Origin of the sequence: Halomonas profundus (assembly GCF_020865425.1) — a bacterium.
In the GTDB taxonomy this organism is placed as follows: Bacteria; Pseudomonadota; Gammaproteobacteria; order Pseudomonadales; family Halomonadaceae; genus Vreelandella; species Vreelandella titanicae.
The window spans coordinates 4244554-4359896 of record NZ_CP086344.1 but is presented as its reverse complement, the minus strand read 5'-3'; the positions used below and the strand labels follow the sequence as shown (position 1 = coordinate 4359896).

The 115343-nt window shown below is 55.1% G+C and carries 99 protein-coding genes and 1 pseudogene (1 of these 100 running past the window's edge); 39 read left to right on the top strand and 61 right to left on the bottom strand.

Going from position 1 to position 115343, the window contains the following annotated elements; translation table 11 throughout:
* Window positions 1-279 precede the first annotated feature (279 nt).
* The 4 genes from LMS44_RS19875 (at window position 280) to LMS44_RS19860 (ending at window position 2819) form a co-directional block, all read left to right on the top strand.
* Window positions 280-1332, top strand: a complete 1053-nt coding sequence (locus tag LMS44_RS19875) for a class I fructose-bisphosphate aldolase (protein WP_190374547.1) — start codon at window positions 280-282, stop codon at window positions 1330-1332.
* A gap of 125 nt (window positions 1333-1457) precedes the next feature.
* Complete coding sequence (locus tag LMS44_RS19870) at window positions 1458-1733, top strand: PAAR domain-containing protein (RefSeq protein WP_082116848.1); 276 nt, start codon at window positions 1458-1460, stop codon at window positions 1731-1733.
* Window positions 1734-1921: 188 nt separating this feature from the next.
* A complete protein-coding gene (locus tag LMS44_RS19865; RefSeq protein WP_022521744.1) occupies window positions 1922-2383 on the top strand; it encodes an Hsp20/alpha crystallin family protein in 462 nt (153 codons plus the stop codon).
* A 37-nt stretch (window positions 2384-2420) separates the two neighbouring features.
* Window positions 2421-2819, top strand: coding sequence for an Hsp20/alpha crystallin family protein (locus LMS44_RS19860; RefSeq protein WP_022521745.1), 399 nt, complete (start codon window positions 2421-2423; stop codon window positions 2817-2819).
* A gap of 80 nt (window positions 2820-2899) precedes the next feature.
* On the opposite strand, the gene LMS44_RS19855 is transcribed toward LMS44_RS19860, so the two are convergent.
* Entirely contained in the window at window positions 2900-3772 is an 873-nt protein-coding gene (locus LMS44_RS19855; protein ID WP_022521746.1) for a PhzF family phenazine biosynthesis protein, read from the bottom strand.
* A complete protein-coding gene (locus LMS44_RS19850) occupies window positions 3759-3971 on the bottom strand; it encodes a YjiS-like domain-containing protein (protein ID WP_022521747.1) in 213 nt (70 codons plus the stop codon). The genes LMS44_RS19855 and LMS44_RS19850 overlap by 14 nt, the downstream gene beginning before the upstream one ends.
* Before the next feature lie 166 nt (window positions 3972-4137).
* Between LMS44_RS19850 and LMS44_RS19845 the strand changes: the two genes are divergently transcribed.
* Both LMS44_RS19845 and LMS44_RS19840 read left to right on the top strand, forming a co-directional pair.
* On the top strand, window positions 4138-5580 hold the full coding sequence (locus LMS44_RS19845; RefSeq protein ID WP_022521748.1) for an aminotransferase-like domain-containing protein: 1443 nt from the start codon (window positions 4138-4140) through the stop codon (window positions 5578-5580).
* 68 nt (window positions 5581-5648) lie between these two features.
* Window positions 5649-6620: a zinc-dependent alcohol dehydrogenase family protein gene (locus tag LMS44_RS19840; protein ID WP_414119755.1), complete on the top strand. Its 972-nt coding sequence runs from the start codon at window positions 5649-5651 to the stop codon at window positions 6618-6620.
* Window positions 6621-6628: 8 nt separating this feature from the next.
* Here the strand turns inward: LMS44_RS19840 and LMS44_RS19835 are convergent, their stop codons facing one another.
* The 4 genes from LMS44_RS19835 to pdxR all read right to left on the bottom strand — a co-directional run bounded on the left by LMS44_RS19835 (window position 6629) and on the right by pdxR (window position 10030).
* On the bottom strand, window positions 6629-7033 hold the full coding sequence (locus tag LMS44_RS19835) for a VOC family protein (protein ID WP_022521750.1): 405 nt from the start codon (window positions 7031-7033) through the stop codon (window positions 6629-6631).
* A gap of 22 nt (window positions 7034-7055) precedes the next feature.
* Window positions 7056-7658 carry a DNA-3-methyladenine glycosylase I gene (locus LMS44_RS19830; RefSeq protein ID WP_498946203.1) on the bottom strand — a complete coding sequence of 201 codons (603 nt, stop codon included), beginning with the start codon at window positions 7656-7658 and terminating at the stop codon, window positions 7056-7058.
* Window positions 7659-7672: 14 nt separating this feature from the next.
* Entirely contained in the window at window positions 7673-8356 is a 684-nt protein-coding gene (gene pcsA, locus LMS44_RS19825) for a phosphatidylcholine synthase (RefSeq protein ID WP_342211988.1), read from the bottom strand.
* 198 nt (window positions 8357-8554) lie between these two features.
* Entirely contained in the window at window positions 8555-10030 is a 1476-nt protein-coding gene (gene pdxR / locus LMS44_RS19820; protein WP_498946201.1) for an aminotransferase-like domain-containing protein, read from the bottom strand.
* 92 nt (window positions 10031-10122) lie between these two features.
* Here pdxR and LMS44_RS19815 point away from each other — a divergent pair, with 92 nt between their 5' ends.
* Entirely contained in the window at window positions 10123-10572 is a 450-nt protein-coding gene (locus LMS44_RS19815; protein WP_190374552.1) for a GNAT family N-acetyltransferase, read from the top strand.
* 118 nt (window positions 10573-10690) lie between these two features.
* Window positions 10691-11038 carry a rhodanese-like domain-containing protein gene (locus tag LMS44_RS19810; RefSeq protein ID WP_498946199.1) on the top strand — a complete coding sequence of 116 codons (348 nt, stop codon included), beginning with the start codon at window positions 10691-10693 and terminating at the stop codon, window positions 11036-11038.
* Window position 11039: 1 nt separating this feature from the next.
* On the opposite strand, the gene LMS44_RS19805 is transcribed toward LMS44_RS19810, so the two are convergent.
* The 5 genes from LMS44_RS19805 to codB form a co-directional block, all read right to left on the bottom strand.
* Window positions 11040-11303: a Txe/YoeB family addiction module toxin gene (locus LMS44_RS19805; protein ID WP_022521756.1), complete on the bottom strand. Its 264-nt coding sequence runs from the start codon at window positions 11301-11303 to the stop codon at window positions 11040-11042.
* The gene (locus LMS44_RS19800) at window positions 11296-11550 is read right to left on the bottom strand and encodes a type II toxin-antitoxin system Phd/YefM family antitoxin (protein WP_022521757.1); all 255 of its coding nucleotides are present in this window, start codon (window positions 11548-11550) and stop codon (window positions 11296-11298) included. Before LMS44_RS19800 ends, LMS44_RS19805 begins: the two co-directional genes overlap by 8 nt.
* Before the next feature lie 94 nt (window positions 11551-11644).
* On the bottom strand, window positions 11645-12121 hold the full coding sequence (locus tag LMS44_RS19795) for a YbaK/EbsC family protein (protein WP_190374554.1): 477 nt from the start codon (window positions 12119-12121) through the stop codon (window positions 11645-11647).
* Window positions 12122-12198: 77 nt separating this feature from the next.
* Complete coding sequence (gene codA / locus LMS44_RS19790) at window positions 12199-13452, bottom strand: cytosine deaminase (protein WP_138799325.1); 1254 nt, start codon at window positions 13450-13452, stop codon at window positions 12199-12201.
* Between the two features lie 16 nt (window positions 13453-13468).
* Entirely contained in the window at window positions 13469-14734 is a 1266-nt protein-coding gene (gene codB / locus LMS44_RS19785; protein ID WP_498946195.1) for a cytosine permease, read from the bottom strand.
* 276 nt (window positions 14735-15010) lie between these two features.
* Here codB and LMS44_RS19780 point away from each other — a divergent pair, with 276 nt between their 5' ends.
* From LMS44_RS19780 to LMS44_RS19770, 3 genes are read left to right on the top strand one after another with little or no spacing between them, the layout of a single operon-like run.
* On the top strand, window positions 15011-16459 hold the full coding sequence (locus tag LMS44_RS19780; RefSeq protein WP_138799327.1) for a diguanylate cyclase domain-containing protein: 1449 nt from the start codon (window positions 15011-15013) through the stop codon (window positions 16457-16459).
* Between the two features lie 4 nt (window positions 16460-16463).
* The gene (locus LMS44_RS19775; protein ID WP_141440597.1) at window positions 16464-17357 is read left to right on the top strand and encodes an amino acid ABC transporter substrate-binding protein; all 894 of its coding nucleotides are present in this window, start codon (window positions 16464-16466) and stop codon (window positions 17355-17357) included.
* Between the two features lie 12 nt (window positions 17358-17369).
* Complete coding sequence (locus LMS44_RS19770) at window positions 17370-18272, top strand: amino acid ABC transporter substrate-binding protein (protein WP_022521764.1); 903 nt, start codon at window positions 17370-17372, stop codon at window positions 18270-18272.
* A gap of 38 nt (window positions 18273-18310) precedes the next feature.
* Here LMS44_RS19770 and LMS44_RS19765 read toward each other — a convergent pair whose 3' ends face one another.
* Window positions 18311-18934: a TetR family transcriptional regulator gene (locus LMS44_RS19765; RefSeq protein ID WP_022521765.1), complete on the bottom strand. Its 624-nt coding sequence runs from the start codon at window positions 18932-18934 to the stop codon at window positions 18311-18313.
* Between the two features lie 324 nt (window positions 18935-19258).
* Between LMS44_RS19765 and LMS44_RS19760 the strand changes: the two genes are divergently transcribed.
* From LMS44_RS19760 to LMS44_RS19750, 3 genes are all read left to right on the top strand, one after another.
* A complete protein-coding gene (locus tag LMS44_RS19760) occupies window positions 19259-20353 on the top strand; it encodes an efflux RND transporter periplasmic adaptor subunit (RefSeq protein WP_498946192.1) in 1095 nt (364 codons plus the stop codon).
* A gap of 1 nt (window position 20354) precedes the next feature.
* Window positions 20355-23402 carry an efflux RND transporter permease subunit gene (locus tag LMS44_RS19755; RefSeq protein ID WP_138799330.1) on the top strand — a complete coding sequence of 1016 codons (3048 nt, stop codon included), beginning with the start codon at window positions 20355-20357 and terminating at the stop codon, window positions 23400-23402.
* Window positions 23403-23698: 296 nt separating this feature from the next.
* Window positions 23699-25402: a methyl-accepting chemotaxis protein gene (locus LMS44_RS19750; protein WP_278370305.1), complete on the top strand. Its 1704-nt coding sequence runs from the start codon at window positions 23699-23701 to the stop codon at window positions 25400-25402.
* Between the two features lie 72 nt (window positions 25403-25474).
* Here LMS44_RS19750 and LMS44_RS19745 read toward each other — a convergent pair whose 3' ends face one another.
* From LMS44_RS19745 to LMS44_RS19725, 5 genes are all read right to left on the bottom strand, one after another.
* Window positions 25475-26338, bottom strand: a complete 864-nt coding sequence (locus LMS44_RS19745) for an ABC transporter substrate-binding protein (protein WP_138799332.1) — start codon at window positions 26336-26338, stop codon at window positions 25475-25477.
* Between the two features lie 177 nt (window positions 26339-26515).
* Complete coding sequence (gene preA, locus LMS44_RS19740; protein WP_159177409.1) at window positions 26516-27850, bottom strand: NAD-dependent dihydropyrimidine dehydrogenase subunit PreA; 1335 nt, start codon at window positions 27848-27850, stop codon at window positions 26516-26518.
* The gene (locus tag LMS44_RS19735; RefSeq protein WP_278370304.1) at window positions 27847-29226 is read right to left on the bottom strand and encodes an NAD(P)-dependent oxidoreductase; all 1380 of its coding nucleotides are present in this window, start codon (window positions 29224-29226) and stop codon (window positions 27847-27849) included. Before LMS44_RS19735 ends, preA begins: the two co-directional genes overlap by 4 nt.
* A 34-nt stretch (window positions 29227-29260) precedes the next feature.
* On the bottom strand, window positions 29261-30700 hold the full coding sequence (hydA, locus tag LMS44_RS19730; protein ID WP_009285886.1) for a dihydropyrimidinase: 1440 nt from the start codon (window positions 30698-30700) through the stop codon (window positions 29261-29263).
* Window positions 30701-30762: 62 nt separating this feature from the next.
* Window positions 30763-31629, bottom strand: a complete 867-nt coding sequence (locus LMS44_RS19725; protein ID WP_138799335.1) for a nitrilase-related carbon-nitrogen hydrolase — start codon at window positions 31627-31629, stop codon at window positions 30763-30765.
* Window positions 31630-32246: 617 nt separating this feature from the next.
* Between LMS44_RS19725 and LMS44_RS19720 the strand changes: the two genes are divergently transcribed.
* Window positions 32247-33764: an NCS1 family nucleobase:cation symporter-1 gene (locus tag LMS44_RS19720; RefSeq protein ID WP_278370300.1), complete on the top strand. Its 1518-nt coding sequence runs from the start codon at window positions 32247-32249 to the stop codon at window positions 33762-33764.
* A gap of 14 nt (window positions 33765-33778) precedes the next feature.
* Here the strand turns inward: LMS44_RS19720 and LMS44_RS19715 are convergent, their stop codons facing one another.
* Window positions 33779-34681: a LysR family transcriptional regulator gene (locus LMS44_RS19715; protein WP_009285883.1), complete on the bottom strand. Its 903-nt coding sequence runs from the start codon at window positions 34679-34681 to the stop codon at window positions 33779-33781.
* Window positions 34682-34885: 204 nt separating this feature from the next.
* Here LMS44_RS19715 and LMS44_RS19710 point away from each other — a divergent pair, with 204 nt between their 5' ends.
* Complete coding sequence (locus LMS44_RS19710; RefSeq protein ID WP_498946187.1) at window positions 34886-37594, top strand: bifunctional diguanylate cyclase/phosphodiesterase; 2709 nt, start codon at window positions 34886-34888, stop codon at window positions 37592-37594.
* On the opposite strand, the gene LMS44_RS19705 is transcribed toward LMS44_RS19710, so the two are convergent.
* Genes LMS44_RS19705 through LMS44_RS19685 form a run of 5 tightly spaced genes read right to left on the bottom strand, consistent with a single transcriptional unit; the run spans window position 37591 to window position 42426 of the window.
* The gene (locus tag LMS44_RS19705; RefSeq protein WP_498946185.1) at window positions 37591-38607 is read right to left on the bottom strand and encodes a CobW family GTP-binding protein; all 1017 of its coding nucleotides are present in this window, start codon (window positions 38605-38607) and stop codon (window positions 37591-37593) included. The two genes, LMS44_RS19710 and LMS44_RS19705, sit on opposite strands and share 4 nt — an antisense overlap.
* A gap of 3 nt (window positions 38608-38610) precedes the next feature.
* Window positions 38611-39663 carry a GTP 3',8-cyclase MoaA gene (moaA, locus tag LMS44_RS19700; protein ID WP_022521823.1) on the bottom strand — a complete coding sequence of 351 codons (1053 nt, stop codon included), beginning with the start codon at window positions 39661-39663 and terminating at the stop codon, window positions 38611-38613.
* The gene (gene moeA, locus LMS44_RS19695) at window positions 39660-40931 is read right to left on the bottom strand and encodes a molybdopterin molybdotransferase MoeA (protein ID WP_138799338.1); all 1272 of its coding nucleotides are present in this window, start codon (window positions 40929-40931) and stop codon (window positions 39660-39662) included. The genes moaA and moeA overlap by 4 nt, the downstream gene beginning before the upstream one ends.
* Entirely contained in the window at window positions 40928-41554 is a 627-nt protein-coding gene (mobA, locus tag LMS44_RS19690) for a molybdenum cofactor guanylyltransferase MobA (RefSeq protein ID WP_009285880.1), read from the bottom strand. Before mobA ends, moeA begins: the two co-directional genes overlap by 4 nt.
* Complete coding sequence (locus LMS44_RS19685) at window positions 41551-42426, bottom strand: formate dehydrogenase accessory sulfurtransferase FdhD (RefSeq protein WP_138799339.1); 876 nt, start codon at window positions 42424-42426, stop codon at window positions 41551-41553. Before LMS44_RS19685 ends, mobA begins: the two co-directional genes overlap by 4 nt.
* A 198-nt stretch (window positions 42427-42624) precedes the next feature.
* Here LMS44_RS19685 and LMS44_RS19680 point away from each other — a divergent pair, with 198 nt between their 5' ends.
* The 10 genes from LMS44_RS19680 to moaB all read left to right on the top strand — a co-directional run bounded on the left by LMS44_RS19680 (window position 42625) and on the right by moaB (window position 52139).
* Window positions 42625-43065: a DUF3305 domain-containing protein gene (locus LMS44_RS19680; RefSeq protein ID WP_022521827.1), complete on the top strand. Its 441-nt coding sequence runs from the start codon at window positions 42625-42627 to the stop codon at window positions 43063-43065.
* On the top strand, window positions 43062-43700 hold the full coding sequence (locus LMS44_RS19675) for a DUF3306 domain-containing protein (protein ID WP_138799340.1): 639 nt from the start codon (window positions 43062-43064) through the stop codon (window positions 43698-43700). The genes LMS44_RS19680 and LMS44_RS19675 overlap by 4 nt, the downstream gene beginning before the upstream one ends.
* Before the next feature lie 194 nt (window positions 43701-43894).
* Window positions 43895-45622: a 4Fe-4S dicluster domain-containing protein gene (locus LMS44_RS19670; protein ID WP_498946180.1), complete on the top strand. Its 1728-nt coding sequence runs from the start codon at window positions 43895-43897 to the stop codon at window positions 45620-45622.
* A gap of 4 nt (window positions 45623-45626) precedes the next feature.
* Entirely contained in the window at window positions 45627-46241 is a 615-nt protein-coding gene (locus LMS44_RS19665) for a TorD/DmsD family molecular chaperone (protein WP_138799342.1), read from the top strand.
* Between the two features lie 66 nt (window positions 46242-46307).
* Entirely contained in the window at window positions 46308-46508 is a 201-nt protein-coding gene (locus tag LMS44_RS19660; RefSeq protein ID WP_022521831.1) for a twin-arginine translocation signal domain-containing protein, read from the top strand.
* Window positions 46509-46532: 24 nt separating this feature from the next.
* Window positions 46533-49385 carry a molybdopterin-dependent oxidoreductase gene (locus LMS44_RS19655; protein ID WP_009285876.1) on the top strand — a complete coding sequence of 951 codons (2853 nt, stop codon included), beginning with the start codon at window positions 46533-46535 and terminating at the stop codon, window positions 49383-49385.
* 64 nt (window positions 49386-49449) lie between these two features.
* Window positions 49450-50064: a formate dehydrogenase FDH3 subunit beta gene (gene fdh3B, locus LMS44_RS19650; protein ID WP_022521832.1), complete on the top strand. Its 615-nt coding sequence runs from the start codon at window positions 49450-49452 to the stop codon at window positions 50062-50064.
* Between the two features lie 11 nt (window positions 50065-50075).
* Window positions 50076-51176, top strand: coding sequence for a formate dehydrogenase subunit gamma (locus tag LMS44_RS19645; protein WP_138799343.1), 1101 nt, complete (start codon window positions 50076-50078; stop codon window positions 51174-51176).
* Window positions 51177-51279: 103 nt separating this feature from the next.
* A complete protein-coding gene (locus LMS44_RS19640) occupies window positions 51280-51612 on the top strand; it encodes a DUF1244 domain-containing protein (RefSeq protein ID WP_088701875.1) in 333 nt (110 codons plus the stop codon).
* A gap of 5 nt (window positions 51613-51617) precedes the next feature.
* Window positions 51618-52139 (top strand): molybdenum cofactor biosynthesis protein B, encoded by a 522-nt coding sequence (moaB, locus tag LMS44_RS19635; protein ID WP_022521835.1) that lies wholly within the window; start codon window positions 51618-51620, stop codon window positions 52137-52139.
* Between the two features lie 131 nt (window positions 52140-52270).
* Here the strand turns inward: moaB and LMS44_RS19630 are convergent, their stop codons facing one another.
* Complete coding sequence (locus LMS44_RS19630; RefSeq protein ID WP_138799344.1) at window positions 52271-53653, bottom strand: aminotransferase-like domain-containing protein; 1383 nt, start codon at window positions 53651-53653, stop codon at window positions 52271-52273.
* 187 nt (window positions 53654-53840) lie between these two features.
* Here LMS44_RS19630 and dctP (LMS44_RS19625) point away from each other — a divergent pair, with 187 nt between their 5' ends.
* The 5 genes from dctP (LMS44_RS19625) (at window position 53841) to LMS44_RS19605 (ending at window position 59510) form a co-directional block, all read left to right on the top strand.
* Window positions 53841-54896 (top strand): TRAP transporter substrate-binding protein DctP, encoded by a 1056-nt coding sequence (gene dctP / locus LMS44_RS19625; protein ID WP_249362063.1) that lies wholly within the window; start codon window positions 53841-53843, stop codon window positions 54894-54896.
* A gap of 72 nt (window positions 54897-54968) precedes the next feature.
* Complete coding sequence (locus LMS44_RS19620; protein WP_027957017.1) at window positions 54969-55481, top strand: TRAP transporter small permease subunit; 513 nt, start codon at window positions 54969-54971, stop codon at window positions 55479-55481.
* A complete protein-coding gene (locus LMS44_RS19615) occupies window positions 55478-56800 on the top strand; it encodes a TRAP transporter large permease (protein ID WP_138799346.1) in 1323 nt (440 codons plus the stop codon). Before LMS44_RS19620 ends, LMS44_RS19615 begins: the two co-directional genes overlap by 4 nt.
* 8 nt (window positions 56801-56808) lie before the next feature.
* Complete coding sequence (locus tag LMS44_RS19610) at window positions 56809-58086, top strand: hydroxymethylglutaryl-CoA reductase, degradative (protein WP_258955994.1); 1278 nt, start codon at window positions 56809-56811, stop codon at window positions 58084-58086.
* A gap of 218 nt (window positions 58087-58304) precedes the next feature.
* On the top strand, window positions 58305-59510 hold the full coding sequence (locus LMS44_RS19605; RefSeq protein ID WP_138799347.1) for a molybdopterin molybdotransferase MoeA: 1206 nt from the start codon (window positions 58305-58307) through the stop codon (window positions 59508-59510).
* Between the two features lie 18 nt (window positions 59511-59528).
* Here LMS44_RS19605 and LMS44_RS19600 read toward each other — a convergent pair whose 3' ends face one another.
* The 19 genes from LMS44_RS19600 to dctP (LMS44_RS19510) form a co-directional block, all read right to left on the bottom strand.
* Window positions 59529-59936, bottom strand: a complete 408-nt coding sequence (locus LMS44_RS19600) for a hypothetical protein (RefSeq protein ID WP_022521842.1) — start codon at window positions 59934-59936, stop codon at window positions 59529-59531.
* Window position 59937: 1 nt separating this feature from the next.
* Window positions 59938-60498 carry a chemotaxis protein CheW gene (locus LMS44_RS19595; RefSeq protein ID WP_138799348.1) on the bottom strand — a complete coding sequence of 187 codons (561 nt, stop codon included), beginning with the start codon at window positions 60496-60498 and terminating at the stop codon, window positions 59938-59940.
* Entirely contained in the window at window positions 60488-62167 is a 1680-nt protein-coding gene (locus LMS44_RS19590) for a diguanylate cyclase (RefSeq protein WP_022521844.1), read from the bottom strand. Before LMS44_RS19590 ends, LMS44_RS19595 begins: the two co-directional genes overlap by 11 nt.
* A 69-nt stretch (window positions 62168-62236) precedes the next feature.
* Window positions 62237-62593: a response regulator gene (locus LMS44_RS19585; protein WP_022521845.1), complete on the bottom strand. Its 357-nt coding sequence runs from the start codon at window positions 62591-62593 to the stop codon at window positions 62237-62239.
* 69 nt (window positions 62594-62662) lie between these two features.
* Complete coding sequence (locus tag LMS44_RS19580) at window positions 62663-64792, bottom strand: hybrid sensor histidine kinase/response regulator (RefSeq protein ID WP_022521846.1); 2130 nt, start codon at window positions 64790-64792, stop codon at window positions 62663-62665.
* 2 nt (window positions 64793-64794) lie between these two features.
* On the bottom strand, window positions 64795-66237 hold the full coding sequence (locus LMS44_RS19575) for a CheR family methyltransferase (protein WP_138799349.1): 1443 nt from the start codon (window positions 66235-66237) through the stop codon (window positions 64795-64797).
* Entirely contained in the window at window positions 66234-67301 is a 1068-nt protein-coding gene (cheB, locus tag LMS44_RS19570; RefSeq protein ID WP_022521848.1) for a chemotaxis-specific protein-glutamate methyltransferase CheB, read from the bottom strand. The genes LMS44_RS19575 and cheB overlap by 4 nt, the downstream gene beginning before the upstream one ends.
* A 12-nt stretch (window positions 67302-67313) precedes the next feature.
* Window positions 67314-69356 (bottom strand): methyl-accepting chemotaxis protein, encoded by a 2043-nt coding sequence (locus tag LMS44_RS19565; RefSeq protein WP_039857278.1) that lies wholly within the window; start codon window positions 69354-69356, stop codon window positions 67314-67316.
* A 167-nt stretch (window positions 69357-69523) separates the two neighbouring features.
* A complete protein-coding gene (locus LMS44_RS19560) occupies window positions 69524-70690 on the bottom strand; it encodes a glutathionylspermidine synthase family protein (protein ID WP_022521850.1) in 1167 nt (388 codons plus the stop codon).
* Window positions 70691-70709: 19 nt separating this feature from the next.
* Window positions 70710-71333, bottom strand: a complete 624-nt coding sequence (locus LMS44_RS19555; protein WP_022521851.1) for a DUF1190 domain-containing protein — start codon at window positions 71331-71333, stop codon at window positions 70710-70712.
* 23 nt (window positions 71334-71356) lie between these two features.
* Complete coding sequence (locus LMS44_RS19550) at window positions 71357-71770, bottom strand: DUF350 domain-containing protein (RefSeq protein WP_022521852.1); 414 nt, start codon at window positions 71768-71770, stop codon at window positions 71357-71359.
* 43 nt (window positions 71771-71813) lie between these two features.
* Entirely contained in the window at window positions 71814-72536 is a 723-nt protein-coding gene (locus tag LMS44_RS19545; RefSeq protein ID WP_022521853.1) for a DUF2491 family protein, read from the bottom strand.
* 45 nt (window positions 72537-72581) lie between these two features.
* Window positions 72582-73277 carry a PspA/IM30 family protein gene (locus LMS44_RS19540; protein ID WP_009285863.1) on the bottom strand — a complete coding sequence of 232 codons (696 nt, stop codon included), beginning with the start codon at window positions 73275-73277 and terminating at the stop codon, window positions 72582-72584.
* Window positions 73278-73384: 107 nt separating this feature from the next.
* Window positions 73385-73843, bottom strand: coding sequence for a DUF2170 family protein (locus LMS44_RS19535; protein WP_249362064.1), 459 nt, complete (start codon window positions 73841-73843; stop codon window positions 73385-73387).
* Window positions 73844-74001: 158 nt separating this feature from the next.
* Complete coding sequence (locus tag LMS44_RS19530; RefSeq protein ID WP_138799352.1) at window positions 74002-75540, bottom strand: malonate--CoA ligase; 1539 nt, start codon at window positions 75538-75540, stop codon at window positions 74002-74004.
* Window positions 75537-76928, bottom strand: a complete 1392-nt coding sequence (locus tag LMS44_RS19525; RefSeq protein WP_022521856.1) for a malonyl-CoA decarboxylase — start codon at window positions 76926-76928, stop codon at window positions 75537-75539. The genes LMS44_RS19530 and LMS44_RS19525 overlap by 4 nt, the downstream gene beginning before the upstream one ends.
* A gap of 11 nt (window positions 76929-76939) precedes the next feature.
* Window positions 76940-78274: a TRAP transporter large permease gene (locus LMS44_RS19520; RefSeq protein WP_009285860.1), complete on the bottom strand. Its 1335-nt coding sequence runs from the start codon at window positions 78272-78274 to the stop codon at window positions 76940-76942.
* Window positions 78275-78276: 2 nt separating this feature from the next.
* Window positions 78277-78798, bottom strand: a complete 522-nt coding sequence (locus LMS44_RS19515; RefSeq protein WP_022521857.1) for a TRAP transporter small permease subunit — start codon at window positions 78796-78798, stop codon at window positions 78277-78279.
* A gap of 100 nt (window positions 78799-78898) precedes the next feature.
* Window positions 78899-79894, bottom strand: a complete 996-nt coding sequence (gene dctP, locus LMS44_RS19510) for a TRAP transporter substrate-binding protein DctP (RefSeq protein WP_009285859.1) — start codon at window positions 79892-79894, stop codon at window positions 78899-78901.
* A 156-nt stretch (window positions 79895-80050) separates the two neighbouring features.
* Here dctP (LMS44_RS19510) and LMS44_RS19505 point away from each other — a divergent pair, with 156 nt between their 5' ends.
* Complete coding sequence (locus tag LMS44_RS19505; protein ID WP_022521859.1) at window positions 80051-80734, top strand: GntR family transcriptional regulator; 684 nt, start codon at window positions 80051-80053, stop codon at window positions 80732-80734.
* 78 nt (window positions 80735-80812) lie between these two features.
* On the opposite strand, the gene LMS44_RS19500 is transcribed toward LMS44_RS19505, so the two are convergent.
* The 5 genes from LMS44_RS19500 to LMS44_RS19480 all read right to left on the bottom strand — a co-directional run bounded on the left by LMS44_RS19500 (window position 80813) and on the right by LMS44_RS19480 (window position 97841).
* Window positions 80813-91573, bottom strand: a complete 10761-nt coding sequence (locus tag LMS44_RS19500) for a LysM peptidoglycan-binding domain-containing protein (protein ID WP_138799353.1) — start codon at window positions 91571-91573, stop codon at window positions 80813-80815.
* A 10-nt stretch (window positions 91574-91583) separates the two neighbouring features.
* Complete coding sequence (locus LMS44_RS19495) at window positions 91584-92990, bottom strand: hypothetical protein (RefSeq protein WP_022521861.1); 1407 nt, start codon at window positions 92988-92990, stop codon at window positions 91584-91586.
* Window positions 92987-96583, bottom strand: coding sequence for a hypothetical protein (locus LMS44_RS19490; RefSeq protein ID WP_498946167.1), 3597 nt, complete (start codon window positions 96581-96583; stop codon window positions 92987-92989). Before LMS44_RS19490 ends, LMS44_RS19495 begins: the two co-directional genes overlap by 4 nt.
* Entirely contained in the window at window positions 96576-97346 is a 771-nt protein-coding gene (locus LMS44_RS19485) for a hypothetical protein (RefSeq protein WP_138799355.1), read from the bottom strand. The genes LMS44_RS19490 and LMS44_RS19485 overlap by 8 nt, the downstream gene beginning before the upstream one ends.
* Window positions 97347-97472: 126 nt before the next feature.
* On the bottom strand, window positions 97473-97841 hold the full coding sequence (locus LMS44_RS19480; RefSeq protein ID WP_022521864.1) for a hypothetical protein: 369 nt from the start codon (window positions 97839-97841) through the stop codon (window positions 97473-97475).
* Between the two features lie 614 nt (window positions 97842-98455).
* Between LMS44_RS19480 and LMS44_RS19475 the strand changes: the two genes are divergently transcribed.
* Together LMS44_RS19475 and LMS44_RS19470 are read left to right on the top strand one after the other, a co-directional pair.
* Window positions 98456-99463 (top strand): GlxA family transcriptional regulator, encoded by a 1008-nt coding sequence (locus LMS44_RS19475; RefSeq protein WP_138799356.1) that lies wholly within the window; start codon window positions 98456-98458, stop codon window positions 99461-99463.
* The gene (locus LMS44_RS19470; protein ID WP_138799357.1) at window positions 99454-100617 is read left to right on the top strand and encodes an MFS transporter; all 1164 of its coding nucleotides are present in this window, start codon (window positions 99454-99456) and stop codon (window positions 100615-100617) included. The genes LMS44_RS19475 and LMS44_RS19470 overlap by 10 nt, the downstream gene beginning before the upstream one ends.
* Here the strand turns inward: LMS44_RS19470 and LMS44_RS19465 are convergent.
* The 5 genes from LMS44_RS19465 to LMS44_RS19445 are packed head-to-tail and all read right to left on the bottom strand — an operon-like array spanning window position 100614 to window position 105952.
* Window positions 100614-101060 (bottom strand): phosphatase domain-containing protein, encoded by a 447-nt coding sequence (locus tag LMS44_RS19465; protein WP_022521867.1) that lies wholly within the window; start codon window positions 101058-101060, stop codon window positions 100614-100616. The two genes, LMS44_RS19470 and LMS44_RS19465, sit on opposite strands and share 4 nt — an antisense overlap.
* Window positions 101057-102139, bottom strand: coding sequence for an MBL fold metallo-hydrolase (locus tag LMS44_RS19460; protein ID WP_138799358.1), 1083 nt, complete (start codon window positions 102137-102139; stop codon window positions 101057-101059). The genes LMS44_RS19465 and LMS44_RS19460 overlap by 4 nt, the downstream gene beginning before the upstream one ends.
* Window positions 102136-103227 carry an ABC transporter ATP-binding protein gene (locus LMS44_RS19455; protein ID WP_138799359.1) on the bottom strand — a complete coding sequence of 364 codons (1092 nt, stop codon included), beginning with the start codon at window positions 103225-103227 and terminating at the stop codon, window positions 102136-102138. Before LMS44_RS19455 ends, LMS44_RS19460 begins: the two co-directional genes overlap by 4 nt.
* Window positions 103215-104945 carry an ABC transporter permease gene (locus LMS44_RS19450; RefSeq protein ID WP_159177394.1) on the bottom strand — a complete coding sequence of 577 codons (1731 nt, stop codon included), beginning with the start codon at window positions 104943-104945 and terminating at the stop codon, window positions 103215-103217. The genes LMS44_RS19455 and LMS44_RS19450 overlap by 13 nt, the downstream gene beginning before the upstream one ends.
* A 2-nt stretch (window positions 104946-104947) precedes the next feature.
* Window positions 104948-105952 (bottom strand): ABC transporter substrate-binding protein, encoded by a 1005-nt coding sequence (locus LMS44_RS19445; RefSeq protein WP_498946164.1) that lies wholly within the window; start codon window positions 105950-105952, stop codon window positions 104948-104950.
* A gap of 134 nt (window positions 105953-106086) precedes the next feature.
* Here LMS44_RS19445 and LMS44_RS19440 point away from each other — a divergent pair, with 134 nt between their 5' ends.
* Window positions 106087-106839, top strand: coding sequence for a DeoR/GlpR family DNA-binding transcription regulator (locus tag LMS44_RS19440; protein WP_278370267.1), 753 nt, complete (start codon window positions 106087-106089; stop codon window positions 106837-106839).
* 64 nt (window positions 106840-106903) lie between these two features.
* A complete protein-coding gene (locus tag LMS44_RS19435) occupies window positions 106904-107170 on the top strand; it encodes a DksA/TraR family C4-type zinc finger protein (protein ID WP_022521873.1) in 267 nt (88 codons plus the stop codon).
* A 12-nt stretch (window positions 107171-107182) separates the two neighbouring features.
* Here the strand turns inward: LMS44_RS19435 and LMS44_RS19430 are convergent, their stop codons facing one another.
* Entirely contained in the window at window positions 107183-107470 is a 288-nt protein-coding gene (locus LMS44_RS19430; protein ID WP_309599324.1) for a YrhK family protein, read from the bottom strand.
* Window positions 107471-107661: 191 nt separating this feature from the next.
* On the opposite strand from LMS44_RS19430, the gene LMS44_RS19425 reads away from it, so the two are divergent.
* Window positions 107662-108906 (top strand): GGDEF domain-containing protein, encoded by a 1245-nt coding sequence (locus tag LMS44_RS19425; protein ID WP_159177391.1) that lies wholly within the window; start codon window positions 107662-107664, stop codon window positions 108904-108906.
* A 64-nt stretch (window positions 108907-108970) separates the two neighbouring features.
* Window positions 108971-110233, top strand: coding sequence for an S-methyl-5-thioribose kinase (gene mtnK, locus LMS44_RS19420; RefSeq protein ID WP_159177390.1), 1263 nt, complete (start codon window positions 108971-108973; stop codon window positions 110231-110233).
* 206 nt (window positions 110234-110439) lie between these two features.
* Here mtnK and LMS44_RS19415 read toward each other — a convergent pair whose 3' ends face one another.
* The 3 genes from LMS44_RS19415 to mtnB are packed head-to-tail and all read right to left on the bottom strand — an operon-like array spanning window position 110440 to window position 112288.
* Window positions 110440-110988: a 1,2-dihydroxy-3-keto-5-methylthiopentene dioxygenase gene (locus tag LMS44_RS19415; protein ID WP_498946160.1), complete on the bottom strand. Its 549-nt coding sequence runs from the start codon at window positions 110986-110988 to the stop codon at window positions 110440-110442.
* Between the two features lie 11 nt (window positions 110989-110999).
* Window positions 111000-111686 (bottom strand): acireductone synthase, encoded by a 687-nt coding sequence (gene mtnC / locus LMS44_RS19410; protein WP_138799364.1) that lies wholly within the window; start codon window positions 111684-111686, stop codon window positions 111000-111002.
* A 14-nt stretch (window positions 111687-111700) separates the two neighbouring features.
* Window positions 111701-112288 carry a methylthioribulose 1-phosphate dehydratase gene (gene mtnB / locus LMS44_RS19405; RefSeq protein WP_138799365.1) on the bottom strand — a complete coding sequence of 196 codons (588 nt, stop codon included), beginning with the start codon at window positions 112286-112288 and terminating at the stop codon, window positions 111701-111703.
* 102 nt (window positions 112289-112390) lie between these two features.
* Between mtnB and mtnA the strand changes: the two genes are divergently transcribed.
* Window positions 112391-113416, top strand: a complete 1026-nt coding sequence (gene mtnA / locus LMS44_RS19400) for an S-methyl-5-thioribose-1-phosphate isomerase (RefSeq protein WP_476488544.1) — start codon at window positions 112391-112393, stop codon at window positions 113414-113416.
* Window positions 113417-113432: 16 nt separating this feature from the next.
* Here the strand turns inward: mtnA and LMS44_RS19395 are convergent, their stop codons facing one another.
* The 4 genes and pseudogenes from LMS44_RS19395 to recQ all read right to left on the bottom strand — a co-directional run.
* Complete coding sequence (locus LMS44_RS19395; RefSeq protein WP_498946157.1) at window positions 113433-113621, bottom strand: RES family NAD+ phosphorylase; 189 nt, start codon at window positions 113619-113621, stop codon at window positions 113433-113435.
* Between the two features lie 77 nt (window positions 113622-113698).
* A pseudogene (locus LMS44_RS19390) lies at window positions 113699-113896 on the bottom strand (RES family NAD+ phosphorylase); the annotation flags it as partial.
* Between the two features lie 221 nt (window positions 113897-114117).
* Complete coding sequence (locus LMS44_RS19385; protein ID WP_138799367.1) at window positions 114118-114519, bottom strand: MbcA/ParS/Xre antitoxin family protein; 402 nt, start codon at window positions 114517-114519, stop codon at window positions 114118-114120.
* A gap of 165 nt (window positions 114520-114684) precedes the next feature.
* Window positions 114685-115343 carry the 3' end of a DNA helicase RecQ gene (gene recQ, locus LMS44_RS19380; RefSeq protein ID WP_138799368.1) on the bottom strand. 1171 nt of this gene lie beyond the right edge of the window, so the window shows 659 of its 1830 coding nt (coding positions 1172-1830); its start codon lies beyond the right edge, outside the window; its stop codon occupies window positions 114685-114687.

Below are 115343 nucleotides of genomic sequence, written 5' to 3'. Positions count from 1 at the left end.
TAGCGCCACCTGATTGCGGTGGTGCTTCCTCTATGCTCTATTGAAGCGCTAGGATCTGTCTGAAAACTGGCTGCGCTCGACCATACGGCGTTAAAAATCGGCTCAAAGTACTCATTTACACCATGTAAACTCCGTCTTTTCGTCGATTTTTGCCTTGTCTGACCTTCGCTCGCCGACTTTTCAGACAAAGCCTAGGCTTTATTAAATCGATACGCTTTATTTAAGCAGCTTTTGGCATACACTTACTTTTTGTTACATACAAATATAAAGGAGCTCATCATGACTGATATAGCCGCTTTGCTTGGCAGTGACGCCGAGAGTTTGCTTAATCACACGTGCCAGGGTGTACCCCGTGAGAGCTTGCACCTGCCGGGCCCAGACTTTATTGACCGTGTGATGGCGGATAGCGACCGCAGCCCAGCGGTGCTGCGCAATATGCAGAGCTTGTTTAATCACGGTCGTTTGGCGGGCACTGGCTACCTTAGCCTATTGCCGGTAGATCAGGGCATTGAACATTCGGCAGGCGCCTCTTTTGCTCCTAACCCACGCTACTTCGACCCGGCCAATATCGTTGAGCTGGCACTCGAAGGTGGTTGTAACGGCGTGGCATCGACGCTGGGCGTGTTGTCATCGGTGGCGCGGCGTTATGCCCACAAAATCCCGATGATGCTCAAGCTTAACCATAACGAAACGTTGAGCCATCCGGCGATATACGATCAGACGCTATTTGCTGATGTAGACCAGGCCCACGACATGGGGTGCGTGGCGGTGGGGGCGACGATTTACTTTGGCTCCCATGAGAGCCGTCGGCAAATCATGGAGATTAGCGAGGCCTTCGAGCGCGCTCACCAATTGGGAATGGTAACGGTCTTGTGGGCTTATTTACGCAATCCAGCCTTCAAGCAGGACGGTACTGATTATCATGTCGCAGCCGACCTCACCAGCCAAGCTAACCATATGGCCGCAACCCTCAAGGCGGATATCGTTAAGCAGAAACTGCCTGAGAACAACGGCGGTTACCGTGCAGTAGGCTTTGGCCATACTCACGACAATGTCTACAGCGAGCTAACCACTGACCACCCCATTGATTTGGCCCGCTACCAGGTTGCCAACTGCTTTATGGGCCGCGCGGGTTTGATTAATTCCGGCGGGGGCTCCAAGGGGCATTCTGATCTCGGCGAAGCGGTGCGCACGGCGGTGATCAATAAACGTGCCGGTGGTATGGGCTTGATCTCAGGGCGTAAGGCCTTCCAGAAACCCATGCAGGAAGGCGTTGAGCTGCTGCATGCGATTCAGGATGTCTATCTCTCTACCGATATTACGGTTGCCTGATGGCTGGCAGTTGGCTAAGCGTAGGCCCTTAAGTGAGCACTAACAAACTTGATGAATATTAATTAATATTAAATAATCGTCCTATTGAGATGTTTAAAACGGCATACGCTTAAAGGAGCTATATCATGAGTGGAAAGCCAGCAGCACGTATTACTGACCTTACCGCGTGCCCTATCCCAGGGCACGGTACAAACCCACTAGTCAGTGGCTCGCCTGATGTTTTTTACGATAGCTTGTCTGCCGCAAGGTTAGACGATAAATCTGCTTGCGGCAGTCCTATTACTCACGAAGTCTCGTCCACCGTATTCGTCAACGGTAAGCCAGCCGCTGTCCTGAGCAGTGTGGGTGCCCACGGTAATGAAGTCATCACCGGATCGGGGACGGTCATCATCGGTAAGTAGTGGTGTCTGCCTCCATTGATCGGAGCGCTGACGGCCGTAAAAAAAGCCTCAAAAATTGCCATACAGACCCTTGAAAATCGACTGACCGCTCCTATTTTTTACATCGTAGAGGCTGCTTCTGTGGGTTGCGTAAGAGGCTGCCTCTTATGACAATTCTCACAGTCTGCTTAACGTAGGAGGTGTTCGATATGTTCGATGATCTCAAGCGTTTTGAAACCGGCTCGCCTCGGCAGTTTGACTGGTTTAGTCAACTGTTGGACGGCTTCTTCCCCGATGGCAATGCGATGGATATTCGTGCGGTGCCGCGGGGTAGTTTCCCGATGATCAATGTGGCGCGTAGCGATGATGCCGTGCGTGTGTATGTGTTTGCTGCGGGGTTGGCACACTCTGATCTGACCATTGATATTCAAGACAATGTGCTGACGCTACGTGGCAAGCGAGACTCTGTGACGAGTGGCAATGAGGATGGCAGCTCGCGCCCGGTATTTCGCCGAGAGCGCGCCAGCGGTGAGTTTGTAAGGGCGATTGCACTCCCCGATGGCTTAGATGCCGAGCGGGCAGAGGCACGCCATGCCCATGGTGTGTTCGAGATCGTGTTGCCTAAACGCGAAGAACTCAAGCCGCGGCGTATTGATGTTCAGGCGGCGTAAATCATGTTTGTTAACCTTGCATAAGGAGGGATAAATCATGAATAACGTTGTTCGTTCATCCAACCACTCCCCGCTTTTACAGCGTGGCGAGGAGCAACCTTCTCAAGAAACCCTGCTGCCAGCGGTGGATATCATTGAAGAGTCCAATGCGCTCAAACTGGTGGCAGATATGCCTGGCGTTACTAATGAAACGCTGAAAATAGAGCTCGACAACAACGTACTGAGCCTGGAAGGTGAGATAGCGCTAAATATGCCCGAAGGGCTGAGCGCGCTGCACGCCGAGGTTCGCGGCCAGCGTTTTGCGCGGCGTTTTAACCTCAGTCACGAAGTGGACAGTGATGCCATTACCGCCACTCTCGTCAACGGCGTATTGACGCTAACGCTGCCCAAGAAAGACAGCCACCGCACGCGCCGTATAGAAGTGCAGGCGGCTTGAGGCCTGGTCTCCGAGTACAAACTGAGCGAAAAGCCGAGTGTCCGCTAAATAGCGGGCACTCTTTTTTGTGAGGCGGTTGGCTATCGTTCCAGGTAAAACTCGCCTTTGCCCACCACTTTTGCGTTACCGCCCACCGTCACAAGGCCGGGCTTGACCTCGCCATTGGCAGCGGTATGGATAACGCTGGGCCGCCCCATTTCGACACCCTGATGAATTTTGCAGTGCAAGGTGCCTGGTTGCAGTGATGCCAAATAGCCGGTTAAGGCCGCTGCAGCGCTGCCGGTAGCGGGGTCTTCGCAAATGCTGGAATGCATACAAAACATGCGGCTGTGAACTACCGTTTCTGCCCCGCCTTGTTGTTCAATCACATACAGGTAAATCTGGACGGCACTGCTAGACATAACAGCACTTGCCCAAGCCGTCGTAGAAATACGCACGCTCTCTAACGCTGCCACGTCAGTGAGTTCGATCAAATGAAAGGGGAGCCCGAAGGAGGCAATCACCGGATCACCCTTCACCTGATGGATGTCCAATCCCAGCAGCTCAACGGCAGTGGTGCGGTCAATAGTGCTGTCTGTGATCATGGCGGGTTGGGCGGTCTTAAACGTTGCCCTATCTTGTTCATACTTAACCACTAGCTTTCCGATGGAAGGGTGGAGCACAACACCTTGCTCGCGGTTCACTAAATCCAGTTCCCTGAGCAGATGCGCAGTGCCGACCGTGGGGTGGCCTGCAAAAGGTAGTTCACGAGTAGGCGTAAAGATCCGCATCGGGTAGTGATTCGGTTCAGTGGCAGAACTTAAAAACACCGTTTCGGCTAGGTTAAGCTCATTTGCCAGCGCCTGCATGGTACTGGCTGCCAACCCATCAGCCTCTAGAAAGACGGCCAATGGGTTGCCGGTAAACGGCTGGTCGGTAAAGACATCGAGTAGGTAATACTCAGCGGTTGTCACAATTTCCTCCTTCACGTAGTGAATGATGCCAAAACGGTTTACGGCCCTCTTTTCTCGCCTGTTCGCGGGTGATGCCGATATCATCAAGTAGCCGATCATCCAATGTCAGCAGGTGGCGTCGGCTACGACGGTAGTGATGGTACTGCTGTAGTTGATAGCGCAACTGGTAACGAAGCTGGGTGAGGCTGAAGCGTGGCATGGCTAATCCTCCGTGTTATATGCCCAACCAGATTACTCAGTGCTATCATTTGAATACAGATATAGAGTTTACTGTTTTTAGGATACAGAAAGGCGTGTTATACCTCTGTATGGTCGCTGGTCAGGGCATCTGTATCGTTATCAGGCTGTATAGGGGGATGAGTGTCATGACACGCTATGAAGAGGTCGCTGGCATTTTGCGGGAGCGTATCGAGCACGGTATTTACCGTGTAGGCGATCGGTTGCCGTCTATTCGCGCGGTGTGCCAGGAGCTGGACGTTAGCATTTCGACGGCTCAGGAGGCCTACCGCCAACTAATGGACGTTGCATTGATCGAGTCTCGACCAAAATCGGGCTATTTCGTGCTGCCTAGCCGCGTGCCATCGGTGCTGCCGTCGGTCTCACGACCCGCACAGCGCCCGCTGGATATTTCCCAATGGGATCAGGTGCTGGAGCTTGTCGCCACTCAGCGTGATGACGTTCGGCTGCTTTTGGGGCGCGGCATACCGAATTTTGATTATGAGACGCTGCGACCACTGTCGAAGATACTCGCTGGACTTCATCGTAGTAACGACCTGCATGGGTTCAACTACGACAAGTTGAACGGTAGCCCTGAGCTTCGCCAACAGGTGGCACGGCTGGCCATCGCCTCCGGCTGCCTGCTGCACCCGGATGACATCATGGTGACCACCGGCTGTCAGGAGGCGCTGGCCATCGCGCTGCGCACCCTTACCCAGCCCGGCGATGTGGTGGCCGTGGACTCACCCAGCTTTTACGGCACCATGCAGATACTCAAGGCCAACGGCTTAAAAGCGCTGGAGATACCCACCGACCCACAAACCGGCATCAGTCTGGAAGCCCTGGAGCTAGCGTTAGAGCAGTGGCCAATCCGCGCGATACAGGTCACGCCCACTTACAACAACCCGCTGGGTTACACCATGCCTGAAGCACGCAAGCGGGCGCTGTTTCAGCTTGCTCAACGCTTCGATGTAGCCATTATCGAAGACGATATCTACGGCGACTTGTCATTTAGTCTGCCAAGACCGCGCACCGTGAAATCCTTCGATGATGACGGGCGCGTGATGCTGTGCAGCGGCTTTTCCAAAACCGTGGGGCCAGGGTTAAGAGTGGGTTGGCTGGCGCCAGGGCGCTACCGTGATCAGGCACTGCATATGAAGTATGTCTCCACCGGTGCTTCAGCCACGCTGCCGCAGCTGGCAGTGGCGGAATTCGTCGCCAAAGGGCACTACGAGCGCCACGTCCGTTACGCCACCCGCCAATATCAGCGTCAGCGCGATATCATGATCAGTTGGATTCAGCGCTACTTCCCCAAGGGCGCGGGTATTAGCTACCCCCAAGGCAGTTTTTTGCTATGGGTAGAGCTACCCGCCGCGGTGGACTGTGTGAAGCTCAATCAGCGCTTAGCGCAGCATGCTATCCATGTAGCGCCGGGATCGCTGTTTTCAGCTTCGGGCAAGTTTCGTCAATGCCTACGCTTGAACTATGCGTTCACGTTAACACCCAGCATCGAAAACGCCGTGCGTACCGTGGGTGAGCTAGCCACCGAGATGGTGGAGGAAGCTCAGACGCATGCGACAAGCGTTATCTAAGTTCACGTCTAAACCGCAACCTTGAGCATTTATCTTTATCCATATTAGGCCATGGAAATTCATCCGCTATGTTCGAGGTACCCATGCGTCGTCATGCTCTAACCTATCGCGCGTTCGGAAGGCCGCTTGAAACATTGAACGTGGAAACCGCGGAAGTTCCACGTTTGGTTGAGGGCAAGCTCAGGGTGAGAATGTTATGTGCTCCAGTGAACCCGTCTGATCTGATACCCATCAGCGGTGCTTACTCGCACCGTATAACGCTTCCCGCGGTCGCCGGCTACGAAGGAGTGGGGCGCGTTATTGAGGCACCTAGACAGTATGCCTCTCTGATCGGAAAGCGAGTGCTCCCATTACGAGGCGAGGGCACTTGGCAGACGATTCTAGATTGTGATGCTGCACTCGCAGTACCTGTCCCCGATACCATTTCTGACGCCGTTGCCGCACGGGCCTACATTAATCCCTTGGCTGCCCTGACCATGCTTGAGACTTGGCCTGTCGAGGGAAAACGTGTTCTTCTCAGTGGAGCGGGTTCCAATTGCGCTGACTATCTTGGGGCGTGGGCATATCAGCACGGCGCCAGGGAGGTTATCGGCATATACCGCTCCGAGAGTAGAGTTGCCCGGCTGGAAAAGCTCGGTATTAAACCGGTATCGATTCAGGATATGTCCCTGACCTCGCGTGTGGCCCGTAAGTCTGACGTGGTGTTCGACGCTTTAGGGGGGCCAGTTGCGGCAAATATATTGCAACTCATGGCACCGGAAACGACATTTATCGCCTACGGGTTATTGACGGGACAGGCGATTCAAGTGGATTCGAAACCCAGGGCTCTCTATAGGAAGTTTCATTTGCGCGACCCTTTGTCCAGGATGTCCGCGGAAGCTTGGCAGCAAAAATTCTTGGCTATCTGGGGGCTTTTAGACCAGTCAGCGATGCCTGATTATCAAGTGTTTCCAGGTCAGGACTGGCGGCAAGCTGTCGAGAGGGCGCTTTGCCCGAGTGGCCAGAAAGTGCTTCTGGACTTGTCCACTCTTGGGCAATGAAAGCTGCTTTATGTCAGATCCATAAACGGATTGTAGGCGACTTCCCAGTAATGACCTTCTGGGTCGCGAAAGTAACCGGAATAACCACCCCAGAATACCTCTTCCCCAGGCTTTATAAGCTCTGCGCCGGCGGCAACCGCTTGTTCAAGCACTTGGTCAACGGCCGCTTGGCTGGCGACATTATGAGCCAACGTTATACCGCTGAAACCGCTCGGTGCATCATCAGCAATGCCGATATCTCTGGACAGCGCTTCACGTGGGAAAAGTGATAGCCAGGCCCCCTCCATTTTGAAAAAGGCAACTTCCTCGCTGTCCGTTTCATGCTCCGGCAGGCCCAGACCTTCACGATAAAAACGGATGGCGCGTTGCAGGTCATGTACACCAAGGGTGATCAGACTGATTTTCGGCTTCATGAGGTGCTCCTAATAGATAGCTTTAGCCGGGTCGCTGAAACTGCTGCCGCGACTGCTCTACGCGTTCGCGTGTAATGCAGTTTAGCGAGTGGTCGTTGAGCAGCCCCATTGCCTGCATAAAGGCAAAAGCGGTGGTGGGGCCGAAGAATTTCCAACCGCGCTTTTTCAGTTCTTTCGCCATTGCTACGGATTCGGGCGAGGTGGTCTGAGTCTGTGGTGTCGCTAATTCGGTCGGCTCATAGCGCCAGAAAAAAGCGGCCAAAGAGCCTTCTTGCTCAACCATTTCCTTTGCACGTTGGGCGTTGTTGATGGTCGCTTCGATTTTTCCGCGGTGGCGAATAATGCCTGCATCTTGGAGTAAACGCTGCACATCATCTTCATTAAAGCTGGCGACTTGATGGAAGTCGAAGCGGTGAAAAGCGGCGCGAAAGTTGTCGCGTTTATTAAGAATCGTGCGCCAGCTTAAGCCCGATTGAAAGCTCTCTAAGCAGAGTTTCTCGAATAGCCGCTGATCATCGTCTACCGGGAAGCCCCACTCATTATCGTGATAGGGCAGAAACTCTGCCGCGCCGCCACACCACTTGCAGCGGGGATGCCCATCGGGGGCGATAAAATCGTTGTTCATCAACTGCTCACCTATTAATTGAACCACTCTTGGGCAGTACGCCACAGGCATATGCCGATGAAATAAATCGATGTAATCCCCCACCCCCATAATGCCCAGGCGGCGTGCTCGGGGCTGGAGAGTACTAACGATGTTATACATGCGCACCATACGAGTGTGACGGTGATATTGAGCGGCATGAACTGGCGCACCCGAAAGGGGTGGAGGAATTTCATATTAGTCACGGTGAGGATGGCCAGAAAGGTGATAGCGGCAAAGGTGATAAAAGGCGGGAAATCGAGAATATAGAAATAGGCTGCGGCGATATTCCAGGCGGCAGGAAAGCCAACGAAGTAATTATCCTGGCTTTTCATATCAACATTGCAGAAACAGAACATCGATGAAAGCAAAATAATGAATACTGAGAGCAGTGCAAAATTGGGCGGCAACTCAATAAAGTAGTAGATGAAAAGGGCAGGGATAAAGGCCCAGGTCAGGTAATCAATCACCATATCGAGTGTTGAACCATCGAAATGGGGCAGTATGGCCTTCACTTCATACTTGCGGGCCAGAGTGCCATCGATTCCATCGATCATCATCGCGGCCCCTAACCAGAGCAGGCAGGCGACTGGATTATTGTCGACCAGAGCGAGCAGCGCCATAGTGCCGAGTAGCACGCCGCTGGCGGTAAATATGTGCACGCTCCATGCCTTCCATATCGAGGTGCGGGATTCTGTGTGCGAAGAGAGAAATTGAACCACATTAACCCCATTGGGAACGTGGGTCCCCTTTAAATTGAATTTATAAATAAGCCTGTAAAGAAAGATACACTACTACAAGAATGCTTCCAGAGAATATGTCGGAAGCCTATCCTGTGATGACGTGATTGATACTGGACTTCACACGCTATGCATTCACTAATGGTGTAAGCGCCGCCATGCCTCACTTAACCACTCACCTGCGTTCATTAGTTCGCTTTCAGTCGAGCCCGCATAGCCAAGCACTAACCCAGGGCGCTTATTTTTGGAAAGGTAATAGCGGGAAAGTGGAGAAAGCGTAATGCCTGCTTCACTGGCACGCTTAACGAGCATCTCTTCTTCCTCGATAGTATCGAGTTCAGCTAATAGATGCATACCCGCATGGCCGTCAGAAAGCCGAAGCCCAGCGGCCACTGCAGGCGTTAATGCCGTGCGTAAACACGCTTGTCGCTGACGATAAGCGGTCCGCATACGGGCGATGTGGCGAGTAAAATGCCCGCTGGTAATGAATTCAGCAAGCGCCGATTGCACGGGATAGTTACCTTCACGGTGCAGTCGGGCATGGGCACGTCTGAAGTCATGGGCAAGTGTATCAGGCAGCACCAAATAGCCTAAGCGTAAGCCGGGATAGAGCACTTTACTAAAGGTACCTACATAAATAACCGATGCCTGTTCCGCAAGGCCCTGTAGAGAGGGCGTTGGTGGCGTGCCGTAACGAAATTCGCTGTCGTAATCGTCTTCAATGATCCAACTGCCGGTGCGAGAAGCATGCTCAAGTAATGCCAGTCGCCTGGGCACTGGCATGGTAACGCCGTTGGGATATTGGTGGGAGGGTGTCACGTAAATTAGCCGAGGTGCTGGCGCCTTCTCAGGGGCAAGTGACGGGTTTAACCCTTCTTTATCGACGGGGATGGGTGTTACCGTTAATCCTGACGCCAGAAAACAGGCCTGGGCGCCGCCGTAACCCGGCTCCTCCATCCAAACTGAATCCCCATGATCGGTGAGTAGTTGAGTAATCAGTTCAAACGCCTGCTGGGCGCCTTGGGTAATCACAATCTGTTCTGGTTGGCAGCGCACCGCGCGGGAGAGTCTTAGATAGTCACAAAGAGCCGCTTTGAGTACAGGTAGACCACCGCTGGTTTGATAATCCATCCATGCCATTTCCGCGTGATAATAGTGACGCCGTAAAAGGCGCTGCCACTGCTCGCGGGGAAACAGGTCGAGCGCCGGGACGCCTGGGGCAAAGGCGCGATGGTCGTGGCTCAACGTTCCGCTGAGTGTTAATAGCTTGTTACCCCGGCTTGAGTAGCGAACAGGCAAAGGTGGTGGAAGCTCTGCTCGGGTTAACAGCGCGGGGAGGTTCGCCACATAGAGCCCCGCTCCCTGGCGGGCAATCAGTAACCCTTCCGCCAGTAGCCGATCCATGGTGGCCAGCACCGTATTACGGCTAATACCCAAAGCGCGAGCCAAGTAGCGGGAAGAGGGAAGCGTATCGCCAGCCGTCAGCTCACCATGTTGAATCCACTCCTTAAGCGAGCAGTAAAGCTGCTGAACAAGCGTGGCTGCTTCATTCGCAGTTAGCCTTAGCGCTAGCGCCTCCGCAATCCAGTCGCTGGCAGCGTCACGTCTTTTCACTGGTTCTCTCAATTTAGCGATAAGTGGCTCTTTATCATAGACCACTATGACGGCAAGCTGTGTTGAATCACCACTCAAAGGGAGCAGTCGTTATGGTTAATGTTCGTTCGGCGGTACTCAATGACTTAGAGCCTCTTAGCGCATTACTTGATGGCTATCGTCAGTTTTATAAGCAACCGAGTGATATTCAGGCGGCGCGTGATTTTTTAGATCAGCGCATGGGGCTAGGGGATTCATTCATTCTGGTTAGCGAGAATAGCGAAGGCATGCTCACGGGGTTTGTGCAACTTTACCCAGGTGTTTCCACGGTGGGCTTAAATGCCCGCTGGACGCTAAATGACCTCTTTGTGCTGCCCAATTACCGTGATAAAGGCACCGGAAGGGCATTAATGGAAGCCGCCACCCAGCTTGCCCATGATCACGGTGTTGTACGTTTGATATTAATGACCCAGGTAGAGAACGAACGCGCCCAACACCTTTATGAATCATTGGGCTGGCAGCGTAATACGGCGTTTTACGGTTATTTGTTGGATATCAAATAAGGGGCAAACGATGACTAACGAGCATCAGTCTGCGGTGCTGGCGTTTCCGCCTGCTAAACCCGCCACAATGGCCGCCGCGATGTACGATTAGCTCTGCTATCACACGGATGCCTGGGATGTGGCGCAGGACTTGGCCAATGGTATTGCAGGTATTGTGGTGATCGATACCCGCAGCTTTGAACACTACTGCGCCGGGCATATTCCAGGGGCAATAAGCTTGCCGCATAAGGAGATGACGCCGGAACGCTTAGCTGGGCTGGATAATACCCTTGTTTACATCACTTACTGCGACGGTATTGGCTGTAACGGCTCAACTAAAGGCGCCTGGAAACTAGCGAGCGCAGGGCTGCAGGTAAAAGAATTGCTCGGAGGGTTGGATTTTTGGCGTCGTGATCAACACCTCATCGAAACAGGTGAACAACAGGGAAGTTTAATAAATGCAGAGCCTGTGGCATGTGGGTGTTAGCTTAGTAATGGTAGCGACAGGCAATGATAGTGAGAGTGGATTCATCGACGGCATAAATCAGACGATGCGAGTCGTCGATGCGTCGTGACCAGAAGCCAGAGAGGTTTTCCCTTAGGGGCTCAGGTTTTCCAATGCCCTCAAAGGGAGAACGCTGCGTATCTAAGATAAGTTTATTGATGCGCTTTAAGGTCTTTTTATCCTGCCCCTGCCAATAGAGGTAGTCGCTCCAAGCTTCGTTAGTCCAACATAGTAAGCGGTTACTCATCCATTAGCTCTCTTGGTTGAGCTTGCCCTGCACGGTATTGAGCAATGGACTTGTTTAAGTGCTCTGCGTTAGCAGGTGAGCGCATCAAGTAAACGGTTTCCATAAGGCTGTTATAGTAGTCAAGTGACATGACCACTGCATCTTCTGCGTCGCGGCGGGTGATAATCGTGGTATCGGCATCATTGACCACACCGTCCAGTACGCCTTTTAGACCATTACGCGCTTCGGTAAACGATATAACACGCATATTTTATATCCTGTACAGTGAGTGGTACAAGTATAGCGCTCTACTTCAATATGTACAGTATTAAAGACATCTTGAGTAGTGAGATGCTTGTGGGTTACTCCACCTTCTCCGGCAGCTTGCACACATCCACCCACTTGGCATTGACCAGCTCGGCCAATCGCTTGGGGCTTAGGCGTACGGCGCTAGTGGGCGAACCAGCGGCGGGCAGCACTTCGTCATAGGCGTGGAGCGATTCATCGCAGTAAACCGGCAGGTCGGTGGCGAGGCCAAAGGGACAAACGCCGCCAACCGGGTGGCTGGTGAGTTCCATCACCGTCTCGGCGTCAAGCATTTTGGCCTTGCCGCCGAAGGTATCGAGAATTTTGCGGTTGTCGATACGCGCATCGCCACTGGCCACAATGAGTAGCGGTTTGTCACCGACTTTGAACGCTAGGGTTTTGGCAATTTGGCCTGGTGCTACGCCATGGGCATCAGCGGCAAGTTGTACCGTGGCAGTACTGGTTTCAAGCTCTTCGATGTTTACATCCGGCGCGTGCTCGGCAAAAAACTGGCGAACGGTTTCGATGCCCATCTTGGATTTCCTCGGTCATTAACATTCGTCGGTAACATTAGACGGTTCAATGACTAATCTAACGTGCCTTTGGTAGATTAGCCAAGCCACTGGGGCGTGGTGATTTTGGCAGGCTCGCTCTGCATGATGATCTCGCCGTGACGTACGGAAAGCAGCACTTCGCCTTGAGTGCGCAGCACACTGTAGTCATCCTCGCCCTCCAACAGGTTGAAGCTGGCGGGTTTGCCGACCGCGATACCATAACGCTCTTCAATATTGAGCGTGCGGGCGCTGTTATCGGTAATTAGTGAAAGCGCCTGGCTGAAGTCCTGATAGCCCATCATTTGGCAGATATGCAGGCCAAAATCCAGCGTTCGCAACAGCTTGCCATTCCCCAAGGAGTACCAGGGATCGAAGATGGAGTCCTCGGCAAAACAGACGTTAATGCCCGCTGCGTTGAGCTCCTTCACACGTGTCACGCCACGCCGCTTGGGGTAAGTGTCAAAGCGCCCCTGCAGGTGAATACTTTCGGTGGGGCAGGAGACAAAGTTAATACCCGAGCGTTTTAGCAGCAGAAACAGCTTGGAGCAGTAAGCGTTGTCGTAGGAGTGCATTGCTGTGGTGTGGCTAGCGGTCACGCGGCTGCCCAAGTCATTAAACAGTGCCTCGCAGGCCAATACTTCGAGAAAGCGCGAGTTGGGGTCGTCAATCTCGTCACAGTGCACATCCACCAGGCGGTCGTACTTGATCGCCAATTCGATCACTCGCTTCATGGAGGCCACGCCCAGCTCACGGGTGTATTCGAAGTGGGGGATGCCGCCCACCACATCGGCGCCGATCTCTAGTGCCTCCTCCATCAGCCGATCGCCGCCTGGGTAAGAGAGCAGGCCATCTTGAGGGAAGGCGACTACCTGAATATCAATTTTATCTTTTAACTCGTCGCGCAAGGCGCACAGGGTTTTAAGCCCAATCAGGCTAGGGTCGCTGGTGTCGGCGTGGGTGCGCACAAACTGAACGCCGTTGCCGATTAGCAGGTTTAGGGTTTTAAGCGCGCGCTCGCGAATATCCGCTTCGGTGAGCATAGGCTTACGCTCGCCCCAGCGCTCAATGCCTTCAAACAGCGTGCCGCTCTGGTTCCAGCTTGGTTCACCGGCGGTGAGGGCGGCGTCCAGATGAATGTGTGGCTCAATAAAAGGCGCACAAACGAGCTTAGCGCCCGCATCGATCTGCCCTTCGCTCGCTGTTTGTGGTGCGTCTTGCACGGTAATTGACGTGAATGTGCCGTTCTCAATCTCAAGTCGGTAAAGCTCAGGGCGCTGGCGTAGGCGGGCGTTGATAATTTGCATGCTCATATAAAAAACTGCTCGCTTATTGTTTGGCAGTGGATGGAAGGCTATCACCCAGCGTAGCGTGATTTAGGCGCAGCAGCACGGCGTAGCTTCCTGCTGCCACTACAACACCTATCAGTGGTGGCAGTAACGGGGAAAAGTAAGCGGCTCCGGCGCCCAGCGCATACGCAGCTAACCCTCGGCGGTTGAAGTCGGGTAGTTGTGCTTTATCCAATGTGGGGTAGCGGCCTTTATGCTTGAGCCAAAAGTCCGCCATGATCACCCCGCCCATGGGCGGTATAAAGGTGCCGAGTAACACCAGAAATGGGATGAGTAGGTTATACATGCCGCCTACCGCCAGCACCGTGCCAATCGCCGCGCCGCCCACAGTGACCAGGCGGCGCTTTTCGGTGCGCAGCAAATTACAGCCCGCCACGGCGAAGTTGTAGATAGTGTTGTCCTGGGTTGTCCAGATATTCAGGAACAGCATCAGCACGGCGATGGTGACAAAGCCCTGAGCGATCAATACATCCACGATATCCGCCTGCTGGTAAATCATGGTGCCAAGAGCGCCGGTCAGAACCATTAAGCCGTTACCGACAAAAAAGGCCGCCAGGGTCGCGATCACGGCAATTTTCGGCGTTTTGGCGAAGCGGCTCCAGTTAGTCGCTTGAGTGCCGCCGCTAATAAAGGTACCGATAATCACAGTAATCGCCGCTGCTACGCTCATGCTTTCCGTGGGCGTCTGCTGGCTCAGTCCCGCGAAGCCGCGCACATCCACCAGCCCGGTGAAGAGGCTGATTAAGATAAACAGCATCATCGCGGGGACGGCAAAGCGCGAGAGCCAGTCCATGCCCTTGTAGCCGATCATGGCGGTGACGCAGAAACCAAACCCAAAGAGCACCATTAAGGGGATTTCCAGCCACTCAGGCATCCCGGTGGTGCGTACTAACACCAGAGCAATCGTGGCGGTGCCCCAGGCGTACCAGCCGATCTGGGTAAAACCAAGAATAAAGTCGGAAAGTTTGCTGCCTTTTTCGCCGAAGCAGAAGCGCCCCATCAGCACCGAATTGAGCCCGCTTTGACAAGCGATATAAGCAAGTGCCGCCGCATACATCCCCAGCAGCAAGTTGCCAATCACGATGACCCATAGCAGTTGGCCAATCGGAAAGGCTTGGCCTAACGTGCCGCCCGCCCACATGGTGGCGGTGAAAAACGTAAATCCAAGCAGTACTGCCGAGGTAGAAAGCAGGCCCTTGCGGGCGCTGGTAGGGACTTCACTAAGGGGATAATCTGACGTCTGCATCACGCTCTCCTAGCATAAATAAGCGAACCTGTTAGGTGTTTATAAAGCAAGAGATATGCCAAAAGGGTAGGTGGTTAAGCATGATTGATCTTGTCATTTTTTTAAGACATACCAACTCATTTTAATGATACTTTAGTAAATAAAACCTAATTGTTTGTGTACGTTTGCCGAATAAAATAGTGGTCAAAAAAGCTTGTTTGTTAAAGCGATGGTCGCTTATTGCGATTACGCCCAGATACGCCCGTTGCAGCTATAACCTTGAAGGAACCGGAGTAGATGCCAGAATCCCAGCATAGGAGTGCTTCACTGCCTGCAGCTAGACTTCCTTGGCATCATACCCTGGTGGGTAAGGTGGTGATTTTTATGCTGATGGGCGTGCTGTTTGCGTATGTAACGGGGGCGCTGTCGGGTTTTTTTATGGTTGAACGTGGGGCTCGGGAGCAGTGGTTGCGCGAAGCGCAGGTGAATGCCCAGATAGTAAGCGCGACTATTAGGCGTATTTATACGTCCGTGGCGGTTAAGACCGATGGCACGGGTCAAGTCACGCGTATCATTTCCCAGCGCCCGATTGGTGATGAAGAGTCGGTTCTAGAAACTGGGTTTAGCCCGATTGATGTATTGGCGTTGGCAAGTGCACAAACACGTAACAATGTGTGGCTGTTCGCGAAGTCATCAGAGGGGGCTCTCACCGTAGTGGCAGATGCGCTTAATACACCATCAGACTCGCCTGCCAACTTGACGGTAGATACATGGCAAACAAAAGCGGATGCCGCTGATTTTTATGTTGGATTTGCCAGCATTGGCGGTGAAGAGCACTTCATTAGTTCGCTGCCCATTGTTACCCCTGATGGTCAACTGTTAGGCGTTCTAGTAGCCACCATAGGCCAGCAAGAAGGGCTGTATCAGATGCGTAATGATCTGATCAGCAAAGCGTTTATAGCACTACTGGTGGTATTGGTCGCGACAGCCCTGCTAGTCACTATTTTGATGCGTCAGTTATTTACACCCGTGCCAGTATTAATTAAGTCGCTCACCGAAATCGCTAAAAACCAGACCGCTGACAGCACGCCTTATACCGACCGTAACGATGAAATTGGCCGGATGGCAAAGGCCATAGATGCGCTTCGTAAGAAAGTCATTGAGCGTGAACACTTACTTGAAGTTAAAGACGAAGCTCTCCGCTTTCAGCATCTTGCTCATCATGATGAGCTGACCAAATTGCCCAACCGTGTGCAATTAAATAATGCTTTAAAAACCGCTGTGCACTCACTGCTTCAAGGCGACGTATTTAATGTCATGCTATTTGATCTTGACCATTTTAAAGCAGTTAACGATAGTCTGGGGCACGCGGCGGGTGATGCTTTGCTCGTTGAAGTTAGTCAGCGGGTGCAGGGGCTGCTGACCGACGATGATTTGGTGGCGCGCCTTGGTGGCGATGAGTTTGCCATCATTCAACGCGTTGTGCGTAGTGCCACCAATGAGGCAAAAGTACTGGCAGAAGCAATTGTGTCTGTTCTACGTGAACCGTATCAGTTTCATAACCAGGAAATTAACATTGGAGTGAGTGTTGGCATTGCAACCGCACCCGCTGATGGCCGCAATAGCCACGATCTGCTACGTCACGCAGATCTGGCGCTCTATGCGGCCAAGGCGAAAGGGCGCGACCGCTATATGCTCTATGCCGCAGGGATGACAATGGATTCCGGGATCATCGAACAAAGGTAAGCCTATGAAGTGGCTAGTAGCGTTATTAATGACCAGTGCGATGTGGCAAGGTGCCGCTGCTGGTGAGGAGATCGACTCCTCGCCGACATTGTCGCGTATTGCGTCTGCTGGTGAGATTACTATCGGCCATCGTACCAGCGAAGCCCCCTTCTCCTACCTGGTTAACGACCAGCCAACAGGCTATGCGATCGACCTGTGCCTAAACGTCATCGAAGGTCTGGAGGAAACATTGGGCTTAGGTGATCTCAAGGTAAATTATGTGCCGGTAACGCCTGCAAATCGGTTCATATTAGTACGTAATGGTGAAGTGGATATCGAGTGTGGAGTGACCACCAATACCCCTGAACGTCGCCGTCAGGCCGCTTTTTCATACCCTCATTTTCTGACCGCAACGCGCTATGTATCCCTCGCCGAGCAGCATATGGACAGTTTGCAGGATTTGGCGGGCCGCAGCGTGGTATCAACAACGGGCACTATCAATATTGCCCAGCTCAACGAACTCAATCGCACCGAGGGGCTAGCAATATCGGTAATGCTAAGCCGTAATCATGAAGAAGCCTTTGATATGGTGGCTTCAGGACAGGCTTCCGCGTTTGTGATGGATGAGGTTTTGTTAGCAGGTTTGGTTTCGTCTGCCGTTGACCCTGCCGCTTTTCATATTTCTCAAGCAACACTGAGTAGTGCCGAGCCCTATGGCTTAATGATGCCGCCTGATGATCCTGTTTTTGTTGAGCTGGTCAATAAGGAACTGCGTAACATTTATCAGAGTGAAACTATTCACACTCTTTATGAAAAATGGTTTTTGCAGCCGCTCCCTCCCGATAACCGAGTATTGAACTTGCCGCTAGCGCCAGCGCTTGCCGCTATTTTCGCCAATCCTGAGCAGTACATAGAGTAGAGGAGGTGTGTTATGCGCCGAAGTTTATTGCTTGGGTGGTGTAGTTTGCTGGTAATGATGTCTGGTGGAGAGGCAGCACATGCAACGACACCTATCGATTCGCTTGAACGCATAGAAGCAACCGGCGTGTTAAGGGTTGGCTATGGTGATACAGCGCCATTCTCTTATTTAGATAATCAGGGTAACGTCGTCGGTTACTCTATCGATATTTGCCAACGTTTAGCGAAACAGCTGCAAGTGCAATTAGACCTGCCTTCTCTTGAAATAGCCTATGTGTATCGTACGCCCAGTAACCGGGTGCAACTGCTCAATAGCGGCGATATCGATATTGAGTGTAATGCCAGTACTAATACACAACAGCGGCGGCAGAGCGCGCAGTTTGCGCTTAGCCATTTCTTTGTCTCGGTGCGTTATGTGGCCCTGAAGGAAAATGGCTTTACCACCTTGGAGGACTTGGCCGGGCGTAGCGTGAGCGTGGCGCGTGGCACCGTCAATGTCAGCCAGATCAATCAGGTAAATCGAGAACGCCAGCTGAATTTATCGGTGGTGCCCGTAGGTACATTGCAGGAAGCGTTTGATTTAGTTGCTGATGGGCGCGTAGCGGCTTTTGCGATGGATGATATATTACTAAGCACAATGATTGCTGAGTCCGATCACCCTGACGCGTACGCGCTTTCCGAAGAAGCCATTACGTCGATAGAGCCTCTCGGTTTTTTAATGCAATTGGGCGACGATGCCTTTGCCGCAGAGGTAAATAAGGCCCTCGAACATATTTATACCAGTCCGGAAATGCCGTTGCTGTACGAACGGTGGTTTCAGCAACCTCTCCCTGGCAAAGACATTACGCTTAATGTACCAATGAGTGCCGTCTTGGCTGAGCACTTTGCCGCCCCTCGCGAGATAAATGCAGATTAAGTGCATTAGATAAATATAGATTAAGATTTAGCGCAGGTTCATACGGTCTGAGTGTTAAATAAACCACGCATTAACGTTTCCACGATACCGCTGCTCTCATCCGCCAGAGAATGCTGCTGGGGATCCTGCAGCCAGTCGAAACAGACGCCAATCAAAAAGCCATGAAATTGGCGCCGGGCGCTGGCTGGGGTTAAGTCAGCGCGTAAAGTGCCAGCGATTTGGGCCTGTTCAAACAATTGCTCTACTCGCGCCTCTGCGTGCTCAGAGAGTCGAGTGATCATGCAAATCCGCGGGTGCTCCTCTTCCAGTTTCTCGCAGCGGTGCAACACGATGGTGGCTGCTCTCTGCAGTGGCAGGTCGTGGGAAATGGCTGCCAGCGAGCGTAGAGCAATGTCGCGTAAGCAGTCTGCCGGTGCTGAGCCTAGGTGTTCCACCACCTCATCGACAATTTCATCCAGAGGGACACGCACGCGTTCCAAGAGTGCATCGAACAATGCAGCTTTGTCTTCAAAGTGCCAATAAATGGCCCCTCGTGTCACGCCTGCTGCCTGGGCGATGTGCGCCAAGGTGGTACGCGAAACGCCTTGGGCTAAAAAGGTGGTCTCTGCCGCGTCCAGAATGATTTCTCGGGTACGTTCGGCGTCGGCCTTACGACGGGACATAGCGGCTCCTATTAATAAAATTAAGAAACCTCTGATTAACTATTGCGCTCGACCATACGGCGTTAAAAATCGCCTCAAAATGCTCATTTACAACCCGTAAACTCCGCTTTTTCGTTGATTTTTGCCTTGTCTGGCCTTCGCTCATTACGTTAATCAGAGGCTCCTTAGCGGTATTTTGGCAGTGATGGATAGCAAAGTCGCGGGTGGGTGATTATTATACACCTCACTGACATTCATGAATGTCAGTGAGGTGACTATATTATTCAACTTGTATCCTGAATGCAGGTTTGAAAATCATCACTGACCGCCATCAAGGAGCTACTCGTGCCCGTTACTCTTCTCCGTTCACTGCCCATCATACTGGCTCTGCTTGTGCTAACGGGCTGTGAGCAACCCCAGGCGCAGTCGACTGATGCCACACGACCGGTAAAATTGATGACACTGCAGTCGGCAAATGCTACGGCCTTACGGCAGTTTCCCGCGCGGGTGGAAGCCTCTACGCGCAGCAATTTGTCATTTCGTATGGCCGGGGAATTATTGGAGCTCAATGTGAGCCCCGGCCAACAGGTGAGCGAAGGCGAGGTGATTGCGCGCATTGATGATCGCAATGTGCAAAGCGAGCTGGACAGCGCCCGCTCGCGCTTGGAGCTCGCCGAGGCAACGCTAGAACGCATGCGCTACACCCTGCAGCGTGGGGCAGTCAGCCAATCCCAGTTTGATCAGTCGGAAAGCGAGTGGCGGGCCGCCCGGGCCACCTTCGAACAGGCCCAAGAGCAGGTCGAGCATACAAAGCTACGCGCCCCTTACGATGGTGTGATTGCCCAGGTGCCAGTGGATAACCGCCAGATAGTCCAAGTTCAAGAAACGGTCGCGGTGATCCAGCAGCCAGGGCAGCTAGACGTGGTGTTTCATCTGCCCGAGCAGATCGTGCAGCGCATACCGCGAAATAATGGAACGCCCTTCGGTGATGCGTTGGCGTTTGAAGTGCGCTTTGGTAATAGCGATAAACCCTATCTTGCCCAGCTAGCCTCTTACACCACCCAAGCCAGCGCACAGAGTTTGGCTTATGAAGTCACCCTAACGCTGCCCCAGCCGGACGATATCACCCTGTTAGACGGTATGAGTGCCAATGTGCGGCTCGATTTGAGTTCGCTGCAAACCGAAAATAGCGCCCCGCTGTGGCTACTGCCCACTGATGCGGTGAGCTATGCCGGTGATGATCCCGACCAGGCTCAGGTATGGCGCTTCGTCGAGCCAGAAAACGTTGAAGCGGTGCCGGTGGAGGTCGGTCGGTTAACCTCAAACGGCCTGGAAGTTAGCGGAAAGTTGGCAGCGGGCGATCGCGTTGTGGCGGCCGGAGCCCACCGTTTAACCGCGGACACCCAGGTGACCCCGTGGGAAAAAGAGCAGGGGCTTTAACATGGTCGACTACTTTCTACGCCACCGGGCGACCAGCTATTTAATGACTGTGGTGCTGCTGGCGGGTGGCGCGCTGTCGTTTTTGGGCATGGGCCAGTTGGAGTTCCCCGAATTTACCATTCGCAATGCGCTGATCACCACGCAGTACCCTGGTGCGACGCCTGAAGAGGTAGAGCAGGAAGTCACTTCGACACTCGAAGAGTCAATTCAGGAGATGTCATCGATCAAACGGGTTAGCTCGGTGAGTTCTGATGGCCTATCGCAGATCACCGTTGAACTCGAAAGTACGGTGCAGAACGAGGAGTTGGAGCAATTATGGGATTCGCTGCGCCGTAAAGTACAGGATGCCCAGGCCGCGCTTCCGCCGGGTGTGAGTCAATCTCGCGTAAATGACGACTTTGGCGATGTATTTGGTTTCATGGTCAACCTGACGGGCGATGGCTATAGCATGCCGGATCTGGCTGACCATGCTGATTTTCTCAAGCGCGAGCTCGCTTTGGTGAAGGGCGTCGCGAAGGTGTCGCTAAGCGGTGAGCACGAAGAGCGCATCTATATCGAAGTTGATCGCGAACGCCTGCGCGCACTGAATATTCCGTTAACACGATTACAGCAACTGCTTGAGACCCAAAATGCAGTGGCAGACTCAGGGCATCTTAAACAGGATGGCCGCCGTTTTCGTATCACCCCCACGGGCAGTGCGGCAGATATTGAAGCTCTGCGCGCCCTGATTGTCAGTGAGGGCGACGGTGAACTGGTGCGGCTGAGCGATATTGCCGATGTGAGCCGCGAGCTGGCGGAGCAGCCCCAGCAGCTTTACCGCGATATGGGCAGGCCGGCGATCTCGTTGGGCGTCTCCTTTGAAAGCGGAGTGAATGTTGTCGAGGTGGGAGAACGGCTACAGCAGCGTCTGGATGAACTGCAAACCCGCACACCACTGGGTATGGAGCTGAATGTCGTTTATAACCAGCCCCAGGTGGTCGATGACGCAGTATCCGGTTTCCTGGTCAGCTTGATCCAGGCGGTGGCTATCGTGATCGTGGTGCTGATGCTGTTTATGGGTTGGCGCAGTGGTCTGTTAATGGGCTTTATCCTGCTAATCACCATTATTGGCACCTTTATGTTGATGCGCTTTCACGGTTTGCAGCTGGAAAAAATCTCGCTGGGTGCGTTAATTATCGCCCTGGGAATGCTGGTAGATAACGCCATTGTGGTCACCGAAGGCATGCTGGTGGGGTTAAAGCGCGGCAGCACGATTCGTGATTCGGCGCATCAAGTGGTTCGCCAAAACGCCTGGCCCTTGCTGGCCGCAACGCTGATCGCGATTGCAGCCTTTGCGCCCATCGGTTTATCGCCAGACACCACCGGTGAGTTTATCGGCTCGTTATTTTTCGTGCTGCTCTACTCGCTACTGCTGAGCTGGATCACGGCGCTGACGTTAACGCCGTTCTACTTCAAGCTGTTTTTCCGCAATGTTGCCCCCGGCGATGGACAGGAAGACCCCTATAAAGGCGTGGTTTATCGTTTTGTAGGCCGCGTCATTATCACCGGTATTCGTTGGCGCTGGTTAACCTTGACGCTGATGGTGGCGATATTGGCCGGCGCGGTGGTCGGCTTTGGTTCGGTTAAAAATGCCTTCTTTCCGGCCTCTAATACGCCGATCTTTTTTGTCGATTATCGCACGCCGGAAGGTACCGATATTCTCGAAACCCAACGCCGCGTTAGCGAGCTTGAAAAGAGCGTGATGGAGATGGACGGCGTTCGCCACCTGACCACCACCGTGGGCGGTGGAGCGCAGCGCTTTACCCTCACTTATTCACCGGAAGACCGCTATGCAAGCTATGCGCAGTTGATTGTCGAAACCGACGATAAAGCGACTCAACACGACCGCATGGCTGACGTAGAGCAAGTGTTGGAGCGGGATCATAGCGATATTGACTACAAAATCGCCCCGTTGGAGGTCGGTCCTGCGCCCAAAGCCAAGCTAGAGGCGCGTTTCTACGGCAGCGACCCAGCGGTACTTCGCCAGTTGGGCGATCAGGTTGAGGCCATGTTCATCGATACACCGAATATGACCAGCGTGCGCACCAGTTGGCGTAACCGCGTGCAGGCGATTGAGCCCGTTTTTCTTGAAGATACTGCACGTAGGCTGGGTGTGACCCGTGAAGACCTGGCCAGCACCCTGGTGCTAAGTACCAGTGGCAGCCAAGTGGGCATTTACCGCGACGGCAGCGACCTGATTCCGATAGTGGCGCAGGCAATCCCCGCACAGCGTCACGATGTGGATAACCTAGGCTCACTTAACGTCTGGAGCGCAGAGCAAAACCGCTATATCTCCGCCGATCAAGTAATCGGCGATACCACCACACAGGTGGCGGATCCACTGATTATGCGCCGCAATCGCGAACGCATGCTGGCGGTGTATGGTGAGCCGGATCCGCTAAGCGGGGTGACCGCAGCCAGCGTATTGGCCGACATTCGCCCAAGGGTGGAGGCCTTGGATCTACCGGCAGGTTACCGGTTGGAGTGGGGTGGTGAGTTTGAGACCGCTGGCGAAGCGCAGAGTGGGTTATTTTCCTCACTGCCGCTGGGCATAGTGATGATGTTTATTCTCACTGTGGTGCTGTTCAATAACTTCCGCCAGCCGTTGGCTATCTGGTCGCTGGTACCGCTGACGATTATTGGCGTAGTGGGCGCGTTGTTGGTTACCGGGTTACCCTTCTCGTTTATGGCGCTGCTGGGTACGCTGAGCTTGATCGGCATGGTAATCAAAAATGCCATCGTGTTGGTAGAGGAGGTCAACGTGCAACTGCCGTTGCATCAAGACCGCTACCACGCTGTGGTGCGAGCTGCGGTCAGCCGCGTGCGTCCGGTCGCCATGGCCGCGCTGACCACCATGTTGGGCATGATCCCGCTAATTAGCGATGCCTTTTTCGCCAGCATGGCGGTCGCGCTGATCGGTGGCTTGGGTGTCGCCACGCTATTAACCTTAATCGTACTGCCGGTAGTTTACTGCGTGCTCTACCGGATTCGCATACATCCTGATCAATAACTCGAGCAGACTCCTTTCATCTTAGCCGTGGCCTTGACCAATCCACGGCTAAGATAGCCTCTGCAACGATATTCAATGCGCCTACCACTTCGCTCACTGCTGTTTGCAAATCGTTTCTATTTTCATTTGTGAAAATAATTTTCAAACTAGACTAAAGTCTATGCTGCCCAGGCCGATAGCAGTACCTCGTAAAAGATATTGGTCGATTTAAGTTAATCTAAAGCCGCTGGAAGTGCTCTAGCTAAATTATATAAATTGCCAAAAGCTAATGGATCTGGCCTGGAGGCATTCCGCATATGAATCGTGTACTTAGTAATCTATCCGTCAAACTGGGTTTAACCCTTGTTTTGGCCATCTTTTCATTATTAATAATAACCATTGCTTTTCTAGGCTATCAGGCAGGCGAAGAGGGCAGTACTTCGTTAAAAGAGCTTGATCTATCAGGTGATCGCACTTTAGCGCTTAGCCGCAGTCAACGATCCATAGCCTACGCTCAGCTTTTCTACGTTAGTAGCTTCGATGCGTTTGAGAAAGGTGATGCCAGTTCATTCCGTGACTACCTGGCTCGGGCCCAAGATGCTCAGCGAGTTGCGCAAGATTACTTTACAGAGTTTGAAGCCACCAAGCCTGAGTCGGCACTTTCTGATACCGTGACTGCCACCTATGAGAGCTTGATCCAACGGGGGATTATCCCCTTAGAGGAGGCATTGAATACGGGTAACAGCAGTCAGTTTAATACCGCAAGGGAAATGGTGAGTGACTTAAATCAGCAGTTAATTGAGGCTGTTAGTGCTTACAATGATCATCGGGCTGAACGAAACAAGTCGATGATTGCCGATTATGAGAGCGGCATGCAGTTTCTTACTTATATTGATATCGCTGTACTTTTGATTGCCGCGTTAATCGTTCTGTTTGTTCGCATCGCGATGGTGGGCTCTATTGTAAAACCACTAAACGAAGCAGTGGAGCATTTTGAGCGTATTGCCCAAAATGATCTCTCTGGTAAAGTAGATGACCGTGGTAGCAATGAGATCGGCAAGCTGTTTAGTGCTATGCAGCATATGCAAAGTAATTTGGTTAAAACCGTTTCTGAGGTACGCGATAGCAGCGGCTCGATTCATATCGGGGCGCGTGAGATTGCCAGTGGTAACTCGGATCTATCCTCGCGTACCGAGCAGCAGGCGTCTTCCCTGCAGGAAACCGCCGCCAGCATGGAGCAGTTAACCTCTACCGTTAAACAGAATGCCGATAATGCCCGCCAGGCCAGCCAGTTGGCGAGCGATGCCTCAAGCACTGCAAGCAATGGTGGTGAAGTGGTTGAGCAAGTAATTACCACCATGCACGGTATTTCTAGCAGCTCGCAAAAAGTGGCGGATATTATTACCGTTATCGACTCTATCGCCTTTCAAACCAATATCTTGGCACTCAATGCTTCTGTGGAAGCAGCGCGGGCAGGCGAACAGGGTCGTGGTTTTGCCGTGGTGGCTAGTGAAGTGCGTAACCTGGCCAGCCGCAGTGCCGATGCCGCCAAAGAGATCAAAGCACTGATTGAGGCGTCATCCACCCAGGTGAAAGAGGGCTCAGCATTAGTCGAAAGCGCCGGTGCGACGATGCGGGATGTGGTCTCCTCTGTGCGCCGGGTGACCGATATTATGGATGAAATCTCCGCGGCTTCTCAGGAGCAGAGTTCGGGCATTGAGCAGGTCAACCAAGCGGTTGCCCAAATGGATGAAGTAACCCAGCAGAACGCGGCCCTGGTTCAACAGGCGTCGTCAGCGGCCAGCTCGTTGGAAGAACAGGCGGCGCGGCTTGAAAGCGTTGTCTCGGCTTTTCGTTTAACTGAGGGGGAGAGTCGTACGCAACACGCCCCGCTTACCTCGCCCCAGCACACGCCACAACACTCATCTCAACAGACACCAGCGCTGATGCGGCCAGCGACGCGTAGCCAAACCAGTAGCAAAACCGCGGCTAGCGCTGAAGATGATTGGGAAGCTTTTTAAGCCAGCGTTTCTCGCCGCTTAGGCTGCGTTCCCCCCTCCGCCATTGCTGTAAGAGGGGGGGGGAGTGAGCGCTTAGTTACCTGACGAGTTTAGTGCTACTGCAACTTCTTCAACCTGTAGCGCCAGACTCTGCAGGCCGCCGCCGGAGAGGTACCACAGCGCGGGCGTTAGCATAATGACCCGCGCTTTCTCAGCTCCCGCATCTAAGAGCGTTTGCGCTAAGGCATCCGCGTCGGCGGGTTCATCGCCAATCGCGGCGCTGCGATCAATCACCAGTACGACCTGCGGATCAATTTCGCTAATCGCCTCAGGAGAAAGCGGGGTAAAGGTACGGGTACCGCGGGTTTCAGAAGTGACACTTTCGGGCATCGCTAATGCTGCAATGCCCAGTACGTCGTGAACGACCGGGTGCTGATTCAGCATCAGATTGCCGCCGTTGTGGGTTACCACCAGCGTGCGAGGAGCGTTGCTTAGCGCTTCGCGCTGGGTCTCAATCTCGGCATGCAGTGTACCAAGCGCCTCTTCGGCTTTGCTTTCCACTGCTAAACGACTCGCTAGTTCGCGTACATTGGCGTCAAAAGTAGCCAGGTAGTCGTCACCCTGTAGGCTGGTGTTGAGCAGCGGGGCGATTTCGCCAAGCCCCTCTTCCCACTCACCCTGGCGGCCAGTGTAAAGAATCAGGCTAGGCTCGCTTTCGCCAAGGGCATCCATATTCGGTGAGCGCAGGCCGCCAATATCGGTGACGTCATCGGCTGCATACTGCTCAAGATAGCCAGGCAGGCTGGCTTTCGGTACACCCACTACCTGCTCGTTTAAACCTAGTGCATCCAGCGTATCCAGGCTGCCTAAGTCGAAGGTGGCGATTCGCTGGTCGGCGCTCGCGGTGGCGCTGGCAGTTGCTAAAAGTATAGCGGTGGTAGTGGTAGCGAACTTCATTGGGTTTCCTTTTGTGAGAAAGAATTTTATATGCGATATTTTCTCATGTTCTCAAGGATGCTGACTTTTGTCGCTACTGGGTGATGGAACAGTATGTTGCAGAAAACGCGACCGCCCTCACAAACTGAGGGCGGTGGGTAGCGCTAACGGCTGTTTAAAAAAAAGAGGGTAAAGAGGTTAAGAGGCGACCCGGAAAGGATTGCGTGGGTCGTTATCCCAGGCCAGGAAGGGTTGGCCGGTCTCCTGGGGCACCATGGTGATGCAGTTATCTACTGGGCAAGTGATCTGGCAAAGGTTACACCCCACACACTCCTCTTCGATCACTTCATAGCGTCGCGCGCCGTCCTGCTCGGTGAGCTTGGCAATCGACTGGTGGGAGGTATCCTCGCAGGCGATATAACAGCGGCCGCACTCGATGCACAAATCCTGATCGATCTTGGCGATGGTTTTGAAGTTGATGTCGAGGTGTTTCCAGTCGGTGGTTTGCGGTATCGCCTTACGGGAGAACGCCTCGATGGAGTCGTAGCCTTTTTCCGCCATCCAGCGAGAGAGGCCGTCTTTCATCTCCTCCACAATCCTAAAGCCGTTGAGCATCGCTGCCGTACACACCTGCACGCTGCCGGCACCTAGGGCGATAAACTCCGCCGCATCCCGCCAGGTGGAAATGCCGCCAATGCCGGAAATGGGTAGCGTTGGAGTGGACGGATCACGGGCAATTTCTGCCACCATGTTCATCGCGATAGGCTTCACGGCGCTGCCACAGTAGCCGCCGTGAGTGCTCTGGTGGCCCACGGTGGGCTTGGCGACCATATTGTCCAGGTCGATACTGGTAATCGAGTTGATGGTATTGATCAGCGATACCGCGTCGGCCCCGCCGCGCAGCGCCGCCTGGGCACCGACGCGAATATCGGTGATATTAGGTGTGAGTTTGACGATGACTGGTTTGGAGTAGTGCTTCTTGCACCAGTAGGTGACTTTCTCGATCAGGTCGGGGTTTTGGCCCACCGCCGCGCCCATGCCGCGCTCCGGCATTCCGTGGGGGCAACCCAGGTTGAGCTCGATGCCGTCCGCGCCAGTGGCTTCCACTAGCGGCAGAATGTAGGCCCAGGCTTCTTCATTACAGGGCACCATAATGGAAACGATCAGCGCACGATCGGGCCAGTCCTTTTTCACCTGAGTGATTTCTTTAAGGTTGATCTCCAGCGAGCGGTCGGTAATCAGCTCGATATTGTTAAAGCCGATCACCTCGCGGTTTTTTCCGTAGTGGGCTGAGTAGCGGGAGGAGACATTCACCGCAGGCGGCTCTTCGCCAAGGGTTTTCCATACCACGCCGCCCCAGCCAGCTTCATAGGCGCGTACCACGTTGTAGGCTTTATCGGTGGGCGGTGCAGAGGCCAGCCAGAATGGATTGGGGGCTTTAATACCGGCAAAGTTAACCGATAGGTCAACGCCATTGACCACGCTGTCACCGCTGTCTTTCTTACCCGGTGGTGTAAAAGTGAGTGTGTTCATGCGGCCTCCTGCTTGGCGACAAGCGCCTGATGAATGGCGTGAGCCGCCAGTTTGCCGTGTTGCACGGCCTGAACGGTAAGGTCTTGACCGGGCTTCACACAGTCGCCACCGGCATACACATTGGGCAGTGAGGTTTGGAACATCTCATTAACGTGAATGCGCTCGCCGTCCCGGGCAAGCTCAGCGGCGGTGGTATCGCTTAGGCTCGCGCCTTCGAAGCCTTGGCCGATGGCGGTGAAGACAGCATCGGCGGCGATCTCAAAGGTTTCTCCAGTAGGGGTTAAGCGGCCCGCTTGATCATGGGTCTTGGCAAAGCGCATGCCCGTCACGCGGCCTTGATCATCCAGCAGAATCTCGTCGGGCTGGGCCCAGGTCACCATCCGCACGCCGTTGGCTTTGGCAATCTCTTGTTCATGGTCGGTGGCGGACATGGCTTCAATGCCGCGACGGTAAACCAGCGTTACCTCCGTAGCGCCCAAGCGGGCCATTTGGGTGGCCATATCGATAGCGGTATTGCCCGCGCCAATCACGATACAGCGTTTGGCCACCGCAAGGCTGCCCAGATCGTCGGTCTGGCGGAGAACCTTGATGTAGTCCACCGCAGGCATCAGACCGGGTGCTTGCTCCCCGGTTAAACCCAGGGCACGGCTAGCGCCCAGGCCCAAGCTGAGAAACACGCTATCGTACTGATTATGGAGCGTAGCAAGCTCCAGGTTTGCGCCCAGCCGTTGGTCGTACTGGATCTCGATGCCACCGATCTCAAGCAAGAATTCCACTTCCTTGCAGGCGAAGTCGTCGGTCATTTTGTAGCGGGCGATGCCGTGCTCGTTCAGCCCGCCAGGCTTTTGTTCGGCTTCAAAGATGGTCACCTGATGACCGAGCATCGCCAGTCGGTGCGCGCAGGAGAGCCCGGCAGGTCCGGCGCCGACCACGGCCACATGACTGCCGGTAGAAGTGGCGCGTTTGAAGGGGTGGCCGTCAAACTGCATGTGGTCGGTGGCATGACGCTGCAGCAAACCGATCAGCACCGGCTGGCATTCGGCGTCGTGGTTGCGCACGCAGCTGCGCTCGCAAAGAATTTCCGTGGGGCACACCCGGGCGCAGCTGCCGCCTAAAATGTTGGCTTCCAGAATGGTTTCCGCCGCGCCGTTGATATTGTTCTCGCTGATCTGGCGAATAAAGCTGGGAATATCAATATCCGACGGGCAAGCTTCGACGCAGGGCGCATCAAAGCAATAGAGACAACGCTGACTTTCGATCATCGCCTGGCGATGGGTCAGCGGCGGATGTAGATCGCTAAAGTTGCTTGCCAGCGTATCCGGGTCGTAGGTGCCGACCTCTTTTGCGCTGGGTAGGTGGTTCAGTGGGCTAGTCACAGTAAAGCCTCCGCTGTTGTTATGGGCACAGCTGTTATCTTTTTACGGCCATCGGCGCATTCAGCTCGGCGCGCTTGGCCAGCAATTCGAAGACACCGGGGTAGGCGGGGCGCTCCAAATAGCGGCCCGCACCGCGCTCGGCACGCAGCTCACCATCCCGCCACACCCATTTGCCCTTGCTAATGGTGTGACGGGCAATGCCGCGCACCGTTTTGCCCTCGAAAATGTTGAAATCGACGTTCTGGTGGTGGGTTTTGGCAGAAATCGTCCGGGTGCCGTTGGGATCCCACACCACGATATCTGCATCGGAACCTACTTGAATCGCCCCTTTGCGCGGGTAGAGGTTGAAAATCTTGGCGGTGTTGGTCGATGTCAGCGCGACAAACTCCTGGGGCGACAGCTTGCCGGTGTTGACGCCTTCATCCCACAACACGGCGAGGCGGTCTTCCACGCCAGCGGTGCCGTTGGGGATTTTAGTAAAGTCATCCTTGCCCGCGGCTTTCTGATCGGCACAGAAACAGCAGTGGTCGGTGGCGGTGGTTTGCAGATTGCCCGACTGCAAGCCGTGCCAGAGCGCTTCCTGGTGGCCCTTGGGCCGGAAGGGCGGGCTCATCACGTGGGCAGCGGCGCGGCCCCAGTCGGTATCCTGGTAGACGCTATCGTCGATGAGCAGGTGCCCGGCTAAGCATTCGCCATAAACCGGATGACCCTGCTGGCGGGCGTAGGCAATTTCATCCACGGCATCTTTGGTGGACACGTGAACCAGATAGATCGGTGCGCCCAGGGTGCTGGCAATGCGAATCGCCCGGCTGGCCGCTTCGCCTTCCACCTGGGGTGGGCGCGAAAGCGGATGGGCTTCCGGCCCGGTCATGCCCTGGGCGAGCAGTTTTTGCTGCATGTGGTAGACCAGCTCACCGTTTTCGGCGTGAACCGTAGGCACCGCGCCTAGCTCCAGACAGCGCGAGAAGCTTTCCACCAGAATGTCATCAGTGGCCATGATCGCGCCCTTGTAGGCCATAAAGTGTTTGAAGCTGTTCACCCCGTGTTCATGAACCAGGGTGCCCATTTCCTCTCGCACGCTATCGTCCCACCAGGTAATCGCCACGTGGAAGGCAAAATCGGTGGCGGCTTTTTCCGCCCAGCCTTGCCAGGTTTCGAAGGCCTCAAGGAGCGACTGACCTGGCTGTGGGATCACGAAGTCGATGATCGAAGTGGTGCCCCCGGCCAAGGCCGCGGCGGTGCCGGTATAGAAATCTTCGCTGGCCACGGTGCCCATGAACGGCAGTTGCATGTGCGTATGGGGATCGATACCGCCGGGCATCACCAGTTGATCGCTGGCATCGACAATTTCACACCCTTCAGGGACATCTAGATCGGTGCCAATCGCATGGATTTTACCGTCGACACACAGTACGTCTGCGCGGTAGGTATCGGCGTGGGTGACCACGGTGCCGCCCTTGATTAATAAGCTCATCGTTCGCTCCTGTTGTTTTTAAATAGAAAACTTAACCAGCAACCTGTTTTTTACCAGCAGAATCATTCACCGTCGGTCAGGCGGGTATAGGTTTCCGGGCGACGGTCGCGGAAGAACTGCCAGTTGTTGCGTACCTCCCGCACCATGTCCAAATCGATCTCGTGCACCAGCAGCTCGTCTTCTGTTTCGCTGGCCTGAGCTTCGATTTTGCCGCGGGGGTTAACGATATAGCTGGAGCCGTAAAAGTCGCCGATGTTCCACGGCGCCTCGGTTCCAACTCGATTGATCGCAGCGATAAAGCAGCCATTGGCGGCGGCAGAGGCAGGTTGCTCTAACTCCCACAGGTATTGGGAAAGACCGGCCACGGTGGCGGAAGGGTTGAAAATCACCTCAGCGCCGTTGAGAGCAAGCGCCCGCCAGCCTTCGGGGAAGTGACGGTCGTAGCAGATATACACGCCGATTTTGCCGTAGGCAGTATCGAACACTGGCCAGTTGGATTTTCCCGGCTTGAAGAAGAATTTTTCCCAAAAACCGGCTACTTGGGGAATATGGGTTTTGTGGTACTTGCCTAAGTAACTGCCGTCAGCGTCGAATACCGCTGCGGTGTTGTAGTAAACACCGGTTTCAGTCTCTTCATACACCGGCACGATGATCACCATGCGGTGCTCGGCGGCGAGCTTCTGCATCATCTGGCAGGTAGGGCCTTCCGGTACCCGCTCGGCGGCGGCGTACCACTTGCCGTCCTGGCTGGGGCAAAAGTAGGGCTGGTTAAACACTTCCTGGAAGCAAAGCACCTGCACGCCCTGGTCAGCCGCTTGCTGAATCATTGGCAGATGTGCCTCGTTCATGGCGTCGCGAATAGCTTCTGGTTCAAGGTCGGTGCTGGTTTTCAGGCCCATCTGAATCAACCCGATTTTCATCTTCTGCATGAGACGCTCCCTCTGATTGTTGATGTGTAGCGTATGTTTGTAGTGTTCTTGAAACTAGTTTTGTAAAGCTGACGAAATAGACAGCTTTTGTTGAAAGTAGCGCTGGGTAGGTGTTTTTAGCAAGTCTTTAAAGGAGATTTGTTAAATCGTCTTTAACTCATTGAGTTTGCTTATTTTTATTGTTCCATTTGGTGATATTCACTTTTTTGGTGAGGTCTTGCACTGTTTTGGATGGTTTTTTTATTCTTTTAAAATCATTGGTTTGGTATATTTATAGCGAGTGTTTTTGGTTTTTTTCTGTTTGAAATTGGTGCAAATATTTTTTTTGATCTAGCTTTGTTTAGTTGGTTTTTGTTTTAGGTGGGGAAAATATAAAGATAACAAGCTAACAATAATAATGTTGTCCAGAAAGGCAGCTTTTTAATCAATGAGTTAATTGATCTGCTTTTTCAAGTAGGCATGCTTATTGCTTGTTTTCTAAAAGCTATGGTTTCTAAGAACGATGGTTTTGAAAAACAATGGTTTCTAAAAGCCATGATTTCTAAGCGCCTTTTTGAAAAGCTCCACTGGCCGTGGGAGCTAGGCAGCGCAATAACGCAATGCTGAGGAGATAAAAAATGACCGAAACAACCTCTCAGATGGTGGATCGAGGTGGGCTGATAGAGCTAGATGTAGGGGACGATGTACGCAGTAGTTCGCGCTTTAATGAGGATATTGCGCCTACCCAGGCCAGCGAGCGCTCCTGGAGTAAGTGGAATATTGCGGCACTCTGGGTAGGCATGTCGATCTGCGTGCCCACCTACACCCTAGGCGGGGTATTAACCGCCTACTTCGGGCTGAGCGTGGGGGAGGCGTTGTTTGCCATTTTGTTGGCCAACGTGATCGTGCTGATTCCTCTTACCTTAAACGCCTTTCCCGGTACGAAGTTTGGTATTCCTTTTCCGGTGGTTTTACGCTCTTCGTTCGGTATTTTAGGTTCCAACGTACCCTGTCTGGTGCGCGCCCTGGTCGGCTGCGGCTGGTTTGGTATTCAAACCATGTTTGGCGGTTTGGCCATTCATCTGTTGCTCTCCGAGTTGATTCCCGCTTGGGCTGCGATGGGCGGTGTTGGTGAAGTCATCGGCTTTTTTGTCTTTGGTGCGATGAATCTCTATGTGGTGATTCGTGGTGCAGAGTCGATTAAATGGTTGGAAACCTTCGCCGCACCGCTGCTGTTAGCCGTTGGTGTTGGGCTGATGATATGGGCGTGGCCAAATATGTCGATGTCCGAACTACTGGCACAGCCGCCGTCGCGGCCTGAAGGGGCATCGGTATACGGCTACTTCTTCGCGGGCTTAACCGCCATGGTGGGTTTTTGGGCCACGCTGTCGCTGAATATTCCCGATTTCAGTCGCTTTGCCAAAAGCCAAAAAGATCAGATCGTTGGTCAGGTGATTGGGCTGCCGCTAACGATGTTTTTCTTTGCCGCACTCGGTGTCGTGTTAACCGCTGCTTCCGAAACGCTGGTAGGGGAAACCGTTGCCGACCCGGTACGTTTGATTGGCTATATCGACAGCCCCTTCTGGGTGGTACTGGCGATGCTGTTGATCATTATCGCCACGATCTCTACCAATACGGCTTCTAACATCGTGTCGCCTACCAACGATTTTCAGAACATTGCGCCCAAATTGATTAACCAGACGCGCGGCGTGCTGATGACTGGCGCGGTGGGCGTGTTGTTGATGGGCTACGATCTGCTGCAAAAAGCGGGCGTTATTCCGCCAGGGGTTTCTCTGGAGCAGATGTACTCCAACTGGCTGCTGGGTTACTCCAGCCTGCTGGGGCCCATCGCGGGCATCATGGCGGTGGACTACTTCCTGATTAAAAAGCAGCGTTTGGATGTGCCCAGCCTGTATATGGATAACCATGCTTATCCTGCGGTGAACATCGCGGGTTTTATCGCCTTTGGCGTGCCAGTGGCGCTTACGTTGCTATCGCTGTTAACTGGCACCATGAACTGGTTCTACGACTACGGCTGGTTTACCGGCTCGGCGCTGGGGGCAATTGTTTACTATGTGGCAAGCCAAGTGTTGGCGTCATCGCCCCAGGCGGGGCCAGCGCCGATAATGGCCAATGAGGCAACCGAGCAGCGTTAAACATACTGCCGGGTTTAGCTGCTTTTGATTAAGCGTAGAAACGCATCGACCACTCGGTTGGGGCGGCGGTCGTGGCGGGTGATCAGCACAAAGGGGATGCGGTAGTGCTGCGTGTTGGCATGCAACGCTCGCATCTTGCCCGCTGCCACCCACTGTGCTGCGACGTGTTCAGGCAGAAAGCCGATAAAGCGCCCGGTAAGAATCAAAAAGGCTGCGCCTTCGCGGTCGGATGCCGAAGCTCGCAGGCTTAGCGCGTCATGCGCCTGCCGGGCCTCAATCGGTAGCGGATAGCGGGGTGAAATAGCCGAGTGTTGGGCGATATCTGCACAGCTAAGCGTATCATCATCCTCAGTAAACAGCGGATGGCCAGCCGCGCAGTAAAGATACGATGGCTCGTCGTAAAGGTGCCGCGCTTCTAAGCTGGTGGGCAGGTTCACTGCAGGCACTACGCCGACGTGCAAGTGGCCATCCATGACGCCTCTAATGACCGCGTCAGAAGGCTCCATATGAATGTGCAGCGTTACCTCATGCTCCGGCGCGCTAAGCTCTGCCAGGGCGTTGGTCACGTGCATGGCGGGTAGCGTTACCAGGTTGTCGGTGATGCCGATATTCAGCTCGCCTTTGATCGTTTGATGCAGCGCGTTAACGTCGCTTTTAAACGTTTCAAGCGCGGTCAGTAGCGTTAACCCTGCCTGATAAATCTCTTTACCCTCTTCGGTTAAACTAAACCCGCCACGCCCCCGCTGGCAGAGCGAAAACCCCAGCCTCCCCTCCAAGTCGTTCATGTGTTGGCTAATCGCCGAACGACTAATGCCCAGCGTGGTTTCCGCCGCGGTAAAGCCACCGCACTCAACGACCGTCTTAAAAATACGGATTAGGCGTATCTCGTAGTCGCTCATTTGGCCCAGCGATGCCATAACAATTTCCTGGTAGATTGGCTATCCATGCATAACGTCACGCTTTTCAGGGCATTAACGGTGATAAAAACTGATATACATCCTAAAAGCACCGCGGCACTATCGGATAAAGCCACGTGTCAGCGCGTGTTATGTATCATTTTTAGTTACTTTTTACACTGTATCAGGTGTCCCCCTGGGTTACCTGAATAAGGCTTCTGCGCGATGTCCGCTACCTCCAATGATGTAAATGATGATGTATTGAAAGCCACCAAGACTTATCGCCAACAGCGCCGCCATGTGATTGCGCTATATCTGCTAGCACTGCTTGTCATGATGGTGCTTTTCGGCTGGCTGCTGAGTGAACAGTATCGGCAAGAAATTGAGGCCGCCGAGTCGCGGATTACCGCCCGCGCTAATGTGGTTGCTGAGTGGGCAAAAGGCGTATTTGCACAAAGCGGGCAAGCGCTTTTTGGGCTTGCTGAGATGCTAACCCTGCAAGGCATGCCAGATAGCGATAATGCCCAGGCCCTTCAGCGCTCGCTAGAAAACCTGACCCTGTATGTGCCCATGGTGGACGAAATCGCTGTGTTGAGCGCTGAAGGTCGAGTAATGGCGAGTGGCCGCAGCAGCCGAAGAGCAGGTGCTGATATCAGCGATACGACGTTGTTTAATGCCTTTAAGCAAGCAGGACAAGAAGAACTGATTACCCCGCTTTACTGGTCTATCAGTGACCAACGCTACTATTTGTACCATGGTCGACGATTAGAAACCTCGTCCGGCGAGTTTGCTGGGGTGGTCATCTCTAGCATTGTACCTGAAGTGTTTGCCGACGCCCTGGAGCAGATGAGTGTCTATGACGGCGAGAGCATTGCCCTGGTCGACCCCGGATTAAAATTTATTGCTCGCTACCCGACCCCCGAAAAGCCATTTTCGATTGGCAGTCAAATTGAGAGTCCAGAAACGGCCGAGTGGCTTACCCGTGGTAAGTCCACATGGTCAATCAACATTGACTCACCTATTGATGGCCGAAAACGGCTGTTTCGCATGCTGAGAGTAGGCGAGTATCCGATGCTGGCTGTGGTTGGCGTTGATCTTCACGAATTGCTCTCGGCCTGGCGGCAGCGTGCTTTGATTTTAATGTTGGTGACGGCAGTGATTGCCCTGCTGGGTGCTTGGGGGGCGCGCCACTACCTGAATCGTTTAGCGTTGTCGCATCAACTGCGTCAGCGTATTGAGGAGCGTGAACAGGCTCGTGCCGAGGCCCAAATCGCTGCTGCCGCCTTCCAGACGCACTTAGGCATCCTTATTACCGATCCACAGGGCATCATTCTTAAGGTGAATGAGACCTTTAGCCGCATTACCGGCTATAGCGAAGCGGAGATAGTGGGTAACAATCCGCGCATGTTTAGCTCTGGGCTACAAAACGCCGCCTTTTACCGCCGTTTATGGAAGCGTGTTATCAAAACCGGCAACTGGGAAGGCGAGATATGGAACCAGCGTAAGAATGGTGAACTGTTTCCCGAGTGGCTAACCATTAGCGCTGTCTACAGCGTTGAGGGCACCTTAACTCACTACGTGGCCACCATGAGCGATATCAGCGAGCGTAAAGCCGCTGAGCAAGAGATTCATCAGTTAGCATTTTATGACACCTTAACCGGGTTGGCCAACCGGCGGCTGTTTATGGATCGCATAGGTAATGCCCTTAAAGAGCTTCAGCGCCATCAGCGTTGCGGCGCACTGCTATTTATCGATATCGATAACTTTAAGCAAATCAATGACACTCTGGGGCACTATGCGGGGGATCAAGTATTGCAGAGCGTTGCTCGGCGAATGGGGCAGATGTTGCGCGATACCGATACCTTGGCGCGGCTGGGAAGCGATGAATTTGCGGTATTAATCGAAGGCGTGGATAGCAATTACGCTCAAACCACCCGGCTGGCAGAGCGTATTGCGCACAAGCTGCTGGCAACTCTTAACGAATCAATCACTCTGGCCGAAGAGAGCATCACGGTGACGGGGAGCATTGGTATTGCGATCATGGCCAGCAATGAGTACGGCGTGGATGACTACCTGCAGCAGGTAGATATGGCGCTCTTTCAGGCTAAGAACAACGGCCGCCATGGCGTGTGCTTTTTTGACCCCTCGATGCAGGCTGCGCTACTGGCCCATGTGAAATTAGAAGCGGATCTGCGCCAAGCGCAGGCCAGCCAGCAGTGGCAGCTCTATTATCAGCCCCAAGTGGATCACCATGGCGTGATCACTGGCGTTGAGGCGCTGCTGCGCTGGCATCATCCTGAACGCGGCATTGTTTCACCAGGCGATTTCATTCCGCTGCTGGAAAGCAATGAGCTGATAAACGATGTAGGCGAATGGGTATTGGAAGATGCCTGCTATCAATTAGCGCGTTGGGCGCAGCATCCACGGCTAAGCAAACTGACCATATCGGTGAATATTAGTCCGCTTCAGTTTCGCGATGAGCAGTTTCTGGCTCGTGTAGAGGGGGTGTTTGCGCGCACTCAGGCGCCGCTTCAGCGGCTAAAACTGGAGGTGACCGAGTCACTGTTTGTGGAAGCGCGAGACGACGCCAGAGATAAAATGCTTGCCCTTAAAGCGCGCGGTGTACGCTTCTCTCTGGATGATTTTGGTACCGGCTACTCGTCCCTGGCCTATTTAGCGCAACTGCCGCTGGATCAACTAAAAATCGACCAATCCTTTGTGCAGCAGGTGCTCGAAAGCCAAGCCAACGCAGCGATTGTCGAGAGTACCATTGCCCTGGCAGAGAGCCTCAATCTAGAGGTCATTGCAGAAGGCGTAGAGACCAAAGCGCAGCAGGCGTGGCTACTGGCGCACGACTGTCACGCTTATCAAGGCTATCTGTTTGGGCGGCCGGTTACCGCAGAGGCCATCGAGAGATTGATTACGGGCGCTTAACCCAGCCTCAGTAAGCGGAGTTGGCCTTCGATATCGAGAGCGGGGCTCATATCGGGAAGAATAACTTCCAGCCGGGAGTCTTGCCGCCACGCGCTGCTTTCAACGCTCAGCGTACCTCCGGCGCGGTTAAAGCGTTTCCAGCCGCTATCGGTATGAAACACGCCTTTAATGCGTGCCTCTCTGGGGAGTTCTCCCAAACAGGTGGCCAAGCTATCCAGGTCGAAGCGCTCGCTTGGGTGCCAACGTAACCCCGTACTGGTGTAGCCCAGCGAAGTGCCGGTTTCACGCTGGGGCTTGCCGGGCGGGGGCGGAAAATCAAAAAAAGACCCGGCTAAGCTGGGTGTTGCCGCCAACTGTTGATGGTTGGCGGGTACGCTGATATCGCTCCCTTCGGCGCGTCCGCTCTGGGTCAACAGTCCTATGGGTAGTTCGCCTTGGGGAGCTTCCTGCACCCATTTACGCGGCGGCCAGCGCTGTGCCACAAACGCATGAGCGGCGCCGAGCTGCTCGGGCGTGCTCTGGTCGAGCATGGTGAGTGCCACGGCATCGGCCATATCAAGCTGGTCGCGGAAGGTGTCGTGCGTTCGGGAGCGGGCGTCATCTAATCGGCGTGGGTCGAGAGTAGCAATAATATCGCGTACCTCGACCACTTCCTGGAAGGCTTCCCCTCGCAGTAGATCCAACAGACCTGCCGGGTGGCCAAGGCCTGAGGGCTCGATGATGACGCGATCAGGCTTGCTGCGTGCGAGTAAATTCACCAGCGCCGCTTGCAGTACAAAGGCGAGCTGGCAGCAAAGGCAGCCGCCGGGAAGGCCCTTCACCACCACATCGTCACGGGCATCAAACATCGCCTGGTCGATGCCGATTTGGCCAAACTCGTTGACCAAAATGGCCCAGGTTTCATCCACAGGCTTCTGTTCGATGAGGCTGTGGATAAGCGTTGTTTTACCGCTGCCTAGAAAGCCGGTAATGATATGCACCGGCACTTTTGCCAACCGTTCTGACGCTGCCAACGCCTAGCCCCCTGTCATATTCATAAAGCGTACTACCTGCACATCACCATCGGTGGTGAAGTGATGGCGTTCTGGCTTAAGCGGCAGGGCGTTGATGATCGCCTCTTTTAGCGCCTGCATATTACCGGGGTGACGGCGTAGCACGGCGCGAAGGTCGACCGAGTGTTCGTTGCCTAAGCACAGCAGCAAACGGCCTTCCACGGTCACGCGCACCCGGTTACAGGTATCGCAAAAGTTGTGGCTATGGGGGGAAATAAACCCAACCCGGCTGTCGCTATCGGCCATCTTGAAGTAGCGCGATGGGCCGGGTGTGGTTTCGGTCGTGGGGATCAGCGGATAGCGCGTTTCGATCAAGTCTTGAACGTCATCGCTGGAGTAGAAGGTTTCCGCCCGTGAGTGGTCAGAAACATCGCCCAGCGGCATCTCTTCGATAAAGCTAATATCGAGGTTTTCCTGGCGTGCAAAGGTGACCAGGTCTATTACTTCGTCGTCATTGCGACCTTTTAAGATCACCGCGTTGAGCTTGATGCGTTTAAAGCCCGCTTCCTGGGCGGCATGAATGCCGTCGATCACTTTGGCTAAATCGCCGGTGCGGGTGAGCTGCTTAAAGCGCTCCGCATTTAGCGAGTCCAGACTAATGTTCAGCCGCCGCAGACCGCTTGAGTAAAGCTGCTTGGCGTGCTTGCGTAGGCTGGCGCCGTTAGTGGTCATGGTGAAGTCGTTAAGGCCTGGCATGGCGCCGATTTCATCGACCAGTTGCTCAATTCCGCGGCGTACCAGCGGTTCGCCGCCGGTAAGGCGAATTTTCTCGACCCCCAACTCAGTGAAGGCGCGCGCCACCATGGCGATCTCTTCCAGCGTCAGTACCTGGGCGCGGGGCAGAAACGTCATCTCCTCGCTCATGCAGTACACGCAGCGGAAATCGCAGCGATCGGTGACCGAGATGCGCACGTAGCTAATGCGCCGACCAAAGTCGTCGATCAGTTGCTGGTCAGCGTCTGGCTGGACAGATCGCTGCTGATTAGCTTGTGGTTGTGCGGGTCGTTGCTCGGTCATAGCCATCCCGTTAGTGGTTGTATGCTGACTACCTCGCCTGGCTGGGCGCCTGCCTGGTCGTCGGCAAGCTCAATCAAGCAGTTAGCAGCCACCATCGAGGTTAAAATGCCCGAACCCTGGGCGCCGGTACTACGCACGAGTAACCGTCCTTCGCTATCAGTATGGTAAACGCCACGGATAAAGTCAGTGCGCTTCAAGCGACTTTTTATGGCGGTGTCGGCAATCGCAGTAAGGCGATGGGGTGTTGATGTCGGCTGCCCATACAGCCGATCCAGCAGCGGCGAGACAAACTGTAGAAAGGTTACCATGACCGCCACTGGATTGCCGGGCAAGCCAACAAACGGTGTGCGCTTTTCACCCAGCCAGCCGCAAGCCATGGGGCGCCCAGGTCGCAGCGCTACCCGCCAGAAGGCTAGGCGGCCTAACTGTTCCAGAGCCTCACGGGTAAAGTCAGCCTGGCCAACGGAAACACCGCCGCTGGTGATTACCAAATCGCTCTGCTCTGCAGCGTCTTCAAGGGCCGTTTTAATGGCGTTTAAATCGTCTGGGAGAATGCCCAGGTCAATGACATCGGCGCCGTGTTCGGCAAGCAAGCCCATCAGGGTGAAGCGATTGGCATCGTATATACCTGCTTTGGGCAGCGGCTCACCGGGAGCAGCGACTTCATTGCCAGTGGAAAAGATCGCCACCCTTGGGCGCTGACATACGGCAACATCTGCGTAACCTAACGACGCTAAAAGCCCTAGGGCCGCCGCATCGAGCCGTGCTCCCGCAGGCAGTGCCGTGTCGCCGAGGCCAATATCCTCACCGGCCTGGCGAACATGTTGGCCGTGTTTGAGGAGTTCTGGCGACTCGATGATCACATGCCCAGGCTGCTCATCTAACGGTTCGCGGAGCTGTTCACTCATCACCACGGTATCGGTGCCCGGCGGCAGTGGGGCACCGGTGGTGATGCGTACACAGTGACCGGCAGGTACTAATTCGCGGCGATACTGACCGGCCAACACCTCTCCAGCCAACGGCCAGCGGGTCTGCTTGGCTCCAACACCTTCTCTGGGCAAGGCTAGCGCTACGCCGTCCATGGCCGCATTGGTATTTTGCGGCACGTTAATGGGGGCTTTCACGGTTGTGGCCAATCGGCGACCATGAGCCTGCGCCAGCGGAATCCGTTCGCTGCCCAGCGGGCGTTCAATCAAGGTGGCGAGCGCCTGACGCGCTTCGTCCACGCTGAGCATCTGCTCGCCAAGATCAAAGCAGGAGAGGGTCATTTCACCTCCTTGCTCGAAGAACCCATGAGTACTTTTTCCAGGTGCAGCTTCTCTTCCTCAGTATTAAGGTTAGCAAAGGCATCAGGGCAGTCCGACATATCAACCTTGCACCAAGCATGGCGAGCGTACCAACGATCGATCTTACGCTCGCCCTCGGCCAAGGTGGCGGCCAAATCATCGGCCAGCGAGGTGCGCAGTAGTGCAACTACCGGGTGCAGCCGTTCGCCATCAAAAGCCACAGCGATATCATGCTGGCCAATACCTTGTACCATGCGCGCCACTAAATCGTCAGGTAGGGCGGGGGAGTCGCAGGGAACGACCAGTAGCCACGGCGTTTTTGCCGCCTGCAGGCCGCTATAGATCCCCATCAAAGGGCCTTTAAAGCCGCCTTCGGCACCGTCCATTACAACATCCGCTATAACGCGATCGGCAAAAAAGCGGTAGGCGTCAGCATTGCGGTTGGCGTTAATCAGTAGCTCGGCCACCTGACCTTCAAGGCGCTTCACCACATGGCCGACGAGTGGCAGGCCCGCAAAAGGCTCCAGCCCTTTGTCACGACCGCCCATTCGGCGCCCTTCGCCGCCCGCGAGAACCATGCCAGTGAGGTCGTGAGTAGGGATCATGAGCTTGCCTTTTTTGATGAGCGGTATTCTTGCGATGAACGGGCATGGGATGGGCGCGGTGGAATAGCGTCCAGGGCTAAACGGTTTTGGGTGTTGATCGCTTGGAAATGGCGCCCTTTGGCGCGGGCAATTAACATCACGCCGAAGCGTTCGGCCAGTTCGACGCCTTTTTGGGTGACGCCTGAGCGAGAAACCAGCACGCTAATGCCCATTTGTGCCACTTTGAGTACCATTTCGGAAGTCAGTCTCCCAGTGGTGTAGAAAATATCCGCATTGGCGCTGTCGGCCTGTTGTAGCCATTGGCGCCCCGCCAAGGTATCCACCGCGTTATGCCGTCCTACGTCTTCAACAAAGTCGAGTACGTCGGTTTGCTGGCACAGCGCGCAGCCATGAACGGCGCCAGCGCTGCGGTAGGTCTCGTTGTAGGCGTTAAGGTTTTGCAGCAGCTGATAAAGCGTGGATTGTGCCAATTGAGTATCGGGCAGCGCCGTGAGAGCGGTTTGGTCGAGCAGTTTACCAAATACCGTGCCCTGGCCGCAGCCGGTGGTGACCGTACGGGTGCTTAAGCGTATTTCTAAATCCTCGGGCAGATGGCGAGTAATCACTACCGCGGCTTCTACTTCCCAATCGACTTGCACGGCCTCTAAATCAGCCGCGGCGTTCAGCAGCCCCTGATTGCGCAGATAGCCGACCACCAGAGCCTCCGGGTCGTCACCCAAGGTCATCAAAGTGACAATTTCACGCTTGTTGAGGTAGACCGTCAACGCTCTTTCAGCGGCAATCGCCTGCTGGCGTGCATCGCCATACTCGTCAACGATGCTGATCTCGGTAGTGGCCGGTAAGCGGGCTCGGCTTAACTGAGGGGCGTGCATCCGCAATCCTCGCTGCTGATATGAAAGCATCTGAGCCTGATAAAATACCTGAGTAAAAAGGTCAGAGTTGACGATGATGGCGCTGGAGAGGCTTACTTGTCTACCTGTTCGACTGCTATCCGTTCAAAGTCTAGGTGCTTCGCTTAAGTACTGTGCTCAAGTGCTGTGCTTAGATACTTCGCTAAGGGGTTTAACGCGATGTCTGATAATTTACGTTCACTGAGTATCACCCTGGTCGCCGAGGCTAAGCAGGTGAAAAGCTTTACGCTAACCCAGTGGCGTATTGCAGAGCTTACCCTGAGTGATCAGGGCCCCAATGTGCTTAACCTGCAGTTGTCGATGACCGAGCGTGCTGCTTACCGTTTCAACCTGACGTCTGCCACCCCACGGCTATTTGTGCGAGCGGGTTTTACTGGGCAAACACCCAAACCTGATGCGATTACCGCTAGTCAGGACGTGGCAGCCGGTTGGATGGACGGTGAGCAGCAGGTGCTCGAAGCACCAATGCCCATGGCCATTCAGGTCTGGATTGAGAGCTACCTCGCACGCCACGGCGAAGCGCCGATGGAGATGCGCAAGAAAAAACGCAAAGGAGCGGGGCGCGCCAAAGAGACCCCCACCAAGGAGCAGCCGCAATGAGCCGCCTAGAGCGCTGGTCGCGCCTAAAACGCAACGTTCCCCAAGAGCAAGATGCGCCGCCGGTTACAGAGCCCGTTGAGGAACTGGCGGCCAAATCGGATATTTCACCTGATGCCGCGCAGGAAGCGCCAGAGCAGGCATCACTAGAACAGTCTCCTGCAGAACAATCGCCTTCAGAACCAGCACCTAAGCCTGGCAGCTTAGACCACACCTTGCCCGACCCTGAAACGCTGGAAGCGGGCAGCGACTTCAGCGCCTTTATGGTGCCAGGAGTAAGCGGAGCCCTGCGGCGGCGTGCTTTGAAACGCCTGTGGGCCACCGGCAACTACAACGTTCGCGACGGCCTGGATGACTATGATGCCGACTACAATCAGCTGTTAAAGCCCATGGACTCCGAGCTCGCCAGCAAACTGCGCCGCTGGACGCATAAAGTGGAAGAGGCGGTTGATAAGCCGTTAGACGAGCCCGAGTCTCCAAAAGAGTTGGCAGAGAACGAGCAAACAAGTGAGAAGCCGGTCGCGCTAGAGGACGACTCCTCAACACCTCGCGATGATGGTGTCAAAACTGTAGAAAACACCTTGCTAGACGACCAGTCTGATTATTTATCTGATACTAAGATGAAAACATGGGATTAGTAATAAAGTTATAAAAAATCAAAATCTTGGGTGTGTTGGTCGTCGCCAGCGTTGGCAGCGTTGACGGTAATTAATTTGGCAAAATACGTATTTCGCCATAGGCTGAACTTAGCTTCTACGCATTGTTATGCCACAATAGTTAAATCATATAACTCAAAATTATAATAAGAATTATTCACTGACCGTGAGAACGCATGAACCAACGAATCCAACTGGCGTCGCTAGACGACCAGCGTAATGCCGAGGCTCGGGAGACGGTACGCCAGCGTATCTCCTGGCCCGCTAACCTAACGCCTGCCAATGTGACCTATCACAGCCGTGGTCATGCGCTACTGCTTGGCAGTGAGCGCGATACTCGGCAAGCCGCACGTATTCTGCAAGGGCGTGGTTTGGCTTCATTGACGCTGGTTTTCACCGCGCCCAACAGCGTAGATGTTGACGAAGAGGTGAATGATAGCGAATTGTACGCTGCGACCGAGATCCTCACCACCCAGGCGCTAACTAATGCCCAGGCTGAAAAGCTGCACATTAGCGGCCATTTGGGCATGTTCAAAGCGGTAATTGGTGGTGATGAGCCGCTTGATCTTGCCCGTGCGCTGATCGAGCGAGAGGCGTTTGACCTAGTCCTGGATTTAAATGCCTCTCCTTGCCTACCGGTGGAATTACCACCGCCTGGCTATGTGGTAATGCAGTGGCAGAATGTCGAGCAGCGCAACGACATCCTCGACGACTTTGTGGGGCTGGTGGGCGAATTCGACAAGCCGCGTTATTTTCAGGTCAATAGCGACTTATGTGCCCACTCTACCAGCGGCAACATTGGCTGTACCCGCTGTTTGGATGTTTGCCCTGCGGATGCCATCTCCAGCATTCAGGGGCGGATTGAATCTCACATCGAGATTGATCCCTTTCTCTGCCAAGGCGTGGGCAGTTGCACCAGTGCCTGTCCCACTGGCGCTATCGAATTTCGCCTACCGGAAACGCGCCGCCAGCAGGATACGCTCTCTGCTTGGCTGGGCGCCTACCGCGAAGCGGGTGGTCAAGCGCCGGTGCTGCGTTTTATTACCCATGATTCCCAAGATGCTGAGCGCGCAGCGGGCGTAGTGCCCGCAGGTCATGTCATCGATGCACCGCTTGAGGAGCTGGGAGCAGCGGGGCACGACCAGTGGTTAACTGCCCTGGCCTCAGGGGCCGCCGAAGTGCGTATCCAGCTGCACCCCAATATGCCCGCCCGCTTAAGCGCCTTTTTGACCGACCAGCTCGCCCAAGCGCACGCCCTGTTAGACGCCTTAGGTCATGATCGCGCTCGCGTAAAGCTGATCGAGAGAGCCGATGATGCAGGCCGGGATGCGCTACCGGCACTCACCCCGTTGACAGAGTCACCGCTAAGCCTGCCTGATCCAGAAAAGCGTGCGCGTTTGAACCGCGTGCTGGCTCGACTGGCTGAATTGGGTAACCCCAGCGGCGAGCGGGTTGCCGTACCGGCAGGCGCTGCCTACGGCGCCATTCAAGTCGATAGCGACGCCTGCACGCTGTGCCACGCCTGTGTCAGCAACTGCCCGACCCCGGCATTAAAATCAGGCGGCAAAACGCCCGCGCTGAGCTTTCTTGAAGCGGACTGTGTGCAGTGCGGCTTGTGTGAGCAGGCTTGCCCGGAAAATGCGATTACTCTGATGCCCGGCTTCCTGGCATCCAATGTCCGCGAAACGCGCCACATCTGCCACGAAGAAGCCGCTTTTGAGTGCATCAACTGCGGTAAGCCGTTCGCCACTGTCAGCACGGTCGCTACTATTAAACAGAAGTTGGCTAACCACCCCTACTTCGCCGGCGAGGCGATGATCCGTCTGGAAATGTGCGAAGACTGCCGGGTAAAAGATGTCTGGAAAACCATGATTCGCGACCCTGACGCGCAACTGAAGGTATAAGCCGATGACGGATGCACTGCCTACGCTCAAAGAAGCGGATGCGCTACGCGCCGATATCTACCGGCTGTTAACCACGCTACTGCGCCAAGCGCCAGATCCAGAACTACTCGACTGGTTGGCTGAGCTAACTATCGAGCAAGATGGTAGCCGCCTAGCAGAGTGCTGGCAGTCGTTGGCGGTAGCGGCCAACGGTGCGGATGCTGAGAGACTGCAGCGAGCTCACTTTCGTCACTTGGTCGGTGTGATTCAAGGTGAGGTGGTGCCCTACGCCTCCTGGTACCGCAACGGCGAATTGATGGAGGCGGCGCTGGTGGCGCTGCGCCAAGACCTAAAAGTGCTTGGCTTTGAACGCAGTGAGCATACCCGGGATCCGGAAGATCATCTGGCTGCCCTGTGTGAAGTGATGGCGATGCTGATCGACGCCGAAAGCTCTGAGCAGGGTTATTTCTTTAGCCAACATTTAGCCCCCTGGGCGGCCAGCTGTTTTGCCGACCTGGGGCAGGTAGACACCGCTTTCTATGCAGCGCTGGGGCAGTTGGGTAGCGCTTTTATGGAGAGCGAACAGGCTCGCTTGAGGGTTGATGCGGGCCATACGCCAGTGCGTATTCTTGAGCCTTAACGCAGGCTTCATAAAAGAAACAGCAAAAAAAGACCCGCACAAAAAAGCATGCAAGAGGAGAAACCCATGCAACCGTCACACAACGCTGAGCGCCGCCGGTTTATGAAAACCGTTGGGTTGGGAACCGCCGCTGCTGGCGCCGCGGCAGCAGTCGGTCATGTCACTCTGGCACAGGCTGACACTGCCCCGGTAAAAAACGAAAAACCAACGGTTAACTACCGTGAGACCGATCACGTCCGTGCTTATTACGCCTCGCTGCGTGACTGACGGCGGAATGCCAGGAGATTTGCCATGCGCTTAACTCGCAAAACAGACACCCCCAAGGCCTCAGGGCTGGGTATTTCCCGTCGCCAGTTCCTCAAACGCAGCGGTGCAGCCACTGGTGGAATGGCCGCCGTTGGCTTTATGAGTGCGCCCATGATGCAGCGCTCAGAAGCAGCCGACAAAACCCCCGTGCTGGACTCGCCGGTCGAGACCAAACGCACCATCTGCTCCCACTGTTCGGTAGGTTGTGGCGTTTACGCCGAAGTTCAAGAAGGCATTTGGACTAAGCAAGAACCCGCTTTTGATCACCCTATCAATCGGGGTGCGCACTGCGCGAAAGGCGCTTCACTACGCCAGCACGGCCACTCCACGCGGCGCCTCAAGTACCCGATGAAGTTGGTCGCGGGTGAGTGGGAGCGTATGAGCTGGGATGACGCCATTAACGAGATTGGTGACAAACTGCTTGAGCTGCGCGAAGAGCACGGCCCGGATAGCGTTTACTGGCTGGGCTCGGCGAAGTTCAGCAACGAGCAGGCGTATTTAATGCGCAAGCTTGCCTCGCTGTGGGGCACCAACAATACCGATCACCAGGCGCGTATCTGCCACTCCACCACTGTGGCGGGCGTGGCGAATACCTGGGGTTATGGAGCGATGACCAACTCGCTCAACGATATGCATAACAGCAAGGCGATTCTGTTCATTGGCTCCAACCCCAGTGAAGCGCACCCGGTGGCGATGCAGCATATCCTGATCGCCAAAGAGCGCAACAATTGCGACATCATCGTCGCCGACCCGCGCTTTACCCGTACTGCCGCCAAGGCCAACAAATATGTGCGTCTACGTCCCGGTTCGGACGTCGCCTATATTTGGGGCTTGTTATGGCACATTTTTGAAAATGGCTGGGAAGACAACGAGTACATCAATCAGCGCGTTTACGGTATGGATGAAGTACGCGCTGAAGTCGCCAACTTCCCGCCCAGCGTTGTAGAAGAAGTCACCGGTGTCCCCGAAGCCGAGATGTACGATGTCGCTAAACGCCTCTCCGACAACCGGCCTGGCTGTGTGGTCTGGTGTATGGGCGGCACCCAGCACACCACCGGCAACAATAATACCCGCGCTTACTGCATTCTTGAGTTGGCGCTGGGGAATATCGGTGTGGCGGGCGGCGGCGCTAACATCCTGCGTGGCCATGATAACGTACAGGGGGCGACCGACCTGGGCCTTGGCTGCGATTCATTGCCTGGTTACTACGGTTTGGCGGAAGGTGCCTGGCAGCACTGGGCGCAGGTGTGGGATCTCGACTATGAGTGGCTTAAAGGCCGCTATGACGATACCGAGTATGCCGATGGTAAGCCCATGTACACTGCCGGTATTACCGTATCGCGCTGGGTCGATGGCGTGCTCGAAGAGGACGAGAATATCTCCCAGCGTACCGCGCTGAAAGCAATGTTCTACTGGGGCCACGCGGTTAACTCCCAGACTCGCGGCGTCGAGATGCAAAAAGCGATGCAGAAGCTTGAGATGATGGTCATCGTTGACCCTTATCCCACCGTTGCTTCGGTTATGCATGACCGTAGCGACGGCGTGTATCTGCTGCCAGCGGCCACCCAGTTCGAAACCACAGGCAGTGTCACCGCGACTAACCGCTCGATTCAGTGGCGTGACCGCGTGATTGAGCCGCTGTTTGAGTCCAAGCCCGACCACGAAATCATGTACCTGTTTGCTCGTAAGCTGGGCTTCGGTAATGAGTTGGTCAAGAACTACCAGATGAACGGCGACGAGCCGCTCATCGATGACATTCTGCGCGAAATCAACAGCGGTATGTGGACGGTCGGTTACACCGGGCAAAGCCCCGAACGCCTCAAAGAGCACCAGAAAAACTGGCACACGTTCAGCTTCGAGAATCTGCGCGCAGAGGGCGGCCCGGCGGACGGTGATTACTACGGCTTGCCGTGGCCCTGCTGGGGCACGCCAGAGTTCGGCCACCCAGGCTCGCCTAACCTTTACGACACCAGCGTGCCGGTGATGGAAGGTGGCATGGGCTTCCGTGCCCGTTTTGGTATCGAGCGTGACGGCGTCAACCTTCTGGCGGAAGGTTCAGCGCCGGTGGGGGGCGATATCGACGACGGCTATCCAGAGTTCAACGACCAACTGCTCAAAGACCTAGGCTGGTGGGACGACCTGACCGCCGAAGAGAAACAGGCGGCGGAAGGCAAAAACTGGAAAACCGACCTCTCTGGCGGTATCCAGCGTGTCACCATTGAGCATGGCTGCGCGCCTTACGGCAACGCCAAGGCACGCGCTGTGGTCTGGACTTTCCCCGACCAAGTGCCGAAGCACCGTGAGCCGCTCTACACCACGCGTCGCGATTTGGTTGAACGCTTCCCTACTTGGGACGACTTCGACTCCATCATGCGCCTGCCGACCATGTACAAAACCATTCAGGATCGCGACAACACTGGCGAGTATCCAATGATTCTCACCTCTGGGCGCCTGGTTGAGTATGAAGGTGGCGGTGAAGAGACGCGCTCCATGTCGTGGCTTGCCGAGCTGCAGCAGGAGATGTTTGTCGAAATTAACCCGGCGGACGCCAACGACCTCAGCATCAAAGATGGTGACGATGTTTGGGTAGAAGGGGCAGAAGGGGGCCGTGTGAAGGTCAAAGCCCTGGTCACTCCTCGCGTCGATCGTAACGTAGCGTTTATGCCGTTCCACTTTGGCGGCATGTTCCAGGGCGAAAGCCTGCGTGACCGTTACCCGGATGGGTCTGATCCGTACATCATTGGTGAGGCGGCCAATACCGCCACCACCTACGGCTATGACCCGGTGACACTGATGCAAGAGACCAAGTGCACCATCTGCCGCATTGAGCGGGCTTAAGCTTCGACCGACCTGACAGCACGGCGGTGCGGGAGCCATCCCGCACCGGCATGAGGAGAACACCATGGCTCAAATGAAATTTATGTGTGACGCCGAACGCTGCATTGAGTGCAACGGCTGCGTCACCGCCTGTAAAAATGCCAACGATGTCGAGTGGGGCATTCAGCGCCGTCGCGTGGTCACGCTCAACGACGGTGAAGCGGATGAAATGTCCATCTCCGTCGCCTGCATGCACTGTGACGACGCTCCTTGCATGGCGGTGTGCCCCACCGACTGCTTCTACAAAACCGATGACGGCATCGTGCTGCACGACAAAGACCTCTGCATCGGCTGTGGTTACTGCCTCTACGCCTGCCCGTTTGGCGCCCCGCAGTTTCCCCAGCAGGATGCCTTTGGTGAGCGCGGCAAGATGGACAAATGTACCTTCTGCGCGGGCGGCCCGGCCGAAAGCAAAGAAGAGGAGTACGAGAAGTACGGTTCCAACCGTATTGCCGAAGGTAAACTGCCGCTGTGTGCTGAGATGTGCTCCACCAAAGCGCTGCTTGCCGGTGATGCCCAAGACGTGGCCGATATCTTCCGTCAGCGTGTTGTCCATCGCGGGCACAAAGATGGCGCCTGGTCTAATAACCCTCAGGCCAGTGCCGACAACCTAGCCTATGATGCTGCCCATAAAGGGTAAGGAGGCGTGTCATGAACCTGTTGACTGCACAGGCATCCGGTGGGGTGCCACGCTCAGGTAAAGGGCTCGCCCTGGGTATTTGGCGCTTTATGTTGGTGGCGTTTGCTCTGGTGCTTAGCCTCGGCTTCACGCAAGTGGCGTTGGCTCAAGCGGATCCTGACCGTGAAATGAACACCGCTGCCCCCGGCATTACCGCCGACCAGTGGCGTCAGGTACGTAGTGGAGAGACCGGGCCTAACTACCGTGACTCGCGTTATGAAAGCGACTACAGCTTGATCAATGCAAGCGGTGAAACCTGGCGGCAGATTCGCAACCGCTGGGTGTCGCCGTTTGGTTTGATTGCGGTATTTGGCATGGCGGCGCTGATCGCGCTGTTCTACTTCATTGTCGGGCGTAAAGAGCTTGAGGCGCCACGCACGGGGCGTCTACTTTTGCGTTGGACGCTGATGAAACGCGCGCTGCACTGGACGGTAGCAACGCTGTTTATCATTCTGGCGCTGACTGGGATGACGCTGCTGTTCGGTAAATTCGTGTTCCGCCCACTGTTTGGCGATGGGATTTGGGCCTGGATGATTGCGGCGACAAAAGTGCTGCATAACTACCTGGGGCCGATCTTTGGCATTCTGCTGGTGATCCTGCTGTTCAGCTTGATCAAAGACAATATTCCCAAAAAGCACGACTGGGTATGGTTCAAGAAAGGCGGCGGTATGATTGGCAAAAAGCATGTGGATGCTGGTTTTGCCAACGGTGGTGAAAAAGCCTGGTACTGGCTGTTAGCGACGGTGGGAATCTTAGTGGTTGCCAGTGGCTTCGTGCTCGACTTCCCCAACTTCGACCAGGGCCGTGACACCATGCAGTGGGCCAATATTATCCACGCAGTGGGCGCATTGGGGCTTACGGCGGTTTCCCTCGGCCATATCTATATCGGCACGTTGGGTACCGAAGGCGCGCTAGAAGGTATGACCACGGGCTATGTGGATGAGACCTGGGCCAAAGAGCACCATAATCTTTGGTACGAAGAGGTCAAAGACCAAACGCTATCGGAACAAGAGGTGGCGGCCCGCAAGTCATCTGGCGGCAGCAGTGAACCGTCGGCAACGCGAACCAGTTAATAAGCATTTAATGGTCGCTAAGACACCGCCTTTCGGCGGTGTCTTTTGTTATGCTTCACCTTAAGTTATTAAATAACCCAAGCCATGTATGAGAGGAACGGTTATGTCAGCGTTTGATGAGTTAGACCCAACCACGCGCACCGAGCTTGAAGCCGCCGCGTTTCGGCGTTTGCTACAGCATCTGGACGATAACAAAGATGTCCAGAATATCGATCTGATGATTCTGGCGGACTTTTGCCGCAACTGCTTATCGAAATGGCTGGTTAGCGCTGCTGAAGCGCGGGATGAAAGCCTCAACTACGAAGAGGCCCGCGAGTACGTTTACGGTATGCCTTACAGCGAGTGGAAGGAGCTTTACCAGCCGCCCGCTACGCCTGAGCAAATGGCGGCCTGGGAAGCTCACCACGCCAAAAAGAAAGCAGCCAAACAAGGGTGACGTCAATGAGTGAGCCAATGGTGCCCCTCAACATAGCCGTACTCACGGTCTCGGATACCCGCACGGAAGAGACGGATCGCAGCGGTCAAGCCTTGGTCGAGCGGCTAACCAACGCCGGTCATACTCTCGTTGAAAAGCGCATAGTGCCTGACGATGTCTATCGTATTCGTGCGGTGGTCGCGAACTGGATCGCCGAGGCGGATGTGCAGGTAGTCATCACCACCGGAGGCACTGGCTTCACTGGGCGTGACTCTACCCCTGAAGCCATCTCGGTGCTGCTGGATAAGCGCATCGAAGGCTTTGGAGAACGCTTTCGTCAGCTAAGTGGTGAGGAAATTGGCAGTTCCACCATCCAGAGCCGCTGCCTCGGCGGCTTAGCCAACGCCACGGTAGTGTTCTGCCTGCCTGGCTCAACCGGCGCCTGCCGCACCGGCTGGGACGGCATTCTGGCAGAGCAATTGGATAGCCGCCACAAACCCTGCAACTTCGCTAATCTGGTCATCCCAGGTCGAGGCCAGCATGGTTGAATGAGTGGCATATTTTCCAGGCTGCCGCTTGCTGTAGCAACAAGTTTGCGTGGCGACTTGTATTGGGGTTGCGCTGTCGTCGCGCTCTTGAAAGTTAGTGTCAATGCAATAGCTGCATTGGTTTTAAACAGCTAGCTCAGTGCTTCTTCCTTTAGAAAGTTTAGTAATAAAGGGTGATTCGCTAGAGCAATATTGATTCGAAGAGCTGACCCTGACTCGTCATTGCCTAAAGTAAACAAATTTCCAGGTGCTAGGAAAATCCCCTGTGCAGAGGCTTTTTTTGCTAGCTCAAGGCCGTCTACGCTTTTTGGTAAAGGGCACCAAATGTAGTAACTCCCGGTGGGTGGCTGAATTTGGTTGAAACCAATATTTTTCAACGAGGAGATCGCTGCTGCGCTAGCCTTGGCCACTCTTTCGCGTAAACGAGTCATTTGGCGACGATAGCGACCATGAATGATCATTTCATGGATCATCCTTTCAATAATGCTTGAACTGGTAACCACCGTGAGCATTTTAATATCAATCAGTGACCGAACCAGCGTCTGATTAGCTGCAATGTAGCCACAACGCATACTGGCAGATAGCGTTTTGGAAAAAGTGCCAACGTATATGACTCGGTTAAGGCCATCGAGCGAAGCAAGGTGAGGCGTTGATCGGGGGAGAATATCACCAAAAGGGTCGTCTTCAATGATGGTTAAATCATGCTGTTCAGCGATACGTAATAAGGCATGCATATTCTGGAGAGACATGGATGTGCCGGTAGGGTTGTGAGCCATAGGCTGAACAAACAAAAGCCTTGGCCGGTATTCCCGGATACTCTGTTCCAGCATATCGAGATCCAGCCCTTGAGGTCCTCTAGTGATGCCGATGGTTTTGGCACGCTGTAGGCGTAATTTACCAAACATTGGGTAATAACCAGGGCTTTCAACTAGCACCACTTCACCGGGCTCTACAAAATGCCTAACAATCAGGTCGAGTGCATGGTTGGCGCCGAACGTCATCAAGATTTGATTTGGATGAACGCTAATTGCACGATCGTTTAGCGTTCTGGCGATATCTTCTCGCAGGCCGATCAATCCCTGAGGGTTGCCGTATTCGAACTCATCTCTGGCGTCATTATCCTGATTGCTGCGTTTGAAATAACGGCGTATGTCCGAGCTTTCCATCCAACTTGCCGGCAGGCGTCCATCTCCGGCTCTGACTTCATAATGCTGATTCAATTGTTCTCTTAATAGAGAAACCAAGTCGACCGCTTCAGTAAAATGTTCAGGCTTGATAGCTGGGTGAGCTGGTCTGGTTGCTTCCACATAAAAGCCAGAACCGCGCCGAGGGCTGATATATCCAGTCGCGACTAAGCGGTCATAAGCATCAATTATAGTATTTTTTGAAACCCCAAAGCTCAGGGTTGCATTGCGAATGGAGGGTAATCTTGTCCCCGCCGTTAGCTGTCCCTGCTCAATGCGCTCAATAACTGTATTGGCGACTTGTTGTGCTCGAGTTGGTTTTTGCTTCATAAAAGGCTCAATTGTACCCATTAATTAAAGGGTACAGTACATGGGTCAATTTTGAATATTGTACCTTGTCCAGTTTTCTCTATCACCCTAACTTAAGATAAGAGTATGTTTTATTTCTAACAATAATCGGTGATGCAGCAGTCTCTAGTTAGCGCTAATAGCACTGCCATTCACCATGGAGAGCATCGTGAACTTAACAACCATAAATAAAAGCTGGTTCTTTTTAAAAACGATCGCAGCTGTGTCCGCTATGACAGCCTGTGTGGCTCCTTCTATTGCTATTGCCGAGGATCTGCCCAGCGTAAACTGGCGAATGCAGGCGCTTTGGGATGCGGGGACGACGCCCTATGAATACGAAGAAAAATTTGTAGAGCGGGTGTCCGAATTAACTGATGGGAAGTTTGAAATTCGATTGTTTGCCGGTGGACAATTAGTGCCAGCGGCCCAAGCATTTGAAGCTGTACGTGCAGGTGCTTTCCAGATGATGAAGACATTTGACGGCTATGAAGCAGGTTCTATACCTGCTTTCGCGTTCACCAGCACAGTACCGTTTGGTTTTCCTGAATCTGACCAGTACGAAGCTTGGTTCTATGAGAAAGGGGGAATTGAGCTGGCTCGTCAGGCCTATGCGTCAGCTGGTCTCTATTACATTGCACCTACGGTTTATGGGCAAGAACCCATCCATTCTAAATTTCCTATCGAATCTCTGGATGATCTGGATGGCAAAAAAGGCCGTTTCGTTGGCTTGGCCAGCACGGTGATGAGCGAATTTGGTGTGTCTACGACAGGGTTGCCTACGGCAGAGGTGTATCAAGCACTTGAAAAAGGGGTCATTGATCTTGCCGATCGCGGCGACCTGACCGCTAATTTTGAAGCAGGCTTGGGAGAAGTGGCCGGATATATAGCTGTACCTGGCTTTCACCAACCCACGACAGCTACCAGTTATGTAGCGAACCAAGCGGCTTACGATAGTTTACCTGACTCTTACAAAGCGGCCTTGGAAGTGGCTGCCCGTGAGATTTCGTCTTCTTTACGGCAGCACATCCTTGCCCAGGATACTGTTGCTCTCGAAGAGTTCGAAGCGCAAGGCGTACAGATCACCCATTTGAGCCCCGACCTCATTGCAGAAGGGCGCCCGACCGCGATGAATGCATGGAGGAGAGCGGCTGGAGATGACGAATTGGCTAACGAAATTCTCAATAGCCAAATCGAATTCATGCAAGAACTTGGCTTGATTGACTGAGTTCCTACCTTACGGTTCCGCGCGCTGGCAATCCGGTAATAGGCCGGATTGCCTTCCCATCGAGGTTCAATTATGGCTGTTCTTCTTGGCTACTGCCGCCTTATAACGGCTCTTAACCGTTGGGTGGCCACGGTTGTATCGGCTTTTGTCTTCATTATGGTGGCCGTCATCAGCTACGAAGTAGTGTCCCGCTATTTTTTCAATGCACCCACTACCTGGGCTATGGAGCTTGCGACACTATTATTTGGCCCTTACTTCTTACTGGCTGGCCCTTATATTCTACATACTGCTGGACACGTCAACGTTGACATACTTTACCGTAAACTGCCGTTTAAGTTGGCAGGCTTAGTAGACTGTCTAACATATGCGCTGATTGTTGTAGTAACGGTGATTTTTATAGATCAGAGCCTACCTATAGCGCTGAATGCCTACGCAAGTGGTGAAACTTCATTTACCTCTTGGAATCCCCCCGTCTGGCCGGTGAAAGCGCTTATTCCGATCGCTTTTTTATTGCTTCTCATGCAAGCGCTGGCTGAAATTATTTGGGCAGTTAAGCGTATTCAAGGTCAAGAGGTGAAAGCATGAGTTCTACTCTTGTCCTTTCAATGATGTTTGTCTCACTGTTGGTATTGTTGCTCAGCGGGATGCCTTTAGCATTTGTACTGGCATTTTTGGCAATTTTATTCACAGTCATACTGTGGGGAGCTGATGCACTAGTGCTGACCGTTCTCCAAACCTTTGATGCAATGACATCAGACATCTTGCTGGCTATCCCACTCTATGTGCTGATGGCAAGCGTGCTTCAGCGCTCAGGTATTATTGAAGCGTTATATCGTGCAATGGAGCTCTGGTTCCGACGTTTGCCGGGAGGATTGGCCGTCGGTACCGTGGCGATCTGTACGGTGATGGCGGCGATGACCGGCATTGTTGGGGCGGCTGTTGCGGCAATGGGCATCCTCGCATTGCCATCTATGCTACAGCGCGGTTATGACCAGCGATTAGCACTGGGCACAATCTGTGCAGGAGGTACATTAGGCATTCTGATTCCCCCCTCAATTATTACGATAGTATATGCTTCTACTGCCCAGATATCAGTTGGCAAAATGTTTGCTGCCGGTATTGTTCCAGGAATAATACTGGCAGGACTGTATATTTTTTATATTATTCTGAGAGCAATTATCCAGCCAAACCTAGCTCCTCGGCAGTCTGGAGAAAAGACAAACCTAGGGGAGATGTTGAGTTCTCTTAAAGCTCTGATACTACCAGTACTGATTGTTTTATCCGTGCTGGGTAGTATCTATGCAGGTATTGCCACGCCCACCGAGGCAGCAGCAGTGGGTGTTGTTGGGGCGTTGATTTCAGCGGCCTTTCAGAAGCAGCTGACATTTAAAAACTTATCTGCTGCATCTATGGATACCTTGCGTGTGACCACTATGATTATGTGGATCACGATTGGGGCGAAGGTATTTGTATCCATCTTCACCGGCACTGGCGGGGCGGACTCGCTTTTACAATTCATTCAAGACCTTGAAATGAATCGCTGGTTAGTACTGCTTTCCATGATGCTGGTTTTAGTCTTCCTTGGGTTATTCCTGGATGAAATTGGCATCATCCTTTTATGTGTGCCTGTCTTCTTACCTATCATAAACGCCTTTCAATTTGATCCGGTCTGGTTCGGAGTGCTTTTCCTTATTACTGCTCAGATGGGTTATATCACCCCGCCTTTTGGCTACACGCTTTTTTACATAAAGGGAGTACTGCCACCTGATATTGGTATGGGAACTGTATACCGGGCCATCGTACCCTTCTTAGTTTTGCAGCTCATTGCATTAATTTTATTTATGCTTTTTCCCGAAATCGTTACTTGGCTGCCTGAACAACTTTCACAGACAGTACGCTCTTAAAAAAGGAGATAAAAACAATGACTACAACGACTTCTCGTATTCCAGGGTTGCACAAAATGTCACCTGAAGAGCGGCTACAAAAGGTAGTGGAAGTCACTGGGTTGAGCGAGGATGTTGTCAGGCACCTGGGTAACACGGGCAACCTGGATTCAGCCACAGCCGACTCCATGATCGAGAATGTCATTGGCACCATGAACATTCCTTTGGGTGTGGCGACCAATATGCTGGTAGATGGGCATGATGTCCTAGTGCCCATGGCGACAGAGGAGTCTTCGGTGGTAGCTGCTGTCTGTAACGCAGCCCGTCAGTGCCGTTCAACCGGCGGTTTTAAGACAGACATGTCGAATTCTCACATGATTGCCCAGGTTCAGTTGCTGGGTGTTCCGAATCCTGAATTCGCTCGTTTGCAGATACTAGAGCATAAGTCGCACGTTCAGTTGATATGTGATGAAACAGATCCGGTCTTGCTTAAACACGGCGGCGGGTTCCGTGATATGGAGGTGCGTGTTCTGAAAGGACGCACTGGGCCAATGGTGGTCACCCATCTGATTGTCGATACTCGTGATGCAATGGGCGCTAACGCAGTGAATTCCATGGCGGAAGCCGTAGCCCCCCATATTGCAAAATGGACGGGAGGGAAGACCTATCTGCGTATTTTGTCCAACTTGGCGGATCGTCGGTTAGCGAGAGCACGGGCTACTTGGGCTTTGGACGAAATTGGTGGTGCAGAGGTTCGTGATGGCATATTGGCCGCCTATGACTTCGCCGATATTGACCCTTATCGCGCAGCCACGCATAACAAAGGCATCATGAATGGGGTAAGTGCTGTGGTACTGGCAACTGGAAATGATTGTCGGGCCGTAGAGGCGGGAGCCCATGCTTATGCTGCTCGTACGGGGCAGTACAGCTCATTAACACGATGGGAAGCCGATGCTGACGGAAACCTGACCGGTACTATTGAAATGCCTTTGGCGGTAGGCTTGATTGGTGGAGCCACGCGCTCTCACCCTACAGCGCGTATTGCGCTGGATATAATGAACATAACGACTGCCGAACGGCTTGCCTGCACTATTGCTGCAGTCGGTTTGGCTCAGAACTTCGCTGCACTCAAAGCACTAGCGACGACGGGCATCCAAAAGGGTCATATGGCACTCCATGCGAAAAATATTGCGGTCATGGCAGGTGCGGTTGGTGACGAGATTGAGAAAGTAGCCGACGCGTTGGTGAAGCTTGGTAAGGTAAGGGTCGATGTAGCAGAAGAAATTCTCAACGAGGTGCGACAGTAACGCCTTAGCCAGCTTATATAAAACTGACTAGTCGTCTAGCTAGATGTAACCACCACTACGGGCTGTTTCTGACCGTTGATCGTGGCATTCTATCTACATCGGTAATCTACTCTTTAAGGTTAACGACCCCGATTTTTCTGTTTTAGAGACGACTATGCCATCACTTCATAATACCCGGTTCATGCTCGCCAACCTGGTCATCCCTGGCCGAGGTCAGCATGAGTGACTTGCAGCCGATATCAGCCGCGCTTGAAGCGCTACTGGCAGACGTCAACGTAATAGACGTAGAGAGTGTTCCGCTGGAAGCCGCTGCCGGGCGTGTGTTGGCCGAAGCCGTCACCGCACAGCTGGATGTGCCGCCGTTCGATAACAGCGCAATGGACGGATACGTTTTGCGCGCTGCCGATGCGGGGCAGTGGCTGCCGGTGAGCCAACGCATTGCTGCCGGCACGCAGGCGAAAGCGCTTGCACCTGGAAGCTGCGCACGTATTTTTACCGGCGGTGAGATTCCTCCCGGTGCCGACTGCGTGGTGATGCAGGAGCGCGTACAAGTTGACGGTGATCGTGCGCTGATGCCTGCGGACATTCCCGCAGGTGATAATGTCCGCCGCCAAGGGCGTGACGTGCGCCAGGGCAGCATACTATTAGATGCTGGTGAGCGGCTCGAAGCAGCGGCCCTTGGCCACTTGGCAGGTCAGGGTATTACTCAGGTCAGCGTGCGCCGGCGCCCCCGTGTGGCGCTGCTTTCGACGGGCGATGAGATTATTGATCCGGGAACGCCGCTAAAGCCAGGTCAACTCTACAACTCCAACCGGCCGATGCTTAGGCGCCTGTTAGAGAACTTTGGCGCCGAGGTGGTGAGTACCGTTAGTGTGCCGGATGACTATGCCCGCACCGTGGCACTGTTAACGGCCGCCGCTGCTGAGGCAGACCTGGTGGTCACCACTGGCGGCGTCAGCGTCGGCGAAGAGGATCATGTCAAAGCTGCGCTGGAAGCGATTGGCCAGCTCGATATGTGGAAGCTGGCGATCCGCCCCGGTAAGCCGCTAGCACTGGGTCGTTTGCCTCGCGATGACGGCAGCCAGGCGCGGTTTGTCGGTTTGCCAGGCAATCCGGTCTCGGGGTTTGTGGGTGCTTGGCTGTTTTTACGTCCCTTACTGGGCGCAATGCTTGGTTGTCCAGCGCTAACATCGCTGCCAGCGGTGACCGCGAAAGCGGGGTTTGCTACCTCCACCGGCCCACGTGAACACTATATGCGTGTAACGCTTGAGTTCACGCCAAGCGGGGTGACGGCGACGGCCTTTGAGGATCAGAATTCCGGGGTGCTTTCATCCTGTATTAACGCCGATGCTTTTGCAGTGATTCCGGCCAATAGCGACATAGCCGAGGGCGATGCCATTAGCTGTTTGTGGTTGGCTGGCTAAGAGCAGGGGCTGAGAAAGCTAAGGATTAAGCTTGCGGGCATCCAGTAGCAGTACTAGCTGTTGCTGGACGAAGGTTAACCCGCATAGCGCCGTGGAAAATCGGCGGGAAAGCAGCAGTTTAGGCAGCGGGTAGAGCGTGTTGGCCGGCAGTTGCTGAAGCGTTATGTCACCGCTCACGCCCAGTTGCCAAGTGCTGTTGTTGTCGCTGGCTGCTTGAGCGTCGCGCAGGGTGAGCCAGCGGTTAGGTGGGGAGTCATGGTCTCCACCTTCATAGAGCAGCGTTTGAGCATTGGCAGTGCGCGGTGCCATGGGATGATCGGTCATGGCCAGCACATGGCGCGCTTCCAAGGCGGTACGGTAAGGCCCTACGCAAAACAGCACCAAGGCAACCTGGGCCTGTTCATGATGGCCGCGATGCAAGGGCACTTTAACCAAGCCCCTGCTGGTAGGCGTCGAAGAGCGCCTCTGGGTCAAGCAGGGCAAGCGCTTCTTGCTCATCTATCTGCCATAGCGCGCTGACATAAGGGCGCAACGTGCCGGAAAGCGTCTCTGGCGGCGCTTGCAGCATACTTTGAGTGACCTCGCACACATCATCAAGCTGTTCAATACGCACACCGCTAGTAATCCCTGCCGCGCTCACTAACAGAATCATCCCCTTACTGCTACCTTCCGGTGCAGGTAAACCGAGTAGTTGATGCAGGCTAATGACGGACTCGATAGTGCCCCGCAGGTGCAGCACACCTTCGGTAGAGAAAGGCAGTCCCGGCACGTAATAGACGGGTTGGTCGCTGGATAGAATTTCACTCACCGCGCTGCCGGGTAGTGCAAAAGGCTGGCCGTTGAGCCGGAAGAGCACTAGCTGTTGGGTAGGCTCATCAATATCTACCACCGCCTCAGCATCGCCGTGTGCTGCTAATGCCTCGTCAAGGGTTTGGGTAGCGGGCGGCTGGTCATTTGCCTCGCCGTTGCGGGGAAATTCAGCGGTCATCGGCCAGCTCCGGCGATATCACTACCTGATTGCGACCTTGGTGTTTGGCGCGATAGAGCGCTTGGTCGGCGCTTAAACGCAGCGGCTCGGTAGAAGGTTGTGCGGGGAAGCTGCTAATGCCTGCACTGAAGGTGCAGCGAAAGCGAACCTCACCGGCGTGAAAATCGACCAGTGCAAAATCCTCGCGCAGGCTATCGATTAATGTGGCGGCTTTCTCGGCATTAATGCCCTTTAACAGCACAACAAACTCTTCTCCGCCGTAGCGGCCGATAATATCGGAGAGACGCAGGCGACTCTTTAATAGTCTTGCCAGGGTGATAATTACCTGGTCACCCGCCAAATGACCGTGGGTGTCGTTGACATGCTTGAAGTGATCAATGTCGATCATCGCCATGGCGTGCTGGCTATTATCACGGTGCGCCTGAGCGAGGTTTTTATTGATCAGTTCAGTGGTGGTGCTGTGGTTATACAGCCCGGTCATGCTGTCGCGGGTCATTAATGAGCGCAGCAGACGCAGGCGTTCGGCGCGCAGTTGCACGGCAGAGACCAGCTCTTCGGGCTGAACGGGTTTGGTGAGAAAGGCTTCAACCCCCGCAGACATAGCGGATATCTGCTTTTGGCTGTCGGTTTCACTGGAGAGATAGATAATCGGTAGACCCAGGTGTTCCGGCTGCTGGCGAATAATCGATGCCAGCTCTTCCCCAGAACACACCGGCATATACACATCGACCAACAGTAAATCGGGGCTAAAGCGCTCCATTACCGTGAGCGCATCGGCGGGATGGTGAACCTGATGAGTCAGCATTCCGCTCTCTTCAAGCAACAGAGCGTGGTAAGCGGCTGCTTCGGGCTCATCATCCACCACTAGCACCTTGAGTGGCTCTTCTGCCGCCGGAGCGGTCAGTTCATCCACTGCCAGCATCAGATCCAGCGGTTTTACCGGTTTGGTAAAGTAGCCGCCGCAGCCTGCACGAACGGCACTCAGGCGCGAATGAAAGTCGCTGTGGGCCGACAAAACGATGGCAGGAAGCGGTTGGCCTGTCAGTTTGTTTAAGCTGGTCAGGGTTTCAGTGCCTGCCGTCTGCCCTTGGGGGAACTGCACATCCATGATGACTGCGTCAGGGCGACGAGTGAGCACGGCGTTAAAAAATGTGTCTGTATCGATAAACTGAACGACTTCGTGACCAAAGCAGCGTAGGTGATGGATTAATTGATCGACCTGCTCGGGTTCATCGTCGCACAGATAAATTAACCGCTGGCGCTTATTGCGCAGTGGCTCAACCTGGCTGGAAAGCTCGAAGCTGTTTACGGCCGCCAGCGCTTGCTGTTGACCGTGGTGGGAGCGCAGGTGCTGCTGCTCGTGACCCATCTGGAGAAGCAATTGACTGATAAACGTATCGATATCGGCGCGGGCGGGGGAGGTAGTGAGCGCCTCCTGCGCCTGATCCGCCAGCAGGGCAAGCCGCTCAAACCCCAGCGACCTCCCGGTTCCTTTCAAACTATGAAAGAAACGGTGCAGCTCTGGCGCGAGCCGCGCCTGTTCTTCGCTCGTCGTGCGACTCTGCTGCCACAGCTCGGCGGTTTGCGCTAAGCGGGACGGAAGCTGCTCAATAAAACGCTCACGCAGCTGGTTCAGCTTATCGTGCAGCGAAGGGGCGGGCTTAGACATCAAACTACCTACGTAAGTGAACGAAAGCGGCGATCCATTCCATCAGTGATCCATTCCCTCTAGCGATGGTTACTCATCAAGCGCCTGTTTTACTGCGGCCTCTAGGTTGGATGCCAGCTCGGCATCTTTACGCAAACAGGCATGCAGGCCTGGTGTTTGCTGAAGCGTTGTGTCCGGCGTGTCTCCGGTGAGTAAAATAAACGGTAGGTGATTAGCCTGCTCGCGCAGCATCGCCAGCAGTGCTACCCCACTGATGAGGGGCATATGCATATCGCTGACAATCAGCTTGATATCGCTGCGATTATCTAGCTGCTCGACGGCTTCCATCGCGTCAATGGCCAGCAGCGTCTCATGACCCTGATGCTCAAGCAGTGCCGCCGTCATTTCCCCGGCAAGCGGATCGTCGTCTACGACCAGGATAGGCATTCCATGACCTCATGGTAGTTGTGTCTTTGATGGCTATGTCATTAACAGTCGTGTCAGTATCACTCGTGATTAACCCAGTAGGGCCTGGAGTGTCTCAACTAAATTGTTTTGGTCAAAGCTACCTTTGACGATATAAGCGTCAGCACCGACTTCAATACCGCGTCGCCGATCAGCCTCCTTTTCCCGCGAGGTGATAATAATAATTGGCCGATAACGATAAACCTCATTTTCGCGCAGTCGGGCAGTCAGCGCAAAGCCATCCATTACCGGCATCTCAACGTCGGTAAGTACGGCATCAAACGGCTCTGCCAGTGCTTTGGCTAATCCGTCGCGACCATTTTCGGCCAGAGTAACGTGGTAGCCCCACGCTTCGAGTACATCTTTCTCTATTTCGCGGGTATTCAGTGAGTCGTCGACCACCAAAATGCGTTTCGCGAGAGCGGAGGATGCACGCTCTTCGTTAGCACGTTGGGCACTGTGTCGGGTGACTTCCAGTAAAGCGGGTACGTGGAGTAGGCTTACCAGCGCATTGCGTCCCATGGAAACCATGCCCGAGACCAGCGGTAAATAACGCAGATGTACGGGCAGTGGCTTGATGATCATATCGCGTTCATCAATCAGGGAGTCAATAATCAGAGCAAGCTTCTGGTGCCGCTGGTGGACGACCAGCAGTAGGGTAGTATCAGTACCGGACGCCGTCTCTGGTAGCTCAAGCAGTTGGGCTAGCGATACCACCGGCACAAATTCATTGCGTAAAATCAGCGTGCGCTGACCCGCAGCATCAATAAATGATTGTGATGAGCACTCTACCAACTCTGATACGTAAGGCGCCGTTACCCCTAGGTTGACGCCGCCGACGCTGACCAGCAGTACCCGCATCATCGCCAACGAGAGTGGCAGGCGCAGAGTAAAGCGGGTGCCGCTACCGCGTTCGCTGGCAAGCTGCAGGTCGCCGTTAAGCTCATCCACCACGGTGCGCTTGACTACATCCATGCCCACACCGCGGCCAGAAAAGTCGGTAATCATGCTCTTGGTAGAGAAGCCCGGCAGGAATATAAGCTCTAGCGTTTCCTGTACGCTCAGTGCATGGAGCTGCTCTTCGCTCACCAACTGCTTGGCGAGCGCTTTTTGACGTACCGCTTCAAGTGAAATACCCGCGCCGTCGTCACGCATCTCTACCACCACCCAGCCAGCATCCTGCCAGGCTTCGATAATCAACTGCCCACGGGGAGGTTTACCCGCTACCTGGCGCTCGGCAGGCAGCTCTAAGCCGTGATCCAAGGCATTGCGCAGCAGGTGAATAAGCGGATCCGACAGGCGATCAATCATCTGGCGATCAAGTTCGATTTCGCTGCCTCGCACCCGGCAGTCGACCTGTTTGCCGAGTGACTGGGCCAATTCCCGGGACATATGCGCGAGTGGATCAAACACCACGCTTAGCGGCAGCATGCGCATTTGCAGTGCGCGGTCGTGTAGGTCGCTCATCAGCGAATCGTGGCTTAACACGCTATCTTTCAGCTCACGGTGAAAGGCGTGAAAAGGCCCCTGCTGTTCGGCAGGAGGTGTGATGCTTAGCTCACGGGCTTGGTCAACCAGGGTATGTAAATGATGATGGCCGGAAAGCACTTCGCCCATCAAACGAATAACATCGTCCAGTCGATCCAAGCGAACCCGCACAGTATCGCTGAGCCGCAGTTCGCTCTCCGCCACCAGCGCAGCGGAGGAAGGCGGTGTTGAGGAGGACGGTAGCGCAGGCACAGAGGATGGCGCCGCCTCAGCGGGAGTAATGGGCGGGGGTGGGGCCTGACCGAGGGCAGCCGCTTCCAGGGCGCTACATAGCGCCTCATCAGCCGCGGGTAGGTCGTCACCTGTCGCTCCTTCGGCGAGTCGACTGACTAAGTCAGCAAGACCGTCAACCGCCTGGCTGAGCAGGCTGGTCACCGTTGGCGTTGCGGTTAGGGTGCCGTCGCGCAGAGCGCTGAGCAGCTCTTCAGTGCTATGTGCCAACGCCGTAATTGGCACCAGTTTAAGCATTCGCGACGAGCCTTTCAGCGTATGCGCTGCGCGGAACAGGTCGTTGATCTGTTCGCGATCAGCATGGCCCTGCTCCAGTGCGCTAATTCCTTCTCGCAAGCGGGGCAGGTGGTCGGCTGCCTCTTCCACAAAGCGTTGTATAAAGCGGCGAATATCCAGCGCCATAATTAACCCACTCCCTGGGTGGTACTGGTTGATGCCAGTGTTAGGTTCACCGCGTCTAAATAACGTTCGGCTAGAAAGCGCGCATCGCCTGGCGGTAGTGGTGGGGTGATGGTGTCTAGCCCTCCATCAGAGGTGGGCGCGGTGGTCAGCAAACGAACCACCGCAGCATAGCGCTGCTTGCGCTGTAATGGCTTGTCGGCCAGTTCACCTTGGCGATAAAGTTCAGCTAAATAGAAATGGGCCGGCCAACACTCCGGGGCAGCGTAAATGGCCCGCTTAAAATGCTCGTAGGCGAGCTGGGGCCGCTGCTGCCAGCGGGCGACCAACCCGGCCAGCACCAGCGCATCGATCGACCACGGCTGTTGCTCAAGTAGCGCCTCAAGCAGCGTAGCGGCGTCGTCAAACGCATTTTGGTTGAGCAACCGATGGGCGGTGTGCAGTTGGTGGCTAATGCTGTCCGTTGGCTCTTTTTCCGTTGCATGCTGACGTGGCGCCTGGGGTGCCACGTCAGTGCAGTTGTCTAACGCTAGCTGTTTATTTGCGCTCTCAGCAACGCTAAGACTGTCTTCAGTAATACTGTCTTCAGCCATGTTGTCCATCGCAAGTAATGAGGGCTGAAGGGGCGTCTCTGGCACTATCGCGGGTTGCTCTACATGGCGAAAGTAAAATACGCCCTGAGCTTCGGTCAATTCAAACACGCCGAGATCGTTACCCAGGGTTTCGGTGACGCCGCAGAGTAAAATGCCATTGGGGGCCAGCAACTGGCTAAGTTGCTGATGGATATGGCGCCGCGTCTGCTGGTCAAAGTAGATCGAGACATTGCGAAACAGAATTACATCAAAGGGGCCGACGGGGCTGTCTTCGTTGGCGTTTAACAGGTTAAACGGCCGAAAGGTTACCCATTGGCGCAGCGGTTCGTGAAGCTTGTAACGCCCCTTGTGGGGGCTGAAGTAACGCTTTTTGAAGGCGGGGGAGAGGGCGCGAAACGCCATGCCGCCATAAACTGCCTGGCGTGCCTTGGCGAGGACTTGGTGATCCAGGTCGCCGCCGGTAATAGTAAACAGTGCTTTGGCCCGCTCGCCAAAGCACTCAAATAGCATCATCGCTACGCTATAGGGCTCTTCACCGGAAGAGCAGCCCGCGCTGAAGATAGAGAGCGGCGGCTGCTCTGTTGTTAGGCGTTGCGGTAAATAGGTGTTGACCAGCCAGTCCAGGGCGTCAGGTTCGCGAAAAAAATAGGTTTCGTTGACCGTTAACTGGCTGACAAATTGATCGAATAGCGCCGTGTCACAGCTTAATTGCTTGAGGAGCTGAGTGATGTCGGTTAGCCCCGTGGAGGCCTGTAAGCTGGCTACTGCTCGGAATAGCCGGGCTTCGGCCAAGCCATCTAGGTGTAAACCGCAGCGTTGATGCACCAGAGCTTTGAAGGGAGCAAACGCACTCATGCCAGAGGCTCCGGTCGGCTATCCATGCAGCCATGGACATCGCGTAGCAGTCGATCCGGAAGGCTATCGAGCGGTAATTCATACTGTATGACGCCTGCTTTGACGGCTTCCTGATTCATGCCATAAATCACCGAGCTAGCTTCATCTTGCGCGAAAGTGGTTCCGCCTGCGCGATGTATCGCCCGCATGCCATTCACTCCATCGCGGCCCATGCCGGTCAAAATAATACCAATCGCATCGCTGCCGTAGACCGCCGCGACACTTTGCAGCAGCACATCGCAACTGGGGTGGTACAGGGAGCATTCAGGACTGGGTTGAAGCTGGAAGCGGTGGCGGGAGGATACGCATAAATCACGCTCGGAAGGTGATAGGTAAATATGCCCAGGGCGTAGCCGTTCGCCCTCTTGACCCACGCTAACCGGCATAGTGCAAAGGGATGCCAGCCATTGCGCCATGCCATCAATAAATCCATGACTGATGTGCTGGGCGATCACAATGGGGGCTGGAAACCCGCTGGGTAGCCTCCGCAGCACCCGCACTAAGGCTTGCGGGCCACCGGTTGAGCAGGCGATCGCGACCACGTGCTGGAAGTTACGCGGCACCCCCCGTGGTGTTACAGCAAATGTCGCTATTGGAGGAGAGGGGGTGGGTGCTAAGCCGCGTCGACGTAGACGAGTGATGACCGCCACGCCGGAAAGCAGGCGTACACGCTCCAGCAAGCGTTCGGCATCGGCTCCTTCCAGAGTGGGTTTAGGCATGACCTCCAACGCGCCTACCTCAAGGGCTTGATAAGCCGTTTGCGCATCGGAGCGGTCGCTGACTACCAGAATGGGCACTCCTTTGCTGTACATGATCTCTTCGATCGCGGACAAGCCGTCCATCACCGGCATGTTGAGATCCATGGTGATCAGCTGCGGCGCAAGGCGCTTGGCCAGTTCCACCGCTTCGCGACCATTAGTGGCTTCCCCCACGATCTCAATATCATCGTCCCGGCTGAGGATATCGCGTAGCACGTCGCGGGCTACTTGGCTGTCGTCGGCAATGACTACCCGAATTACACTCATCCGGTATCCTTATCAGCGATTTTTATTTGTTAGGGTGAACTCCTGCACCAGCGCGTTAAGCTCAGCCGACATATGGATCATGTCCTGGCTAATATCGGTAATACTGCGCACTGAGTGTGCGTTGCGAGAACTGGCCGTATCGATATCGCGTAGCGCCATCACCACCTGGCTGCTGGCGGTTTTTTGCTGCTGTGTGGAGAGCGATATCTGCTGGGCCGCGCTGCTGGTTTGACTCGCCGCCTTGAGCAGCGCCTCCAGATCCTGGGCGGTACTCATGCTTGCCTCAACGCCCTGCTCGATTGAGGAGGCACCTTTTTCAGAGGCCACCACCAAGCGATTAATCGCCGTCTGAATATCATCGGTATGCGCTTCAATCTCTTGGGTTGAGTCGGTCACGCTGTCAGCCAAGCGGCGTATCTCACTGGCGACAACCGAAAAGCGGCGGCCCGATTCCCCTGCGCTTGAAGCTTCCAAGGCGGCATTAAAAGCGATCAGCTTGGTCTGAGCGGCCAGGGTGTTGATCAGCTCCATAACCTTGTTGATCTGTTTGGATTTCGCCCCCAGCGTCATGATCTCTGTCAGGCTCTGTTCGCTGTCGCTACGGATATCCTGCATTTTTGACTGTAGCAGCTGCATGGCCGAACTGCCTTTCCGGCTGCGCTCCAGCGTCTGATTGGCAACGTCGACCACCGACTGAGAGTGATCGGCAATTTGGGTTGATGAGGTAGAGAGTTCTTCCATGGTGGAAGTTATTTCCGCTACCGAAGAGGCCATTTCCTCGACCGCTGCGGCCATGGTTTGGCTTGCTTCATGATCGATATCGCTACCGTGCACACCGGAAAGCCCGGCGGTTTTCGCCAGCCGGTCAGCGACTTGCGTTAGTGCCTGAGCGTTTTTGGCCACTGCCGCAATAGCGCGGGAGAGGCGCTCAAGGAGCTCGTTGGTTTGGTTGGCTAAGTCGCCAAGTTCGGCTTTGTCATCGGTGCTGACCCGCCGCGAAAGATCCAGGCTGTAGGTGATGTCTTTCAACTGGCGCTGGAAATCAATCAGCGGGCGGATGAGGCTGCCAGTCAGCGGGTAGAGTACCAGCAGCCCAACGAGCAGAATGAGCAGCCCTATACCGCTGGACTCCAGGAAGCGCTCGTGGGTGGACGCCAGGTACGCCTTTTTATCGACTTCCACCATTAGGTAGCGCTGCAGCTCGGGGAGCCAGATCGTGCTGACCAACACTTCTTGACCGTCACGGGTCGCTTCATGCACCTGTAGCTGCTCGTTTTGCAGCAAACGCTGCGACGCTTGCTCTGGTAAGGCCTCGGTGGCTGTTGCGACAGTAGGAGCTGATTCATCACTACGATTGGCTTCGCCGCTGCGAACAAGCAGCTCACCCTCGGCGCTGAGCAGCGAGGCGTGTCCGCTACCGCCTAAGCGAAAGTCATCAATCAAACTGGCCATTTGGGAGAGATCAAGCCCCGCACCGGCCACGACCAGCGGTCGACCGTTGGCGGCATTTACCGTGCTGCGATAATTGACGTACACAAAGGCATCGTCGGGTGAGAAGGTGTCGCTATCTAAATTTAGCTCGTAAGCGTTGTCGCTGTCAGTAAAGTGGTAGTACCAGTCATCTTCGCTGCCGGGGGGCTGGATAATGCGCTGCAGAAATTCACCGTTGCGCAGTTGGAAATAGTAGCCCCGACCCTGGTGTTGAGCGGCGATAAACAGCAGCTCGGTGTCTAACTGCTCCATAAGACGCGCTAGATACGCCGCAATGTCGTTTTGTCGCTCTTCCGGTAGGCCTTCGCGAACCCACTGCTCAATAAAGTAGCTATTGGCCAAGCTTTCGGAAATGGCAAGATCCTGGCTAAGGCTGAGGTTTATATGCGCTGCCAGCCCTTTGACCTGTGCCGGTAGCTCTTGATTAAGCAGGTTATCCAGCCGCGCTTGGCTGTGTGAACGTGCTTGAAGATAGAGCGCCAAAAGCATCGCGAATGCTAAGACTGTCCCAAAAGAGAGAAATAGACGAAGCCGTAAAGGTAGGGATTTCCAGCGCGCCATCATGTTCGCCGTTGCTCCAAAGTAAACGGTGGCCCTAACGGCGCTGCTCAATAGCGCTCAGGGTTAGAAGTAGAGTGATACTTACCATTCTACTTAGGGTAGTGGCAACGATTTCAGCTTTTTTTGTGAGGACTGGCTAGCCTGTAATAAGTGTATTTTGGTACTTGCGCTTACACGATCGCGTGGGGCACAAAGCAGGAGGAGTCTTTGGTGATGCGACCAACGTCTTCACGAATGCCCATGCCGCAGGCACGGTCGCCCACTACCCAACTGCCAATTAAGGCGTGGTTATTACCAAAGCGCGGCATCGGGTGGTAAGCCTGCCGAATCCATGGGCTGTCGGTATAGGGGCCGTCCACGGCCTCCCGCTGGCCAGTTGGAGTGATTAGCTCCACATTGCTGCCTTCCCGGGAGAAGAACGGTTTACGCACCCAGCCCGCAGGCAGTGGTGGGCTATTGGCATCCTCAAAAAACGCCGGTAACAGATTGGGGTGGCCCTTAAAGTGCTCCCATAAAAGGGGCAGAATCCCCTTGTTGGAGAGAATGGCTTTCCAGGGCGGCTCAAACCAGTGGGTGTTTAGCTGCGGGATATATTCGCCAAACGCATCGTCGGCCATCTCTTCCCAGGGGTAGAGTTTGAACAGGGCGTGGATAGGCTGGTCATCAAGGTCAACAAAGTGTTCCGTCCCTGGGCGTAGACCAATATCTTCGGTGAAGATAAAGGGCGCATTGAGGCCTGCCTGCACCGCCACGTCTTGTAAATAATGCACGGTGGCGCGCTCTTCGGCATTATCTTTGATACAGGAGAAGTAGAGCGTACGCGCTTCAATGCGATCGCCAAGGTGCGCCATAGCATTGATCAAGCGCTCTTGAATCGAGTTGTATTGATCCGCATGGCGCGGCAGGATGCCTTGTTGGATAGCTTGCTCAAGCCACACCCACTGAAAGAAGCCTGCTTCGTAGAGTGAGGTAGGGGTGTCGTAGTTGAGTTCCAGCAGTTTCGCCGGACCATCGCCTGAATAGGCAAAATCCATCCGCCCGTAGAGGTGCGGCTGACCCGACTTCCAGGAGTTGTGGATGCTGTCCCACATGTGTTCAGGCAAAGCCAGACGCTGCATAAGCGCATTGGAGTGGCAAACCTTGTCCACCAGCTCCATGCACATTTCATGCACTTCCTCGGTAGGCGCTTCGATATCTCGCTCTACCTGCTCTAGGCTGAACTGGTAGTAGGCATCCTCTTTCCAGTAAGGCTCCCCGTCGATGGTATGAAAATGAAAGCCCAGCTCGTGGGCCAGGGCTTTCCACTCTTTCCTTTCAGGGATATCGATTCGCAGCATAGTAATGTTTGCCTGGGGGTTATGAGCCCCAGCCGCCGCGGGCAGAAGAGCGTGAGCCAAAGCCTCGGCGCTGAGACGCGGCTTGGCGGTTCTGAGCCACTGAGCTACGCATGGCATCGTTACGCTGAGTGACGCGCTGAGTCGCCTGGCTAGAGGCCGTGTTCCAGTTGCCCTGGTTCTGGCGATTGCGGTACACCGGCTCCTGATACACCCGCTCGAAGGAGCGTCCACGATTGGTGTTGGACATCATGCTGCCGACCATATAACCCATCATGGCAGGCATGAACCAGCTGCCGCCGGTGTTACCCGTAGCCGCTTGAGACTGCTCTTCGGTCGGAGCGGTACAAGCGCCTTCACCATTCTCCGCTTCGCACTCCTCTAGGGTGCTATAGCGCGGCACCTCTTTTAATGAGGCTTCGTAAGCATCTTCACAGGCGCTACGGGTATAGACATTCTCTGCAACACAATCCTCAACGCTTTGAAAGCTGCGCGGCTGGTCGAACTCTATATCGGTGATTTGCTCTTCCTGGGGCGGTTGGCCACAGGCGGTAAGACCAAAGGCGCTGGCGCCCATCATTGCCAGTGACAAGCGCCCGCTGCGCTTGCGGCGCGGCAAATGAGGGGTACTATCGTGTTTTGACATGCAGGCTCTCCTTTACCACGTCGTTACCAAGTCATCGAAGCGGCGTTGAGTAAGCCGACTGCCACGGCCACGCTGGCCATTAAAATGCCGTAGGCCTGGTGGCCTTCGGTAATGTGCTGAGACAGGCTTTCGCCCTGCTTGCGCAGAAACAACTTAACGCCAAAGAAGGTGGCCAGCTGAACGATAAAGGCGACAATGCCCCAGAGCACAAAATCGATGAAGCTAATGGAGTTTGCCATCGCGCTGTACAGCGGAATGGTGAAGCCTAAAATGGAGCCGCCATAGGCAGAAGCAGCGGCCGCATTACCTTCGCGAATCAGCGTCCACTCGTGGTGCGGGGTAATCCGGCTGTAGCAGTACATAAAGGCGGCGAGCAGGATAATCGCCGTGACTAGATAGGCGATAAATGATGGCAGGCCGTAGAGGTAATTCACCATGGTGGTTGCTTCCTTTTCAGTAGCTTAAAAATAGACTTGCGGGTCAAACAGCGTCGATATCGACGGAGGCCACATCTACCCCCACGTTGTGCACCACCATAAAGCTGCCTTCGCCATCGCTTTCTGCGCTCAGCAGTAAGTACTCCATACGCTCAGCGCCTTCGATGGTACGCTCATAGAGCATGGCATGGTGGGTCACATGGCGCGCCGACACGCTCTCGGTGGTCATTACCTGCTCTTCGAAAACCACCGGCGGCGACCACAGGCTGTCACCATTCCCCCACACTCGCTGATAGGTGCAACTGCGCGCCTCCTCAGTGGTTGAGGTGAGCGCGATGGTTTGGGCGCCGATGCTGTCGGGCTGTTTATCTTCACCGTTTATCAAATTATCAAATTCGGCATCCGAGAGATGGGCAACACGGTAAAAGTCGAACAGCTTATATTCAAGCACCTGACCGTTCTCAATATTGGCCTGCAGCCAGGTGTCGTTATCCAGATAGAAGCGCACCAAGTGCGCTCCTTGACCAAGATCGACGTGCCCCACGGCAGCTATATGATGGTAGGCATCGTCGTTCCAGCGAAACAGTGCATCGGGGTGGGCGCGCAGGCCGATCAGCTTAATATTGACGCGCCCATCCAGGCGTAGGCCCTCAAGGTCTTCCTGGCTGATACTCATAGGCAGGCCAGCGGCCACCGGGCGGCCTTCGTTAGGCTCGGGTGGCTTCTCCGTCGTAGCGCGAAAAAGTGCCTTGAGGGTGTTAAACATGGCCTGGCTCCCTAATAAATTTAAACGCTGATTTGCTCTTAACGCTTATTCCTGTGCGGCGTTTTTCTTCGCTTTCAGGCGCGCTAACACGTCGTCTGCTTTGCGATTCTGGCCACCCACCCCGGCTGCTTTCAGGCGGGCTTCCAGCGAGCTGCCGCTCTCTTCTGCGGCCATGTCGTCAGCGGCTTGCATTTGCGCTGAATTAAGCTGCTGGCGCTCTTTGATGCGCTCCAGTGACTCCATGGCGCTGCTCATGGCGCTGTTCTGGCCTGAGTGGCGAGCCGCAACGGCAGATTGGGCTTTTTGTGCTGACTCAGTCGCCTTAACGACGCTCACCTGCTGCTTGAGTTGGCGAAGCTGATTGTCGGTGCCGCGAATCGCGCCGCGTAGTTTTTCGATGCTGGCGTCGTACTCGCTGACAATAGCGCGCTCCGCTTCCAGGTCATCCTGCAGCGCCACCATGCGTTCAGCCACTTCCACGGCTAGCGCTTCTTCACCTTTATCCAGCGCGGCCTCAGCGCTTTTTTCCAGTTCGGCGATTTTGCTTTCCAGGGCGTCAGCTTTATTGCTGTTTAGCTGGCGCTGGCCCATCAGGCGGGTGAGTTCGGTTTTAGATTGGCTCAGGTGATTTTCCGAGTCGCGGATTTCCTGGTCTAAAATGCGCAGTGCTTGGGAATCCACCACGGCTTGACCGGTTTCATTCGCTTTGCCACGCAGGGCAGTCATAATTTTGCTTAACATATAAGTGTCTCTTCTTTAAGAATATCTTTAAATAAAGCGCCACTGTTTCAGTGTGCATGTCAGTGGCGATGACCGATTAACTCTGTTTTCGATAACCCCTGTTAGGCTTAGGCAAAGTGCGTTTGAATCAGTTCGGCGACGTCCATGGCCGCGCTGGCTGTGGCGTGTAGCTCGGCACAAATCGATTCAAGCTTTGAGTCGCCAAACAGCTGTCCGTAAGCCACATAAAAGTCGTGACCGTCGATCTCGACAATCCCCACGGAGGCCAGCGGTAACGCAATGCCTTGGCGCAGCAGTACTTCGTTGAGCTCAGCGGTGTTTTTAACGCTCTCCACGGCAACGATAGGTGCCATGGCGACCCACTCATTTTCGCTGTGCGACAGGGTAATCGGCAAGTTGCCGTAATCGTTAAGCTCCCAGATCAGGGTCTGATTCGTCTCATCCAGGCTGATAGTGCCCTCAGGCCACTCAAGGGGCGCATCTCCAGCGCTGTTGTGCGCTGGCTGACTGACTAACTTATATAGCTCGGTGGCGGTGATGCCGTTGGTAACGGTAGGCGTAGTCAAGGCAATCTGCTCCATCGTTTGTTAAGTGACCTTACCTTAACATTTAGTAGAGAAAATGGTTCCTTTTCGCAAAAAAACGCCCCGCCTCTTTCCCTTATCGTGTCAGGTGAAAGAGTTGGGGCAAACATTTAGGGGTGGGTAACGCTTAGGAATGGCGACTAAGGGGTTTGGTAGGTGTCGTTGAACCGCTTGCGCAGTTCATTTTTCTGTACTTTGCCCATCGTATTGCGCGGCAGTTCATCGACAAAGAAGACCCGCTTGGGCTGCTTATACTTAGCTAGTCGCCCATCTAAATGGGTGATTACTTTCTCCTCTTCAAGCTGGTTTTCTCCAAGATCAGCGCCTTGCTGGCGAACCACCACTGCGGTAACGCCCTCGCCAAAGTCAGGGTGCGGTAGACCGATCACTGCGGATTCGGCGACTTGATCAAGCTCGTCGATCACCTGCTCCACCTCTTTGGGGTAAACGTTGTAGCCGCCGGAAATCACCAGATCCTTGTCACGACCAACAATATGCACATAGCCCTGCTCGTCGACCATGGCGAGATCGCCGGTAATGAAAAAGCCGTCGTCTAACAGCTCTTCGCGGGTCTTTTCGGGCATTCGCCAGTAGCCGATAAAGACATTCGGGCCGCGAATCTGCAGCATGCCAATCTCACCAAACGGCACCTCCGCGCCAGTTTCTCGGTTGGTAATGCGCATCTCCACACCGGGTAGTGGCATGCCCACAGTGCCTGCTCGGCGGGCACCGTCATAGGGGTTGGAGAGGTTCATATTGGTTTCAGTCATGCCGTAGCGCTCAAGAATCGCATGCCCCGTTTTGGCTTCAAATGCCTCGTGGGTCTCTGCGGTGAGCGGAGCGGAGCCGGAAACGAACAGCCGCATGTTGGCGGTAGCTTCTGGGGTCAGTCGTTCGTCCTGAACCAAGCGCGTATAGAAGGTAGGAACGCCCATCATCACAGTGCCACGGGGCAACTCTTCAAAAATGACATCGGCATCGAACTTAGGCAGGAAGAGCATGCTGGCGCCCGCCATCAAAGTGACGTTGCAGGCGACGAATAAGCCGTGGGTGTGGAAGATCGGCAGCGCATGAATCAGCCGGTCATCAGCGCTGAAGTGCCACGCTCTGGCCAGGGTCTTGGCGTTAGAGGCGAGGTTTTTGTGCGTTAGCATGGCGCCTTTGGAGCGCCCAGTGGTGCCTGAGGTATAGAGAATCGCGGCCAGGTCGCGTTCGCCAAGTGCCACGATGTCTTCTCTTGGTACTGCCGCTTGGGCGGTTTCCATCAGGCTACCATCGGCGGCGCTGCCCAGGGTGACCACCGCGGGACAGCCGGTTTCAGCAGCAAGCGACAGTGCTTGCTCTTCTATCTTGGGGCGACAAACGAACAGCGCGGGCTCGGCGTCATTTAAAAAGTAGCGAATCTCATCGCCGGTATAGCCCGTATTGAGGGGCAAATAGACGCCGCCGATGCGCAGGCAGGCCAGGTAAAGCAGTATCGCCTCAGGACTTTTATCCACCTGCACGGCAACGCGGTCGCCTTGCTTAACGCCTAGCTCGGTTAGTGCGCCGGCAAGCTGCGCACTGATGGTCAGCGCATCGGTGTAGCGATAGCGGCGGCCATCGCGGGTAGTAATAAAATCGGCCTCTGCGCGCTCGCGCATTTTGGCAGCAAAGGTTTCAAATAGGTTGTGGCTCATTTGGTGGTCTCTCCTTTGGCCAGCTTGCGAGCGCGTTTGGCGAGGTCGCGCACCTCATTCGAGCAAGCAACGGTCGCCTTGGCGGTATAGTTTTCGTGATTGCGCTCGATATCGTCCAGCACATACAGATAGTTAACCATCAGTCCAGCGGCTTGTTTAAAGCCCTTCTCGGAGATATCGCCCAACCAATTAATACGGTGGAGTTCAGCGCCGTTGCCGAGGTGAAAGCGGGCCACCGGGTTGAGCGGCAGGCCGTGGCGGTTCTTCTCTTCGACCAAGTAACGGGCGGCCAGTGGGCGAATCGCGGCTTTAAGCTGCTCTTCAAGCGCTTTGTCCTGATGCCATCCTGGGGTTTCAAGCCCTTTGAGTGATTTACGCAGCGACGAGGGAAGCTGCTCATCCTCACGCTGCTCCTGCAGCCACTGGGCGAAGCCAGGTACCGGCGAGAGGGTGACGAAGTATTTAAGCTGCGGCAGCTCCTGGGAGAGCTCTTGCACCACCTGCTTGATCAAAAAATTACCGAAGGAGATGCCGCGCAGGCCGGTCTGGCAGTTGCTGATACCAAAGAACGCCGCAGTATCGGCATCCTCGGGCTCATCGATGGCTTTTTTAGTATGACGACTCTCTCCAGAACCCTCTCCAGAACTTTCCCCCGATAAGATGGGCTGTATACGGCTTGGCAAGCCCTTGTGGAGGGCCACTTCCACAAAGATCAGCGGCTCGTCGCCAATGGCGGGGTGGAAGAAGGCGAAACAGCGGCGATCGCGGGCATCCAGGCGCCGGCGCAGATCATCCCAATCCTGTATTTCGTGTACCGCTTCGTAGCGGATGATCTTCTCTAGAATCGAAGCGGGAGTGTTCCAGTCAATGCGCTTGAGCATCAAAAAGCCGCGGTTGAACCAGGAGCCGAACAGATGGGCGAAATCGTCGTCGATGGGCGCTAATTCCGGCTGTTCGCGTAGTAGCCCCAGCAGGTCTTCACGCATTTTAACCAGCTCATAGGTGCCGTCGCTGGCCAGGTTTAAACGCCGAAAAAGCTCTTGGCGCCGGGGCTCGCAGGCTTCAAACAGGCGCTGTAGCGATTGGTTGTCGCGAACCTCTTGATATGCCAGGTAGGCCGCGTCAATGGGGCCAGGTTCAGCCGCAAAGTCAGCCATTAGGCGGGCAAAAAAGCTGCTTTTTTCAGCTGCCGAAAGGCGCTGATAAATCGCCAAGGCGCGGCTTGCCAGCGCGATGCTGGAGGCTTCGCCATCGCTTTCCAACAGCTTGTGGCAGGCGTTAACCAACTGCCCATGGTCGGGCGTTAAAGTCTCGGGATGGCGGCGCCGCAACAGTGCATCGCGCTGAGTGATGTTGTTGAACAGCTCCTGCAAAAACAGCATGTTCATGGTCGAACTCCTTAACCCATGATCAAGTTAGGTAGCCAAAGCGCGATGCCTGGGAAGAGACACAGCAGCAAGATACCCAGCACCATACATAGCGCGTAGGGCAAGCTTCCCATCAGAATGTCGCGCAGCGAAATATCCGGTGCGATACCTTTAATAATGAACAAATTGAGACCCACTGGCGGTGTGATCAGACCTATCTCCAGGTTGATGGTTAAAATCACCGCAAACCAGTAGGGGTCGAAATTAGCCGCCAGGATGATAGGTAACAGAATGGGCGCGGTCATCACGATCACGGCCACGGGGGGCAGGAAGAAACCCGCCACCAGCAGAAAGAGGTTAATCACCCCCATCAGCGCCCAGCGGTTGATCTCCAGATCAGCAATCGCGGCGGCGACGGTTTGGGTGATAAACATCGAGGAGAGCGCATAGGCGAACACTTCGGCGGTGGCGATCACCAGCATGATCATCACGCTTTCGCGCAGCGAGTCGCGCATAATCAGTTTTATCGGGCCCAACTGCCACATGCGGTAGATCAAAATAGCCAGCGCCAAACACAGAAATGCACCCACACCCGCCGCCTCTGACGGTGTTGCCACCCCACCGTACAAGGCAAACAGGATACCCGCGACCACGCCCAGGAAAGGCAGAACACGCACTAGCGCTTTCAGGTTGGTATCAACATTCTGCTTAACGTTCTGCTTTAGCCGTTCGACGGACTCCGCCATCGGGTTGTTATAGCCACCGGCCATCTTGCAGGCGATCATCGTCCAGATCATAAACAGGCCTGCAAGCATAAAGCCTGGCACCACCCCGGCAATAAACAGTCGACCAATAGAGGTCTCGGTGGAGATGCCGTAGATAATCATGGTGACCGACGGCGGAATCAGGATGCCCAGGGTGCCACCCGCGGCAATACAGCCCGCCGCCACGCCATCCGGGTAGCCGCGCATGCGCATTTCGGGAATGCCCATTTTACCAATTGCCGCACAGGTGGCTGGTGACGATCCCGAGAGCGCAGCAAAGATAGAGCAGGCGCCGATATTGGAAACCGCCAAGCCGCCGGGCAGCTTGCCCATCCATAGATCCAGCGAGCGATACAGATCGCGCCCGGTGGGGGAGGAGGCCACCGCGGCGCCCATCAGAATAAACATCGGAATGGCGACAAAACCAAACTCGGCGATGCGGTCAAAAAAGGTTTCCCCGAAGTAGGTGAGCTCAGCAAGGCCGCGGTCGTAGATCAGCGCCAGCAGCGATACACCGCCCAGGGCGAAAGCGATAGGGGTGCCAATGGCCATCAGCGCAATCAGCGCGATGGCGACAATAATGCCTAAGGTAATGGGATCCATGCTTAGTTCTCCCCACGCAAAATTTCAGCCACATACTGCAGCGACAGCAGGGTAGCGCCGACGGCCATGGGCAGCAGGGCGGGCCACAGCGGTGGATTCCAGACGGAACCCGTCGTCCACTCACCGTGAAGTGCCTCAAAAACATAGACCCAGCTGGCATACGCCAGGGCGGCACAGAAACCTAATCCAAACAGCGAAGCGATCAAACGCATGATGGTGCGGGTAATACCACCCAGCGCATCGGGCACAATAGTGATAGCCACGTGCCCGCCGGTCATCAGTACATAAGGGCTACCCATCAACATCGCTGCCGTTACTGAAAAGATGGTGAATTCGGTCTGCCAACTGGTGCTCATTCCAAGCAAGTAACGAATAAATACCATCTGGCAAATCACTAATACGCCAGCGATAAACATGGCGCAGGCTAAATAGGCGGAAAGCCGCGAAAGCTTATCCATGACGCGAATGTAGCCGCCGATGATGCCCCCACGCGTCAGGGCATTGTGAGTCGTTGCAGGTGCCATATTTCCCTCGTCAAGCTGGTTATTTCGCCAAGCTAAGCAAGCATCAGTTGAAAACGGCCACCCCGAAGGGCAGCCGAGCCGTTAGGCGTTTATAGGTTGCTTACTCGACGGCCAGCGCTGCATCGATAATGGCCTGGCCATTGGGAACATTGTCGGCAAAGTTTTTGTAGGAGGTTTCCTTGGCGATATCGAGCCAGGCGTTGTAGTCGTCTTCGCTCATGCTGACCACCTCAACGCCGTTCTCCTCGTAAAGATCGACCATTTCTTGATCAATGGCGGCGGCCTCTTCAGCAAAGAAGGCTTCTGCGGCTTCACCGGCTTCTATCAGCGCTGCTTGCTGTTCCTCGTTAAGCTCTTGCCATACCTGCTCAGAAATAAGAATGGGTTCGTACATGTACCAGAGCGCGAAGTCACCCGGCTCGGTCAAGCATTCAACCTGTTCATAAAGCCGGAAAGAGATAAACGACATCGACGAGGTATTGGCGGCATCCAGCACACCTGTTTGCATGGCGGTATACACCTCGGAAGAGGGCATGGAGGCAATGGAGGCGCCAGCGGCCTCAAGCATTTGTTCAAACGCAGGTCCTGCAGCACGGAAATTTTGGCCCTCGACGGTATCCGGGGAGGTGACGCACTGTTCGCTAGATGCAAAGCCACCGGATAACCAGGCATCTGCAAGTACTCGAGCGCCGCCTTCGCGAATGACTTCTTTAATCATGTCCATATATTCAGAGTCATTCAGACGTTGGGCATGGGCCTGATTACGCACTAAGCCCGGCATCAGCGTAGCTGAAAATTCCGGATGCCGACCACTGGCGTAGTCCAGCGGTAGAGAGGTGATATCGAGGCGACCACGAGCGATAGCGCCCCACTGTTCACGCGCTTTGAACAGCGATTGGCCCGGATAAACTTCTATGGTCAGCCCTACATCCGCATCGGCTACTTTGCGGGCCATCATTTGCACCATTTCGTCGCGAACATCTCCCTGCCCCCCGGGGAATTGATGCGACGCGCGTAGCACGGTATCGGCAGAGGCGTGGGAAGCGGCAATGGCGAGACCGAGAGCGGCAGCAGTTGAGATCAAATAGCGTTGCATGAGGCGTCTCCAACAGTTGTTGTTGTGTGTTTGGATGGGCTATATGTATCTATCAGTCGAGCTGATATATATATCAATAGGCGCTATGTATGCTAATGTCAACTGTATGACAGCATTAAAACGGCTAAGACGAGCCGCGATCCAAGGAGGTAAAAGATGACCGGCACCAAGCGATCCAATGCTCAGCGATTAAGAGATTCTCTTGAGGATGACATCATCAATGGCCGCCGTTTACCGGGAGAGCGCCTGGATCCAGAGGCCTTGGGGCGCGAGTTTCAGGTTTCGCGAACGCCTGTGCGCGAAGCCTTTCAACAGTTGGTCGCCAGCGGCTTGGTCACCGTTTCCCCGAAGAAGGGCACCTTCGTTGCGAAAGTGGGGATTGATCAACTGATCGAGATGTTTGAGGTGATGGCGGAGCTTGAAGGCATGTGTGGCCGCTTGGCGGCGCGCCGGATTACCGAATCAGAGCTGGCCGCGTTACGCGAAGCGCATCAGCGCTGCGAAGCAGCGGCCCTGGCCGGCGACAGCGACGAGTATTACTACGAAAACGAAGGCTTTCACGACTGTATCTACACCGCTAGCCACAACACTTTTTTGGCCAGCGAAGCGCGCCAACTTAAACAACGTTTAAAGCCTTACCGGCGCCTGCAGCTCCAAGTGCGCCAGCGGGTCAATAATTCCCTTAGCGAGCACCAAACCATCGTCGAGGCTATTGAGCGGGGTGACTCTGTGGCGGCCCAGCAAGCACTGAGCGACCATGTATTGATTCAAGGCGAGCGCTTTAGCGATTTCGTTTCCAGCGTACGCAGGATGGAGTCACCGTTAGAGAGAACGGGCTGATTTGGGTTGCTAACCAGCCTCGGCAGTAGCTCTCCTGCTTGCGGAAGGGCTAGCCAACTTTTATCTGTGTGCCGTTAATCATTTGTTGGGTTTCACGAGGCTTGCTGCCAGCGATAGGTTAGAAATTCTCAACAATGGCAGGCTAGCGCTGCTGGCCGCTGAGAAAACGGTAATATCGAAGCTGAAACCAGCGCTTGCGTTGACTAGTGGCTTTGTGTCGTTGAACCAGCTTTGAGCATAGTCTCCGACCGTAGCGATGAAACTCGGGTCGGTCTTTCCTTCGGTCGAGGTTGGCGCCAAAAGCGACAGCGGCAAGACCGTGTCTGGGATATGTTGTTCGCCAACCAGATTGTAGCGGTAGGTGGTCTCAATCCGTACCAGTAACGGCTCCTGAATAGGTACTTGGGGTAGCGGCGCGAGCAGTTGATTGAAAAAAGGCTCAAGCCATTGGGTCACTGTGCGCGGAGTATCCCCGTCCAGGGTGTAGTTCGGAATACTGATCAGTGGTACCAGAGGGTTGGCGAATTTCGCCGGTGCTGTGGTGAATTCGAACGCTGGCGTGGTTTTAACATCAAGGTCTGGTGACAGATGTCGGTTGCGCATGACTTGGATTGAAGCCCACCCGCTTTGCAATGCGAACAGGTCGAGGTCGTTGAAGCCGACCTGACGTTCGGAGTCGGTGCGGGCGGTTTCGTAGGCAAGCCATTCGGGCAGGTCTGGGTTTGCCCCTTCGCGTCGCTTGTACTGCCACACTACGGCTCCCGTTGCGGGCGTGCTGTGGATTTCGTGTGGCTCGTAGCTCTGCGAGTTGATAAGTACTTGGGCCAGGGAGAGGAAATTGTCTTTGCTCTCCTGGCTGATCTCAAAACGCTGCGGAATGATCTCGACCTGGGCGTGGCCTTCGTCGGAAGGTGTCAGCAGTATCTCGAAGGTGTATTCAACGCGCGGTGCGGCCTTGGCGAACTGGGCGGTCAGTTTGCCCCTGGCCCACTCATCGTAGGCCGTGGCGACATTCGACGTCACGGCTTCGAAGGCCGCAATGGCGTCCTTGGCTAAGGCGACCGATGGATCCGCGGCAGAAGTCTTGCCGCTGACTGGCCGCAGGTAGGACTCCAGATCGCGCGCTACCGCTGGATAAATCGCTACAAATTGGGCCAGGGCATCGAAAAGTGCCTTATCCTTGCTTGCGCCTACCAGATCATCGTCGGAGATGCTGGCATCTTGGTTAAAGACGACATCGGCCATGACTGAATCCTGGGCCGCCTGCTGTAGCAGATACGTGAAGTCGTAGCGCCAGGATTTGAGTTCGGCTGGGCTTTGCGGCGTAGCCATACTCGGGATGCCGGTCTGCACTTCAACCGTAGCGGGTTGTGGCAAGGCACGTAACGCTACCGGAATGGAAAAGCTATCGCCCTTGGCAGGTTTAATGGGTGTGGTGATCGGCCCGGTGAGCAGAGAGATCCAGTTCGACTGTTCGTAGTTTTCGATCCCTGCGACGCCGCGGATGTCATACTCAATGTGGGTGAGGGTGTAATCGAGTTTCAACTCTACATAGCTCTCTGAGTCGGCTGACCGGGAGGTGGCAAGAAAGGCCAGAGTGCTGGTGTCTTCACCCTGGGTCAGCGGGATCTTGCCGGTGGTTAGGGAGAAGTTGTCGTTAGGTAGCTCTGTGCTGGCTCCTGTCAGTGTTGCACTGGGTTGGCCGAACAAGCGCGGTGGCACATCGGCGCGTCCCAGCGGAGGGGCGTATGAAGTACCCGTTACTGGTAGAACCGCCACTGCCGTCAGCGAGTTTGCGCTGCTGAGCCGGTTCAAAAGAGCCTGTTTTAGTTTCTCAATTGCAGCCGGTTGCAAGCTGTCGTCACCGCCAACAAGTACCGAGGTGGCGGTTGATGAAATGGCGTGAGCAAGGGCCTTCTTGTGCTCAAGCAGGCGCCACAGATACCCCGTTTTTTCGGGCTCGATGGGCAGGCCATCTTGCTTGGTCTCGGGCTCGTCGGTCAAACCGAGTAGCCGGTCGAGCTGGTAGAGCGGCGTTGAAAAGGACGCTGCCAGTACATCATCGACCGCTGTTAACACCTCCTCCAGCCAAACATTTGGATCAACGCTGGTGAAGGTGGTGAGTGTGCCTGAATCGGAAGCTGGATAGGGCGTGCCTGTTTCGTAAGGGCGCAAGTCGACCTCGATGGTGACCAAGTTCGACGCGATAGGTAACGGTGCAAAATAGCTCGCCGTGTTGCCAATCTTGTAGCCGATACCTGCCGGCGTTGCTGCATCTGGCTTGGCCATGCGCACCGCCCAGACGGTCGAGCCGTTACTGGTGCTGGACGTACTTGGGTCAGGTGAACCTGTACCGACTCGCATCTGCCAGTTCTCAGTCTGGAAGGTCTTTTCAAAACGCAGTGCGAACTCGGTCAGTGCCACTGGATAGGTTTGAGTCTCGTCCGTTGCCTTGAGGTTTGGCTGCGGCAGTTCGATAAGCCCATTGGCGGGAATGTTGGAGACCGCTCGCAATCCTCCACGCACGGTGCGCAGGTTAGGTGCTACCCATTCGGCCTGTCGGGTAAAGCTGAGGCCGAGTTCAAGCTGATGAATGTCTGCCGTGGTGTCGATCTCGTTGAGGTCGATGCTGCGGGTAATCGTCGTTTTGTCAGGTGGCGTTGCCGTGTGACCATCCGCACGTGCGGTCAGATAGGTAATCGCCGCGCTCAGATAGGCTAGGATCTGTTCACGTTCGGCTGACGTCAGCGGTTGGGTCTTCTCGGCCATCAGCGAATTTTCGAAGGCCATGGTGACCACCGGGCCGTCCAACCCCATCATCCCGAGTGATGTATAGTCCTGGATAAGTTGAAAGTAGACCCGCGTCAGTTGGGAGAGATCACAGCGAGCGGTGCGTTGCCATACTGGTAGTGTGTCTCCAGCACGGACTATATGCAGGTCACTTGCGCGGCTGAGTTGGGTATCTGGCTCATAAGGCGTCGGGTCGAATACCAGTTCGACGCTAAGTTGGGGCGCTCCAGCGTCGCCGGAGTAAGTATAGGCCCGGGTAGTCGAGGGCCAGGCATCGATAGGAATCAGCGCATCGGAACAGGTTAGCATTGTCCCCAGGGTGCCATAAGGCGGGGTTGTTTCCTGCTCAACCGTGTTAAAGGGGTTGGGGATCCGATTGCCGAACAGGTCTAGCCAGTCTAGCGCCAACGTTAGCGGCGTTCCGATACCAAGGTAAGGATTGCCAGAAGGATCAAGCAGGCTGGTATCGCCCGGTACGGCATTGGTCAATGCCTTACCGGTGAAGCCGAGGGTCTGGCTGTAGTGATAAGGCGTATCCTCTGCCAGCGCTTGTCGCTTTAAAATCCGCGAGCGTGGCGTAGAACTCGGTTCGGCCGGTGGATCCTTCGGGCCGAAGGAGGCTCCCATCTGACTGGCATCGAAATAGGGCGTAGCGACGATCTGCGCACTGAGCAACTGATAAAGTTGCAGTAACGTGTCTTGGGTATAGGTTTTCAGGTCTGCTGTTGTCGGGTTTTCCGGGAGCTGCGGTATCGCACCGCGCTCGCGTTGTAGACTGAAGCCAGCATTACCGAGACCAAGGTTGGGTTTGGCCGCTAAGGCTAGAGGGTCGATGTTAACCACATCTCCAAAGAGCCCCGCCGTATTGCGCGCGCCGTAAATCAATGAGGCCAATGAAGTGTTGAAATAGCGTGCTATGTCGGTGAGCGTCGAGCCTGGGGCACCACCAATCTGGTAAGTGAAAGGTGGAAGGCGGAAAATCGACAGGGGAGCCACCGAAATTCCTGGATTCCAAGCCATAATGTCGGCCTTGGTTACGCCTTGGCCTGGAACGCAGCCAGCAGAGTAATAGTCGGCAAGCGTCTGTAGCGGGTCGGCTGTGGACGCCTGTTGCGGTGTCAATTGGGCAATGAGGCCGGAGATAGGGACATGAGCACCTGCGGTGAGCGTCTCCCTGGGGTTGGCCTTAGCCAGACCCGCCAAGTCGAGCCCATAGGCCGCAGTAATCTCGGAGAGTGTCAGGCCGGAGACATCGCCGCTGGGGGCTGGTGCCGAAGTGCCGGTTAGCTGCACCACCGAGGATTTTGGATCGATTGGTGCCGAGGTGACTAGGGCGTTCACTGCGTTGAAGACCCTTGTCGCCGATTGCAACGCAGCATCACGGCGTAAGGTGATCACCAGTGTCAGCGTCGCTGTACCGTCGTTATCGAATAAGCCCGTTGGCAGCCCAGAGCCGGTGACGAGGTTTTGATAGAACAGGAAACTACCACCTGAATTAACGGTACTAAGTTCCCACAGCAGCTTGATGAACTCCGCTGGGGCCATAGCGATCCCCGTCGGTGGTTCCTCGGCGAACTGGGCATTGGCACGAAATGCACCTGCCGGAGGGTTGGTCTCGGTGGAAAGGTTCGACTGTACGATGTAAGACAGGAAGTCAGACGGCGCCTGGCTGGTTAGCCCCGGTACGCCATTATTGATGTCGGCATAGGTCAGGAACAAGCCACTGACAAGGTCTTCGCCGATGCTTGCCATGGAGGTCAGTAATCGCTCCAGCAGTACCGACTCCCCTGGGTTGGGGCCAATAATCTCATAGGCATAAGGCGCGAAGTCCTGTGCTGGCGAGCCGCTATTCCCCGGCCCCGGCGGTACGATGTCATTGGCGTCAGGCCGCTGCGGTGCCTGATCAGCTGTTTGTGCTAATGCCTTGATGCGGAAGTCGATCCGTGTCGCGAAACTGTAGTCATCAATCGGTTGGAAGGCGGTCTTCTGCGTGGCCGGGTCTGTGGTGCCGACTTCCGGAATCAGCGGCGGCAGATAAGGTTGCATCTCGCTGAAGGACAAGCCCTGGGCTGCGAGCGCGGCCTGGTTTGCCTCAATGATCTGTTGTAGCGCTGGTGACAGTTCGAAAAGGATCGGGCTTGCCTGGGGCGCACTGGCTTGGTCGGCGACTTTGCTTTGTCCCGCCGGAGGCGCACAAACCGCTGCAAGCCCCGCGCTATCGGCGGTCTTCCATGGTACATAGGTCGCCATACCATAGCTGCGCGGTTCCAGTTCTGTCTCCGGTGTTATCATCAGCGCCTCGACGCGTGGCTTGTAGCCATTGGTGCGGGCGGTATCGACTACCTGGGTTAGCAAACCGGCTTGGGAAATGTTATCGAAACTTGCTGACGTGCTGCTGCCAATACTGATCCAATCGTAATCTGGCGTATCGGGGCGGCTAAGGGTGATCGTATAGTCGTCACTGCGGTTCGCCAGTGGTACCTGCTGGCCGGTCAACTGATAGAGGCTGTAAGCGGTTTGAGTATCCCAATAGGGTGCGCCGTAGAGAAAATCTTTTGGTAACGTGAGTCCTGGTGCCACCGGAAGCCGCATACCGTGCAACATATAGCGCGCAGCCATGCCGGCGGTTTGGCCGAGTGAGCCGGTGGCGACGATGGACGGCCAAAGGCTGTCCTCGGGGAGCACAGAGAGCCGCGGTACGGCGAAGGCTAGATCCGTGTCGGTTCGGAACAGATTCGCTTTGGCCATGGTACTGGCGGTCAAGAAGCTTTCCTTCGGCACATGGTAGCGTGCCAGGATCGTCGCGATGGTATCTTCATCCCTGGTCGTATAGGCAACATCGGGAACACAAGTCTGTACGGCTGCGGCGAGCAGTCCTGCTTGGGTGTAAAGCTGCGTCTCCTGAGCAAGCGCCTTGAGCGTTAGGCCCACACCTGCGGCGATAGCATTGAAGTCGTCGCCGGGCTGAGTGTTATAGACCTTATCGTTGAGCTCGACAGTGATTCCGGAGGCGATCAGGTTATTTTGGCTCCGGTTCTTAGTGATCAGGCTCGCCGGCTCAATGCCATAACGGCCAGCAATGGCTTGCAGCGTGTCACCCGACTGCACCATATATGGGATACTCGCCAGCTTAAGTGTCAGTCCCGCCGTCAGTGGATAGGTCATATTGGACGCGATCAAGTCTGCGGCATTGAGTTGATCAGCCAGCATATTATTCGCCCAGTTTACAATTGTATTGATCGAGGTCTCGTCGGTCAGCGGATAGGGGTAGTCATCGAAGACGTCGAGTGCCCGCTGAACCAGCTGCCTGGCCAGCAAGACAATGTAGTCGGTGAGTATCGTGGCTGCCATCGGCACTGAAGGGCTAGCGCTCTGGTCGAGTGTTTGTGTGCCATCGCCATCGGTCTCGCTATCAACATTGGCGGCCGTTTCGGCAAAAATTTGGCGTACTAACATCTGATAATCGGTGTCAGCACTAACATAGGCACTTAGGTCGATCGTTACTTCGCCAGTGTCCTGGGTAGGATCCGGCACGCTGAGGCGCAAAAATGGCAACGCCGGGAACAGCGTAGCGCCAGCATTGAGTGCCGATCGTCGCTCCTCGCTTAGATTGGCGTCGGGCAAACTGATCTTCACGGTGAAGTTTTCTGCCAGAAAGGCCTCAATCTGTGCAGGAGTGAAGGGTTCAATGTCAGGATCTGACAGGGTTTGCAGGATACCCTCAACCGCCGCACGTGACAGGGTGCCGGTGGCCGTGCTCGGCAGTGGCAGTCCGGTCTCATGCGTTACGCTATGCAGGATCCATGGCAATAGTTGGGCACAGAGCTTACCAAAGGAGGTGTCGGCGCCATCTCCCGCTGGGGATGTACCTTCAGTGGGTTGCTCTGGTGCATCCATTGAGAACAGTACTACAAGGGCACCTTCTTGCTGAGCGTAGCCAGCATTTTCCGCACCGAGAACCGTCATCTGGGTCGCTAGGGTGATCTCCAGAGTGTCCGGGCTTGCGGTGAGGCTTTGCTGGCGCTTCATACGCGCCAACCCTTGCGTGGCATCGAGGCGGAAAGCTCGGTGATAAATGCCGTAGTCGAATAGCGTGCGGGGCACAGGCAAACGACGCTGGCGCTGATAAGCGCCATCTGCAGTCACGCCAATAAACACTGCCTCGGGCAGTTGGCGTGATGGATCGTCCCATGGCGCCTGGCTATCACTGCCAATTGTCAGCTCTTCGCGAATCGTAGCCGCAAATGACAGGCTGATAGAGATAGAGAAGAGCCCGAGGTCGATTTTAACTTTGACCGAGACGTTAACCTCGGCGGCCAACATCAAGGGGATCTTACGGAAGCTTTCGTAGGTGATCTGGATATACACTTTCACCGTGATATCCAAATCAGCCTTGATAATTGCAAAGTTGATCGACCCATAGAGCCGGCCGATTAATCCGAAGGTGCCTGTCAGCTTGAAATAATAGTCACCCTGCACCTCGTTTGAGCTGCTGGAGCGGGTTAGTTGATAGGGGTGGGTTAGTTGATAGGGGTGCCAGGCCGCAAGCGTGCCCTCAATGATGCCGAAGATAGTGATTGAGAAACCGGCCTTCAGAATGCCGTACTCAACCGAGCGCCCGAGACCAATTTCTGCACCGAAGCCGAAGACGATGACCGGGTGGAAGGTACCTCTCGTCGTTACCGGTAGGTTCGGTGCGGTAGCGTTGGACAGCTTGCCGAAATAAAAGCCAGCAGAACCCAACACCGGAACACCATAGATGATTGCTTCAACTCTGAAAGATCGGCTGAAGTCCATATTTTTCGGGAAACCGAAGTCGATTAGGAAATCACCATTGGTGTAGATCTGGATGCCGATAACTGGCAGGGTGACCTTAAAGGCGCCAAAATCGAGGTTACGCAGAACCCCTGGCAGCGTGAATTCAATTTGATAAAGCCCGATATCGTCGGTGATACGTTTGTAGAGAACGTCGATCTCAAGACCATCTAAGACCTTGACCTTTTCCCCGTTGAGAGCAATGCGCAGGCCGTAAAGATTGGGATCGTTAAAGACGATCTGCATATCAACCGAATAGGTGTTCGTGGCCGGAATCTTAAGCACACCGAAGTGGAGCGCTGCCAACCAGTTAGAGGAGGGGTTGTAGTAGGGCTGTCCACTCTTTTGCTGGCTCGGATCGAACGGTATACCAGGGCCGTCGGAGGGCGGAATATCTGCCAGTGCTTTAATCACGGCTTTGGTGGAATCGAAAGCACCCGGGTCATAGATGGCCACCCGCTGACCGAGTGCCATCATGTAAAGATGGAAGTAGCTGTTCCCGCGCCCGGGAACATCCGGCATGTTCTTGACGTCCTGTCCTTCGCTCTCTTTGTTAAACAGCGGTTCATTCTCAAGACCGGGGATCTGCGTCTTACCATCGATCACCAGTGTGGTCTTGCCGTCGACCTGGCGGAAGACGAGACCATGGACAGTAAGGAAGCCCAGGTTGATCGATGATGGTAGCTTATAATGAGCGCTAATCCGGTTTTTGACGCCACTCTTCAGATCAAAGCTGATCGACAGCCCATCGAGTGAGATCGTATTGAGCATATCCCAGGGGCTCGACAGGGTGAAATAGGGATCGCCCAACATCTCCATCAGCGCCGTAACGAGACCGCCGACGGTCCAGCCGTTCATCGAGAAGGTGATGGTCTCTTCAGTGAATGAATATTCGGCGCGAAAGCCCTTCCAAGCCATCCACAGTACTTGACTGTACTGTTCGGCCGCGACGGCGTCACGCATTGCCTGGGTCATTGGCATCACAAGGCTCTGGACATCATTTTTGGCTGGGCCGAAACGGTAGCCGATCTCGACCGTGGCGCCGATGGTGTCGAGGGTAATGGTGCCAATGATCTGGCCGGAAAACTCCGTTCCCGCCTGACGGTTGCCATCATATTGCAAGCCGATGTCTGCCAGCGTTGCCACCGGGAAGTCTGGGGTCAGTTGGAAGTTCCAGCTAAGTTTTCCAGAGATTTTGTAAGACGATTGCTGCTGCTTTTCGGCAAGTATGGGAAGCGCTGCACGATACTGGGCATTGGTCAGTGCCCCGACCGGGCGCACGGGGCTTGTCCAGCCAGCGCCCAGGTGGCGGCCCGCCACATGCCTGGCTGGACGAATAAGCGCAGTGCTAGCCTTGTTGTCTTTGGGATTGGAAGAGACCACTGGGATTTCTGCATTCAGTGCAAATGCCTCGACGGTCAGATCACCGGGGATAAAATCTGGCAGTTGGTAGGCATCAAAAAATTGCCTCAGCAAATCGCTGATTGAGACCGGCTCCAAAAGAGCAGTGTCGAGACTCCAGACCGGCGGTTGTGCAGTACCGTCGTAGTCGACGCGCATAGAAGCAGAGAGCGGCCCAACCTTAACCTGGCCGTCGATGGAACCGGTGTAGACGGTCGCCCCCTTTTGATTATCCGTGCGGTTCGGTGTGCTGGCGCCGAGTTTAAAGGCCATGTTGCTGATTTCGACCAGCTTCTGCCCATCCGGTGTCTGGATAAAAGGCACGTCCAGCGAGGCATCTACGGTAAAGCCTAACTGGTAGGCTTTTTCACTGGTCTGAACGGCGATAATAATATCGGAAAATTCTACTTCTACGCCTTGTGGCATACCGATGGCGCCGCCGGTGACACCCATCAGGACGTCATTCATGGACGCCTTGCCATCGAAGTTGCCGTTAAAATTAAGATCCTGGTCGATCTGAATGCGGAATTCACCACCCGGCGAGCCATCCTTCTGGCGGAAAATGTCGGGGAATAACGTAAAGAGGGCGGAAAAATTGGCGAAGGTCTTGCTGGGTTTATCGCCCGCCATCTGCATACGCCAGTTGAACGAGAATGCTTGGATCTCGAATTGCTCGCCGGATGTTGGATCAATGAACAGCGGAATCGGTTTGCCCTGTACCGAACCAAGCTGGGCGGCGAGGCTCGTCACCCCCATTGTCGGGCTGGCTGGTCCGGCAATCTGAAAGCCCTGCATTTGCACGCTGGCGAGATATTCCTGCAGTACCGGCGGCACCGAGCGGAAATAGCTCTGGCCGGCCATCAGCGCGATGACTGCGCTCGGCGTAATCGGCTTGTCACTGTCGGCAGCCGCAATCGAGAAGGCGTAACTGTAACGGGCGCTGGTTCCTGACGGTGATTCGGCGGCTTTGGGAATCAGGCTACGCAGCAGCACAGGAATCTCTGTCCCCTCGTCGACGGACTGCAGCGTGACGACGGCTTCGACAAAATATTGCGGATTCTGGTTGTAGGTCTTTTCGGCAGCTTCCCCTTCTTCTGCCGGCAGCTCGCCTTCCACTGTTTTGACGACAAAGCCGATGCGGGGCAGTGACACATCAATGAAAAACAGCTTGAGGTCGCCTGCCGAAGGAATGCCAGCTGAGACATCCATTTCTGGAACGAAGGTGTTTTTAAGATCAGCCGAACTAAGCCTGACTGGTCCCGATAGCACTAGGTCGGACGGGTTCGGCAGGCCCTGGATCAGGTCGAGGATAAGCTTGACCGTGCTGGGCACCACAAAGTTGCCATACAGGTTCTGGCCCGTGGCCATGGGTACCGATGCCCCGTTGAAGTCTAAGGACTGTTCCGCCGTGGTATAGAAAAACCGTTGTTCGATCTGCTCCAATACGCTGTAGGGGTAGCCACTCATAGCGGTGAAGAAATCCTTCAACTGCCATTCTTGTGGCGCGACATCGATACCGAGAATCGGTGTATCGCTGTCGTTATCCTTGCCTATGATATAAGTCTGACTGGTCGGCGCGTTAAGGAAAGTCAGGGAGACCTCCGGGATAGAGAAGCTCCCGCTGGTTACTTCGCTGACCGAGGCGCGGCTGTAGGTGATCTCCAACCCGTTGGTATCGTCGCTAAGTCGGAAGGCAGCTTTTATGTCAGCCGTAAAGTTCTCCGGTGGCACCAATCCGGCGTTGACCCAGAAGGTGTCGTTGAGAATCACTGGGCCGTCTGGCGCATTGGCGAAGGCGTCGCGCAGCTTTTGGATCGGAGTTGGATCAGCCATGGGGGAGCTCCTAAATCGTCGCGATCAGCGCCATGTGGTCGGAGGTGGATATAATGCGGCCGTAGTTGTTCCACTGCCTAAGAATGGCTTGATCGCTGGCCTCGTTACGGGTCTGGTCGATGATCCGATCAGGCGGGTTAGCGTAGCGCTGATCTGCCATCTGTACGGGCCAAGTGTAAAAGCCTGCTGGAGCGTTGTGCGGCGGCGGATTAACCTGTGCAAAGGGCTGCGGCACAATGCCGTTCATTACGCTGACTTCACCCATCGGGCCGCCAGCGGTCATGCCGAAACGAACCAAGATATTGTCGTAGGAATAGTCGCGAACCGATGAAGAACCTGACCCGATGATGCCGTATCCAGGATAAAAGTCCGCCGTATTGCTTACATACCAATAGGTTGCTTGGGCTAGGGTGCGCATGTGGGTGGCGAAATAACCTGTGTAACCGCTAAAGGTTTGCGGATCGGTTGGGTCGTAGGGTACGGGGGCGGGGACTGTGAGCGCCATTTGATAGCCAAGACCGGTCAGGTTGACATAGGAAGCTTCTTGCTGAAGTTGGTGCTGGGCCGCATTTTGAATGTTCTCTGTCAAATTTAGATTGAAGTCGCCAAGCACAACTTTAACTTGGTTCGCCGTTGGAGCTACGGCAACTTCAGCTAGCTGCGAAAGCTGCTGAATGAAAGTGCGTGCACGCCCCTTGTTGGCGGGGCCATGTACAGCGAATAAATCAATTTGACGGATAACTGTACCGGTGCCGTCCAGTTCCCCGAATGAGACTTGATAGGGCGTGCGGTTATTTCCAAAATTGACCACGTTTCCGGCATTTGGATAGCCAGGGGCTACGTGGAATGTTGTATTCGCGGCGCAGATATCTTCCTGAGCACCCGCGTTTGGCAGTGTGGCAGGAACTTGCCGGTTGGGTAGCACGCCAGCAAACATACCCGGGTAGGCCGCAGTGGCTGGAGCCGGAATTTGGTTCGGATCTACGGCTGGGCCCTGCGCTCCAGGCCAGATCCTAGGGCCAGCGAAAGCCAAATGGGTACTGTCGTAGTAGACTGCAACGGAGTCAGAGACGCCCGTCTGTAGGGGCGGCACCAGCATCCAGTGGTTGTTTCCAGTTGCCCCGCGAATGATATCCAGAAGATCGGTTGCGCCTTGCCCACCCAAACCATCGTCAAGCAACCCAGGGATGTTGTTTTGGGGTTGATGGAGGGTTGAAACTTCTAGAATTACCAAAATGTCCGGCGCTATAGCGATTCCGCCCGGATGAATTGGCATGAGGTTTGACGAGATATAGGATTGATGGCCCAGGGACATTTCAAATGGTTTCACACCGTAGATCGGATCATCGTTAAAGCCGATTGCTTGCAGCTTGGTGATGTCGAACTGATCAATATTCCAAACCATTACCCGGGTCATGACGATGTCTCCTTGTCCTGCGGCTGATCAGGTGCGTGGCCTATTTGCTTTGCTGGAGCCAACAATTTTTTCTGAGCCGCATCCTTGTCGATATAGGCGGCGTACCACCCCAAGGCACCGCTGCCTGTTGGGTCACCGAATAGGAAGAAGTTAATTGGGCTGGAGGGCAACTTCGCCAACCCGAGGAAGGAGAGTGCGATATTGTTGAGCCGCAATACGAAAGCCCGTTGGTCAGCGGTTATGGCCTCCTGACGCAGCAGTAAGCTATCGATGGAAAGCTTCATGACTCCCTGAATGGAGAGAAGCTTGGCACCGGGCGCTGCGCCCGGCAGTTGCAGACCGACGAAGACCGCAGGGGCCGCCGCACCCTTGCCCGAGCTCGGCGCCCAGGCCAGTAGCATCTTTGAGGAGAAACCGGCAGCGGAGACTAGAGCTCCCGGCGTACCCATACTTACCGTATAGCTGATGCCGTACCAGGGGCCGGAGATTGCCTGAACTTTCGGCTCAATGCCCACGGGAAGGTAGCCAAAGTCGATTGGCCGCTTGTCTTCCGCACCGGCGATAAAGCCTGAGACGCTGAGGGCAAGATCCTTGAACAGGCTATGGTCGCGCGCCTTGCTAGCACCCGCATCCAACCCGAGCCGTTCGGTCTCAAAGGTAAAGGTCACCGCATTGGGCGCATCAATCGGCGAGCTCATAGCGATTTCCAGGCCCGAGAAGGCGAGGCCGCTCGGTGGGTCGTTGACCTCGGCACCCTCAGGCAGGCCGAAGGAGAGGAGGTCGACGTGACGAGTGGTATCGTTGTCGGCCACTGAAAGCTGGGCGAACTCGAAAATACCGTTCATTATAAAGCGGCTGCGGATAGTGCCGCTTTTATCCGTCGATAAGGTATTGAATACCACCCGCTGTAGCGCCAGGCTTGGCAATGCGCTGTTGTTCAGCTCGAACACATTGGTGTTGTTTTGTTCGAACACATAGACGGGAGTTGCCCCTTGGCGCTGGTAGCTGCCACGTAGCACCACCGCCGTCGCAGGCAGTTTACCAATTGAGCCGTAACCTTTGGTAACCGGCGACATAAACAACTGATTCATGGTGAGCTGAATACGGCTACGAAAGTCAGTCTGCGCGGCATTCTCGAACAGCGTCTGCAGCTGCAGCACGGTGAAGCCAAAGTCACCTTGGGTAGCGAGCGCCTGGGGCATCTCCGGATTGCCACCCGCAGCAACATAAGCTTGGTACTGGGGCAGTTGATAATCGATCAGGCCGAACAGGCTGCTTGGCACCTGCATGGTCACCTGGGTGCCGTCGACGCTCACCCGGCTGGCAGTTGCGCCGAAGTGATGCGCTTCGAAGCGAGAAAAATCGATGCCTGCCGTTAGTCCCTTGATTTGGTCGGGAAAGCCTGATGGATCCACCTTTGCCTTGAGGACGATAAAGCCTTGCCAGTTTGGATCCTGCACAATCCGGGCGAAGTTAGCGTAAAGCGTGTTGCTCCTTTCTTCTGCCTCTTTGATTCCTTCGTTTAGATAGGTTTGCAGATAGGACGAAAGCCCAGCCAGTGCAGTAGCGGCATCCCCCTGTCCAGTTAGCGAGAAGTCATCCACTCCGACCCACTGATTAGGATTTTTGACCCTTTCGGTCAATGCCCCATCGCAGTATTTTAGAATCAGGATATTGCTGTAGGCGGTAGTATTGAGGCTATCGCCAACCGCTGCCGTCATGCCCCAATCTGCGATGACCACATCACGCTCAAAGATAGCGGTGGCATTGGCTGGAGAAGGTTCACCAAGGTGCTTTGGATTGACGATGACGGCCAACAGTTGGTTGGTTTGGAAAAGGTTCTGTAAATCGGCATCGGGCTCGATAAAGCCAAAATCTACTTCGTCGGTTGCTGGCTTCTTCGCGTTCGACTTGGCCAAAAATATCTTCTGGTAGAGCGCCTCGGCCCCTCCCGCTGAGGCTGTGGCGATCTCGGCGTAAAGCCCCTGGGGGGTAGTCGATTGATGTGTCACATCGTGGGTGTTCGGTATTGCGCTGTTGTCCTTCGCCGCCCTAAGCTCGACCACGGCGCGGATACTGGACACCCCTAGTAGGGCTTTGCGCTCTGCACTCAGAATCTGGCTTTCGAAAGTACCGACCAGGTCGTCAGGGAAACCGTCGTTGTCCTTGGTCAGCCCGGCATAAGGTGCGAAGGGCAGCAGTAACTTTGCATTCGCTGGCTGAGCGATTGGCGACGGGGTTGGCAGCGGTGGAAGTACCGCAAGGGTGCCTGCTTTAGCACTTGCACCCGGAGCATATAGCGGGCTGCCTTGTGGCTGCGCTAGATAGGCTGCTGCACCTCTCGGGCCATTGATAATAGCGCCATGGCTAGTGGTGTAGTCTGTGATGAGCCGCTGCTTGGGCACGGCCGCGCCCGGATCGTCGAGACTGGCACTGGGGAAGGGGAAAACCGGCGCGTAGGCTGAGCAATTGGGTTGGAACTGTACCCGGTCGTAGGAGGCTCCGGCCTTGTAGGGGGTGATTTGGAGCAGCTCCGAACCGAACAGTCCAGGCAGTACCAGGCCACTTCCGTTAGTGCTGAGAGCATAGTCGCCGGCTGGCGCGAAATAGACCTTTGCAAATGGGCCATTAGCTCTATCCCGAGTTTGGAATACCAGCGCCCCGCAGTTTCTCACGGGTAAGTCATCTTCACCGTAACCACCTTGTGCCACCAGCCCGACCGGGTTGCCATGTTTATCACGAAACCAGCTGGCGATATCGGTACCGTCGGCAAAGCCAAACAGGCTACGGTAAAGGCCAATGCTGGGGTCAGAGAGTGCGCCAGTATTTAGCTTATCCAGGGGGTCGAGTGCGGCGGAAAAGCTGAGCGCGGGCAGTTCCTTGGTAACCTCGAATAATGGATATATTTGCCGCTGTTCAGCGCCCTTGCCATCAGCATAGAGATAGTGAAAGCCCGTCTCGAAATAGCTGATCGGACTCCACTTATTTGTCCGTGTCATTAATCCCTTAACGGTTAGACAGCCAGCGAGATCTCCCTGAAATGGAATGACCAGATCGCTCTCGGCCTCCGGTGCGCCGAAGCCATCGTCTGTGTTAAATGCAATCTGCTGCGCTCCGGATTGCCGGAATAGCAGCCCTTCGTCTCGCATCGTTAGCGTGACTTGGCGAGGGATCGATAGGGTAAGTTGGCCGAAATGTAAATTGTAATTGCTGGCTGTGGAAGTGGTGCTGAGGCCCTGGAAAAATGTGATTGTGGTCTCGTTTGGCGCTCCAAATGTCGGCGTTGCCGTGTCGGGCATCCACAACACCGCTGATCCGGTAAAGCGTTGCGGATTACCGATGCCGAACTTGTCATTCAGCCACTCCTGTACGGCAGTGATAAAGGTCTCAGCTTCAGCTTTGTTTTTTAGCGGTGGCGAGTCGGTCGAAAATAGGAAATAGCCCGCGTTGAAGGCTTCCGGCAAGCCCAAGGTGGCAGGGGGACTGCTATCGCCGCGGTAAATAAAGCCAACCCATCCAACTGTCTCTCTAGTTGGTTTTAGCGTATAGAGCGCGCTAGTGAAGTCTTGGGCAAAAAATGGCTCATCAGTCATGCGGATCTCCTTCGCGCGCTTCATCGGACACCCTTTGAGGGGCGGCGACTTGAGGCCAGGCGATGTTAGCCACCGAGGCTGAGACCTGTGTTTCCGGGGTGGTGGCGGTCTTAAAGAAACATTGCAGGAACAGCATGCCGGGCCCTATCTCGGTTGGCACAGCCAGGGTGATCTTCGCGCCCTTGGCTATGTGTAGGTTGCCGGCGCTGATCTCATCCGGGTAGACCTGCACCGGTGCGAGTTGGGTCGTCGTCATGGCGGCAACCGCGCTGCCTTGGAAGAGGAATTCGAAATTTGCCGTGTTGGCGGAGACTCCCCGCACAGTGGTATTGGCGGTGAGAGTAGCGTCGAGCTGGGTAACATAGTGGCCGACTACCGGCAGACCTTTGGCCTGCCAAGAAGCGATATCGCCTTTAAAGCAAAAAGTTTGCCCCGACTGCGTGGCGCTGACGTCGGCCTCCAAAGAAGAGAAATGCGGCGCGGCCTTAAGCTCAAGCTTGATTTTTCCCGTTGCAGTGGCTTCATCGTTGGCGAGATTCAGGATCAGCTCCGGCTCCGTATAACCGAGCAGGCGCTTGCCCATTTCTCGGCCAGCCAGTGCTAGCTTAACAACGACCTGGCCCATACCAGGGGCGACTTTTGCTTCAATGGTGAGAGGCCCCGCGGTGGCTTGATACGGGGCTAGGGCGTTGAAAAATTCAATCACCTCATCTGTGCTGAGTGCACGAGGACGCCCATTCAGCAGTTTTTCGGCTTGCGTCATGACTGCAGATCCGATCATAGGTCGATAAACCCAGTCCGTGCGCCAAGGTGACGACAGCGCTACGCAGAGACTGCGCAAAGACTACGCTCTGGCATTTGAGCCAAAGCGTAGGCGTTGTGGTTAGGATTAATTCGCTGAGGAAAGCGGCCAGCTCGCAACAAGGGCGTTGAAAGGCACTGTACTCGTGGCCGTCTTGATCTTTAAGTTTGCCGCTACCGCCCCGTTCTGCATTGATGTTGGTATCGTCAGCGTAAAGGTGCCGCCTTCTTCGATGGTGATAGAGCCTGCCTTAATTTCGAAAGGGGTTGTAATCTCTGGAGCAAACTGAGTCATGGTGCCCGACCATAGCGTCATCGATCCATAAATAATCGATACTGTTGCGTTCTGACGGGAATCACCGCTCACGGTGGTGTCGATAGATACTTCTGGGGTGATTGAATAGCTGAATTTCAGCGGCGCGCTTGTCATCAGTTCAGCTGTCAGAGTATCGCTCATGGTATTTTCTCCCTAATATAGGCATAAGTTAAAGATCATTTATATGCAAGGCGACGCACTACTTTAGTGGTCTAAGTAAGTATTGGTTCATGGGATGAAAAGTGTCAACGTCAATCCAATTAAAAAGTATTATTTTTTACTATTTATTTGGTTTTTTCATCTATGCTGTTGATTTTGTTTGAATTTTGTTTTTGTTAATAATAAGTGAAACATGCTGGTGATTGAAAGATCGTGATAATCAACAACTTAATATTTTTTCGGTATGGGATTTTATCTGCATGGTATTAAGTTATTGATTTTTGGCTTTGGACTTTCAGGTTGGTGAATAGTTAGCTTGTTAGTTAACCTTTGAGTTATAAGGTTGGGGCTATTGAATACGTCACCTGGCCGGCGCTGTGCCCTGACTATCTTGGAGTTTTCTTCAAGCATGTCTTAGTGAAGAGGCCTGATAGCAGGCGTTATGCGATGAACAGCACAGAGTTCGTGGGGATCCGTCAGCTTTTATAGACTTTTATAAAGATGTCCATATCGGTGGGGTAATAGTCCTTGCCGACATTGGGTGCAGCGCTGACACTCTCTCTAATGCTTCGATTCCCCGTTAGCGGAGAGAGACTGTGACTCGCCATGTTGCTCTATTTGCCTACCCCGACTGCCAACTGCTGGATGTCAGCGGCCCCTGGCAGGTGTTCGCCAGCGCCAATGCGCTAAGCCCCCAGCCGTTGTATCAGTTGACCCTGGTCGCCGATGCCGTCGGCCCGGTTGTCACCAACGGCGGCCTAGCCGTACATGCTACGCACACCTACCATCAACATACTCATTTACTGCCCCTGGATACGCTGTTGGTGGCGGGCGGCAGTGGCGTGATGCAGCAGCGTGAAATAGCCGCAGTAACGCGGGTGCTTTGTGAGGTCGCCCCAGAGGTGAGGAGGCTCGGCTCTATCTGCTCCGGGGCATTTTTGTTAGCCGCTGCAGGGTTGCTGGATGGCTGCCGCGTCACCACTCATTGGCGCCATGCACCTCAACTGGCAGATGAGTACCCCGCACTAAGCGTCGAGCCCGATGCACTCTATATCGAAAGTAACGGCCGCTACACCAGCGCCGGTGTAACGGCGGGGATTGATTTGGCGCTTTCGCTGGTAGAAGCCGATCACGGTGCTGATCTGGCCGGTCGAGTGGCCCGTGAGCTAGTGGTGTTTTTGCAGCGCCCTGGTGGGCAGTCGCAGTTCAGCGAGATACTGCGACACCAACAAGAGGCGGGGCCGCTCCGCCGCCTGCTGGATCAGCTCCACGCCGACCCCAGCGTAGATCACGGGCTTGAGAGCATGGCCGATCTGATGGCGGTCTCCCCGCGCCATTTAACCCGGTTATTTAGGCGCTACTTAAATACCACCCCCGCTGCTTATCTAACCCAACTACGCCTCGAGCAAGCGCGCTTGGCGCTGCTCAACGGGCGCGAAAACGTATCCCTCGAGCGCCTGGCACAACGCTGGCGGCTGGGCGGCGCGGAGCAACTGCGCCGCCAGTTTCAGCGCTACTACGGCGTATCACCCTCGGTATATCGCCAGCGTTTTGCGTCTACCCATACAGATGATTCTATTCAGGAGAGAGTTTCATGCCTTTAACCGTCACCCTATTGTCGCTCTGCCAGGCGCTACTGGTTACCGGTAATGTTTTGCTGATTGCCGTCTCGCCGCTGATTGGGGCGTCTTTGGCGCCAAGTGCGTCATGGTCGACCGCGCCGGTCGCCACCCAGTGGCTGGGGCTGATGTGTGCCACCATTCCCGCCTCGTTAATTATGGCCAGACTGGGCCGAAAGCGCGGCTTTATACTGGGCAATATTTTGGGATTGGTGGGCGCACTGGTTGCCGTGCAGGCGCTGATTGGCGAGCGCTTTGGGCTGTTCTTGCTGTCGACCTGGCTAATCGGAATCGGCATTGGCTTTGGCCAGCTCTATCGCTTTGCCGCGGTGGAAGCCGCCCCCACGCCGATGCGTGACCGGGCGATTGGTTTGGTGATGGGTGGCGGTGTGTTAGCCGCGTTTGCCGGGCCATGGCTGGCCAGGGTGAGCCGTGAGCTGGGTGAGGTGCCGTTTCTGGGCAGCTTTGTGGGCTTGGCAGCGCTCTACGCACTGGCGTTAGTGGTGCTGATGCTGACGCAACTACCGCCTGCTTCCCGCACCCACGGCGAAGGCAATGCACTGCCGCTGGGTAAGATACTCCGCCAGCCTGGATTTATTGTGGCGGTGAGCGCGGCGATGGTCGGATACGGCGTGATGAATCTGGCTATGACCGCCACGCCGCTCGCCATGGCGGGGGCTGGACACCACTTTAACCATGTTTCAATGACCATTCAGTGGCACGTGGTAGCGATGTTTTTACCCTCGTTCTTTACTGGCCATTTGGTCACCCGCTTCGGTGCCAAACAAGTCATTGTGGCAGGCTGCCTGCTGCTGGTGGCAAGTGCCTTGGTCGCTCAGTTGGGTATCGGTTTAGCCGGTTTCAACGTGGCGCTGATTTTGCTGGGCTTGGGCTGGAATTTTACCTTTCTGCCCGCTACCGGGCTGCTCACTGAGAGCTACCGCCCGGTGGATAAAGCGCGCACCCAGGCCGCCAACGAGTTTTTAGTCTTTGGCACCGCTGCGATTACTGCGTTGCTCGCTGGGCCCTTGGTCAGCGGCTTAGGCTGGGCGACACTTAACCTAGTGTTGATCCCTATCTCGCTGGTGCCCTTGGCGGTGCTGGTGTGGCAGCACCGAACCAAGCTGGCAAACGCTTAAAAATCCCCCGGCGCGCACTGCAGGCAAGTAAGCCCGAGCGCGCGCCACTGGGCGACCACGGCATCACGGTCATCCAGCACCAGCCAAGGCGTAAAGCCGTCGCTGCGCATTTGATTGAGTAGCGCGGCTTTTACTTCTTCATCATCTACATGGTCATCGCCCTCAGGGCGCAGGTACATGGCATCAAAGGGGATAGTGTGGCGCTCTAGCCAGCGTTGGGTATGCTCACGATGGCTGTCGGGGCGACCGCTACAAATCACGATCTGCTGGCCTTGGGCTTTCAGTATCTTGACCAGCTTGGCCACCGCTTCGATCACCGGCGCTTCGGCCATATGGGCAAAGAAGGGCTCCCACTGTTTTTGGCTGCCCAGCACCCAGTCACTGACCTGGTGGGGGTGAAACTCGGCTAAGGTGCCGTCAACATCAACAATTACTGCGGTCATGCAAAACTCCCTAAGCTGGAAAGGGTGACTAGACGTGAATGAGCAGATAAACGCTGGGCAGTGCAGAGGCGCTCGCCTAGTAGTCCATGCCAGGCATTCAATTCGTTATTGGCCAGCTGGGTAAATAGCGGCACCACTTGAGTGGCGCCCAACTGATCGGCAAGCGCCACCAGGTGCGACGCGCGTAGGTGAACATTCCAGCGCTGCCAGCTGATTTGGTCTGCCGCTAGCTCGGCGCGGCGATCAGGGGTCAGATAACCGGTGTGGAGCAGGTGGTGGTCGGGCCACTGTTCCGGCGTATCACTGCGATCGCACATCAACATAAGGGTTGGCGAGTAAGCGTTCTGCCGCGCTAAAAGTGAGCGAATCGAGTGGTCGAGCCCAGGCCGACGCAGTGTTGCAGGCAGTGCCAAGAGCGCGGCCAGGTTGTCGCGAATCACCGGGTCGATGGCGAGCGTTAACTGCCGCCGGTCAGCCTCTTTCGCCAGCCAGAGTGCCATCTCCAGAGCGCGGCCGGTTTCCGGCACCGGAAATGCCAGCGGCTGATAAAGATGCTCACTAATGGCCTGTACACAATGTGCTTGGGGTTGGTCGTAGCTGCCGTAGGAGGCATCCAGTAGCGCAATAACCGCTTTCGGCGGAGTATCAAAAGGAAACAGTCGCGACTCAAAACAGGCGTCGCCGCTATAGTAAACACCGCCCCCTACCGCTAAATGTAGCCACACACCGCCTAGCGAGTGCCCCGCTTGGCCGGTGGTAACAATGATGCCTTCCACCTCTAGCGTGCCGCGTTCGGGCAGTGGGTGCCAGGGGCGGTTGTGAGGCAAGGCATTGGCTACCAGTGGTGTGCAATAAAGTGGCACGTTCTCCGCTAGCTCGGCCACGCCGCCGATATGGTCGATATGGTCATGGCTGATCAGTACGGCATCCACATCCAGGTTGTTCGTCCAAGTAATGGTGTCATCCGAGTGGAGTGCACCGCCTGCATCTAGCAGTAGGCGTTTTCCCTGGGCTTCTACCACTATCGCAGCAGGCCCTTTGGCGCCTAAACCACTGAGAATCTCGATATTGACACTCATTGGTCGGGCTCCAGGCACCAACCCTGCTGAAGGTCGACGACAACCTGGCTACCCAGGTCAGGCGCGGTGTGGTGGTAGGCCAGCAGTGTTTCCCCGCTGGGCAGGCGCAGTGCGAGCTCATAGCGCTCGCCGCGGAAAATCACGCTTTCCACCTGTGCGGCAAGCTGGTTATGAGTGGGAGTCGCGGTGGAAAGGGGGGCTGCGCTGATCTGAATATGTTCCGGGCGAACCAGTACCGTTTGGGTGCGCTCGGGCTCGATGGCGTTGAGCCCGCGCATTAGGGCCGCGCTCTCAAGGCGCTTTCCAGGGTGACCGGCGGCGACCTTTAATTGGCTGCCCTGGCCGATAAAGCCTGCTACCCAGGCGGTTCTCGGCTGCCTGTAAAGGGTTTCAGGGGCGCCCCATTGAACCAGCTTGCCCGCTTTCATCACGGCGATTTTGTCTGCCAGCGCCATGGCTTCGGTTTGGTCGTGGGTGACATAGACCAGCGTGGCGCCAGTGCGCTGATGAAAATCGCGGAAGCTGTGCTCCATGGTGGCGCGCAGGTGCCGGTCAAGGTTGGCCAGCGGCTCATCCAGCAGCACCACCGAAGGGTCGCTGACCAGGCAGCGCGCGAGAGCGACGCGTTGGCGCTGGCCTCCACTGAGGGCCTGGGGCATGCGATCGGCGTAGGCATCGAGCTCCACCAGGGCCAGGGCCTGCTGCACCCTGTGGTGGTACGCTGCCCCGCGCAGGCCGCGTAGCTTGACCGGGTAGCCGACGTTGTCAGCCACGCTCATATGCGGCCATAGCGCATAGGATTGGAACACCATGGCCATATTGCGCTGTTCAGGCGGCACATGGGTATCGGCGCTGGCCAGGGTGCGATTGGCTAATTGAATCGTACCATCGTTGATCGTTTCAAAGCCTGCCAGCATGCGTAGCATGGTGGTTTTGCCACAGCCACTGGGGCCGAGCAGAGCGACAAACTCGCCTGGATTGATCGTCAGCGACAGCGCATCAACTGCCGTCTGCTCGCCAAAGCGCTTGGTGACACGGTCGATCGTTAGCCCTGCTGTGTTTAACCCTGATGTGTCTAGCTCTGCCATGGAATGACTCCTTTGGGTAAACGCGGCGCCAGTAAACTGAGTGTCAGCATCAGCGAGGCGACCATGATCACCACCAGCACTGACACCGCAGAGGCCAGCACGCTTTCGCCGCCTTCGTCGAGGTTGAAAATCAGCACGCCGAGGGTTTCGTTACCGGCGCTCCATAGCAGGGCTGACACGGTCAGTTCGTTGACCGCCAGCAGAAACACCAGCAGGCCGCCTGCAAACAGCGCGGGTGCGACCAGGGGTAAAATAATGCTGCCCAGGCGCCGCCAGGGGCCTGCACCCGCGAGCTGTGCCGCCTCTTCAAGGGAAGGATCCAGCTGCGCCAGGCTGGCGGCGACGGGCTTAACGCAGACCACCAGAAAGCGCGCCAGGTAAGCGATAAAAATCAGCCCCAGGGTGCCGTAGAGCGCCACATTGATAATCGGCAGCGGGCGAACAAAGAGCAGGATGCAGGCAATGGCCAATACCACGCCGGGAAGCGCATAGGGAATCTCAATGGCACTGAGTACCACACCCCGCCAACGTTCCGGCAGGCGCTGTAGCCGGTAAGCCAATGGCAGACTGAGCAGCATCAGCACCACAGCCGCGCTGCCCGCCAGCCACAGACTGTTGTTCACCGCTCGCCATGTGGCGCCTTGGCGACCCACCACTTCGGCGTAAGCGTTCAGGGTGGCGGTCTCGGCGTTTAATGGCACGCCCATGGCGGGTACCAGCGAGCTGATGATCAGGGCAAGCAGCGGCGCGACCAGAATAATCAGTAAGATCCCGACGAGCGTGGCGGTCATCAGCGAGCGCCAGCTTCCCAGGGTGAAATCATGGGAGCGCCCACTATGGCCGCCCAGCCCGAAGCGGCTGCGATTCATCAATTGCTGCTGCAACGCCACTCCGGCCAATGCCAGTAAACCAATCAGCAAGGAGAGCGCAGCCATCTCTGCCAACACCCCTGTGCCAAAGTTGGCCATACGCTGGTAGATCAGTGTGGGCAGTACGTAATAGCCTGCGGGAATACCCAGCATGGCGGGGATGCCGAAGTTGCCGAGACTAGAGATAAACGCCATCGCGCCCCCGGCGATCAAGCCGCTACGGGTCACGGGTAGAATAATATGACCCCACACTTGGGTTTGTTTGGCGCCGCTAATGCGAGCGGCTTCAATAAGCTCTCGGGGTAGCGAAAGCAGACTGGTGCGCAGGGCTAAAAACACCAGCGGTGCGCTCTGGATGCCCAGCAGTAAGGCGATACCTTCAGCGGAGTAGAGTGGTTGCGGGCTGCCCAGTGGTGGCGCCAAGCCAATGCTTTTCAGTAGCGGGCTGGCCGGGCCAAAGAGCTGCAGCCAGCTCAAGGCGGTAACCTGGGGCGGAATCATCATCGGCAGCATAAAGCAGAACACCAGCCACGCTTTGCCGCGCACATTGGTGAGCGTGATGGCAAAGGCGAATAGACTGCCCAGCACCAGAGCGATCAGCATGCCGAGCCCCGAGGTATACAGGCTATGCCAGAGTGCTCGCCAAGTGCTGGCACTACTGAGCACCTGCCACAGCGGTGACTGGCGGCCCTGAGCAAGATCGCTCAACGCCTCCATCAGCAGACGCAGGCTAGGTGCCAGGCTCAGCAGTACAATGGCGATCAGCAGGCTTGAAAGCAGCCAGCGGTGCTGGCTGCCGTACTTGTTGTCGTTGCCGGTCTTGTTGTCAAAGATGAGAGCGGACGTCATGATTACCCGCCGAAGAGGTCACTAAAACGCTGTTTAAGCTCTTCTTCCTGCGCTAATGCCTGCTCGGCATCAACCGGCATCAGGGTAATGCTATTGCGCTCGGGGAAGCCTTCCGGTGGGGTAACGTCGTTGTGAGCAGGCAGGTAACCCTGCTGGCTGACCAGTTCCTGGCCCTGCTGGGAAAGCACGAAATCAACAAACTTTTGCGCGGCACCGACATTCTCTGCGCCCTGCATAATAGCGACCGGCTCGGTTACCGCGCTCACGCCCTCTTCCGGAAACACGAATTTGACCGGCGAGCCTTTGGCGGCTTCACGAATCGGCAGGAAGTCCACCACGATGCCGTAGGGCTTGGTGCCTGCGGCTACGGCGTTAAATACGCCACCATTGCCACCTTGTGCTTCGGTGCGATTGTCGTGCAAGGCGTCGTAATATTCGGCGCCTAATTCTGGGTTGGCACTAATCGCCGCCATATGTATCAGCGCCGCGCCGGAGTAGAGCGGGCTGGGCATAGTGACCAACCCTTCGTAGTCAGGCCCCAGCAGGTCTTGCCAACTTTGCGGCTGATGTTCGGCGCCAGTGTTATAGACAATCCCGGTGGTGATCAGCTTGGTGCCGTAGTAGTAGCCTTCCGGGTCATACAGGTCGGCGTCATAGGCCTGGCGCTCATCGCTTAGGTAAGGCTGTAAATGGCCCTCCTGCTTGAGTGATTCCATGGTCATGCTGTCGGCAATCAGCAGCACGTCAGGGTTGCTCACCCCGGCCGAAAGCTCCGAGCGCAGCCGTGTCATCAAGCGCGTGGTACCGTCGCGTACCCACTCCACTTCAATATCGGGATAGGCTGCTTCAAAGGCGTCAACGGTTTGCTGTGCATCGCTATTGGGCTGGCTGGTGTAGAGCGTTAGCGTTTCGTTCGCCGCTACCTGAGCCGAAAGAGAAAAGCTGGCTACCGCGACGGCAGTAGTAAGGGCAGATGTCGGAATAGATAACAGGGGGCGCTTCAACATGGGTAAACCTCCAGTGAGTGAACCCCACCTAAGCTACTGTCATCTGCTTACAACAAAGTGACACTATGCTTTCGTTCAACATTTTGTGGCTTTCGTTTGCTGCACTTTTTGCTTTCGTTGTGCCGAGAGGGGTTATGCGCCAGTTCGAACGTCGACAACAGCTGTTACAGCGAATCCACTCACAAGGGCGCCAGTCGGTAGACAGCCTGGCAGGCGAGTTTGGGGTTTCTGTGCAAACCCTGCGTGGGGATATTCGCCACCTGGCTGATAAAGGCCTGGTGCTGCGCCGCCAAGGGGAAGTGCTGCCGTTTCCCGAGCAGGAAAATATCGGCTACGACCAGCGTCAGATCGTTAACGTGGCGGGTAAACGGCAGATCGCGGCGCGGGCAGCGAGCTTGGTACAGGATCATCAAGCACTGTTCTTAGGCACGGGCACCACGGTTGAGCAGTTGGCCGATGCGCTGAGTGATAAGCAAGGCCTGCATATCATGACCAATAACCTGCATGCGCTGATTAAGCTGTGCCAGTTGAGGTGTGAGTTAGTAGTAGCCGGTGGGCGAGTGCGTCGTCGCGACCAGGATGTGATTGGCGGCGATGCCTGGCGCTTTTTTCAACGCTACCGTGCCGATGTGGGGATTGTGTCGGTGGGGGGAATGGATAGCCATGGCCAGCTTTATGACTACAACGACGACGAAGTGATGGCCCGTGAGGCGCTGTTGGCCCATGCCGGTTATCGCGTGTTAGTGCTGGATAAAACCAAGTTCGACCTGCCACTACGCTGCGCCGCGGGTCAACTGGGTGATTATGATGCCGTAGTGACCGATGTACCGCTGCCAGACAAACTACGCAGCCCCTTGGCTGCCCAAGGCGTTCGGTTTTTGGGCTAACGGTGCACGCTTCTCGTTACTGCTATGCTGATAGATTGCTAGTGCCGAAGCGAGGAGTGCGATTATGGCAGGTGGATGGGCAAAAGATGGCGCCGAACAAGAGCAGATGGAAAGCACGCTAGAGGATGCGGTGCAGCGTGCGCGTAGCCAGTTGCCCCGCGGCGAAAGTCTTGAGGTTTGCGAAGAGTGTGGCAATCCCATTCCTGAACCGCGCCGTAAAGCGATTCCGGGCGTTAGACTGTGTGTGGTGTGTCAGGGTGAATTGGACAAAAAGCAGTCGGCCTATAGTGGCTACAACCGTCGTGGTAGTAAAGATAGCCAACTGCGTTGAACGGGCTTGTGTCTAAGCGTCCTGGTCGGTGTCCGGCAACTGCTTAAAATAGACATAGCGGTGAAGGCGAATTGCTGGGCGAATCAGCAGTTGGATGCTACCTATCACAAACAGCCACACGCCGACAGTTTGAACCGCACCCTGGTAAAAAAAGCAGACACTGCCGATCGTAAACCAAATGCCCAGCATAAAATCGTTGATCATGCTAAGCACCTCATAGCGTTGGTGCACAACGAGTTCGCGATGCCCAATGATGAAAGTCCAGTCGTTAGTCACCGGATCCTGTTGGCGCTGCATCATTAGTCTCCTGGTTGAATGTTCAATTAATGAAAATTGGGATGAGTTTCGTTTAACATGTGTACCAATATTCATTTTAACTAAACGCTATTGTGGCACACTATCGTCGTACTCAAAGGTAGTATTAGGCTTCTGATATTCATTGATGATACATGAAAGCCACAAGTAACCGGGTGAGGCATTGAGGGCGAGTAATGATCAATGACACGCTGCTGACAGCGGTGGAAAATGAGTTGCGTAGAGGGCCTTGGCGGTTACGTTTTGCTGATGAAGTGGAAGCAAGGTTTGAAGAAGATACTCAGCGCCAACGTAGCCGTAGCATGGTCATGGCAGGGTTGATATCGGCGATCATCTACTGCTTGTTTTTGATCAACGACCACAGCTTTCGACCGGATACTTTCGCCACAGCGCTAGCGTTAAGGGTGGGGGTAATGCTGCCTTTTGGTATGCCAATTCTGTGGTGGGTTTACCGTGGTGTGTCTCCAGCCCAACGTGAAACGTTAATGGCGAGTACGGTGATCGTTGCTACGGTGATTTCATGTTTGATCTTGGTGGAATCCACCGTTCCTTACTCTTACCTGGATGTTTTCTCTTTCGGCCTTATTTTGCTGGTGGGTAATATTGTTTACTCACTGCGGTTTAACTATGCCTGCGTCTCATCTGCCATTTGTATATTTATAATACTGCTTTTTGTTCTATCTTATGACCCCATGCCGCCAGAGGCGAAGCGGCTAGCAATATTTACTATTATCGCTCAGACGCTGTTTACGTTAGTGGCCAACTATCGTTTCGAGCAGAGCGAGCGAACCTCCTACTTGCATGTATTGAAAGAAAAGCTCCGCGCTGGCTATTACTTAAAAGATAACCAGGAACTGTCGCGCATGTCGGTGACTGATCCTTTAACCAATCTTGCCAACCGGCGCCAGTTCGATACGGTTTTTCCTGTGCGCTGGCAGGAGGCTACCGATAAAGGCCTTTGTTTAGGGCTGATGGTGATCGATATCGATCATTTCAAAGCTTACAACGACTACTATGGGCATCCTCAGGGTGACGAGTGCTTGCGCCAAGTCGCTACTGCCATGCAGGCCAATAGCCGTGATGCCGATTTAGTGGTGCGTTTTGGCGGTGAAGAGTTTGTAGTGCTAATAGCCAATGCATCGCCTGAGGCGGCAAAACCGGCGGCCGAGCGCATTCGGTGCAACGTGGAGGCCTTGGAAATTCCTAATCACGGTGTCTCGGCGCAAAGCGTTGTTACCGTTAGCGTTGGCGTTGCAGTACTCTACCCGAAAGTTAGCCTTGCCCCAGCCGAACTATTATCCCAGGCAGATGACGCGCTTTATGAAGCCAAGCGGCAAGGCCGCAACCGTGTATGGGTGGCTAGTGCGATTGATTCATCATCTGGCGATAATGCTATTGATGGCTTAAGCGTATCAGCCTAGTCGCGGAGATTAACGGGCCAACTGGCGGCTAGCCAAACACGTAAACGTTTGTGAGGAGAGAACTGTGGAGATTGATCAACATTACCGCGCGCTAAGCGTTGACACTCTATCCCAGCGGCTTGGTGATGTTGAGGCGGTGGTTAGACGCGTGGGCGAAGAACCCGCGAGCTGGGACATTCGCGAGGTGGGTGACGGCAACCTCAACCTAGTGTTTATCGTCTCCGGTGACGCGGGCAGTGTAGTGGTTAAGCAGGCGCTTCCCTATGTACGTATGGTCGGCGAGAGTTGGCCGTTGCCGGTCTATCGTGCCCACTTTGAGTACTACGCCTTGGTGCGTCAGGCCAAGCGTGCACCGGGCATTGCCCCTGAAGTCTACTACTTCGACAAGCCCCAGGCGCTGTTTGTGATGGAGTATCTGCACCCCCACACTATCTTGCGCCGTAAGTTGATCAACGGTGAGCGAGTCGCTCGACTTGGCGAAACCATCGGCAAGTTTTGCGCCCGCACGGCGTTTCGTGGCTCAGAGCTTTCGCTGAGTAGCCCAGAGAAAAAGGCGGATGTGGGGCTGTTTTCCGGCAATGTGGCGATTCCTGCCATTACCGAATCACTGGTATTTACCGACCCTTATTACGGCGCTGAAATGAATCACCACACCCCGGAGCTTTCACCGGTGGTGGACGAATTGCGTCGTAACGCGCGTTTAAAGGCCAGAGTACAGCGGCTGTTGATGAAGTTCACCGCGAACACCGAAACCATGCTGCACGGTGATCTGCACTCCGGCTCGATCATGGCCACGGATACCGACGTGCGGGTCATTGACCCCGAGTTTTCCCAGTACGGGCCGATGGCTTTTGACCTGGGAATGGCGGTGGCCAACTCCCTGATGGCCTACTTCAGCCAGCCCGCTCACCGTCAAGAAGGTGAGCTTGATGAGTATCAGGCGTGGATCCTTGATGTGGTCGATGCGTGCTTTAGCCACTTTGATGCCGAGTTCCGCCACCTGTGGCAAACCGAGCGGACGGGCATTCTGTTTCCCAAGTCGCTATTTGAAGAGCAGGGCAACAGCGCAGATGATGCCTGTGATGCACTGCTTGAAGAGATACGCCTGGATGCGCTGGCCTACTGCGGCATCGAAATGCATCGCCGTGTTTTATCACTGGCCCACAACGCCGATTTCGAAGAGATTGAAGACACCGCGCTGCGCGCCAAGCTTGAAGCGCGCAATGTGCTGATGGGCCAAACGCTGATTATGGAGCCGGAAGCCTATAGTGACCTTACCGCGCTGGTGGATTTAGCCAGGGCGTATAACCAGCAAGAGGTGCTGTAAGCGGTTTACAGGGGAGTTAGAACGAGCAGGTAGGGCCGGAACAAACCGTAGCGGGGGTCTTTCGCCATGGCCGGAAATGGCTCCATGCTATTCCGGCATTCCCGCCATCCCTGGCGGTCAGATGGCGAAAGTAGCGCCCAGGGATGGGTTTACAGCGCCCCCGCGTAGGTTTGTTCCGGCCCTGCCTAGGCTTACAGCAGAACTATTTAAAGCTGATCCAGGCGATCGAACTTCCCGGCGATATCGCTTTCGGTCCAGTGGGGTACCCAGCCTTCCACATTATCGAAGAAGCGCAGCGCAGTGAATTCTGGCGCAGGGCCCATATCGAACCAATGGGGCGTGTTGGTGGGTACGCTGATCAGGTCATTGCGGGTGCACAGCACCTGATACACCTTGTCATCGATGTGCAGACAAAATAGCCCTTGTCCTTTGACGAAGAAACGCACTTCATCTTCATGATGGCGGTGCTCGTTTAGGAACTTCTGCCGCATGGCGTCTTTGTCTGGGTGCGTGGGCACCATATGCAACACATCAACGGTTTGATAGCCGCCTATGGCTTTGACGCGGTCGATGTCGTCTTGATAAAGCGCCAAAATATCTTCCTGGGTGGCGTCGTCGGCAATTTCGCCCGGCGCTGCCCACCGCTCAAACAGCACGCCCACCTTGTTTAGCTCAGCGCTAATCTGCTCGCCGTCGGTGGTGTTGATCAGGGCATCGTTCGGGTTCTGATCAGCAAATACTTTCAGTTGCGACATCGTCGGTTCTCCTAAAGCGCAATTTCATCAAAGCGAGTAACGCAGGCATGGGTGTTGCCAGGCTGGGTGCCTTCACGCACCAACTGCAGGGTTTGCATGCCTGCCTGTTTGGCGGCATCCAGTTCTTCGACCACGTCAGACAAGAACAGCACCGCTGCCGGCGGCAGGTCAAGCTCGGCGACAATGCGATGGTAAGCGGCAGCCTCACGTTTATGGCCAATATGGGTATCAAAGTAGCCGCTAAATAGCGGGGTTAGATCGCCCGCATCGCTATAGCCAAACAGCAGCTTCTGCGCCTGCACCGAGCCGGACGAGTAGACGTACAGCGCCTTGCCCGAGTCTTTCCACTGGCGCAGGGCAGGGGCTACATCGCTATAGAGATGGCCTTTAAAGTCGCCGCGCTGGTAGCCATCGGCCCACACCATACCTTGCAGTGCTTTCAGCGGAGTAACTTTTTGGTCAGTCTCGATCCAGTGCAGCAACTGGTCGATCACTGCCTCAAGTGGGGCGTTAGGGGAGCCCATTTCGCTGCGTACGGCATCAATTTGCTCGGCAACTGCAGGTGTGTCTGCATTCGCACGTAGAAAGTCGGGCAACTTGGCGTGGGCGTAGGGAAAAAGCACCTTATGGACGAAGTTAATGTCCGTGGTGGTGCCTTCAATATCGGTCACAATGGCGTGAACAGTTGAATTACTCATTTAAGGCTACTCATTTAAGACCAGCGACTCTCTTCAAGAACACAGGCAAGTAAAAACTCAATCGCTTCCAGGTGGCGGCGACAGCTGGCAATACTATCGCCCACGGCATAAATGCCGTGCCCTGCGACCAAAAAGCCCCAGGGCATCGGCCAGCCGAGGCGCACATGCCTGGCTAGCTCCACCATATCCTGTTCGTTAGGTATGACCGGTAATCGAATAGTAGCTTCGTGGGTCACATTGCCTGTCAGCGCTTTTTGCATTTCAAAGCCGCTCAATTCGATCCCTTCCGGAAAGCGCCGCGACAGTACGGTGCTGGCTACCGTATGCACGTGCAGTACACAAGCAATCTTCGGTTCATAGCGATAAAGAGCTGCATGCAAGTCGCTTTCTGCGCTCGGCTTACCATCACCTGATAGCACCTTGCCATCCAGGTTGCAGAGCAAGAGGTCATCGGCCTGAATGCGGGTTTTATCCCGCCCAGAGGCGGTGACAAGATAGCCAGCCTCGGTACGGGCGGAAAAATTACCGCCGGTGGCTGGAGTCCAGCCTTGCTGCGCCGCCCATGAAATGGCGTCCAGCAGTTCAGTTTGTAGCGTCATCATAGGATCTGCGTCGCCTCTTCTAGTGGCAGCCATTCTATATGATAAGCTTCGCGGCTGATAAGCCGTGTAGCTGTTCCGATCAAGTGCTCAAGGAGTCCATCGATGCCTCATCTTCAATCACGCAGTTTGCGGATCTATGCCGACCACCTTGAGTATTTGGATCAAACCCAACTGCCCCAGGCGGAGCAGTGGGTGCGCTGTGACTCGCCAGAAGAGTGGCAGCATGCGGTGAAAAACCTGGCGATTCGCGGCGCGCCATTGATTGGTTTGAGCGCCGCTTTCGTGCTGGCCCAATACGCCGCTCGCCATCCACAAAATGATTGGCAGTTGGTAATTGATCGCTTACGCGCCACGCGTCCCACTGCAGTTAACTTAATGTACTGCCTGGATGCCATGGAAGCCTGCTTTGAGCAAGGTGCCAACGCCCTGGCCGAACGTGCCGCTGAACTGTTTTCAGAAGACCACGCGCTGTGCCAACGCATGGCTGAGCGGGGTGCTGACTTGCTGAAAACGGGTGACCGTGTGCTGACCCACTGCAATACTGGCGCGCTGGCGACCGCCGGGGTGGGGACGGCCATTGGTGCGCTGGCAGTGGCCAAGCAGCGCGGTGTAGAGCTGCATGTGTTTGTGGATGAAACCCGCCCGCTGCTGCAAGGTGGCCGCTTAACCGCTTGGGAGATGGCCGACCTGGGCATTCCCTACCAGTTAATTACCGATAGCATGGCTGCCAGCCTGATGTCAGCGGGCAAGGTAGATAAAGTGATGGTGGGCGCCGATCGTATCTGCGCCAACGGTGACTTCGCCAATAAAGTGGGTACTTACATGCTGGCGGTGATCGCCCACTACCACCAGGTGCCTTTCTATGTGGTGGCTCCCTACACCACTGTTGATCCCGCTTGTGCCACTGGCGCGGACATTCCTATTGAACAGCGCGACCCTGCCGAGATCCGAGGCGTCGCTGGTGCCTTTGGTGAGGTTACCTGGGCACCCGATAATGCACCGGTATGGAACCCGGCCTTTGACGTCACTCCCGCCAAGCTCGTGACGGCTTGGGTGTTGGATACCGGCGTATTTGATGCCGCCGCGATAGCACGCGGCGAACACTGCCTGGGGCGCGGCGAAAATTAGGAGCGAAAGTTAATCGCTAGCCCAATAGCGTTAGCTCATAGACATGGCGGATATGCTGACCATCCCAGTCATAGCCAAGATGCCGTCCTTGCCTTGTGGCGGAGAGCACGGGCGGCCGTAGCACAGCGGCACACTCGCCTTCAGGGTCTCGAACGCTAGGGTAAACGATGCCGTCCGTGTGTTCCTCCCAGGCTTTTCTCCCCAAGGTTTGCCCAGCTGCCCAGCTGCCCAGCTATCCGGTCTGAGAAGCGTTTGGGCCGCATCCTGTCGGCGTAAATCAATTAGTTGGCCCGTTAAATCCGACAGATAAACACGCTGCTGAAGCATCATGGGCGGTTCGTTTGACTCCCCCATAAAGCGCTCTGCGTGGTAAACGGTTTCGGCAATGGCGGTGGCTTCGGTGAGTGTGCAGTAGTAGGCGCCAAAGGTGCCATCGCTAAAACGCGAACCGGTCGCGGGGAAGTGGCAGAAGGCCGCCATGACGGGCGTCCAGCCGGGGCCGTAGCGACGGTCGTCATCACGAACCAAGTGAATAGCTCCCGCTTCCTCACGTAGCCTTGCGGAGGTTTCACCCTCCAGCTCGTTGAGTAAGTCCCAGTCATCAGCGTTGCTGTTGACGCCTTCGAATAAATCAATGGGAGGGAAACGCGAGGGAATAACGCGGTAACTGGGCCGCCACGTAACGTTGCTCAACGGGAATGTCACGCATGCCCCCCACCACGCGCGGCATCCAAATGCTGGCGAACAACGTAAAGGTCGGAGACTTGTCCATTTAACAGACGCTCCATTGGTGTGTGGCCAGCAAAAAGAGGGTTACGGTTGGCTCGCTGCAACCAACTGTTAGCCGCTTCTTTATTGGGCAACAGTATATGCAGTGCTTTGTAGATGCCGAGAATCAACGACATCCGCTCCAGATGATTGGCATCCAGGCGGGCACTTTCTGGTGCTTGCTTCCAACGCCGATAGGTGGAATCAGGCACCCCGAGTAGCAGAGCGGCTTCGTTCTCTTTCAAACCCCATGCGTGTGAAATGTTGGGGTAGGTGCGCATCGCAGCGGCCCCCATTTCGCGGCGCTTGTCGGCGGTTTTGTGCTGAATAGCCATCTATTTTCCTCCTCACTTATGTATAGATTACGCCAAGTGAGCGATTTTTGAAAATATTGGCCATTTGAGCTTAATGAAGTCCGGTTCGTAAAAATGACTACACAAGCGGGCGCTGGAAAAGCAGGTCGGTGGACTCCATGGCGCGATTACGCGGGCTTAACTGTTTTACTCGGTTTCCTGATGCGCCAAAATGATGTCCAGAAAGCCCTCGCCGTAATCCGCCAGCTTGCGTGCGCCGATGCCGGAGATCGCGCCTAGTGCCGCTAGGTTTTGGGGTTTCTGCTCGACCAGTTCGGCCAGGGTGGCGTCGTGAAAAATCACATAGGCTGGTACGCCCTGGGCTTCGGCCAGTTCCCGGCGGTGCTGTCGCAGGGCTTCCCACAGCGGGCCGTGGCCCTGCGGGGCAGAGTCGCCTTTGCTTCTCCGTCGAGCGGTTTTGGCTTTGCTGGGTTTGTTGCTTGGCTTGCGCAGAGTGAGGCTCTGCTCGCCGCGCAGCACCGGCTTGGCATTGGCAGTGAGCTTGATGCCGCCGTGGCCCTCCATATCCACGCTTAAAAAGCCGCTGGCAATCAGCTGGCGAAAGAGCGCTTTCCATTCGCTGGCCGCGAGCTCTTTACCAATGCCGAAGGTGCTGAGGCGGTCGTGGCCAAAGCGGGTGATACGTTCGTTGCTTTTGCCTAGTAGCACATCCACTAGGTAAGTCACGCCGAAGCGCTGTTCGGTGCGGTAGACACAGGAGAGCGCCTTTTGCGCCGCCACGGTGGCCTCCCAGGTCTCGGGTGGGGTCAGGCAGTTGTCGCAGTTGCCGCAGGGTGCGTCCAGAT

Excerpts from the sequence above, each read along its gene's own strand:
- LMS44_RS19875 (WP_190374547.1), top strand. The coding sequence starts at position 280 with ATGACTGATATAGCCGCTTTGCTTGGCAGTGACGCCGAGAGTTTGCTT.
- LMS44_RS19870 (WP_082116848.1), top strand. The coding sequence starts at position 1,458 with ATGAGTGGAAAGCCAGCAGCACGTATTACTGACCTTACCGCGTGCCCT.
- LMS44_RS19865 (WP_022521744.1), top strand. The coding sequence starts at position 1,922 with ATGTTCGATGATCTCAAGCGTTTTGAAACCGGCTCGCCTCGGCAGTTT.
- LMS44_RS19860 (WP_022521745.1), top strand. The coding sequence starts at position 2,421 with ATGAATAACGTTGTTCGTTCATCCAACCACTCCCCGCTTTTACAGCGT.
- LMS44_RS19850 (WP_022521747.1), bottom strand. The coding sequence starts at position 3,971 with ATGCCACGCTTCAGCCTCACCCAGCTTCGTTACCAGTTGCGCTATCAA.
- LMS44_RS19845 (WP_022521748.1), top strand. The coding sequence starts at position 4,138 with ATGACACGCTATGAAGAGGTCGCTGGCATTTTGCGGGAGCGTATCGAG.
- LMS44_RS19840 (WP_414119755.1), top strand. The coding sequence starts at position 5,649 with ATGTTCGAGGTACCCATGCGTCGTCATGCTCTAACCTATCGCGCGTTC.
- LMS44_RS19835 (WP_022521750.1), bottom strand. The coding sequence starts at position 7,033 with ATGAAGCCGAAAATCAGTCTGATCACCCTTGGTGTACATGACCTGCAA.
- LMS44_RS19830 (WP_498946203.1), bottom strand. The coding sequence starts at position 7,658 with ATGAACAACGATTTTATCGCCCCCGATGGGCATCCCCGCTGCAAGTGG.
- LMS44_RS19815 (WP_190374552.1), top strand. The coding sequence starts at position 10,123 with ATGGTTAATGTTCGTTCGGCGGTACTCAATGACTTAGAGCCTCTTAGC.
- LMS44_RS19805 (WP_022521756.1), bottom strand. The coding sequence starts at position 11,303 with ATGAGTAACCGCTTACTATGTTGGACTAACGAAGCTTGGAGCGACTAC.
- LMS44_RS19800 (WP_022521757.1), bottom strand. The coding sequence starts at position 11,550 with ATGCGTGTTATATCGTTTACCGAAGCGCGTAATGGTCTAAAAGGCGTA.
- LMS44_RS19795 (WP_190374554.1), bottom strand. The coding sequence starts at position 12,121 with ATGGGCATCGAAACCGTTCGCCAGTTTTTTGCCGAGCACGCGCCGGAT.
- codA (WP_138799325.1), bottom strand. The coding sequence starts at position 13,452 with ATGAGCATGCAAATTATCAACGCCCGCCTACGCCAGCGCCCTGAGCTT.
- codB (WP_498946195.1), bottom strand. The coding sequence starts at position 14,734 with ATGCAGACGTCAGATTATCCCCTTAGTGAAGTCCCTACCAGCGCCCGC.
- LMS44_RS19780 (WP_138799327.1), top strand. The coding sequence starts at position 15,011 with ATGCCAGAATCCCAGCATAGGAGTGCTTCACTGCCTGCAGCTAGACTT.
- LMS44_RS19775 (WP_141440597.1), top strand. The coding sequence starts at position 16,464 with ATGAAGTGGCTAGTAGCGTTATTAATGACCAGTGCGATGTGGCAAGGT.
- LMS44_RS19770 (WP_022521764.1), top strand. The coding sequence starts at position 17,370 with ATGCGCCGAAGTTTATTGCTTGGGTGGTGTAGTTTGCTGGTAATGATG.
- LMS44_RS19765 (WP_022521765.1), bottom strand. The coding sequence starts at position 18,934 with ATGTCCCGTCGTAAGGCCGACGCCGAACGTACCCGAGAAATCATTCTG.
- LMS44_RS19755 (WP_138799330.1), top strand. The coding sequence starts at position 20,355 with ATGGTCGACTACTTTCTACGCCACCGGGCGACCAGCTATTTAATGACT.
- LMS44_RS19750 (WP_278370305.1), top strand. The coding sequence starts at position 23,699 with ATGAATCGTGTACTTAGTAATCTATCCGTCAAACTGGGTTTAACCCTT.
- LMS44_RS19745 (WP_138799332.1), bottom strand. The coding sequence starts at position 26,338 with ATGAAGTTCGCTACCACTACCACCGCTATACTTTTAGCAACTGCCAGC.
- preA (WP_159177409.1), bottom strand. The coding sequence starts at position 27,850 with ATGAACACACTCACTTTTACACCACCGGGTAAGAAAGACAGCGGTGAC.
- hydA (WP_009285886.1), bottom strand. The coding sequence starts at position 30,700 with ATGAGCTTATTAATCAAGGGCGGCACCGTGGTCACCCACGCCGATACC.
- LMS44_RS19725 (WP_138799335.1), bottom strand. The coding sequence starts at position 31,629 with ATGCAGAAGATGAAAATCGGGTTGATTCAGATGGGCCTGAAAACCAGC.
- LMS44_RS19720 (WP_278370300.1), top strand. The coding sequence starts at position 32,247 with ATGACCGAAACAACCTCTCAGATGGTGGATCGAGGTGGGCTGATAGAG.
- LMS44_RS19715 (WP_009285883.1), bottom strand. The coding sequence starts at position 34,681 with ATGGCATCGCTGGGCCAAATGAGCGACTACGAGATACGCCTAATCCGT.
- LMS44_RS19710 (WP_498946187.1), top strand. The coding sequence starts at position 34,886 with ATGTCCGCTACCTCCAATGATGTAAATGATGATGTATTGAAAGCCACC.
- moaA (WP_022521823.1), bottom strand. The coding sequence starts at position 39,663 with ATGACCGAGCAACGACCCGCACAACCACAAGCTAATCAGCAGCGATCT.
- moeA (WP_138799338.1), bottom strand. The coding sequence starts at position 40,931 with ATGACCCTCTCCTGCTTTGATCTTGGCGAGCAGATGCTCAGCGTGGAC.
- mobA (WP_009285880.1), bottom strand. The coding sequence starts at position 41,554 with ATGATCCCTACTCACGACCTCACTGGCATGGTTCTCGCGGGCGGCGAA.
- LMS44_RS19685 (WP_138799339.1), bottom strand. The coding sequence starts at position 42,426 with ATGCACGCCCCTCAGTTAAGCCGAGCCCGCTTACCGGCCACTACCGAG.
- LMS44_RS19680 (WP_022521827.1), top strand. The coding sequence starts at position 42,625 with ATGTCTGATAATTTACGTTCACTGAGTATCACCCTGGTCGCCGAGGCT.
- LMS44_RS19675 (WP_138799340.1), top strand. The coding sequence starts at position 43,062 with ATGAGCCGCCTAGAGCGCTGGTCGCGCCTAAAACGCAACGTTCCCCAA.
- LMS44_RS19670 (WP_498946180.1), top strand. The coding sequence starts at position 43,895 with ATGAACCAACGAATCCAACTGGCGTCGCTAGACGACCAGCGTAATGCC.
- LMS44_RS19665 (WP_138799342.1), top strand. The coding sequence starts at position 45,627 with ATGACGGATGCACTGCCTACGCTCAAAGAAGCGGATGCGCTACGCGCC.
- LMS44_RS19660 (WP_022521831.1), top strand. The coding sequence starts at position 46,308 with ATGCAACCGTCACACAACGCTGAGCGCCGCCGGTTTATGAAAACCGTT.
- LMS44_RS19655 (WP_009285876.1), top strand. The coding sequence starts at position 46,533 with ATGCGCTTAACTCGCAAAACAGACACCCCCAAGGCCTCAGGGCTGGGT.
- fdh3B (WP_022521832.1), top strand. The coding sequence starts at position 49,450 with ATGGCTCAAATGAAATTTATGTGTGACGCCGAACGCTGCATTGAGTGC.
- LMS44_RS19645 (WP_138799343.1), top strand. The coding sequence starts at position 50,076 with ATGAACCTGTTGACTGCACAGGCATCCGGTGGGGTGCCACGCTCAGGT.
- LMS44_RS19640 (WP_088701875.1), top strand. The coding sequence starts at position 51,280 with ATGTCAGCGTTTGATGAGTTAGACCCAACCACGCGCACCGAGCTTGAA.
- moaB (WP_022521835.1), top strand. The coding sequence starts at position 51,618 with ATGAGTGAGCCAATGGTGCCCCTCAACATAGCCGTACTCACGGTCTCG.
- LMS44_RS19630 (WP_138799344.1), bottom strand. The coding sequence starts at position 53,653 with ATGAAGCAAAAACCAACTCGAGCACAACAAGTCGCCAATACAGTTATT.
- LMS44_RS19620 (WP_027957017.1), top strand. The coding sequence starts at position 54,969 with ATGGCTGTTCTTCTTGGCTACTGCCGCCTTATAACGGCTCTTAACCGT.
- LMS44_RS19615 (WP_138799346.1), top strand. The coding sequence starts at position 55,478 with ATGAGTTCTACTCTTGTCCTTTCAATGATGTTTGTCTCACTGTTGGTA.
- LMS44_RS19605 (WP_138799347.1), top strand. The coding sequence starts at position 58,305 with ATGAGTGACTTGCAGCCGATATCAGCCGCGCTTGAAGCGCTACTGGCA.
- LMS44_RS19595 (WP_138799348.1), bottom strand. The coding sequence starts at position 60,498 with ATGACCGCTGAATTTCCCCGCAACGGCGAGGCAAATGACCAGCCGCCC.
- LMS44_RS19590 (WP_022521844.1), bottom strand. The coding sequence starts at position 62,167 with ATGTCTAAGCCCGCCCCTTCGCTGCACGATAAGCTGAACCAGCTGCGT.
- LMS44_RS19585 (WP_022521845.1), bottom strand. The coding sequence starts at position 62,593 with ATGCCTATCCTGGTCGTAGACGACGATCCGCTTGCCGGGGAAATGACG.
- LMS44_RS19580 (WP_022521846.1), bottom strand. The coding sequence starts at position 64,792 with ATGGCGCTGGATATTCGCCGCTTTATACAACGCTTTGTGGAAGAGGCA.
- LMS44_RS19575 (WP_138799349.1), bottom strand. The coding sequence starts at position 66,237 with ATGAGTGCGTTTGCTCCCTTCAAAGCTCTGGTGCATCAACGCTGCGGT.
- cheB (WP_022521848.1), bottom strand. The coding sequence starts at position 67,301 with ATGAGTGTAATTCGGGTAGTCATTGCCGACGACAGCCAAGTAGCCCGC.
- LMS44_RS19565 (WP_039857278.1), bottom strand. The coding sequence starts at position 69,356 with ATGATGGCGCGCTGGAAATCCCTACCTTTACGGCTTCGTCTATTTCTC.
- LMS44_RS19560 (WP_022521850.1), bottom strand. The coding sequence starts at position 70,690 with ATGCTGCGAATCGATATCCCTGAAAGGAAAGAGTGGAAAGCCCTGGCC.
- LMS44_RS19555 (WP_022521851.1), bottom strand. The coding sequence starts at position 71,333 with ATGTCAAAACACGATAGTACCCCTCATTTGCCGCGCCGCAAGCGCAGC.
- LMS44_RS19550 (WP_022521852.1), bottom strand. The coding sequence starts at position 71,770 with ATGGTGAATTACCTCTACGGCCTGCCATCATTTATCGCCTATCTAGTC.
- LMS44_RS19545 (WP_022521853.1), bottom strand. The coding sequence starts at position 72,536 with ATGTTTAACACCCTCAAGGCACTTTTTCGCGCTACGACGGAGAAGCCA.
- LMS44_RS19540 (WP_009285863.1), bottom strand. The coding sequence starts at position 73,277 with ATGTTAAGCAAAATTATGACTGCCCTGCGTGGCAAAGCGAATGAAACC.
- LMS44_RS19530 (WP_138799352.1), bottom strand. The coding sequence starts at position 75,540 with ATGAGCCACAACCTATTTGAAACCTTTGCTGCCAAAATGCGCGAGCGC.
- LMS44_RS19525 (WP_022521856.1), bottom strand. The coding sequence starts at position 76,928 with ATGAACATGCTGTTTTTGCAGGAGCTGTTCAACAACATCACTCAGCGC.
- LMS44_RS19520 (WP_009285860.1), bottom strand. The coding sequence starts at position 78,274 with ATGGATCCCATTACCTTAGGCATTATTGTCGCCATCGCGCTGATTGCG.
- LMS44_RS19515 (WP_022521857.1), bottom strand. The coding sequence starts at position 78,798 with ATGGCACCTGCAACGACTCACAATGCCCTGACGCGTGGGGGCATCATC.
- dctP (WP_009285859.1), bottom strand. The coding sequence starts at position 79,894 with ATGCAACGCTATTTGATCTCAACTGCTGCCGCTCTCGGTCTCGCCATT.
- LMS44_RS19505 (WP_022521859.1), top strand. The coding sequence starts at position 80,051 with ATGACCGGCACCAAGCGATCCAATGCTCAGCGATTAAGAGATTCTCTT.
- LMS44_RS19500 (WP_138799353.1), bottom strand. The coding sequence starts at position 91,573 with ATGGCTGATCCAACTCCGATCCAAAAGCTGCGCGACGCCTTCGCCAAT.
- LMS44_RS19495 (WP_022521861.1), bottom strand. The coding sequence starts at position 92,990 with ATGACCCGGGTAATGGTTTGGAATATTGATCAGTTCGACATCACCAAG.
- LMS44_RS19490 (WP_498946167.1), bottom strand. The coding sequence starts at position 96,583 with ATGACTGATGAGCCATTTTTTGCCCAAGACTTCACTAGCGCGCTCTAT.
- LMS44_RS19485 (WP_138799355.1), bottom strand. The coding sequence starts at position 97,346 with ATGACGCAAGCCGAAAAACTGCTGAATGGGCGTCCTCGTGCACTCAGC.
- LMS44_RS19480 (WP_022521864.1), bottom strand. The coding sequence starts at position 97,841 with ATGAGCGATACTCTGACAGCTGAACTGATGACAAGCGCGCCGCTGAAA.
- LMS44_RS19470 (WP_138799357.1), top strand. The coding sequence starts at position 99,454 with ATGCCTTTAACCGTCACCCTATTGTCGCTCTGCCAGGCGCTACTGGTT.
- LMS44_RS19465 (WP_022521867.1), bottom strand. The coding sequence starts at position 101,060 with ATGACCGCAGTAATTGTTGATGTTGACGGCACCTTAGCCGAGTTTCAC.
- LMS44_RS19460 (WP_138799358.1), bottom strand. The coding sequence starts at position 102,139 with ATGAGTGTCAATATCGAGATTCTCAGTGGTTTAGGCGCCAAAGGGCCT.
- LMS44_RS19455 (WP_138799359.1), bottom strand. The coding sequence starts at position 103,227 with ATGGCAGAGCTAGACACATCAGGGTTAAACACAGCAGGGCTAACGATC.
- LMS44_RS19450 (WP_159177394.1), bottom strand. The coding sequence starts at position 104,945 with ATGACGTCCGCTCTCATCTTTGACAACAAGACCGGCAACGACAACAAG.
- LMS44_RS19445 (WP_498946164.1), bottom strand. The coding sequence starts at position 105,952 with ATGTTGAAGCGCCCCCTGTTATCTATTCCGACATCTGCCCTTACTACT.
- LMS44_RS19440 (WP_278370267.1), top strand. The coding sequence starts at position 106,087 with ATGCGCCAGTTCGAACGTCGACAACAGCTGTTACAGCGAATCCACTCA.
- LMS44_RS19435 (WP_022521873.1), top strand. The coding sequence starts at position 106,904 with ATGGCAGGTGGATGGGCAAAAGATGGCGCCGAACAAGAGCAGATGGAA.
- LMS44_RS19430 (WP_309599324.1), bottom strand. The coding sequence starts at position 107,470 with ATGATGCAGCGCCAACAGGATCCGGTGACTAACGACTGGACTTTCATC.
- LMS44_RS19425 (WP_159177391.1), top strand. The coding sequence starts at position 107,662 with ATGATCAATGACACGCTGCTGACAGCGGTGGAAAATGAGTTGCGTAGA.
- LMS44_RS19415 (WP_498946160.1), bottom strand. The coding sequence starts at position 110,988 with ATGTCGCAACTGAAAGTATTTGCTGATCAGAACCCGAACGATGCCCTG.
- mtnC (WP_138799364.1), bottom strand. The coding sequence starts at position 111,686 with ATGAGTAATTCAACTGTTCACGCCATTGTGACCGATATTGAAGGCACC.
- mtnB (WP_138799365.1), bottom strand. The coding sequence starts at position 112,288 with ATGATGACGCTACAAACTGAACTGCTGGACGCCATTTCATGGGCGGCG.
- mtnA (WP_476488544.1), top strand. The coding sequence starts at position 112,391 with ATGCCTCATCTTCAATCACGCAGTTTGCGGATCTATGCCGACCACCTT.
- LMS44_RS19385 (WP_138799367.1), bottom strand. The coding sequence starts at position 114,519 with ATGGCTATTCAGCACAAAACCGCCGACAAGCGCCGCGAAATGGGGGCC.